Origin of the sequence: Reichenbachiella sp. MALMAid0571, assembly GCF_040151475.1 — a bacterium.
Lineage (GTDB): Bacteria > Bacteroidota > Bacteroidia > Cytophagales > Cyclobacteriaceae > CAXBNB01.
Genome location: NZ_JBDKWG010000142.1, coordinates 1 through 115343, shown reverse-complemented (window position 1 = coordinate 115343; position 115343 = coordinate 1). Strand labels below are relative to the sequence as shown.

93 protein-coding genes (1 of these 93 running past the window's edge) are annotated in these 115343 nt (G+C 37.8%); 52 read left to right on the top strand and 41 right to left on the bottom strand.

The window, feature by feature from the left end; all coding sequences use genetic code 11:
* Positions 1-39, bottom strand: the start of a protein-coding gene (locus AAOP42_RS16700; protein ID WP_349529694.1) for a lysylphosphatidylglycerol synthase transmembrane domain-containing protein. Its footprint begins 981 nt before the window's first position; the window shows 39 of its 1020 coding nt (coding positions 1-39); it begins with the start codon at positions 37-39; the stop codon falls past the left edge of the window.
* A 6-nt stretch (positions 40-45) separates the two neighbouring features.
* A complete protein-coding gene (panC, locus tag AAOP42_RS16695; protein ID WP_349529693.1) occupies positions 46-900 on the bottom strand; it encodes a pantoate--beta-alanine ligase in 855 nt (284 codons plus the stop codon).
* Between the two features lie 120 nt (positions 901-1020).
* Here panC and AAOP42_RS16690 point away from each other — a divergent pair, with 120 nt between their 5' ends.
* The 6 genes from AAOP42_RS16690 to AAOP42_RS16665 all read left to right on the top strand — a co-directional run bounded on the left by AAOP42_RS16690 (position 1021) and on the right by AAOP42_RS16665 (position 7191).
* On the top strand, positions 1021-1833 hold the full coding sequence (locus AAOP42_RS16690; RefSeq protein WP_349529692.1) for a glycogen/starch synthase: 813 nt from the start codon (positions 1021-1023) through the stop codon (positions 1831-1833).
* Positions 1826-3175, top strand: coding sequence for a DUF4270 family protein (locus AAOP42_RS16685; protein WP_349529691.1), 1350 nt, complete (start codon positions 1826-1828; stop codon positions 3173-3175). Before AAOP42_RS16690 ends, AAOP42_RS16685 begins: the two co-directional genes overlap by 8 nt.
* A 6-nt stretch (positions 3176-3181) precedes the next feature.
* Positions 3182-5017: a glutamine--fructose-6-phosphate transaminase (isomerizing) gene (glmS, locus tag AAOP42_RS16680; RefSeq protein WP_349529690.1), complete on the top strand. Its 1836-nt coding sequence runs from the start codon at positions 3182-3184 to the stop codon at positions 5015-5017.
* Positions 5018-5395, top strand: a complete 378-nt coding sequence (locus AAOP42_RS16675) for a RidA family protein (RefSeq protein ID WP_349529689.1) — start codon at positions 5018-5020, stop codon at positions 5393-5395.
* 88 nt (positions 5396-5483) lie between these two features.
* The gene (gene gltX / locus AAOP42_RS16670; RefSeq protein WP_349529688.1) at positions 5484-7031 is read left to right on the top strand and encodes a glutamate--tRNA ligase; all 1548 of its coding nucleotides are present in this window, start codon (positions 5484-5486) and stop codon (positions 7029-7031) included.
* On the top strand, positions 7018-7191 hold the full coding sequence (locus tag AAOP42_RS16665; RefSeq protein WP_349529687.1) for a hypothetical protein: 174 nt from the start codon (positions 7018-7020) through the stop codon (positions 7189-7191). The genes gltX and AAOP42_RS16665 overlap by 14 nt, the downstream gene beginning before the upstream one ends.
* A gap of 99 nt (positions 7192-7290) precedes the next feature.
* Here the strand turns inward: AAOP42_RS16665 and floA are convergent, their stop codons facing one another.
* The 3 genes from floA to proS are packed head-to-tail and all read right to left on the bottom strand — an operon-like array spanning position 7291 to position 10239.
* Positions 7291-8280 (bottom strand): flotillin-like protein FloA, encoded by a 990-nt coding sequence (gene floA / locus AAOP42_RS16660; RefSeq protein WP_349529686.1) that lies wholly within the window; start codon positions 8278-8280, stop codon positions 7291-7293.
* Between the two features lie 8 nt (positions 8281-8288).
* Positions 8289-8759: an NfeD family protein gene (locus AAOP42_RS16655; protein WP_349529685.1), complete on the bottom strand. Its 471-nt coding sequence runs from the start codon at positions 8757-8759 to the stop codon at positions 8289-8291.
* 1 nt (position 8760) lies between these two features.
* Positions 8761-10239 (bottom strand): proline--tRNA ligase, encoded by a 1479-nt coding sequence (gene proS / locus AAOP42_RS16650; RefSeq protein ID WP_349529684.1) that lies wholly within the window; start codon positions 10237-10239, stop codon positions 8761-8763.
* 130 nt (positions 10240-10369) lie between these two features.
* On the opposite strand from proS, the gene AAOP42_RS16645 reads away from it, so the two are divergent.
* Positions 10370-11851 carry a hypothetical protein gene (locus AAOP42_RS16645; protein WP_349529683.1) on the top strand — a complete coding sequence of 494 codons (1482 nt, stop codon included), beginning with the start codon at positions 10370-10372 and terminating at the stop codon, positions 11849-11851.
* A 64-nt stretch (positions 11852-11915) separates the two neighbouring features.
* A complete protein-coding gene (locus AAOP42_RS16640; protein WP_349529682.1) occupies positions 11916-13514 on the top strand; it encodes an OmpP1/FadL family transporter in 1599 nt (532 codons plus the stop codon).
* Here the strand turns inward: AAOP42_RS16640 and AAOP42_RS16635 are convergent.
* From AAOP42_RS16635 to AAOP42_RS16615, 5 genes are all read right to left on the bottom strand, one after another.
* A complete protein-coding gene (locus AAOP42_RS16635; protein ID WP_349529681.1) occupies positions 13511-14038 on the bottom strand; it encodes a shikimate kinase in 528 nt (175 codons plus the stop codon). The genes AAOP42_RS16640 and AAOP42_RS16635 overlap by 4 nt on opposite strands.
* Positions 14039-14089: 51 nt before the next feature.
* Entirely contained in the window at positions 14090-15853 is a 1764-nt protein-coding gene (locus AAOP42_RS16630) for an ABC transporter ATP-binding protein (protein ID WP_349529680.1), read from the bottom strand.
* A 23-nt stretch (positions 15854-15876) separates the two neighbouring features.
* Positions 15877-16623 carry a tRNA pseudouridine(38-40) synthase TruA gene (gene truA, locus AAOP42_RS16625; RefSeq protein ID WP_349529679.1) on the bottom strand — a complete coding sequence of 249 codons (747 nt, stop codon included), beginning with the start codon at positions 16621-16623 and terminating at the stop codon, positions 15877-15879.
* Between the two features lie 20 nt (positions 16624-16643).
* Positions 16644-16862: a hypothetical protein gene (locus AAOP42_RS16620; RefSeq protein WP_349529678.1), complete on the bottom strand. Its 219-nt coding sequence runs from the start codon at positions 16860-16862 to the stop codon at positions 16644-16646.
* Between the two features lie 82 nt (positions 16863-16944).
* Positions 16945-18015 (bottom strand): T9SS type A sorting domain-containing protein, encoded by a 1071-nt coding sequence (locus tag AAOP42_RS16615; protein ID WP_349529677.1) that lies wholly within the window; start codon positions 18013-18015, stop codon positions 16945-16947.
* A 337-nt stretch (positions 18016-18352) separates the two neighbouring features.
* Here AAOP42_RS16615 and AAOP42_RS16610 point away from each other — a divergent pair, with 337 nt between their 5' ends.
* The 5 genes from AAOP42_RS16610 to AAOP42_RS16590 all read left to right on the top strand — a co-directional run bounded on the left by AAOP42_RS16610 (position 18353) and on the right by AAOP42_RS16590 (position 24614).
* Positions 18353-19138 (top strand): enoyl-CoA hydratase-related protein, encoded by a 786-nt coding sequence (locus AAOP42_RS16610; protein WP_349529676.1) that lies wholly within the window; start codon positions 18353-18355, stop codon positions 19136-19138.
* A gap of 103 nt (positions 19139-19241) precedes the next feature.
* Positions 19242-20762 carry a lipopolysaccharide biosynthesis protein gene (locus AAOP42_RS16605; RefSeq protein ID WP_349529675.1) on the top strand — a complete coding sequence of 507 codons (1521 nt, stop codon included), beginning with the start codon at positions 19242-19244 and terminating at the stop codon, positions 20760-20762.
* Positions 20763-20898: 136 nt separating this feature from the next.
* The gene (locus tag AAOP42_RS16600) at positions 20899-22665 is read left to right on the top strand and encodes a tetratricopeptide repeat protein (RefSeq protein ID WP_349529674.1); all 1767 of its coding nucleotides are present in this window, start codon (positions 20899-20901) and stop codon (positions 22663-22665) included.
* Positions 22658-23413, top strand: coding sequence for a lipoprotein insertase outer membrane protein LolB1 (lolB1, locus tag AAOP42_RS16595; RefSeq protein ID WP_349529673.1), 756 nt, complete (start codon positions 22658-22660; stop codon positions 23411-23413). The genes AAOP42_RS16600 and lolB1 overlap by 8 nt, the downstream gene beginning before the upstream one ends.
* Positions 23400-24614 (top strand): murein hydrolase activator EnvC family protein, encoded by a 1215-nt coding sequence (locus AAOP42_RS16590; protein WP_349529672.1) that lies wholly within the window; start codon positions 23400-23402, stop codon positions 24612-24614. Before lolB1 ends, AAOP42_RS16590 begins: the two co-directional genes overlap by 14 nt.
* Before the next feature lie 3 nt (positions 24615-24617).
* Here AAOP42_RS16590 and AAOP42_RS16585 read toward each other — a convergent pair whose 3' ends face one another.
* The gene (locus tag AAOP42_RS16585; protein WP_349529671.1) at positions 24618-25397 is read right to left on the bottom strand and encodes a DUF547 domain-containing protein; all 780 of its coding nucleotides are present in this window, start codon (positions 25395-25397) and stop codon (positions 24618-24620) included.
* A 217-nt stretch (positions 25398-25614) separates the two neighbouring features.
* On the opposite strand from AAOP42_RS16585, the gene rpoN reads away from it, so the two are divergent.
* Positions 25615-27066 (top strand): RNA polymerase factor sigma-54, encoded by a 1452-nt coding sequence (rpoN, locus tag AAOP42_RS16580; protein WP_349529670.1) that lies wholly within the window; start codon positions 25615-25617, stop codon positions 27064-27066.
* A 5-nt stretch (positions 27067-27071) separates the two neighbouring features.
* Positions 27072-27671: a phosphatase PAP2 family protein gene (locus AAOP42_RS16575; RefSeq protein ID WP_349529669.1), complete on the top strand. Its 600-nt coding sequence runs from the start codon at positions 27072-27074 to the stop codon at positions 27669-27671.
* Here AAOP42_RS16575 and AAOP42_RS16570 read toward each other — a convergent pair.
* The 5 genes from AAOP42_RS16570 to AAOP42_RS16550 all read right to left on the bottom strand — a co-directional run bounded on the left by AAOP42_RS16570 (position 27668) and on the right by AAOP42_RS16550 (position 33630).
* Positions 27668-28384 (bottom strand): outer membrane beta-barrel protein, encoded by a 717-nt coding sequence (locus AAOP42_RS16570; protein WP_349529668.1) that lies wholly within the window; start codon positions 28382-28384, stop codon positions 27668-27670. The genes AAOP42_RS16575 and AAOP42_RS16570 overlap by 4 nt on opposite strands.
* Before the next feature lie 122 nt (positions 28385-28506).
* Positions 28507-29229: a tyrosine-protein phosphatase gene (locus tag AAOP42_RS16565; RefSeq protein ID WP_349529667.1), complete on the bottom strand. Its 723-nt coding sequence runs from the start codon at positions 29227-29229 to the stop codon at positions 28507-28509.
* Between the two features lie 44 nt (positions 29230-29273).
* The gene (locus AAOP42_RS16560) at positions 29274-31622 is read right to left on the bottom strand and encodes a polysaccharide biosynthesis tyrosine autokinase (protein WP_349529665.1); all 2349 of its coding nucleotides are present in this window, start codon (positions 31620-31622) and stop codon (positions 29274-29276) included.
* Positions 31623-31635: 13 nt separating this feature from the next.
* A complete protein-coding gene (locus tag AAOP42_RS16555) occupies positions 31636-32334 on the bottom strand; it encodes a polysaccharide biosynthesis/export family protein (RefSeq protein WP_349529664.1) in 699 nt (232 codons plus the stop codon).
* 177 nt (positions 32335-32511) lie between these two features.
* Positions 32512-33630 carry a glycosyltransferase family 4 protein gene (locus tag AAOP42_RS16550; protein WP_349529663.1) on the bottom strand — a complete coding sequence of 373 codons (1119 nt, stop codon included), beginning with the start codon at positions 33628-33630 and terminating at the stop codon, positions 32512-32514.
* A 124-nt stretch (positions 33631-33754) separates the two neighbouring features.
* Here AAOP42_RS16550 and hflX point away from each other — a divergent pair, with 124 nt between their 5' ends.
* A complete protein-coding gene (gene hflX, locus AAOP42_RS16545; RefSeq protein ID WP_349529662.1) occupies positions 33755-34918 on the top strand; it encodes a GTPase HflX in 1164 nt (387 codons plus the stop codon).
* A gap of 10 nt (positions 34919-34928) precedes the next feature.
* Here the strand turns inward: hflX and AAOP42_RS16540 are convergent, their stop codons facing one another.
* Together AAOP42_RS16540 and AAOP42_RS16535 are read right to left on the bottom strand one after the other, a co-directional pair.
* Entirely contained in the window at positions 34929-35819 is an 891-nt protein-coding gene (locus AAOP42_RS16540) for a DMT family transporter (RefSeq protein ID WP_349529661.1), read from the bottom strand.
* A 125-nt stretch (positions 35820-35944) separates the two neighbouring features.
* Entirely contained in the window at positions 35945-36967 is a 1023-nt protein-coding gene (locus tag AAOP42_RS16535) for a DUF3500 domain-containing protein (RefSeq protein WP_349529660.1), read from the bottom strand.
* A 241-nt stretch (positions 36968-37208) separates the two neighbouring features.
* On the opposite strand from AAOP42_RS16535, the gene AAOP42_RS16530 reads away from it, so the two are divergent.
* The 5 genes from AAOP42_RS16530 to AAOP42_RS16510 are packed head-to-tail and all read left to right on the top strand — an operon-like array spanning position 37209 to position 49704.
* Positions 37209-38639, top strand: a complete 1431-nt coding sequence (locus AAOP42_RS16530) for a hypothetical protein (RefSeq protein WP_349529659.1) — start codon at positions 37209-37211, stop codon at positions 38637-38639.
* A 20-nt stretch (positions 38640-38659) separates the two neighbouring features.
* Positions 38660-42268, top strand: a complete 3609-nt coding sequence (locus tag AAOP42_RS16525) for an RHS repeat domain-containing protein (RefSeq protein WP_349529658.1) — start codon at positions 38660-38662, stop codon at positions 42266-42268.
* 24 nt (positions 42269-42292) lie between these two features.
* A complete protein-coding gene (locus AAOP42_RS16520; protein ID WP_349529657.1) occupies positions 42293-42769 on the top strand; it encodes a hypothetical protein in 477 nt (158 codons plus the stop codon).
* Positions 42770-42781: 12 nt separating this feature from the next.
* On the top strand, positions 42782-49207 hold the full coding sequence (locus AAOP42_RS16515; protein WP_349529656.1) for a DUF6443 domain-containing protein: 6426 nt from the start codon (positions 42782-42784) through the stop codon (positions 49205-49207).
* A gap of 8 nt (positions 49208-49215) precedes the next feature.
* Positions 49216-49704, top strand: coding sequence for a hypothetical protein (locus tag AAOP42_RS16510; RefSeq protein ID WP_349529655.1), 489 nt, complete (start codon positions 49216-49218; stop codon positions 49702-49704).
* On the opposite strand, the gene AAOP42_RS16505 is transcribed toward AAOP42_RS16510, so the two are convergent.
* Positions 49701-50153 (bottom strand): hypothetical protein, encoded by a 453-nt coding sequence (locus AAOP42_RS16505; RefSeq protein ID WP_349529654.1) that lies wholly within the window; start codon positions 50151-50153, stop codon positions 49701-49703. The genes AAOP42_RS16510 and AAOP42_RS16505 overlap by 4 nt on opposite strands.
* A gap of 558 nt (positions 50154-50711) precedes the next feature.
* On the opposite strand from AAOP42_RS16505, the gene AAOP42_RS16500 reads away from it, so the two are divergent.
* The 14 genes from AAOP42_RS16500 to AAOP42_RS16435 all read left to right on the top strand — a co-directional run bounded on the left by AAOP42_RS16500 (position 50712) and on the right by AAOP42_RS16435 (position 74612).
* Complete coding sequence (locus AAOP42_RS16500; RefSeq protein WP_349529653.1) at positions 50712-52367, top strand: peptidoglycan DD-metalloendopeptidase family protein; 1656 nt, start codon at positions 50712-50714, stop codon at positions 52365-52367.
* A 9-nt stretch (positions 52368-52376) separates the two neighbouring features.
* The gene (locus tag AAOP42_RS16495; RefSeq protein WP_349529652.1) at positions 52377-52964 is read left to right on the top strand and encodes a hypothetical protein; all 588 of its coding nucleotides are present in this window, start codon (positions 52377-52379) and stop codon (positions 52962-52964) included.
* Between the two features lie 618 nt (positions 52965-53582).
* Positions 53583-55610, top strand: coding sequence for a DUF3858 domain-containing protein (locus tag AAOP42_RS16490; RefSeq protein ID WP_349529651.1), 2028 nt, complete (start codon positions 53583-53585; stop codon positions 55608-55610).
* On the top strand, positions 55610-57520 hold the full coding sequence (locus AAOP42_RS16485) for a DUF3857 domain-containing transglutaminase family protein (protein WP_349529650.1): 1911 nt from the start codon (positions 55610-55612) through the stop codon (positions 57518-57520). Before AAOP42_RS16490 ends, AAOP42_RS16485 begins: the two co-directional genes overlap by 1 nt.
* A 290-nt stretch (positions 57521-57810) precedes the next feature.
* Positions 57811-59463 carry an FAD-dependent oxidoreductase gene (locus tag AAOP42_RS16480; protein WP_349529649.1) on the top strand — a complete coding sequence of 551 codons (1653 nt, stop codon included), beginning with the start codon at positions 57811-57813 and terminating at the stop codon, positions 59461-59463.
* 33 nt (positions 59464-59496) lie between these two features.
* Positions 59497-61155 carry an FAD-dependent oxidoreductase gene (locus AAOP42_RS16475; protein ID WP_349529648.1) on the top strand — a complete coding sequence of 553 codons (1659 nt, stop codon included), beginning with the start codon at positions 59497-59499 and terminating at the stop codon, positions 61153-61155.
* 111 nt (positions 61156-61266) lie between these two features.
* Positions 61267-61920: an RNA polymerase sigma-70 factor gene (locus AAOP42_RS16470; protein WP_349529647.1), complete on the top strand. Its 654-nt coding sequence runs from the start codon at positions 61267-61269 to the stop codon at positions 61918-61920.
* Positions 61921-61986: 66 nt separating this feature from the next.
* Positions 61987-63012 (top strand): FecR family protein, encoded by a 1026-nt coding sequence (locus tag AAOP42_RS16465; RefSeq protein WP_349529646.1) that lies wholly within the window; start codon positions 61987-61989, stop codon positions 63010-63012.
* Positions 63013-63159: 147 nt separating this feature from the next.
* Positions 63160-66693, top strand: a complete 3534-nt coding sequence (locus tag AAOP42_RS16460; protein ID WP_349529645.1) for a SusC/RagA family TonB-linked outer membrane protein — start codon at positions 63160-63162, stop codon at positions 66691-66693.
* 12 nt (positions 66694-66705) lie between these two features.
* Complete coding sequence (locus AAOP42_RS16455) at positions 66706-68322, top strand: RagB/SusD family nutrient uptake outer membrane protein (RefSeq protein WP_349529644.1); 1617 nt, start codon at positions 66706-66708, stop codon at positions 68320-68322.
* A gap of 201 nt (positions 68323-68523) precedes the next feature.
* Complete coding sequence (locus tag AAOP42_RS16450) at positions 68524-69978, top strand: FG-GAP repeat domain-containing protein (protein WP_349529643.1); 1455 nt, start codon at positions 68524-68526, stop codon at positions 69976-69978.
* A complete protein-coding gene (locus AAOP42_RS16445) occupies positions 69975-71075 on the top strand; it encodes a hypothetical protein (RefSeq protein WP_349529642.1) in 1101 nt (366 codons plus the stop codon). Before AAOP42_RS16450 ends, AAOP42_RS16445 begins: the two co-directional genes overlap by 4 nt.
* A gap of 46 nt (positions 71076-71121) precedes the next feature.
* A complete protein-coding gene (locus AAOP42_RS16440) occupies positions 71122-73275 on the top strand; it encodes a beta-N-acetylhexosaminidase (RefSeq protein ID WP_349529641.1) in 2154 nt (717 codons plus the stop codon).
* 128 nt (positions 73276-73403) lie between these two features.
* A complete protein-coding gene (locus AAOP42_RS16435) occupies positions 73404-74612 on the top strand; it encodes a polysaccharide lyase (RefSeq protein ID WP_349529640.1) in 1209 nt (402 codons plus the stop codon).
* Positions 74613-74710: 98 nt separating this feature from the next.
* Here AAOP42_RS16435 and AAOP42_RS16430 read toward each other — a convergent pair whose 3' ends face one another.
* From AAOP42_RS16430 to AAOP42_RS16390, 9 genes are all read right to left on the bottom strand, one after another.
* Complete coding sequence (locus tag AAOP42_RS16430) at positions 74711-74914, bottom strand: hypothetical protein (protein WP_349529639.1); 204 nt, start codon at positions 74912-74914, stop codon at positions 74711-74713.
* A 111-nt stretch (positions 74915-75025) separates the two neighbouring features.
* Positions 75026-81274 (bottom strand): T9SS type A sorting domain-containing protein, encoded by a 6249-nt coding sequence (locus AAOP42_RS16425; RefSeq protein ID WP_349529638.1) that lies wholly within the window; start codon positions 81272-81274, stop codon positions 75026-75028.
* A gap of 806 nt (positions 81275-82080) precedes the next feature.
* Entirely contained in the window at positions 82081-82917 is an 837-nt protein-coding gene (locus AAOP42_RS16420) for an endonuclease/exonuclease/phosphatase family protein (protein ID WP_349529637.1), read from the bottom strand.
* A gap of 51 nt (positions 82918-82968) precedes the next feature.
* Entirely contained in the window at positions 82969-83784 is an 816-nt protein-coding gene (gene ispE, locus AAOP42_RS16415) for a 4-(cytidine 5'-diphospho)-2-C-methyl-D-erythritol kinase (RefSeq protein WP_349529636.1), read from the bottom strand.
* Positions 83785-83856: 72 nt separating this feature from the next.
* Positions 83857-84666 carry an enoyl-ACP reductase FabI gene (locus AAOP42_RS16410; RefSeq protein WP_349529635.1) on the bottom strand — a complete coding sequence of 270 codons (810 nt, stop codon included), beginning with the start codon at positions 84664-84666 and terminating at the stop codon, positions 83857-83859.
* Between the two features lie 109 nt (positions 84667-84775).
* Positions 84776-85360, bottom strand: a complete 585-nt coding sequence (locus AAOP42_RS16405) for a YqaA family protein (RefSeq protein ID WP_349529634.1) — start codon at positions 85358-85360, stop codon at positions 84776-84778.
* A 133-nt stretch (positions 85361-85493) separates the two neighbouring features.
* Positions 85494-86189 (bottom strand): hypothetical protein, encoded by a 696-nt coding sequence (locus tag AAOP42_RS16400; RefSeq protein WP_349529633.1) that lies wholly within the window; start codon positions 86187-86189, stop codon positions 85494-85496.
* Between the two features lie 93 nt (positions 86190-86282).
* Positions 86283-87158: a diacylglycerol/lipid kinase family protein gene (locus AAOP42_RS16395; protein ID WP_349529632.1), complete on the bottom strand. Its 876-nt coding sequence runs from the start codon at positions 87156-87158 to the stop codon at positions 86283-86285.
* Between the two features lie 50 nt (positions 87159-87208).
* A complete protein-coding gene (locus AAOP42_RS16390; RefSeq protein ID WP_349529631.1) occupies positions 87209-88123 on the bottom strand; it encodes a sterol desaturase family protein in 915 nt (304 codons plus the stop codon).
* A 219-nt stretch (positions 88124-88342) separates the two neighbouring features.
* Between AAOP42_RS16390 and AAOP42_RS16385 the strand changes: the two genes are divergently transcribed.
* Positions 88343-89098: a pirin family protein gene (locus tag AAOP42_RS16385; RefSeq protein ID WP_349529630.1), complete on the top strand. Its 756-nt coding sequence runs from the start codon at positions 88343-88345 to the stop codon at positions 89096-89098.
* A gap of 66 nt (positions 89099-89164) precedes the next feature.
* Here AAOP42_RS16385 and AAOP42_RS16380 read toward each other — a convergent pair whose 3' ends face one another.
* The 3 genes from AAOP42_RS16380 to AAOP42_RS16370 all read right to left on the bottom strand — a co-directional run bounded on the left by AAOP42_RS16380 (position 89165) and on the right by AAOP42_RS16370 (position 92945).
* The gene (locus AAOP42_RS16380) at positions 89165-90067 is read right to left on the bottom strand and encodes a DUF3078 domain-containing protein (RefSeq protein ID WP_349529629.1); all 903 of its coding nucleotides are present in this window, start codon (positions 90065-90067) and stop codon (positions 89165-89167) included.
* 196 nt (positions 90068-90263) lie between these two features.
* Entirely contained in the window at positions 90264-91181 is a 918-nt protein-coding gene (locus tag AAOP42_RS16375) for a DUF3078 domain-containing protein (protein WP_349529628.1), read from the bottom strand.
* A gap of 78 nt (positions 91182-91259) precedes the next feature.
* Positions 91260-92945 carry an AMP-binding protein gene (locus tag AAOP42_RS16370; protein WP_349529627.1) on the bottom strand — a complete coding sequence of 562 codons (1686 nt, stop codon included), beginning with the start codon at positions 92943-92945 and terminating at the stop codon, positions 91260-91262.
* Positions 92946-93412: 467 nt separating this feature from the next.
* Here AAOP42_RS16370 and AAOP42_RS16365 point away from each other — a divergent pair, with 467 nt between their 5' ends.
* The 4 genes from AAOP42_RS16365 (at position 93413) to frr (ending at position 95765) form a co-directional block, all read left to right on the top strand.
* The gene (locus tag AAOP42_RS16365) at positions 93413-93880 is read left to right on the top strand and encodes an Lrp/AsnC ligand binding domain-containing protein (protein ID WP_349529626.1); all 468 of its coding nucleotides are present in this window, start codon (positions 93413-93415) and stop codon (positions 93878-93880) included.
* A gap of 17 nt (positions 93881-93897) precedes the next feature.
* Positions 93898-94392, top strand: coding sequence for an acyl-CoA carboxylase biotin carboxyl carrier protein subunit (locus AAOP42_RS16360; protein ID WP_349529625.1), 495 nt, complete (start codon positions 93898-93900; stop codon positions 94390-94392).
* Between the two features lie 79 nt (positions 94393-94471).
* Positions 94472-95179, top strand: a complete 708-nt coding sequence (gene pyrH / locus AAOP42_RS16355) for a UMP kinase (RefSeq protein WP_349529624.1) — start codon at positions 94472-94474, stop codon at positions 95177-95179.
* 25 nt (positions 95180-95204) lie between these two features.
* Positions 95205-95765, top strand: a complete 561-nt coding sequence (frr, locus tag AAOP42_RS16350) for a ribosome recycling factor (RefSeq protein WP_349529623.1) — start codon at positions 95205-95207, stop codon at positions 95763-95765.
* Here the strand turns inward: frr and nadD are convergent, their stop codons facing one another.
* The 4 genes from nadD to AAOP42_RS16330 form a co-directional block, all read right to left on the bottom strand.
* Complete coding sequence (gene nadD, locus AAOP42_RS16345; protein WP_349529622.1) at positions 95766-96341, bottom strand: nicotinate (nicotinamide) nucleotide adenylyltransferase; 576 nt, start codon at positions 96339-96341, stop codon at positions 95766-95768.
* A gap of 23 nt (positions 96342-96364) precedes the next feature.
* The gene (gmk, locus tag AAOP42_RS16340; RefSeq protein WP_349529621.1) at positions 96365-96937 is read right to left on the bottom strand and encodes a guanylate kinase; all 573 of its coding nucleotides are present in this window, start codon (positions 96935-96937) and stop codon (positions 96365-96367) included.
* Between the two features lie 14 nt (positions 96938-96951).
* Positions 96952-97176: a hypothetical protein gene (locus AAOP42_RS16335; RefSeq protein WP_349529620.1), complete on the bottom strand. Its 225-nt coding sequence runs from the start codon at positions 97174-97176 to the stop codon at positions 96952-96954.
* 74 nt (positions 97177-97250) lie between these two features.
* Positions 97251-97829, bottom strand: a complete 579-nt coding sequence (locus AAOP42_RS16330; RefSeq protein WP_349529619.1) for a sigma-70 family RNA polymerase sigma factor — start codon at positions 97827-97829, stop codon at positions 97251-97253.
* A 139-nt stretch (positions 97830-97968) separates the two neighbouring features.
* On the opposite strand from AAOP42_RS16330, the gene AAOP42_RS16325 reads away from it, so the two are divergent.
* The 4 genes from AAOP42_RS16325 to AAOP42_RS16310 are packed head-to-tail and all read left to right on the top strand — an operon-like array spanning position 97969 to position 101742.
* Entirely contained in the window at positions 97969-98739 is a 771-nt protein-coding gene (locus AAOP42_RS16325) for a glycosyltransferase family 2 protein (RefSeq protein ID WP_349529618.1), read from the top strand.
* Entirely contained in the window at positions 98736-99578 is an 843-nt protein-coding gene (locus AAOP42_RS16320) for a class I SAM-dependent methyltransferase (RefSeq protein WP_349529617.1), read from the top strand. The genes AAOP42_RS16325 and AAOP42_RS16320 overlap by 4 nt, the downstream gene beginning before the upstream one ends.
* Before the next feature lie 7 nt (positions 99579-99585).
* On the top strand, positions 99586-100674 hold the full coding sequence (locus AAOP42_RS16315; RefSeq protein ID WP_349529616.1) for a glycosyltransferase family 4 protein: 1089 nt from the start codon (positions 99586-99588) through the stop codon (positions 100672-100674).
* A gap of 3 nt (positions 100675-100677) precedes the next feature.
* Entirely contained in the window at positions 100678-101742 is a 1065-nt protein-coding gene (locus AAOP42_RS16310; RefSeq protein WP_349529615.1) for a hypothetical protein, read from the top strand.
* Between the two features lie 3 nt (positions 101743-101745).
* Here the strand turns inward: AAOP42_RS16310 and AAOP42_RS16305 are convergent, their stop codons facing one another.
* The 4 genes from AAOP42_RS16305 to AAOP42_RS16290 all read right to left on the bottom strand — a co-directional run bounded on the left by AAOP42_RS16305 (position 101746) and on the right by AAOP42_RS16290 (position 106676).
* The gene (locus AAOP42_RS16305) at positions 101746-102498 is read right to left on the bottom strand and encodes an O-methyltransferase (protein ID WP_349529614.1); all 753 of its coding nucleotides are present in this window, start codon (positions 102496-102498) and stop codon (positions 101746-101748) included.
* Between the two features lie 111 nt (positions 102499-102609).
* A complete protein-coding gene (locus AAOP42_RS16300; protein ID WP_349529613.1) occupies positions 102610-104436 on the bottom strand; it encodes an ABC transporter ATP-binding protein in 1827 nt (608 codons plus the stop codon).
* Positions 104437-104550: 114 nt separating this feature from the next.
* Entirely contained in the window at positions 104551-105852 is a 1302-nt protein-coding gene (ahcY, locus tag AAOP42_RS16295) for an adenosylhomocysteinase (protein WP_349529612.1), read from the bottom strand.
* Positions 105853-105914: 62 nt separating this feature from the next.
* On the bottom strand, positions 105915-106676 hold the full coding sequence (locus AAOP42_RS16290) for a biotin--[acetyl-CoA-carboxylase] ligase (RefSeq protein ID WP_349529611.1): 762 nt from the start codon (positions 106674-106676) through the stop codon (positions 105915-105917).
* Between the two features lie 40 nt (positions 106677-106716).
* Here AAOP42_RS16290 and rsfS point away from each other — a divergent pair, with 40 nt between their 5' ends.
* The 8 genes from rsfS (at position 106717) to AAOP42_RS16250 (ending at position 114205) form a co-directional block, all read left to right on the top strand.
* The gene (gene rsfS / locus AAOP42_RS16285) at positions 106717-107085 is read left to right on the top strand and encodes a ribosome silencing factor (protein WP_349529610.1); all 369 of its coding nucleotides are present in this window, start codon (positions 106717-106719) and stop codon (positions 107083-107085) included.
* A gap of 59 nt (positions 107086-107144) precedes the next feature.
* Positions 107145-109244, top strand: coding sequence for an ATP-dependent zinc metalloprotease FtsH (ftsH, locus tag AAOP42_RS16280; protein ID WP_349529609.1), 2100 nt, complete (start codon positions 107145-107147; stop codon positions 109242-109244).
* 47 nt (positions 109245-109291) lie between these two features.
* On the top strand, positions 109292-110068 hold the full coding sequence (locus AAOP42_RS16275; RefSeq protein WP_349529608.1) for a UDP-2,3-diacylglucosamine diphosphatase: 777 nt from the start codon (positions 109292-109294) through the stop codon (positions 110066-110068).
* Between the two features lie 12 nt (positions 110069-110080).
* Positions 110081-110908, top strand: a complete 828-nt coding sequence (locus AAOP42_RS16270) for a hypothetical protein (RefSeq protein WP_349529607.1) — start codon at positions 110081-110083, stop codon at positions 110906-110908.
* A 13-nt stretch (positions 110909-110921) separates the two neighbouring features.
* On the top strand, positions 110922-111380 hold the full coding sequence (locus AAOP42_RS16265) for a DUF6452 family protein (protein ID WP_349529606.1): 459 nt from the start codon (positions 110922-110924) through the stop codon (positions 111378-111380).
* A 7-nt stretch (positions 111381-111387) separates the two neighbouring features.
* Complete coding sequence (locus tag AAOP42_RS16260; RefSeq protein WP_349529605.1) at positions 111388-112170, top strand: DUF6048 family protein; 783 nt, start codon at positions 111388-111390, stop codon at positions 112168-112170.
* A 97-nt stretch (positions 112171-112267) separates the two neighbouring features.
* A complete protein-coding gene (locus AAOP42_RS16255) occupies positions 112268-113272 on the top strand; it encodes a potassium channel family protein (protein ID WP_349529604.1) in 1005 nt (334 codons plus the stop codon).
* A 42-nt stretch (positions 113273-113314) separates the two neighbouring features.
* On the top strand, positions 113315-114205 hold the full coding sequence (locus AAOP42_RS16250) for a phosphatase PAP2 family protein (RefSeq protein ID WP_349529603.1): 891 nt from the start codon (positions 113315-113317) through the stop codon (positions 114203-114205).
* 2 nt (positions 114206-114207) lie between these two features.
* Here the strand turns inward: AAOP42_RS16250 and AAOP42_RS16245 are convergent, their stop codons facing one another.
* Both AAOP42_RS16245 and AAOP42_RS16240 read right to left on the bottom strand, forming a co-directional pair.
* Complete coding sequence (locus tag AAOP42_RS16245) at positions 114208-114603, bottom strand: GtrA family protein (protein WP_349529602.1); 396 nt, start codon at positions 114601-114603, stop codon at positions 114208-114210.
* A 6-nt stretch (positions 114604-114609) separates the two neighbouring features.
* Complete coding sequence (locus AAOP42_RS16240) at positions 114610-115083, bottom strand: phosphatidylglycerophosphatase A family protein (protein WP_349529601.1); 474 nt, start codon at positions 115081-115083, stop codon at positions 114610-114612.
* Between the last annotated feature and the right edge of the window lie 260 nt (positions 115084-115343).

Sequence of the window (115343 nt, the reverse complement as noted above, 5' to 3'; positions counted from 1 at the left end):
AAGAGGAATTAGATATTTTAATATGGATTTTATATTCATCGAAACTCAGACTTTAGGGTTGATACACAGGTTGTCCAGTAACCTAACATCTGCGACATATCCTGCTACACACAAAGCGGTTTCGATATCAGAATTAAATTTGCTTATTGGCAAAAGATCAGATTTTCTTACTATTTCAAGATATTCAAGGTCAAATCCCTCCACATTTTTATAAAATTCTTTTGTTTCTGATATTGAAGTTTCTAAACCAATTCCTGAAACGATTTTATTTTTTAAAATTTGCAATCCTTTATAAATATTTGCAGCAAGATTCTTTTCCTGCCCATTTAGTCGTTGATTTCTTGACGACATAGCCAACCCACTTGCTTCCCTTACGGTAGGGACTTCTACTATTTCCAGATCAAAGTTTAGCTCTCTTACCAAATTTTTAATAAGAACCAGTTGTTGTAAATCCTTTTGGCCAAAATATGCATAGTTTGGAGCTATGACATTAAAAAGCTTGGTGACTATGAGGGCTACTCCGGCAAAATGTCCGGGTCGAAATTTTCCTTCCATTATTTTTCCTATATAACCAACCTCGAAAGTCAAAGTTCGATTGGATGGATACATTTCCCTTTCAGAAGGAACAAAAACTGCCTGACAACCGATGTTTTCCAGGGCTTTAATGTCTTTGTCCAAATCTCTGGGATAATTCTGCAAATCTTCCTTTTTGTTAAATTGAGTTGGATTTACAAAAATACTTACTACCACTATATTATTGTTTTTTGCTGCCAGCTTGATCAGGTTAAAATGGCCTTTGTGTAGTGATCCCATAGTAGGAACAAGCCCAATTTGGCTTCCTTGTCGTCTTTTGTCATTCAAAAAAGAACGTACAGAACCTATAGAATCAAAAACTTTCATGGAATTTTTAATGTATTGTAGGCGTCCCTTAAATGGAATTAGGCATTATTATTGAGAAAAAGCCAAAAATAGTGTAATTTTGTGGTCATTTTTAAATAATGTATCTAAAATTCAAGGTTTATGTCAAAGTGTAAAATTCTTTATGTTGCAAGTGAAATAAACCCCTTTCTACAAACTACAGAAGTAGCTGAGTTCGTAAGACAACTGCCACAAGCTATGCAGGAAAGGGGAATGGAAATTAGAATTTTAGTACCACGGTTTGGGTTGATCAACGAAAGAAAAAACAGACTACATGAGGTGGTAAGACTTTCAGGAATCAACATTTCAGTGGGGGATGAGGAGAAGCCTCTAATTATAAAAGTTGCTTCAATTCCTAATGCAAAATTACAAGTGTACTTCATAGATAATGAAGATTATTTTCACAGAAAGTCAGTCTTTTTTGATAAGCAGAAAAACTTCCATGAAGACAATGATGAAAGGGCAATTTTCTTTTGCAAAGGAGTCTTGGAAACTGTGAAAAAACTTGGCTGGGCTCCAGATATTGTTCATTGTAATGATTGGATGACAAGTTTGATTCCTTTGTACATCAACACTACCTACAAAAACGATCCTATTTTTAAAAATGCTAAAACGGTATTTACAGTATATGACAACTCGTTTGAGCATAAATTTGGCAGTGACCTCATTGGCAAGGTAATGATGATGGATATTGAGGAAAATATGCTTGACAACCTGAAATCTGCCGATTTTGAAGGTTTTATCAGATTGGGAATGGAATATGCCGATGCTGTAATCAAATCTAAGGAGGATACAGGTGAAGTATTGAATAAATTGATGTTAGATATTTCTAAAGAGAAAAAATTTGACACCATTGAGAATGACGAAAACTTCTTAGACTCTTACTATAACTTATATAATGACCTTGTTGGATAGAATCTGTCACGCAGTACTGCTTTTTGCTATAGTTGCTGGCTTATTATCGTGTGAAGACCCTAGTGAAGTTGGTCTGTCTTTGAATTCAGAAGGAACACAAATTGATGTTTTGTATGAAGAAATAAGTTTACCCTCTACCAATGTATTCATTGATAGCTTGCGGACAGATGCTGACCGCAGATTACTGGTAGGTCAGTACAACGATCCGGTTTTTGGCAATACTTCTTCTTCTGCTTTTTCTCAATTGGCTTTATCTTCATTTACTTTCCAAAGAAAAGACGATAGTTTAACCACGGACGGCAAACAAGTTTTTGATTATGAAATTGATTCGGTAATCCTACAGTTGAGGTACAATTATTTTCATTCCAACAACTTCTCTCAAACTCAATCAATCAAGGTAAAACAGATAAATGATACTTTGTTTAACGGTGTTTTTTATCTTTCCAAGTTTCCTGCTATAGTTGATGAAGACAGTAAGCTTTATGGGGAAAAGTCTTTTCAGGTTGATCCTGAAGTGGACACTTTGCTGAAGATAAATCTTGATGTTTTTGGAGAAGAAACTTTAAAATTCTTTAGGGAATCCTCAGTTGGTTCCATAAGTGGAGATTCTATCATTAATCAACTCAGGGGTATCGCATTGATTCCAGAGTCTGGCAATTCTGCAATTCTTGGTTTTGATCCTGCTCATGCCGATACAAAGTTGTCGGTATATTATCAGATCAAACAAATAGAAAATGTACAGCAAGATTCTACAATTCTTGATTCTTTGTCTGTCAATTTCAATTTTGTTAATGCAGTAAGGTTCAATGCGATTTCAACGGATCGCAGCAGTTCTGATCTGAGCATTGCTGATGAGAATTTTGAGTCATTCGATCTTGACAATGGTAAAGTGTATTTGCAATCAGCTACGGGTATCTATCCAAAGATTGACATATCACCATTAAAACAGTTTCTGGCAGATCAGGGTAATATTATTATCAACAGGTGTGACATAGAAATTCCTGCTTTTTTTGATATTGTTCATAATGAATATATAAGTCAGGTGGATAATTCAAGGTTCTTTTTTATAAAAGATGGTGGCAATGTTTCAAATAGTACTTCCAGGGTAATATTATCCAACAATGGCTACCTTTCTAATAGTTCTGTTCCGGCTTCTGCAGTTCCGAATGAAGATGAATCTGCCTATGAAACGGAAATAACATTGTTTACCCAATTGATAAATGCAGATGCTATTGATGTTGAAAAACTACTAATGGTTCCCTCTGACATTACGAGCATGAATCAAAGTGTTTTTGAAAAATCAGGCATCAAACTCAAAGTATATTACACTATTCCTAATTAATATCTTATGTGTGGAATTGTTGCTTACTTAGGTGATCATCAGGCTTACCCAATTTTAATAAATGGCTTAAAAAGACTTGAGTATCGTGGATACGATAGTACAGGAGTGGCATTACATAATGGCAGCCTTAATATTTATAAGAAAAAGGGTAAAGTAACGGACTTAGAAAATTTCGTTGGGGAAATAATACCACAAAGCACAATAGGCATTGGCCATACCCGCTGGGCGACACATGGAGAGCCAAGTGATAGAAACTCTCACCCTCATTGCTCATCAGGCAAAAAATTAGCTATAATCCATAATGGTATTATTGAGAATTATGGTGCGATAAAAAAAGACCTGAGTGATAAAGGATACAAGTTCCATAGCGATACAGATACAGAAGTTTTAATATCTTTCATTGAGGATATAAAAAAGGAGAATGATTGTAGTTTGGAGGAAGCAGTTCGCATTGCTTTATCAAAAGTAGTAGGGGCTTATGCCATTGTGATTATGTCTGCTGATAATCCGGACATGCTAATTGCTGCCAGAAAAGGAAGTCCTATGGTAATAGGCGTTGGCAAAGGAGAATACTTCGTTGCGTCAGATGCCACTCCCATAATAGAATATACCAAAGACGTTATTTACCTCAATGATGATGAAATTGCAATAATTACAAGAAATGATTTGTCAATCAAAAATATTGATGACGTAGCACTTACCCCGTACATCCAACAGTTGGATATGGATCTAGCTCAGATTGAGAAAGGTGGTTATGATCATTTTATGTTAAAAGAGATTTTTGAGCAGCCCAACTCCATAGCCGATTGTATGCGTGGCAGGCTGGATGCTAAAAAGGGTAATCTGGTGCTAGGTGGAATAAGCAAATATTCTGAAGCTCTGGTAAATTCCAAAAGAATTGTAATCATCGCATGTGGCACATCGTGGCATGCAGGGTTGGTAGCAGAGTATTTATTCGAAGAATATTGTAGAATACCTGTAGAAGTAGAATATGCCTCGGAGTTCAGGTATCGCAACCCGGTAATAAATGAAGGAGATATAGTTATTGCCATTTCTCAATCAGGAGAAACGGCGGATACCATGGCAGCTCTCGAATTGGCCAAATCAAAAGGAGCTATAATTCTTGGAGTAGTTAATGCTGTAGGTTCTTCCATTTCCAGAATTACTGACGAAGGTGCTTATCTTCACGCTGGTCCGGAAATAGGAGTAGCAAGTACAAAAGCATTTACCGCCCAATTGACTGTACTTACTATGATTGTTCTTAGGATTGCTGACCGCAAGGGAACCATCACAAAAGAGTTGTACCATGAGTTGCTGTCAGAATTAGAAAGCATACCTGAAAAGATAAAATCCGTCTTGAAATCCAATGCCAAGATTGAATACATTTCTGATTTATTTAAGGATGCAAGAAATTTTCTGTATCTCGGACGAGGATTTAATTTTCCGGTTGCGCTTGAAGGAGCACTGAAGTTGAAAGAAATTTCATACATTCATGCCGAAGGATATCCGGCAGCAGAAATGAAACATGGCCCCATAGCATTGATAGATGAAAATATGCCTGTGGTAGTCATTGCCACAAGTGATAGTTCTTACGATAAAATTATATCCAACATTCAGGAAGTAAAAGCCAGAAAGGGTATAGTAATCGCAGTGGTGACTGAAGGAGATGTGTTAATTCCAAAAATGGCTGACTTTGTTATTGAAGTGCCAGCCTGTCACGAAGCACTAATGCCTTTAGTGTCTGTAGTTCCACTTCAATTATTATCATACCACATTGCCCTTATGAGAGGCTGCAATGTAGATCAGCCAAGAAACCTTGCTAAATCTGTAACTGTAGAATAAATGCACAAAATAATCAACTCATCCGGCGCACCAAGTCCGATAGGTCCATACAGTCAGGCTACTATGGCTGGAAATACACTTTATGTATCAGGGCAAATACCTTTGGATCCAACAACCGGAAACCTTGTAGAAGGGACTATCGAGGAGGAAACCGAAATGGTAATGAAAAATCTTTCTGCAATACTTACCGAGGCAGGGACAGACTTTACCAGCGTGGTAAAATGCTCCATATTCGTAAAGGATATGTCTGATTTTGGAAAGATAAATGAGGCATACGGAAAGTATTTTCAAGAGAATCCTCCTGCCAGGGAAACAGTGGAAGTGAGTCGATTGCCAAAAGATGTAAGGGTGGAAATTTCTTGTATTGCTGTCCTTTAGCTTTACTACATCCAGTTTTTACTATTTTGAATAACATTAGAAAAATGTTATTCATACTTTTGCGCTTCAAATAAAAAAATCCAACAAAATGGAGAAGGAAGTGAGAGTCCGGTTTGCACCCAGCCCAACAGGTGTATTGCATATAGGAGGTGTCCGAACGGCACTGTACAATTATTTATTTGCAAAAAAGAACAATGGAAAAATGATCCTCAGAATCGAGGATACCGATCAGTCAAGATATGTTCCTGAGGCAGAAAACTATATCAATGAATCACTGGCTTGGTGTGGGATTGTTCCGGACGAAAGCCCATTGGCTGGAGGCCCCTATGGCCCTTATATTCAGTCTGAAAGAAAAGAGTTGTACAAAGAACATGTAAATAGGTTGCTTGAAGAAGGCAAGGCGTATTATGCTTTTGATACTGCAGAAGAGTTGGATGCAATGCGGGAGAAACTGAAGGAGGCAAAGGCCAATTCTTTAAACTACAATAGCATTTCCAGAAATTCGATGAAAAATTCTCTTACCCTTTCTAAGGAAGAGGTAGAGCAAAAACTGGAAGCTGGAGAACCTTATGTCATCAGGATTAAAGTTCCTCCCAAAGAAGAGATAAGACTGAATGACATGATCAGGGGATGGGTAATGGTGCATTCTTCTACCATGGATGATAAGGTGCTCATGAAGTCCGACGGAATGCCAACCTACCATCTTGCTAATGTGGTGGATGATTACCTTATGAAAATTTCGCATGTAATACGTGGAGAAGAATGGTTGCCTTCTGCGCCCCTTCACGTATTGTTATACCAATATCTTGGCTGGGAAGATAGCATGCCAAAATTTGCACACTTACCACTTTTGCTAAAGCCAGATGGAAATGGAAAACTGAGCAAAAGGGATGCACAAAAACATGGGTTTCCAATTTTTCCATTAGAATGGAAGGTGAAAGATGAAGACAGTGAACTGAAAGGCTTTAGAGAAGAGGGCTATTTGCGAGATGCATTTGTCAATTTTCTTGCTTTCTTAGGTTGGAATCCTGGCACGGAAGAAGAAATATTCTCCTTGGAGCAGTTGATAGAAGAGTTTTCAATAGAAAGAATCAACAAATCAGGAGCTAAATTTGACATACAAAAAGCCATTTGGTTTAACCAGCAATATATCCGAAAACAGCCCATAGAATTATTGGCTAGTAATGTATCACGATTGGCAAAAGAAGCGGGTTTTGATTGTAGCCCGGAGAAAGCCCTGGCAATAGCAGATTTGCTTCGTGAAAGGATTGACCTGATCCCCGAACTTTTAGAAAAAGGGATATACTTTTTCACAACTCCGAAATCTTACGACGAGAAGGTAATCAGAAAAAGATGGAAGGGAGAAGCCAAAAATGTATTGACTTATTTTGCCGAATCATTAAACGCAACGGATCAAGAGACATCCGACGGATTTCAGGAGAAACTGAATGCTGCTGCAGAGAAAAACAATGTGGGTGCAGGCTCAGTAATGCAACTACTTCGTGTGGCTGTATCTGGCGAGCAAGGTGGACCTGACCTTATGAAAATCATGGAGATACTTGGAACACAGGAAACAGTCAGTCGTATATATTCAGCAATGACTGAATTTGATAAAATAATTAATGACGCACGGTAAAAATAAAAAACCAAAAGTAGATTCTGAACTGGAAGGCTTTGATGTAGAGGTAAATGCTTTTGGTGAAATTAAAACATCATTTGACATAGACAAGTTGAATGATTTTCTGAATAAAAACGTAGAAGACAAAAAACTACAAAACCGGAAAAAGCCTGATTAGAGAGTTTTGCTCATAGTGGTGATTTTCAAATGAGTTCAAAAAAAGGCTGTTTCGATTATAATCGAAACAGCCTTTTTTTAAATGCCTTCTATAAAAAAGTTATTTCTTATCCGGTTTTTTTGATGATCCTGACTGAGGTTTAGAAATTGATTCTCTCATATCAGTATCAGCCTGAATGTTTTGCATTTTATAATAATCCATCACACCTAAGTTGCCACTTCTGAAAGCGTCAGCAATTGCTTTAGGTATTTCAGCTTCTTCCAAAATAACTTTTGCACGAGCTTCCTGAGCTTTGGCTTTCATTTCCTGCTCAACTGCTACAGCCATTGCTCTTCTTTCTTCAGCTTTTGCTTCAGCTACTTTTAAGTCAGCTGCTGCCTGATCTGTTTGCAAATCAGCACCAATGTTTTTACCTACATCTACATCGGCAATATCGATGGATAATATTTCGAAAGCCGTTCCGGCATCAAGCCCTCTGGACAAGACCAACTTAGAGATTTTATCGGGATTTTCGAGTACTTCTTTATGTGTTAAAGCCGATCCAATGGAAGTTACGATTCCTTCACCTACCCTGGCCAAGATAGTGTCTTCACCAGCACCACCTACCAATTGAGCAAGGTTTGCTCTTACTGTTACTCTTGCGACTGCTATAAGCTGTATTCCGTCAGATGCTACTGCAGCTACCCTTGGAGTGGTAATTACCTTAGGATTAACGGAAATTTGTACCGCTTCAAATACATCTCTACCCGCAAGGTCAATAGCGGCAGCTTGATTAAAATCAAGTGCAATGTTTGCTTTCTCAGCAGAAATCAATGCTTTTATGACTGATGGCACATGACCTCCAGCCAAGTAATGTGTTTCCAATTGATTCGTGGTAACCTGGATTCCAGCCTTTGTAACTGTAATCAACGAATTGACGACTATTGAAGGCGGCACTTTTCTTATTCTCATAAACACCAATTCAGCGAGACCAACTTTCACTCCGGAAAATTGAGCTGTAATCCAGAGGTTGACGGGCACAAAGTAGAGGAAAATAAAAAATAAAATTATCCCCCCAAAAACGGCTAATAGTAAAACGGTCATTTCCATTGTATCATTTAATTGTTAGATTCCACATAAATTTTGTTTTTGTCAATTTTAATAATCTTGACAGATTGTTTTTCTGTAATAAAATTACCTCTCGAACTTACTTCATATTCTTTGTCACCAAAAAGTGCTTTTCCTATTGGTTTTAGGGATGATACAGACTCTCCCACATCTCCTTCTTTCAATCCCGATGTAAGTCCTTCGTTTACTTTGGAACTTATCACGCTTTTATTTGAGAATCTCTTCCAGACATCAGATTTAAAGCTATAAAGTATAGCAGCAAAAGCCAACAAAACAGATGCTACAAGAATAATGTGCCCAGATGTACTCCCAAAGTAATCATATCCCAAATATATTCCATATCCACCCAATGCAAACCCCAATATTCCAACTATAGTAGTACCGGGGACAAAAATTATCTCAACGACAACTAGTGCTATCCCTACGAGGATCAATGATGCTATAATTACCCACTCAATCATTTCAATAAGCTTTGGCAAAAATTACTCTTCCTTTAGATGGATTTCCAGAGTAAATGCATTTACCTGTTTCACCACCGTAATCTAAAGGAATACAACGAATTGTAGCTTTGGTTTCTTCTTTAATTTTTTCTTCGGTTTCTGGTGTACCATCCCAGTGAGCGTAAATAAACCCACCCTTATTTTTTATAATGTCTTTAAATTCATTGTAGCTATCTGCATGGTGTGTATTGTCAGCTCTAAATTGTTCTGCTTTTTTATAAATGGTTTGATGAATATCTGCCAGCAATGTTTCTATACCAGTGGAAAATTGATCATCCAGTGGGATAATGTTTTTTTCTAACAAGTCTCTTCTGGCAACTTCTACAGTATTATTTTCCAAGTCTTTGGGACCAATTGCTATTCTAACGGGAATTCCCTTCAACTCATATTCCGCAAATTTCCATCCGGGTTTATGTGTTTTGCGGCCATCGTACTTTACAACAATTCCTTTTGCTTTAAGGTTTTCCTTGATTTCATTTGCTTTTTTCTCAATGGCCTCAAGTTGCTCATCATTTTTGAAAATAGGTACAATTACAACCTGAAATGGAGCTAAACGAGGAGGCAATACCAAACCATTGTCATCAGAGTGAGCCATAATAAGTGCTCCCATCAATCTGGTGCTCACACCCCAGGATGTACCCCAGACCAAGTCAAGTTTTCCTTCCTGATTCGTAAATTTTACATCAAAAGCTTTTGCGAAATTCTGTCCTAAGAAATGGGAAGTTCCTGCTTGTAGTGCTTTTCCATCTTGCATTAGTGTTTCAATACAATAAGTGTCAACAGCACCGGCGAACCTTTCGCTTTCTGTTTTCACACCTTTGAGCACTGGTAATGCCATGTGCTGCTCAACGAAATCAGCATATACATCCAGAATTTGTCGGGTTTCATCAATTGCCTCTTGTTTTGTAGCATGTGCAGTATGCCCTTCTTGCCATAGAAATTCTGTAGTTCTCAAAAAGAGCCTTGTTCTCATTTCCCACCGTACTACATTGGCCCATTGGTTGATCAGTAAAGGTAAATCTCTGTAGGATTGAATCCAGTTTTTATAAGTGCTCCAAATTACAGTTTCGGAGGTAGGTCTAACAATTAGTTCTTCTTCGAGCTTGGCTTCTGGATCAACTATTACTCCGGAACCATCTTCAGCATTTTTCAATCTGTAGTGAGTAACCACCGCACATTCTTTCGCAAAGCCCTCCACATGGTCGGCTTCCTTACTTAAGTATGATTTTGGTATAAAAAGTGGAAAGTATGCATTTTCGTGTCCAGTGTCCTTAAATTTGGCATCTAAGGCACTTTGCATTTTTTCCCAAATAGAAAATCCAAAGGGTTTTATCACCATACAGCCTCTTACAGGGGAGTTTTCTGCTAGATCTGCTTTTTTTACTAGTTCATTATACCACTGAGAATAGTCCTCACTTCTTTTTGGTAAACCCTTGCTCATTTGTTATATTTAAAAGTTGGTATGGATATTGTGTTTATACTGAAGAAAAATAATCCCGTTATGGGGGCACAAATATAGTTTTTTGTCGTATAATAAAAATCAATGTTTGGCTTTAAAAAAGGAGGGTAAAATGAAATCACTAAAAATAAGAATCATCGCAAGTTGTGCAGCCGTAGTAGTATCCGGCTTTGGTACAACCATAAATGCCCAGTCGTCAGAATACGATGACATGTACTTTTCATCTAAAGATCGTGTGAAAGCTGAAAAGCCTCTATCTGCCAGTACTGTAAACCAGCAGTATCAATCGACAGACTTAGCCAATGTTGATTCCAACGAAGCTCAACAAACGTATCAATCCTATAGGAACAATACTTATAGCACAAACTCATATTCTGCCAAAGAAGTAAACCCTGAATACATTGAGAAGTATAAGACTCAGGCAAAAAGCTCTGCTGATAATGATTCTCAGGAGTATGACAATGCTACATACAGTAGCCAGGATTACTATACAGATGATTACAACTCGGATAAATATACACGTGACGAAAGCCCTACTGTTATCAACAACAATTATTATAATGGATATGTGGGTGGAAGCAGGTTTAATAATAATTTTTACAATGATCCTTGGAATAGGTATGGTTCAGCTTTTAGTATTGGATATAGCCCATGGTACGGTTGGTCAAGTGCTTTTAGTTTGACGTTTGGATTTGGTAATGGATTTTACTCTAGGCCATATTATAGCTCATTCTATGATCCATTTTATAGTCCATTCAACAGTTTTTATGATCCATTCTATGGAGGATATGCTTATAGCTATTATCCAAGATACTATGGTAATAGATGGGCAAGACCTTATTATGCCTATAATTATGGTAATTACTATGGTGGCTATTACGGCAATGGTTATGGAGATCATGTTAGTTATTCTACTAGAAACGTTGTTAGAGGAGGCAGAAACCTGAGAGGGTCATCAGTGCAAACTGGTAATTCAAGAAGTAGTGTTGCTGCCAGGCCATCTACTACATCATCTGTGGCTTCTTCATCAAGAGGAGGACGAATGACTACCAACAATAACAACAATGTTATTGTAAACAATACTCCTACCAATGGTAGAACACGAAACTTTTCGAGTACTCAAAATGAGTATCTAACCAGGTCTCAGAACTCTTATAAAGTAAGCAATAGAACCGTGGTGAATTCAAGTAATTCATCAGATGTGACCAGAAGAAGCATTAGATATTCAAACAGTACAAATTATACTCCTCAAAGCAAGAGCAGTATAGACTCTCGTTCTTCTAGTAGGTATCAGCAAACAAATAGCTATAGTAGGCCTTCTACAACTACCAGGTCTAATAATAGTCGTTCTATCAACAATAGTTCTACCAATAGCTCTACAAGGAGATATTCTACAACTAATAAATCGATTGCTCCCAGAACCAACTATAATACTAATACAAGAAGTAGTTCAGGGAGTAGGAGTATTTTTTCAACAGGCGGTAGTTCTTCTTCAGGAAGTAGCTATAGTGGGGGTAGGTCATCATCAGGCTCTAGTCCAAGCAGAAGCATATCTGGAGGAAGCTCATCCGGGACAAGCAGGTCTCGAAGATAATATGTGAGGATAGGCAACTAACTAATCTTCAGACTAAATACAAAACTTAAAACGCTCATTAAAAATGAAAAGTCTAATCAGTTTAGGTTTAATGATATTGCTATGCTCAATTTCAGCACTGGCACAGGTAGAGCCCGGATCATTTGGTATATATAATGAGGCTCTTTTATTTAGCAGAACAAATCCTGGAGGAACGGCAAGAATACAAGGAATAGGAGGCAGCCATATCGCTCTTGGAGGAGATATTAGTTCGGCAAATTCTAACCCTGCCGGGTTAGGTTTTTTCAATAACTCAGTTTTTTCTTTCACCCCCTCATTTAATTTTCATGAGTCAGATACTCAATTTCGAGGAAATTCTACGAATACTTTTAAAAACAACTTCAATATCAATAACATGGGTGTTGTTTTTAACAGTACCAAAAGAGATATTGAATCCGGCAAATTCAGAGGAGGTTCATTTTCTTTGTCATTTCAAAGAATAAATGATTTTCACAATGAGTTCAATTTCGAAGGCTTCAGTAATGATAATTCAATTATCGACTCATTTATAGAAACCGCAGGGGTTACAAACCCTGGAAACTTATCAGGGCAGGAGGCCATAGCTTACGACCATTTTTTAATTGATTTGGCAGATTACGATTTGCCCACAAGCGAACCTTACTATATAGAAGACAATGGAGTGATCTATCCGAATCCGGGAGACGGTGTATATGAGGGGTATGGATCACCATTTGGGCGAGAATCCAATCCTTCATCCCTTCCTCGACAATCCGGGTCTGTGAGGTCAAGAGGAGCGCAGTATCAATGGAATATTTCTTACGGAGCAAATTATGATGATTTATTTTATTTTGGAGGCGGACTAGGCATTCAAAGTATTAGCTATACGAGGGAAAGAACTTTCATCGAAGATCAGTTTGCTTTTGAGGATGGTTCTATAGATGACCTTATCAATGAATTACGGATTGATGATAGGCTAAGAATCAATGGTATTGGTATTAATGCCACCGCAGGAGTAATTGTAAGGCCAGTTGATTTTTTAAGAGTAGGGTTGAGCTATGTTACTCCAACTTTTAGTTCATTGAATGAAGAAAGTGATTATCTATTTACCACAAATTGGAATTCTTCTTATTCTTATGATGTGGGTGGAGAAGTAATAGGCCTAGGGGAAATTAGTGATCAGAGTGATTTGATAATTTCTAATTATAGTTTAAGGTCTCCATCGAAACTGAGCATGGGTTTGGCTTTTTTCTTAGGAAAAAGTGGATTCCTTACTGGAGATGTTGAGTTTGTTGATTATTCAAATGCACAACTTAAGTCCAATGATTTTTCTGTTACAGCGGATAATAGAAGTATAAACAATTTATATAAATCAACTACAAACTTAAGATTGGGAGGTGAATTTAGGTTTGACATATTCAGGTTTAGGGCTGGGTATTCTTATCAGGCAGACCCTTACACCAATACCAATATTGACCACAGTATTAGGCGTATTTCAGGAGGTATAGGATATAGGGTTCGGGATTATTACGTAGATTTAGCGGTTACTAGTACTAAATCGGATGCTTTATTTGCTCCCTATAATCTTGGAGATGGTTCAGAGCCGTTGGCTGGAGTGAAAAATAGTTCAACCAATGTGGCGGTAACTGTTGGATTCAAATTCTAAGACATGGAATAAGCATTTAATTTTTTTAAAGCTACTCCTACCTTGATTTCGTTTGGATTGAGTGTGATATGTGATTGAGAATAATAAGGCAGTCTCTTTTCGTAAAGATTCTTTAAGTTTTGTGACATTGACTTATTGTCTGTTTTTTCGATCAATGGGCGAGTGTTTTTTTCTGTCAGTACACGGCTTACTATTTCATCTATATTTTCATTCAAGAAGATAACAAACCCTGATGAAATCATAGTAGCCATGTTATCGAAAAAACAAGGAGCACCACCGCCAGTTGCCAACAAAAATTGGTTGTTGTTTTCGATTGTCAGTTTGAGGTTGTTTCTTTCAATTATCCTAAATTCCTCTTCTCCTTTCGATTTGAAAATTTCAGGAATAGACATTTGTTGATTTTCAACAATCTGACTATCTAAGTCGATAAACGGAATTTTCAATTTATCGGACAGCATTTTACCGAATGTGGTTTTGCCACTGCCTGGAAGGCCAACAAGAAATATTTTTTTCGGTAAGTTCAATGTTTTTGAGTAATCATATTCAAAATAGTCATCAAATTTAAGTGCTATGGCTTAGACGACCACTTCTTTGTACTGCATTTTGTATAGCTGGGCATAGAAACCGTTTTTTGTAAGCAATGTGTCGTGGGTACCTACTTCTTTTATCTCCCCTTTGTCCAATACAATAATCTTGTCTGCATTTTGAATTGTAGAGAGTCGATGGGCAATAACGATTGAAGTCCTACCTTTCATTAATTTTCCAATGGCACTTTGGATCAGTTCTTCCGTTTCAGTATCTACTGATGAAGTTGCTTCATCGAGTACTATAATTTTAGGATCATAAACCATTGCCCGGACAAAACTGATCAGTTGCCTTTGTCCAACTGACAGGGTTGCTCCCCTTTCCATTACGTTATAATCAAATCCGCCTGGAAGCTGTTCTATAAATTCTCTGGCTCCTACCAATTCGGCGGCATGGATCACTTTTTCATGGGTAATATCAGGATTTCCAAGCGTAATGTTGTTGGAGATGGTGTCAGAAAAAAGAAAAACATCCTGCAATACCACACCGATATACCGTCGAAGAGAATTGATATTATACTCTTCGACAAGTACATCATCTATTTTTATACTCCCCTTTTGGATGTCATAAAACCTGCTTAGCAAGTTGATCACTGAAGATTTTCCTGCGCCGGTTGCCCCTACAAAAGCTACAGTTTCTCCGGGGCTGACTTGAAATGAAATATCTTGTAATACAAAATTTTCATTGTCATATGCAAAGTGGACATGACTGAATTCTACTTTGCCATCAATCGTCTCTGGAGAGTGCTTACCATTGTTTGGAATATGATCTTTGCTATCCAGCAATTTCATTATCCTGGTTGAACTCACAATTCCCATCTGAAGCGTATTGAATCGATCAGCAATCATTCTGATAGGACGGAAAAACATCATGATGTACATGATAAAGGCAATGAGCACACCGAATGTTAATTTGTCACTAATAACTTGTCCTGCACCATACCACACTACCAGAGCAAAGCCACTGGCTTGTATAATTTCAGCAATCGGGAAATAAACGGAATAATACATTACGGATTTGATATGAGCCCTTCTGTGTTCTGTATTAATTTCTTTGAATTTTTCAAATTCCCTTTCTTCACTATTGAATATTTGAACGATGCTCATTCCGGTAATGTGTTCTTGTACGAATGAATTCAAATTAGAAACAGCCGATCTTACCTCGTTAAAAGCTGTTTTTATTTTTTCTTTGAATACGTAAGTCGAAAATAAGAGTATTGGAAGAGTAGATAGGCTGACCAATGTGAGTTTCCAATCGGTGTAAAACATAAATGCCATGATGACGATGATTTGGAGTAAATCACCAATCATAGCTGCTATACCCTGACTGAAAACATCTGCCAGTGTTTCTATATCAGATACATTTCGGGTGACCAACCGTCCTATTGGTGTCTTGTCAAAAAATCTCAGATTGAGGTTTTGGATGTGACGAAAGAGTTTGATCCTGATATCCCGAATAATATACTGTCCCAACCAGCCTGAGAAATAAGTATGAAGATACTGGACTATTGCTTGTAAAACCAACAATGCAATCAATACAATGATCATTGTAACCAAACCATGATAATCACCTGTAGCCAACTCATTATCAATAGTCAATTGGATCAGCTTTGGCCTCAAGGGAATGACAACAGCCAAAGCAACCGTTAGTATCACCAGAAAATAAAATTGTTTGGTATATGGTTTAACAAAAGTAAAGAGCCTCTTAAGAACGGCAAAATCTACTATATTCCCACTTGTTTTTTCTTTTTCCAATGAATATTGTTTCGCAGATGAATTTATAATTTAATACTGTCAGGATAGGTAATATCGCTAAGGTACAGACCACATGCAGGTACAGACCTACCAGCATTTCTTCTGTCTCTACTCGTCAAAATCCCTTTAAAATTCTCCAGTGATGTTTTGTTTTGACCGACATCTAACATTGTACCTACCAAGGCTCGAACCATACCTCTCAAAAACCTATTGGCTGTAACGGAAAAAGTAAGTAAGTCGTTCTCTCGTTTCCACTCAGCTTTTAAAATATTACAATTAAATGTATGAACATCCGTATGTACCTTACTGAACGCCTGAAAATCTGTCCAGTCATGTAACAATTTACATGCTTCATTCATTTTATATATGTCTAATGGCTGACTGAAAAAATAAGAACGGCCATCAAGAAAAGGATTTTTTCGGCAATGTACCTTATAGAGGTAAGACCTGCTGATAGCATCAAATCTGGCACTCGCATCCTGAGTTACTTCAATTATATTGTTTACAGAGATGTCATTCGGCAGCATGCTGTTTAGTTGAAAAATAAAGTTATCTCGGCCTGAGATAGGTTCTTCTGTATCAAACTGTGCTATTTGTACAAGTGCATGCACTCCTGTGTCTGTTCGGCCACTACCCAGGCAGGTGGTAGTGAGTCGAAGCTTTTTTGATAGGGCATCATTGATTTTTCCCTGAATACTAGTTGCATTTTTTTGTATTTGCCAGCCATGATAAGCCGTACCATTGTAAGATATTTCAATAAAATATCGCATTATATAGTTTTATTGAAATCTTATTTTTCGAAAGTACCTGAACTAATATCCTGTTCTATATAATACTTTCTTCTTATTGGGTTGATTAGAAACAGGTATTGATTTGTAAAGCTTTTGTGATTCATTTGTCCAAAATCTTTGGCTAACTCCTCGTATTTGTTAGGCTCAGCTTCTTTGAATTTTACCAGACTAATTTTCTTTTGCTCAAGGTATTGTTCAAATGTTATGTAGTCTTCCATTGTCCAACAAAAATAATATCTTAAGTGAGTGAATCAAAATAAGATATGCTTAAAAATGTGAGGTTGATGCGAGAGAACTTTTTTAGTTTACCACGAGTTTTTTCGATATAAAGTAGTTGTCAATTAGTATTTTGGTAAAATAGAGCCCTTTAGGAAGTTGACGTTCTAAATTGAAATGATTACTGCCTACGCTTAATTCCTCGGTTAAGATTAAGTCTCCACTAAAATTATAAATAGAAATAGTCTTAAGTTTAGCTTCAATAGGTAAGCCGAGCAAAACATTTATATGTTTCCCATTTCCCGGGTTAGGATATATAGATGCATTGAGTTCATTAGGAACGTATTCTACAGATAATGATTGAAATTTTTCGTACGAACCATCATAGTCAATGGCATTTAATCTGTAAAATGAAGTACCAAATAAAGGATTGTCATCTACGTAACTGTATTGAATCCTTTCCGTAGAATTGCCATGACCGGGCACAGTGCCTATCTCATAGAAATTTTTCCCATCCTCAGACCGCTCAATAGAGAAGAAGTCAAAGTTCTCTTCGGAGATAGTTTCCCATTCTAATACCACATCATTGTCCTGAACAGAAATATCAAAACTACCAAGTACAATGGGGAGAGGGTCATCATCACAATCGCCAGTTTGGGCACATCCGCCGGCATCAAGATTATCTTCTGTGAGTTGGTTTGGATAAGCTAAGTTGTCAATTATTGGGCCTTTAATTTCTGTGTCTCCAATTTTTAATCTTGCGGAATTATCTCCACCTCCATCCAAATGAGCACCTTCTCCCAATTGAATAGTAGAATTTCCATTTAGTAGCTTCAATCGAGCATTGCTGCCAGATATATCAATGCTACCCCAAACTTTTAATACTACGGAATTATTAATTTCTGTAGTATTTGGTTGACCTTGAATACCTATATAAGAAAGGGTCGGAATACGAATTATGTCACCATTTGAAGGTTCGTTTCCATCGGGAGCGGAGGCAGCAGCCACACCATTTTTAAACCAGCTACTAGCATCGTTCCAATTACAATCTCCATCTACTTTGCATTTGGTGCTGTCCAAAGTATAGATGGTTTGCCCTAACACTATACCAGAAGCAGGAAGTAAAAAAAAGCCAAGTAAAATTATTCTTTTCATTGTAGTATTGGTATCACTCTTGAACCGCAAACCTAGTCTATAACTTCCTCATTTTCAGCATCAATCATCGACGGAATATTACCATTTATCGAATAATTTTACTTGGCTTTTTGAAGTAAAAAAATAATTTTTAGCTATAATAACCGAGGTAATTTTATGTTAAACTTATAGCTGGATTGAATAGACTGTAAAGGTAAATATTTTCTGTTTTTGCAACCTATTTTGAGTAGATCAAATGTGTATTGAAGTTTTCTGCTTCTTTAAAAAATGACTGAGGGTACTAGTATTACTAGTACCCTTTTCATAATTTTGAGTTCAGCCAAAGATGAATGAAAATATGGAAGAATTTAAAAATCTGATACTCTCATTATCAGACAATATTCTGATCATCACAATAAACAGGGAAAAACACCTCAACGCCCTCAACATAGAAACTCTGGAAGAAATTAAGACAGCTATTCAATCTGTTTGTGATGACAGGGATATCACGGGTGTCATTTTTACCGGAGCAGGAGAAAAATCTTTTGTGGCAGGAGCAGACATCAGCGAGTTTTCAGGTGTAAATGAGGTAACAGGCAGAAAATTTTCCGAAAGTGGACAGGAGGCATTTCAGATGATTGAAAATTGCAATAAGCCTGTAATAGCAGCAGTAAATGGATTCGCACTGGGCGGAGGTTGTGAATTGGCAATGGCCTGTCACATGCGTGTGGCAACAGAAAATGCTAAGTTTGGCCAGCCGGAAGTAAATCTTGGTATTATCCCTGGTTATGGTGGTACACAGAGGCTTACACAGCTCATCGGTAAAGGAAAGGCTCTTGAGTTAATGTTGACTGGAGATATGATTTCTGCCAGCGAAGCACTCAAATACGGATTGGTAAATTACGTAGTTTCTACTCAGGAGGAACTAATTGAAAAGTCAAAAGAGATTCTTAATAAAATAAGCAAAAAAGCACCGTTGGCAGTAGGCATGGTCATAGACTGTGTGAATGCAGTGTTTACAAGTGGCGAAAACGGATATCAGACAGAAGCCAATTCATTTTCCAGATGTTGTGGTTCAGATGATTTTAAAGAAGGTACTTCGGCTTTTCTGGAAAAAAGAGAGCCTCAGTTTAAGGGGGAATAGATGAGGGGATTTCGAATACTTTCTTTCTGAATTGTGTCTAACCAGACAATCTCAAACCAACAATGAGGAACATGCATACTACTACTCTAAAGACCAGTGACCTGTGAGCCAGTTACGCAAATTAGCAGGAGAAACTGTCTGGTATGGATTGAGTAGCATAATAGGCAGAGTCATATCTTTCTTTCTTACCCCTTTATATACTTCCTTTTTTCTACCTGGAGAGTATGGTGTTGTCACAGAATTATTTGCTTATTCAGCTTTCTTTAACGTCATCTATATGTATGGCATGGAAACAGCCTACTTTCGATTTGCTACCAAAAACAAAAAAAATAACCAGGAATATTTCAACTTGTGTGTTTCTTCTATTATTGCCACTAGTTTTCTGATTTCTGCTTCTTTAGTCCTATTGGCTAGTCCAATAATGTCGGTCTTAGGTTATGAAGGGCAAGAGGAAATAATCTATTGGATAGCAGCTATTTTGGTGATAGACTCTATCTATGCATTGCCTTTTGCCAAGCTCCGGTTGGAGGGCAAAGCAAAGCGATTTGCATTTATCCGACTTGCAAACGTGTTGGTAGCGGTTTCGCTTAATTTGTTTTTCCTGGTGTTTTGCGATGGTGTGATCAATGGTAGATTTCTCGGTGGATTTAAAGATGTGGTGTCAATTTTTTATGCACCTGATTTTAATGTGAAGTATGTCTTCCTATCTAATTTACTGGCAAATGGATTGTTTATCATATTACTGTCCCCCCAGTTTAAGGCATTTAGGTTTACATTCAATTATACCAAGTTTAAACCCTTGCTGATTTATGGGTTTCCAATTATGGTCATTGGAATTGCCGGAACAACAAACGAAATGCTGTCGAGAACACTGCTGAAATACATTCTTCCTGAAGGTTTTTATCCCGGTCAAACTAATCTGGATGCCTTGGGAGTATTCGGAGCTTGCTATAAGCTGTCAGTATTTATGATGCTTGGCACGCAAGCTTTCCGTTATGCAGCCGAACCATTCTTTTTTTCAAAAGCGAGCCAGTCCGATTCTCCTCAGCTATTTAGCAATGTCATGAAGGGCTTTATTATTTTTAATTGTGTTGTGTTCCTGGGCGTTACAGTCAATCTCGAGCCCTTGAGTGTTATGTTTTTAAGAAATCCGGAGTATAGAGAAGGCTTATATATTGTCCCCTTTTTACTGATGGGTTATTTGTTTTTGGGCATTTATTACAATTTATCTGTTTGGTTTAAAGTAACAGACAAAACCAAATATGGAGCAATGATTACCGGGTTAGGGACTGTGATTACAGTTGTTGCTAACCTGCTCCTCATTCCAATATTGGGTTATTTTGGTAGTGCACTTACCACATTGGTTACCTATTCTTTTATGGCTGGTTTGAGTTATTATTTAGGACAAAAACACTACCCTATACCCTACAGGGTGTCAAATGCCGTATTCTATTTATTGATAGCGTCAGTGTTGAGCTATATCTCTTATCATATAGATTTCAATTCCTTATTTCTCAATATCATAGTTAGAAACATTTCAATTATTTTCTTTTTGATTATTATTTATCTGTCAGAACACGATAATTTGAAAGGGAGAATAATCTTCGGAATAAAACTACCTTAGTCAAATTCACTCCTACATTTTTCATCATATTGAATATTTCTCAATTAAATTACGTTAACATGATGCAACAGAGGTATTTGTTAGCACATAGTACAGTCATTTTATTACCTTTACAGGTCAGTTTTATAAGGAAGGGATGAATCTTAAGAAGTTATATAAGAGTAGGTTTTTCGGGCAATTTTGGGTGATTTTAATTGTATTATCATTTACTTTTTCTCCGCTTGTCGGTCAAAAAAGAAAAAGAGGTGATAAAAAGGAAACCATTGATAAAAAGACAGAAAAAAATGAAGAACAACTGATTGATATTGACAACAACTTCATTGAGGCAGAAAAGTATTTTTTGTTAAAAGACTATGACAAATCTTCGGAGTATTTTGACAAAGTACTGGAGGTAGATCCTGAAAATGCAGCAGCAAATTACAAAAAAGCACAAATACTAAGCGAGAAGGAAGAAAATACCGAAGCATTACCTTTTGCCGTAAGAGCCAAGCAGCTTAATCCAAAAAATAAATACTACTACATTCTTTTAGCCAATATATACACCAATATTGCTGATTTGGAAATGGCTGCAGCTACGTATTTTGACCTGATAGAAAATGTAGAGAACAGCGAAAATTACTTATTCGATTTGGCAGCCCTGCAATTGTATCAAAAAAAGTATGACAATGCGTTGGAAACTTACACAAGAGCTCAAAAGTATTTCGGGGCAATGGAAGAGATTATTTTTCAGAAGCAAAAAATTTATTTGAGACAAAACAGACTAGACCTGGCCATTAAGGAAGGAGAAGAGTTGATCAATAATAATCCGGGTAAATCACTATATGTTGCCTCTTTGGCAAAAATGCTGATTTCAAACGACAAGCCGGAAAAGGCTCAAAGTTATCTGGAAAAATATGTTGAAGAGTATGGTGATGATCCTGTAATAGGGGTGCAGTTGGCAGAGATATATCGAAAAGCCGGAAAAGTGAAAGAAGCTATAATGGTGCTTAAGTCTGCTTTCCTGAGTCCTTCTATGGATATTAACGCTAAAATATCGACTTTATCAGGGTACATTTCGATGCTGCCAAATGAAGAATTGGTAGAGCCGTTGATAGGATTGACTAAAGGTTTGGTGACTACACATCCTGATTCTTTTCAGGGTTATGTTGTGGCTGGGGATTTGTACTACAATACGGGTCGAAAAGAACTGGCAAGAGAAAACTATCTAAAAGCCATAGAGATCAATTCATCTAATTTTAATGTCTGGCAAAATGTGATAAACATAGAATTGGATTTACAAGAGTATAAAAGTGCTGTTAAACATTCGGAGAAAGCATTGGAATATTTCCCTAATCAGGGCTCGTTATATTATTTTGCCGGAACCGCCCAAATGCTTATTAAAGACTATAAAGAGGCCATTGAACTATTCAAAATTGGGAGAACATACACTTCGGGCAACAAGCAGCTCAGCAGTGTGATGAACGGCCAGCTTGGTGATGCCTATAACAGTATTGGCGATCATAAAAACTCAGATTTGGCTTATGACGAAGCGTTAAAGTTGAATCCTGAAAATGATCATGTGTTAAATAATTACAGTTATTTCTTATCTTTAAGAAAAGAAAAGCTTGATATTGCTGAAAGCATGTCTTCTAAGCTTATTTCCCTTAGAGAAGACAGCCCTACATATTTGGATACTCATGGTTGGGTATTGTACATTAGAAAGAAGTACAAAGAGGCCAGAGTATTTTTAGAGAAGGCAGCCAAAGCAGAAAACAACGCAACAATAATTGAACACTATGGTGATGTTTTGTTTCAGTTGGGAGAAGTAAATGAGGCCATCATACAATGGGAAAAAGCCCGTGATTTAACAGATGACAAAGAAAACTTAAATAAGAAAATAGCCGACAAACAACTATATGAATAAGTTAGCCTTACCCATTGTTATCTTGTTGCTTTTCGCTTCTTGTAGCAAAAAATTTACATTTTTCAATCCAAATCCAAACAAACTCAAAATTAAAAACCTTGAGTTTGATGACCTCACGTTGAGAACTAAGATAAAGTATAAAAGTGGCCTGGAAGACCTAAAGGCTACAGCACATATACGTATCAAAAAAGACAGCCTGATCTGGTTTTCGTTGACTCCCGGTCTGGGCATAGAGGCAGCAAGAGGCCTGATTACACAAGATTCTATTGTGCTGATTGATAAAATTCATAAAGAATACACCATTTTACAGTTTAAAGATTTGACAGAAAAATTTAATTTCAACCTTGATTTTCACTTGATGGAATCTATACTTCTCGGGAATATGATATGGCCTGTGGAGTCAACGGATCAGGTTTTGAAAGAAGACACTTATTACAGTGTAAGTAAGGAAAAAGGAGATTTAGCGATTTCTCATTTCATAGGTATCCACACTATGAAGTTGGAAAAACTGGAGGCAGTAAGTGACTCCACTCAAAACTCCATGCATATCGACTATTCTGAATTTGATTTAATTTCAGACAAAATTGTTCCCGCAAAATCAGTGATAACGATCCAGTACACAAGCCGCAAAGACGGGAGAAGGAAAATATCCAATATCAATTTTGACCATGCCAAAATTGACATTGATAGCAAAAAACAGAAGTTTACCTTTGAAATACCAGATAAATACAAGTATGTTAAAAAATAGGAAATGTACCTTCACTCTGGTATTGTTCTTATTGTTTGTTTCTTCGATTTCTTTCGCTCAAAAGAGCAAATCGAGGCTGGAAAAGGAGAAAAAGGAAAACCTCTTAAAAATACAAGAGGCAGAAAAAATTCTTGTCGAAACTACTACAGAAAAGAAAGCTACACTCGGACAACTGAGGGCTCTCAATCGTAAGATTCAGCTACAAGGTGAGTTTATAAATTCCATATCTCAGGAAATTTCTTTTTTGAATGCAGAAATTTCAGATAAATCTTTGGTAGTGAATGCCTTGCAAAATGATTTGAAAAATTTGAAAGAAGAGTATGCAGAAATGATATATAGTGCTTATAAAGCAAATCATGGGTTTAGTAAACTCACATTTATTTTCTCAGCGAAGACCTTCAACCAACTTTTTTTGAGGCTTAAATACCTGGAGCAATATTCAGAGGCCCGTAAGATTCAGGTTCAAAATATTGAGGAGGTAAGTGATGCCCTGAGCCAGGAAAAAACAGGACTTGAAAACAAAAAAGCAGAACAAAGCGACTTACTCAAAAGTAAAATTCAAGAGAATAAAAACCTGCTGTCACTAAAATCAAGGCAAAATAAGGTGTTCACCCAGCTTAGCAAGCAAGAGAAAGAGTTGCGGGCGGAACTGGCAAAAAGGAAAGAGGCCATATCCAGACTGGATAAGTTGATAGCCGAGATTGTTAAGAGTGAAATAGAAAAATCGAATGTAGGAAAATCATCAACTAAGATGACTCTAACTCCTGAAACGGCAAAACTGTCCTCGTCATTTGAAGAAAATAAAAACAAACTTCCCTGGCCGGTAGAGCATGGTTTTGTTTCTGGAAAATTTGGCAAGCATGCACATCCTGTTTTGAAAAATATAATAGTTGAAAATCAGGGAGTGGATATTCAGACAGAAAAAGCGGCGAATGTCAGAGCTGTGTTTGATGGTAAGGTGTCAACGGTAGCCTTCGTGCCAGGTATGAATGCCATTGTGATCGTACAGCATGGTGATTATTTTACCGTTTATGGTCGTTTAAAAAACATAAATCCCAACATCAAGAAAGGTTATATGTTAAAAGCCAAAGAACAAATTGGTGAGGTAGTCACTGACAATAATGACAACACGGAAGTTCATTTTGAGGTTTGGAAGAATCGGGATCGTCTCAATCCTGAAAAATGGCTTTTTGTAAAGTAAAAGTCACTTCTGCTCATTCAAACTCCAATCGTATTTCAGATAAGAAACATCAGCATCAGGCGTGATCATTACAGGTGCATACTTGTTTAGGAAATCAATTAACGTTTCATTCTTTGTAAAATCTCCTTTGAACCAGCTAAATATTTTGGATATTTTTATACCAGTTTCGGTGATTTGATTTTTGTTGGTGTCTGCCAAAAAGCTTTTGGCTTGCTGTGTCAATTGAGCATCTAATTTTTCTCCGGTGTAGGCTTCCGGTCTCAATTTGGGACAGGAAAAGGAAGCACAAACAATCGCAAAATGAATACGGGGTTCGTCAAAGGTTTTCCTGAGTATGTTGTGTTCGATGTTGTTGAGGTCGTATTCTTCCCCTCCAATTTTTATAAACTTGATATCCCAGGGTGTATTTACAAATGGTATTTGTAGTTTGGATCCTATGTCTTTAATACTTTTTATGGGGTAGTTGTCAATTATTAATTTAAGAGTAAATGCATTGTATGCGTTGATCCAAAAAGCAATTTGATCATCTTGAGGCCAGGTAGCCACATCCGGAGGATTTTCATTTAGTACTTTCAAATACAACTCTAATTTTGACTTTTCATCCAAAAAACCTTTGTAGTTGACATTGCCTTCTTTATCTACGTATTTGCCCAGTAATTTATCAAATATTTCATGATCTGGAGATACAGTCCCTTTTTTTGAAGGATTGAGGCTATCACAGCCAAAGAGTGACAGGGACAACAAGTTCAGTATTACAAATAGTTTGATCCGAAATGTATTCATGATATGTTGTTAAATTCTCACTATAGAAACGTATGTTTTTCTAAAAAGACATGCAATTAGGTAGCAGTTATACTTATTACATTTTGTAGAATTATTTAATTCCATTTCAAGAAATAAATTAGTCTTATAATTTTGAATTATAAGTGCTATTATTACTTTTCTGAGTAATAAAGCGATATTTTTGATTTGATGATAAAAGTAGGGTAACAGTACAAAAATGCAGAAATTAAGTTTAACTCAGTCTCTTGGACAAAAGCTATCGCCCCAGCAAATTCAGTTTATAAAACTGTTGCAGGTTCCTACAGCTGAGCTGGAAACCCGTGTGGAGGAAGAATTGGAAATAAACCCGGCACTGGAGGAGGGAAAGGAAGAGTCTGAACCTGATGACAACAATGAATTGGATTTGGATGAGGAGCCTGCTCAAAATGAGGAGATAGACATTGAAGATTACCTCAATGAAGATGACTATGCAGGGTATAAAATGCAAGGTGATGGCAATTACAACAAGGATGAGGAGGATAGGGAAATACCAATTGGAGCTGGCACTTCTCTTCATGAACAATTGATTTCTCAGCTTGGTTTCCTCAGGCTTGATGACAGGCAAACAATCATAGGCAGGCAATTGATTGGCAGTATTGAGTCGGACGGATACATCAGAAGAGAATTGGAGGCTATTTTGAATGATCTGGCTTTTTCCCAAAATATTGATACATCAATAGAAGAACTGGAAGAAATTCTTCAGAAAATTCAAAACTTTGACCCTTCCGGTATTGCCGCCAGGGATTTGAAAGAATGCTTGTTGTTACAACTCGAACGAAAGGAAAATCAAACGAAGGAAGTAGTATTGGCTTATAAAATAATAGCAACAAATTTTAATGAGTTCACTAAAAAACATTATGACAAAATCATTAAAAAGCTGGGAATTGAAAATGAGGAGGAGTTTAAAGAGGCTGTCAATGTAATAACCAAACTAAATCCGAAACCGGGCGGAACAACGGACAGTTTGGTAAAAACCCATTACCTCACACCTGATTTTATTTTGGTTAATAACAACGGGAAAATGGAGTTGAGCCTGAACTCTAGAAATGCACCCGAACTCCGAATTAGCAGGTCTTATTCTGACATGTTTCAAAGCTATAGCAAAAGCGACAAAAAAGATAAAAAGCTAAAAGAGACAGTTACTTTTGTGAAACAAAAACTTGACGCAGCTAAATGGTTTATTGATGCGATCAAACAAAGGCAACACACCTTGCTGAATACCATGAATGCGATCATCGAGTTTCAGTATGATTTCTTTTTGGACGGGGATGAAAGCAAATTGAAGCCAATGATTTTGAAGCATATAGCAGAAAAAATCAACATGGATATTTCCACCATTTCCAGGGTTGCCAATAGTAAGGCCATTCAAACCGAATTTGGAATATATCCTTTGAAATATTTCTTTTCAGAGGGAATTTCCACAGACTCTGGAGAAGATGTGAGCAGCCGGGAAGTGAAACTGAAGCTAAAGGAATTTATTGAAAATGAAAATAAATTGAAGCCGCTTTCAGACGACAAACTGGAAAAATTGTTGAACGAAGAAGGATATAATATTGCCAGACGTACCGTAGCAAAATATCGTGAACAGTTGAACATTCCTGTAGCCAGATTGAGAAAGGAGTTAAAGTGACCAGCATGTTGATGAAAGCCGTTTCCATAATATTTCATCCCTTGTTGATGCCCTCTTTTACATTTTTGATAATAAATGCAACACTGCCTGAGTTGGTTCACCCCATAGGATGGGTATTGCTTCCCTTCTTATTTATTACCACATTTCTAATTCCACTTTTTGGTGTTTCAGCCCTAATATACTCTGGATCCGTATCGAGTTTTTCGTTGGAAAAAAGAGAAGAAAGATTTTTACCGTTCTTATTTGTTACTATTTTTTATACCATCACTACGGTGATGTTTATCCTTAAGATACAGGTAAACGAAACTGTTGGTTTGATGCTCGTTGCTACGACTGTTCTCATTCTGATATTGATGCTGATCAGCCTGTTCTATAAAATCAGCATTCACTCAGCCGGAGTAAGTGGTGTGGTAGGATTTATGTTTATACTGTCCCAGAACTATCCGGAAAGCATGATTATTTATGCCTTGATCTCGACAATAGTATTATCAGGTCTTGTAATGACTTCCCGCCTTTACCTCAATGCTCATAGACCCAAAGAAATATTGTTTGGATGTATTTTGGGAATATCTGTTTGTGCAGGATCCCTCTACTTTTTTGACTAAAGTCCGCTAATAGAAATCCCGATTGTATTTGTTGTAATGTCAGTTGCTCCAACAGGGCCATTGCTGTTGAAAAGATTTGAGAAGTAATATTTGTAGAAAAAGTTGACACTTCCAAAACCAAACCTGCCCTGTAGCCCATACCTCAGTTTATTCATCTCGAAGTTATCCCGATGTTTTGTGGTTTGATCCCTGCCATCATCTTTGAACTTTACTTTGGTGTGCGATTCTATGAGTAGAGAAGCTATAGCACCAACAGAAACGTATGCAGAGCCTTTTACGTCGTTGCTTTTTAGATAGTATCTTAACTGCAATGGAATATCGATATAGTTCATAGCCAACTGAGATTTTTTCACTTTGTCGTATCCACTCAAATCAATTATTGACAACTCTGTGGTAGTTCCTGTTGTTTCATAGCCTATAGAGCGTTCTTTAGAAAACCCGTATTTTTCGAAACTAATGCCAATAGCCGGATCAAAACTCATCTTCTTTCCCATTTTATATGATTTCATATAATACATACCAAAAGATTTTGACTTGAACCAATTGATATCAAGGTCGCTTGGGGCACTTTGGAAAAAGTTAAACCCAAAGTCAATCAAAATTACTCCCGGTAAATCAGGTACAGATTTTTTATCATCGTCATCATCTTTTCCTGATGCAATGACAATATTGGCAAACAAAACAAATAGTAATATTAAAGTGTATTTTTTCATCTCAACTAATGTAAAAACCTGTATTCTGAATTTCGACGGGCAAAGATAGACTAATTTTAAAATTAATCTTTTTTATCCCTGAATATAAAGGGTGAACTTAAAGTATCCCTTGAGTATGCTATTTATAATGTATTGTTATATAAGAATAGTTGCCTGCACTTTTCGAAATATTTTGAATATAATGCCTTTTTGTATGCTTCCAGGTGTTTCGAATTGTGAATGTCTGAACCTAAGAAATGCACCTGTTTGTGTGTGATTAAATATTCGGCTAGTTTTTTTGCTCCTGAGGAGTAATAACCCACTAATGAGCCCATATTTATTTGAAGAAGTACCGATGAATCAATTATGTTTTGAATGAGTGAATAATCATCTTGTAGGTATAAATAGCGTTCGGGATGTGCCAGTATTGGCTGATAACCCAGTGATTTCATCTTAAAGAATACTTCATCCAGAAACAGGGGCTTATTGATAAAAGGTGTTTCTACCAACACAAAAGACTTACCAATTGTCAGAAGCCGTTCTTCACCATCGAGGAGTTCTATAAATCCTTCATCAATCATGTATTCAGCAGCAGCTTCAACTTGAATGTCGATACCTGAATTAGTAACCTCTTCTTTTAATTCAGATAATTTCTGATGGATAATTTCAGGAGTATTTGGGTAGTAATCAGAAATGATGTGCGGAGTGGTGATTACTTTATTGATCCCTGCTTCTTTCAAATATCTAAGTATTTCCAGAGATGCATCCCAGGTTTTTACCCCATCATCAATTCCAGCCAATAAATGGGAATGAATGTCTGTTGATAAAAAGTTTTCTGATTTCTTTTTTTTTAAAAAAGGGAACACAATTATTGATTAAAAAGTGATAATGACTTTGAAAGGGTTTACTATTAACTGTCTTCGTCATAATATCCCTGTCCATAACCATAACCATAACCATAACCATACCCCTGATTTTTGTTTGATTTAACAGAGTTCAAGATGGCTGTTAGGTTTTTAAACTTATTGTTCATTGATAAGCTATTTACTGATTTGGCATAGGATCGCTTTGAATAATCTGCCCTGAGTACATATATAGGTAAATCTGCATGTTTCATTACCAGTATTCCATCTGTGACCAAACCAACAGGTGGCGTATCTAAAATGACCACATCAAAAGTATTTTTCAAGTCTTCTAAAAACTGGCCGAATTTATCACTTAATATTAATTCTGAAGGATTTGGAGGAGTTGGGCCGGCAGTGATAAAAGAAAGATTTTCGATGTTTGTAGTATTGACAGATTCTTCGATACTGTGTTTTCCAATTAAAATAGTACTGACGCCCTTGTCACCCTTTTCCTGATTTAAAGCCAAATGAACTTTTGGTTTTCTCATATCAAGATCCACCACTACTATTTTGGAATGAGACAAAGCTAAAATAGCTCCAAGGTTGACGGCAATAAACGTTTTGCCCTCACCACTTACTGTGGACGTAATAGAAATTATTTTTTTACCTTTTCCCGGAATCAAAAAATCCATATTGGTACGAATCGATCGGATGGATTCACTAATAGCTGATTTTGGATTTTTATCCACCACAAGCTGGGTTACATTTAACTTCTCCTTATTATAAAAAGGTACTATACCCAACATAGGAATGTTGATCAGATTTTCAAGCTCCTTGTGGCTGCTGATTTTGTTGTGCAGCAAATATCTGATGGCTACAAAAAATATGGACAATATCAACCCTGACACGAACCCTACACCGTGTATTAAAGCTTTTTGTGGTTCAATTGGTTCAGTGGGAAAAGATGCTGGTGATAATATCACAAAATTGGTGACTGTCCCGGCACGGGCAATTTCCAGTTCCATTTTGGTTTTGATTATCGAGAGGTAATATTCTTCCTGCAGGGAGTAAAATCGCTTGTTTTTATTGTAATCCGTACCCATCGAGGGTAGTTCAACAAAATTTCCTTCCAGCATTTTTCTTCTTCTATTTTGTTCCTCTACACTTTCTACCAGATTTTTCTGATACTCGTTTATTTGTTCTATAGCACGCTTGCGAGCCACATCGAGTTCTTTGTCAATGCGTTGAATTACAAATGTGTTGTCATTGTAGGAAGCCAGTTTTAGCTCTCTTTCTGAAACCAAATCATTGTAATTACTAATTGATTGTGAAATAAACCCGGGTAACCCTGTGATCATTCTCGGATTAATCAAAAGAGATTTTTCAGCTTCTATTTGTTTCAAAATCATATTTACATTTGACAGGCGATTTCTCAAATTATACCTTTGAGAATCCAGTGCATTGAGCATGGAAATGGTCTGAGCTAAATCTCTGGAGAGATCAGTTGTTCGGTTTTTGATTGTGAAATTTTCGAAATATTGTTCATACCGGGATAGCTCCTCGGTTGTCTTTAACAATTGATCATCTAAAAATTCAATTTTTTGTTTGATGGCCTGATTTTTGGCTTCTGTGGTATATTCCAAATACAAGGTATCTATCGCATGTACAATATCTCTTACCTTATGTTTGTTGGAGTGTTTAAGTGATATCTTTATTGTATTTGCACTAAAATTTTCAGGTTGTACAGTTACATTACTTGCCAAATAATTGATTAAAGACTCCCGGCTATTGATGGTAAAATAGTAATCCTTTTCGGTAGAAGAGGTATTAAATGAGGATGTTTTTTCAATAAGAAAGTTGAAGTGATCATTCGAAATCTTTTCTCCAAATTTTTTTGTCAATTCTATTTTTTCGCCGTTAACATCATACTTTAGACTGAAGTTGTTTTCATCCAGAATTTCAAGATCGAATTTTCTATCATAAAATGAATTATTTTTTAATTTGTAGCTGACTGCAAAAGGAGAATTGTTGTAGCGTTCGTCAACGATTTGACTGAAAATATGGCTTCTTCCCGGATGATAATAAGAAACGTCCAGTCCTATAGCATCTGCTACCCTTCCGAAAAACAACCGGGATTTCAGTAACTCCATTTCTCCGGAGATTCCTTTTATATCTGGCGTAATTGGATTTTGTAAACCAAGTAAATCTGCTTCGTTTTTGATGTCAAGTTTTAGAACCGACTCTGACTGAAAAATCTGTTGTGTATATCTGACGTACAAATAGGCAATTATATTGGTGATCAACAGCAGTAACACAATCCATGGAATGCTTCTTTTGAGCACATGATAGATTTTATCCAAATCAATGTCATTCAATGGATTTCCATCATCATTTTGATTGTGTGGTTTTTGCATGTCTGTTTCCGCTTTACAGTCGTTGTAATACCAGTGCGAGGGTCAGTACACTCGACACCAGGCTTAGTATTGGAGCGATATCTTTAAGGCCTTCCAGCCATACCCTCCTCCATGGTTCTACATATATTATGTCTCCTGGTTTCATTGTAATAATGGAACTCTTCATTCCCTCAATTGAGGTAAGATCAATCATATAAACCTCCGGATTAGTATGGTCACCCCTTATTAACCTTATGTTTTGAGCTCTTGCGCCCAGATTCAGTCCACCTGCTTCAGCCAAAATCTCAACCAACGACGTATTTTCATTTTTCAGATTGATGACCTGTCCCCCAGTTGCACCCAGAATAATTACTCTTTTGTTTAAAAAACCAAGCTTGACGAAAGATTCTTTATAGTAATCATTATATTCTTCTTCAAGTTTTTTTTCAGCTTCGTTAATGGTGAGCCCATCCAGGAGTATTTCTCCAACTACGGGAAGCTTAACATTCCCGTTTTCCATCACCAGGTATGAAAACTCTTTTTTGCCCTGGCCACCCTGATTATTCCCACCACTAGTCCTGAGTTCAAAATTAGGATCTGTGATTCTTTCTCCCTTATTGGTGAAGACATCTATACTTATCAGATCATTTTTCTGAATTATATAATTTTTTTCAGTAGCTGAAACAGCTTTTGACAGATCGGCTGAAGTGAAGTTTTCATTCAGCTGAAACATAATATCTTGCTTATATACCTTACATGAGGCCAGTAAGCCAGCCAGAACAAGAACAAAAAGTGGAGAAATTTTCACTATCAAATTAGTATTTGAGTTGAAATGAATAACAGCAAATCTGCCCATTTAAGTGATAAAACCGAAATATTATGAATGAATTATAGTACGATGCAATAAAAATTACTTGTCGGTAGCATTAGACAGCTTCTCAATCCAATACAAATATTTGTTGATCACAATATTCTCGTCGTAGTTTTTTTCTATGTACTCTCTCCCGTTTGCGCCCATTCTATGTAAATCCTCCTTATTGAGATGGTACATTTTATTTACAGCCTCAAATAAACTTTCTTCGTCCTTGACTTTGCACAGAAATCCATTCTTTCCCTCTACTACAACCTGACGACAACCGGCTACATCCGTGGCTATTAAGGGTTTGGCCATAGCCGCTCCCTCCAGCAAAGTTTTTGGGGTACCTTCTCTATACGAAGGCAATACCACACAGTCTGCTTCTTTAATCACATCCCCCACATAATCTGTTACTCCCAGATATTCAATGATACCTTCCTTATGCCAGGCCTCCAGTTCTTCTCTGCTAATCCCCCTTCTATGACCGACATCCGGCTCTCCCAACAACTGGAAGATAGCACTCAATTTGTTTTCTTTGGCTCTTCTGGCCATATTGATGTACTCATAGATTCCTTTGTCTTTAATGATTCGGGATATCATTAAAAAGGTAAATTTTTGTCCATTCATTTTGGGCTGTGGTGTAAACCTGGTAAGGTTAATCCCTGAGCCCGGGAGTAAATCCGTGTTCAGTTTTGGGAGGTTTATTGTATTCAAAAACTCTTTTCGGTCGTCTTCATTTTGAAAAAAAACAAGGTCAGTTTTACGAAAAGCTATTTTATATAAAAACTGAGCAATGTAGGAAACCATTCCATTGTTTAAAAAAACAGTACCAAGCCCACTTACATTATTTATTACCGGAATCTTGAGCTTCTTGGCGGCCATTGTTCCATAAATATTCGGTTTAATGGTGTATTGTAATACTATGTCGGGCTGTATTTTTTTATAGATTTTGAGGTATTCAAGATAGAGAAGCAAATCTTTTATTGGGTTAGAACCCGTATTTTCTACTTCCAATGGGAAAAACCTACAGCCCATTTTCATCAACAGCCTGGAGTACTGATCTTTTGGGGCAATAGCAATAACCTCATGTCCTTCGGCCACAAGTGCCCGAACAAGTCCGGCTCGGAAATTATAGATATTCCAGGATCGGTTTATGGATATTGCTATTCTCATCTATTGATAAGTAAATATGCTCGAAATTATTGTATTTATCAACGGCTAAAAATGATAATACTATATTGTTCTATTTATGTAATTTTGCTTAAAACCTTTGCGCTAAGTGCAAATTAGCTTTTCGATGACAGATTCAAATACAAGTATAAAGGATACCGCAATAATAATAGCAGTAATAAATAAATCAGGTTCGGAAGACCATCATAAGGAGTATGTAGATGAACTGATTTTTCTGGCTCAGACATTGAACATTGAGACAAAAAAAACATTTACTCAGAAGCTTGAAAATCCGGATAAAAGAACCTTTATAGGAAAGGGAAAGCTTGAAGATGTGAAGGCATATATAGAGGCAGAAGGTATTGAGATTATTATTTTTGATGATGACCTGTCACCTTCCCAACTCAGAAATATAGGAAAGGAGTTGAGTGTCAAAATATATGACCGGAGTTTATTGATTTTGGATATTTTCTTAAAAAGGGCAAAAACTTCTCAGGCAAAGACACAGGTAGAACTGGCCCGGTTTGAGTATTTGATGCCTCGGCTTACCAGAATGTGGACTCACCTGGAAAGGCAAAGAGGAGGTACCAGCACCAGAGGTGGGGCAGGAGAAAAGGAAATCGAAACTGACCGTAGGATGATCCGGAATCAAATTAGTGTCTTAAAACAAAAGTTGGAGAAGATAGACAAACAAGGCCAGACCAGAAGAAAGTCAAGAGCCAATATTGTGCGTGTGGCATTGGTAGGATATACCAACGTAGGTAAATCCACCATAATGAACCTTCTGGCAAAAGAGAATATTTATGCCAAAGACGAACTATTCGCTACAGTGGACTCCACTGTAAGAAAGGTAGTTTTGAACAATATTCCTTTTCTATTGTCTGATACCGTAGGGTTTATCAGAAAACTTCCACACAGCCTGATTGAGTCATTCAAATCAACTCTGGACGAGGTAAGAGAAGCGGATATTTTACTTCATGTGGTAGATATTTCGCATCCTTCTTTTGAAGATCATATCGAGGTGGTTAAAAACACATTGACCGAAATAGGGGCTATTGATAAAACAATCATTACCGTTTACAATAAAATAGACAGGTTGTCGGAAGAAAGGCTCATTGAGTTGTTTCCTGAAGGTTTGGAGGTATCTAATGAAAAGAACGGAAAGGGCAAAATTTATATTTCGGCTACAAAAAGGGAAAACATAGAAGATTTCAGAAAGCGCATTTTCGAATCAGTTCAAAGTTTTCATATGAAAATCTATCCCAACTATCTCGCTCCGGAATATTATTAATTTTTAGAAATTATTTCTTTTTCGATACTACAAACACTCCGGCTATCACTACTATTGTTCCAATGATTTGCGTGATTGTTATCCTTTCGTCCAGAAAGATATTGGCTAAAAGGATCGTAGAGATAGGTCCAAGGCTTCCTATAATAGAGAAGTTGGAAGCTCCTAATTGTTTGATAGCAGCAGAAACAAGGTAAGAGGGAATTACAGTTGATAATATGGCCATTGCTATTCCCAGATAATAAACTTCATTGGGGAAATGGAGCAAATCAACTTTTTCGAAAAGATAGAAATGGATTATAACAGCCAGGCAAGATACTATCATGGCATAAGAAGTAAAGGTAGTTGCTCCGAATTTGGGAATCAGCCATCCGCTCCCAACAAGGTATGAGGCATAAGTCAGTGCACTAAAAAATATTAATACACCACCTAAGATCACATCATCTCCTGTAGTTTTCAATTCATCAGAAAAAGTGATAATGATACCCAGATAGGTAATTAATATTGCAAAAATCTGAATTTTGGTAACTGGTTTTTTTAGAAAAACCCATGATATCAAAAGTACCAAAGTAGGGTAAACGAATAATATAATGCGTTCAAGGCTTGCTTTGATATAGGCCAAGCCTAAAAAATCAAAGTAACTGGCCAGGTAGTAACCTAAGAAGCCGAATAAAACCAACCACAAGTAATCCTTCTTTTCTATACTTTCAGGATTATTTGGCTTTTTAATAAAAACCATGACAGCATATACCGGAATGGAAAAGGCCATCCGCAGCAACAACAAAGGCACTGCTTCAATATCAAACTGGTAAGCCAATTTCACCATTACGGCCTTGGCAGAAAAGAGTACCACGCCCAATACAGCGAGTATTACTGCCAAAGAAGTTTTTTTGTCAGAACCCATTTTAAACAATACTTTGAGTTTTTAGATTGTATTCTTTTTTGTGCTTAAAGCAGCACAAAACAAATCATTTGCGATTTAAGGGGTTGAATAGGTATCCTAAAGCCTATGCTATTAAGCCTGGTGGCTCAATGGTGGTTCGAATTCTGATAATGTTCTTTGATCAAATCCCTTCCAAAATCACCATCGAAATCTCTCCAAACGGTATGGATATGGTTGGCGTTATTTTGTGAATTATCAAACTCAATCAAAAACTCCTTACTCTGAATGCGGTAGTAGTGGGCATTTCCAGCAGTAAGGCTTCCGGCCCAGGCAAAAATCAAATTATCAATTCCAGCTTTTTCTATTGCCTTTTTTCTTTCATTGGCCAACTCATCGACCAAATAAAATATGTACAAATCCAGAAGTTTATCAAATGTTTTTCTCTGAGAAGAATCGAAATCCCTTACTGAAATGCCTTTGTCTCCAAGATGATCCACTTTTGATTCACTGGCAGTCACCACTTCGCCATAGGTTTTAGGGCTAATAATGGCTTTGTTTTTTTGCTCCTCAGTCATTGAATTGATCAATTTCATTCCCAGATCTTCTTCGCTTCTGAGCACTCTCAATCCTTTTTTTCTTCCCTCTTTCACTTCGCCCGGATTAGAACCCAAAAACCTGGGAGAGGAAGATATTTTCCCATTGATAATGGTGAAATTTAACGATACATGGTGTCCTTCAAAACTCCAGCCCCAAACTTTATCTTTCAGTGGATTTCCAAAAAATGAGATAAAGTACAATTCCGTATCTCTTTTGCTCGATCCTTCCAATTCAAACAAGACTTGCTCCAGCGCAATCACTTCCTGAGTTTTATTGTATCCCATTTCGCTAAGATGCACTTTGACAAAATCATTGACCAATCCTTTTTGGTTGCTGCTCATTTGCTTGTAGGGAAGCCCTCTGCGGTTTTGAGCCGGAAGGTATGTCCAACTGGTGCGGTCTGCGTCACTAAAGTCCAGCATAGCCTTTTCTTTTTGCTCAGGATTAAACGAATCGATCAACGATTTGGCTTTTTCTACTATGGAAGCTGGTTTTTGACGAAAGGTGAAAGAAGAAAGTGCGAAAAAAAGCACTAAACAAGTCAGGAAAAGTTTGCCGGAAAGATTGTTCATAGTATAGAAGTTGAAACCAAAATCTAAATTATAATAAAAGCCGGACAATATTCAGAAAATTGAATCAATAGTTCACCTTTAGAGTAAATGCTCTTTTAGGTTTTGTTACTAAAGAAAGAATAAATTGAATAATAACTGTTTTATTGTAAAATATACAAAGTTAATATTATAATATTTTGTTTTATTAAAATATGATTAATTACAATTGTTAGACTATTTAACAATTTATTGGTATTAAGTCATGTACTTAACTAAGTTAATATTTCCTTATTTTATAAGGTGTTGTATTCTGATTTCACTCTTTTCCTCGATTTCTTTTTGTGGGTTTGCCCAGGTTAAAACTTCCGTTACTTTTTCAAATCCATGGGTAAATCAGGCGAAACAACTTAACCAAGACCGGAAGGAATACAAGAAGTATGTGAACGACAGCCTGAAGCAATTTAAAAAGTTAGACAAGTTTTACAAACACCAATTTGATTCACTTGCCAGGGCATACTCACTGAAAGCCGAGCAACAAACAAATATTTCAGCAACAGATTTTATAAAATTAAAAAAGCTGAAAAAACTGGATGGGTTATACAAGTCAAAGCAAGACTCAATTAAGGCATTGTGGGTAAATCCTGACTCGATACAAAATGAGATTGCAAATCAGTACCAGCACAAACGAGATTCGATTAATGACGAAATACTTGTGCTTTCTGAAAAATATGGAGGCTTTCCTTTAAATAATTTCGGTGAATCCCAAGACAACAGTTTTGATAGCCTGCTAAGTCAGGAATACCATTTCTATTCCCATCAATATCTGCACAATCAAGCGGATTCAATACCCAATATGTCAATTGATTCTTTAAAATACTATACCTCCGCACGGGACAGCCTGCTCAAAGACCAACTAAACGACTATTTGGAAAGCTATGCCTATTCGATAGCAGGCATAGATGAGATGCAAATGGAACAGCAAAGAATGGTTGCTGAACAAGAGAGGTTGGATGCTTACAAGGCGGACTTCAATCGGTATCGTGATAAAAAGAACCTGAAAAGCAACCTTCAAAAACTATCAAAATCCGATTTGGCTTCCAAAAACAAAACCCTGAACAGTGCCCACAAGACCCTCTCAACATACAAAAAGAAATACCTGACACTACCATCGTCAAAAAATCTGGAAGGAGGCATCAAACGAACTTCCCTGGAGAATAAAACTTTTTGGGAGCGCATCAAAGTAGGGGGTAACCTCCGGATCAGCCAACGGGAATACCTTGACATTGACTTTGCCCCATCAATAGCCTATTTGGCTAATACCAAATGGGCTATAGGGACTGAATTTGTATTCAGAGGTGAGTTTGGCAATGGCAAAAAATGGCAAAACTCATTCAATTCTGATACTTATGGGGGCAGGGTATTCACTGACTACTCGGTATATAAAAGCTTTTTTGCCCATGCGGAGTTCGAAAATATTTATACCAGCAGAACAAGCCAACAAACTGAAATTAAAACAACTCAATCCGTACCCGGGGCAATGGCAGGAATGGGCAAAACCTTTGGGTTGGGCAAAAATGTAAACGGTAAAATGATCATACAATACAACTTCATTCACGATAAGTCCAAACAACTCTACGCCAGCCCGTGGGTGGTCAGGTTTGGGTTTGATGTAAAAAAACTGAAGAAAGCATAGCTATAAAAAATTACAGCAATATGAATTATATAATCAAAACAATTAATAAGAAAGTAGATATCAGGTTTTTACTTCCCAAGGTAATTCTGCTATCATTGGCTTTAGTGTTGGTAACATTATACTCTTTTGGACAGCAAGCATCCATGGAGCTACCTGCATACCATCCGGTATCACCTAATGCCGCCAGCCTAGGGAATTACGGGTTATATCCGGTCAATAAAAATCTGGGAAAGGCCAGCATAGGCATTCCAATTTATACCGTGTCAGAAAAAGGAATAAGCATTCCCATTGGTCTAAACTATAATTCATCAGGTATCCGTTTGAATGATTTGGCTTCATGGGTAGGTCTTGGCTGGACACTCAATGCCGGAGGAGCGATTATAAGGAACACAAAGGGGCTTCCTGATATCAATTACAACAGCAACATACCTGATATAAAAAACTTGCCATATAATTCCACTAATTATGCGTATCTCAAAGATGCTGCTGAGGGCTTAAAGGACACAGCTCCTGACCAATATGTATTCAACGCATTGGGCATTAACGGTACATTTTATTTTGACCAGAATAATGGATTCAAAGCGGTCTTTGAAGATGAGTCTATGGTCATTAAGATCAATGCTATATCTTCAACGGAGATTCATGCCATTTTACAAGATGGCACCAAATTAATTTTCGGAAAAAATACAAATGGTGACAAAGCTACGGAATACACCGATTCATACCTAAGCCCATACCTCTTTCAATATGTGACCACTTGGTATCTGGCAGAAGTCATTTCAGCTGATGGTAAGAATACGGTTTCTTTAAAATATAAGCAAAAGGGAACAGGAAAAATACAAGAATATGCCAGAGCAGCGAGTGAAACACTCGTTCTTCCTGACAACCTTATTCCAAAGGTAAGCAACTATCAAAATTCTTTAATAGAGCGCTTATTTCTAGAGAAAATTGAATTTAGGAATGGTTTTGTGAAATTTGAATCTACATTAGGACGGCAGGATCTGGAGAACGACTACAAGTTGGATGCTGTAAAAATTTATGCCACTGATGTTAACCCCGTCGGAATCCTAAAAGATGAATATCATTTTGAATATGACTATTTTATCCGGTCTGGAGGTAGTTTTTCCCAGAATTATAGTACTACTTCCTCATATGACAGCCAGGTAAAATCTTTGAAACTTATATCTATGTATCGAGGGGGATCTTCTATAAACGACCCTAAACATACTTTTGAGTACAATAGCACCACACTTAAACGAAGATGTACTACTGCTCAGGACTTTTGGGGGTATTGCAACAACAATACAGGATCCTTGCTTCCTTCTACATACGTTGTTGTACCGTCAAACTGGTCAGGGCTTGGTCAGACCCCTACTTTTACTGTTGGAGATGGTGTAAGGACGGTAAATGAATCCAACATGAAAGCTGGGATATTGGAGAAAATCACATACCCAACCAAGGGATATTCGATATTTGACTATGAAGCCAATAGCGACGGAGTTACTTTGGTAGGTGGTCTCAGGATAAAGTCCATTTCCAACTACGATGGTGAATCTGTCATTCCAACCAATGTGAAAAACTACACTTATTCAAATCCTAATTTATTACATCCAAATCGAAACAAAGGATACATCCGAAAATATTATAACAATTCGGGTACTGGTAGTGTAACCCATGCCGTAGTGTCCACCTCTCCTCATTACAACAACAACTTAGGAGGCGAACCTGTAATTGAATATGGTATTGTCACAGAATACGATTATGATCCTGTCAACCTTGAGAATAAAGGAAAGACAGTCTCTTACTTTCAAAATATAACCAACAACAAAGTGATGAATGGTCTAGTCACACCAGTTTCTTATAGGCATGCTGAGTATAGTGAAACATTCGACTATGGAGATCCACCTGCAGATCAACTCGTTTATTGGAGTTTTTTAAATGGGATCATTCATTATGGAATTGAAGAAATGAATTTTTACGAAACTTCTTCCTGGAAGCGTGGAAAACTCATCAGAGAGGAGGTGTATAAATCAGTAGAATCCGGTTATACCATGATCAAAATGGTGGAAAATACCTATGAAACCATTTTGGGGAATGTGATCTACAACAATTTTGTTTATTCGCCATTTATGATCCAAGCCCAAGGGAGTATGGGAGGGGACCCATATGACCAAAACAATGATTGGCTTAGTCTCATGTACAACTATCAAATAGACAGTACACAACTTGGTAGAAAGATACTGAAACAAACAACATCTACAATTTATGATACTAATGGAGCCAATCCAGTAGTTACAACAAGCAATTACTATTATGACAACACTACACATAAGCAATTGACCAGAACGGTAACCACCGACAGCAAAGGAGAAACGATCATTTCTAAAACCATTTATCCTGATGATGTTCCTACACGCACTAGTCTGATAGGTGGTGACTTGACGGTTGTAGAGTTTCTGGCTCTGGATGAGTTGAAAGAAGACAAACAGCATCGAATTTCAGTACCTATACAGACAGAATTATATAAAGATTTTGATAACGATGATATTACAGATTACGAAGAACTTGTTTCATTGCAAAGAACGACATTCAAAAATTGGGATGGATTTGGTTACATATTGCCGGAAAAAGTGGCAAGCCTTAACGGCCCTGAATCTGTAGTTAACACTTTAAGGGATAGGATTATTTACTATCATTATGACAACTCAGGGAATCCAGTCGATATTTCTAAACCTAACGATTTTAGGGTGGGTTATATCTGGAGTTATAACAATAGTTTGCCAATAGCCAAAATTGATAATGCTATACATAATAATACAGGCATTACTGCGGCTTACGAATCGTGGGTTGACCCTTCAATGGGTGTTTCACCGGCTATGGGAACCACAACCGGAACTTTACTGACTAATCTGGTGGTTGCATCAAATCACACTGCTACGATCGGAATTAATGCATTTACTGATTTGGCACAAACAACAGGGCTAGATACAGATATTATTTTGACTGTAAAGGACAGTCAGGGAAATACGGTTTCATCCCAGACTTTTAGGTCTGTCAACGGCTCTTTAGACTCAACTGTGCCATTAACTGCTGGAGTATATAGCATCACTTACTCCAAAGAATCAGATGTAGGTTTTGGTGGTCATTTTAACTATAAAAAACTATTCGACCCTGTGTATTCCAGGGTAAATGAAGTATTGTTCGAAAACTTTGAAGAACATGTACAACGGGTAAGTTCTGCCACCGCCCATACGGGTAAATACATCTATCAGGGAACTTATGATGTAGAACTTAGAGATAAACTGGAAGGAGATTATACTCTGACCTATTGGAGTAGCAGCAATGGAACAGATTGGACAAAAAACACTGTGCCTATTACAGTTACCACATCCAGTACCACTTATTCAATTACGGGTAGTAATTATTTAGATGACATTCGTTTGCATCCGGTAGATGCCCAAATGACTACCTATACCCATGATCCGCTCATAGGCATAACCTCCCAAACCGATCCGAACGGAGTAACTACTTACTATGAGTACGATGATTTTGGAAGGCTCAGGCACATCAGGGATTTTGAAGGCAATGTGCTAAGTAAGACAGAATATCACTACAAAGCCCAAAACTAACCTTACTCTAAAACCTACACTAAAATGAACAATCAAAGATATAAATACTATTTCTGTGCACTGGCTACAATACTCATGCTATCAGTAAGTACACTATATGCCCAGGGAAATTCTAACCAAAAAAATGCAGATCGGTTAATCGGTACATGGGCACTGGACTACAACAAAAGCATCGGCCAGATCCAATCAAAGTCCAAATCTCATTATGATACGCTCAAACAAGAAAGGAAAGACAGAATTAAGAACACATTTGGGAACCGTAAAATCACTTTTCGGGAGGATGGTGGCTATGTGTTGGAATTGCAGCCGGGCCGTCAGGTACAGGGTAGCTGGGAGCTGTTGAATGATGATGTTAGTTTGGTTATAACCATGGATGACGGCAAGCAATTCGAACAACGGATCGAGAACATTGGTGCCTCTGCTATGTTGCTCAACCTTGGAGGAGATCAGGATAGAGACAGGCTTTTCCGAAAATGGCATTTGAAAAAAGTTAGCAATTAATTAAAGCAGACAATGATGATACAGATACCACAGAAAAATGCTTATGCAGTAAGTAAAGTACTGAGACTATTCTTTTTATGTTTTGCTTTATTAGTCTTTGCAAGCTACAGCGACGCTCAAAATGTTACCATTTATGGCCCCACTTCGGTATCCCAAAACGATATTGACTATTATTATGTTGACATATACGAATCCCTGATTTACTCAGGTTGGTATGTCTATACAGGGCAGATTCAGAGTGAATATGAAAAGAATGTCACCGTTAAATGGACTAATTCAGGGACACAATATATGTATTATGATGCAGATGGGTATTACGATTATTACTATGGTGATTTAGCTGTCTCAGTAGCTTCAGCAGGACCCACTGCTCCGGGAGACCCTACTATTACAACAAGTGGTGTTTGTTCATCTAATAATCAAGCCACTCTAACCAGAAGCGGAAGCCCTCCGAGTGGGGTGACTTGGTTCTGGCAGGGAAAAAGCTCTGCAGGTACCAGTACATCCAAAGGCTCTGGTAGCACTTTTACTGCCAATGAAGGAACCGGTTGGTATTATATTCGGGCACGAAACAGCAGTAATCAGTGGAGTAGTAGTTCAGGAAAAGTATATGTGACCATCACTAGTGCACCTCAGACTTATGGTGCGTATGTGAATGTTGCCAATCAGAACTGTGGAGGTGGAGCCGCTACGCTAAGTCTAAACTATCCGCCAGATTTTGCAAATGGTACAGTTTTTAAATTATATAAAACAGGGCAGAGTTCATACTTACAACAGGTCACCAAAACAAGTGATTCTCAATACTCACTTAGCTTCAACTACACAGCAAACCCGGGCACATATACCGCAACAGCCACCACTGGAAGTTGTACAGTGACTCTGGATAATTCTGCAGTCGTTAGTGCTGCGCCACCCCCGCCATCAAATCCTACCATAAGCGTTGATATCAACTCTTCGGAAGAAAGTCCTGGGAGTTATTGTCCCGGAAATGTGACACTTTTGTCGAATGTGTCCGGAGACTGGTACAAAGACGGTGTAGACACAGGCACTGATGGTTATAGCTATGTTCCCACAGCTACTGGAAGCCATACATACAAGGTGCGAAAAATTACCACATCATGTGGAACCACTTATACTAAGTACAGTTCTGACCTGGCTATTACTGTGATCCCCGCTGTTGGTCAGGTAAGTATCAGTGGAGGAGTGTCGAGCAGATGCAGAGGAGGAGGAACGACAGATTATAATGCCAACGCATCCAATGCAAGTACTTATAGTTGGTCAATTAGTCCGTCAAGTGCGGGAAGCATCAATTCATCCGGATTGGTTACCTGGTTGAGTAGTTTTTCAGGGTCAGCTACCATATCCGTAACGGCAAGTGTCTGTGGCACTTCAACAAGCGCAAATAAAACGGTAACAGTAACCCCTTATGTGACCACTACAGCGATAACAGGCACGAGTAGTTTGTGCAGGAACTCTGCAGATACGGACTACAATGCAAGCGTTTCAAACGGAACGGGCACCTGGTCTATCACTTCGGGTGCAGGAACAATAAACAGTTCCGGTTTGGTTAATTGGGATAGTAATTTTTCAGGTACCGCAGTGATTACTTATACAGGCACGGGATGTGGCAGCAATTCGGTACAGACAAAAAACGTGACCGTGACCCCTTATGTGACCACTACAGCGATAACAGGCACGAGTAGTTTGTGCAGGAACTCTGCAGATACCGACTACAATGCAAGCGTATCAAACGGAACGGGCACCTGGTCTATCACTTCGGGTGCAGGAACAATAAACAGTTCCGGTTTGGTTAATTGGGATAGTAATTTTTCAGGTACCGCAGTGATTACTTATACAGGCACGGGTTGTGGCAGCAATTCAGTACAGACAAAAAATGTAACGATAAACGATTTTCCCACCGTCTCTGCTGGCTCTGACCTTCAGGTATTTACCACCAATACCTTCACCATTACGGGAGGGTCACCATCTGGGGGCACCTGGTCAGGAACTGGTGTTACGGGAGGGAATACATTCAACGCAGCTACAGCGGGGACAGGCACACATACCATTACCTATAGCTATACCGATGGAAATACCTGTTCCAATACCGACACCAGGAACATTACGGTAGTAAGTAATCCTGTAGTGGCATTGACCGGCCAAACGGAACTGGCAATAGGAGAATCATCTACCCTTACTGCAACATCGGGATATGCCGCTTACCAATGGAAAAAGAACGATCAGAATATAGCAGGAGCCACAGTGAATAGCTACAGCGTCACAACAGCAGGGAGCTATAAAGTAGCAATCACAAATGCAGACAACTTTATCTGGACAAGTCCGGCAACTGAAATCACCAGGGTATTGGCTGATGAGGACGAAAATTACATCATGACCTGGACTTTCAAAGAGGAGGGAATGGATCCTGACAATATCCCGGAAGATGTAAGCAAAGTAAATAGAAAAGTGGACTACTTTGACGGGCTTGGCAGGCCTGTGCAGACCGTACTGTGGCAGGCATCACCCGGGCCTGACCCACATGATATCATACAACCCATATTGTATGACGAATTTGGACGGCAGACTAAGTCTTTCCTCCCTTATGTGGCTACTACATCAGGAGGCATAGTGGCTGCCAATGCTGCCAGTTTGGATGAAACCGCACATGCCAGCACATCACAATATGATTTTTACCATACCGCAGGCAAAGTAGCCCACGATGATTACCCTTTTAGTGAAACCATCTATGAAGCATCTCCGCTCAACCGTGTACTCAAGCAGGGAGCACCCGGAGCTGCCTGGCAACCTGATGAAGATGTAGAAGTAACTACCGACCGGGTGGTACGCTTCAGCTATGAAGCCAATACAACCACTGGAGCGAACAGTTGTACCACCGGATGTGATGATGTTATTGTCTGGACGATCAATTCTTCAGATGAGCCTGTAGCCAACACTCCTTACGGTGCTGGCCAGCTCTACAAGAACATTACCGAAGATGAAGAATTTCATCAGGTAGTAGAGTTTACAGACAAGCAGGGGCGCACTATTCTGAAAAAAGTAGAAACAGGCGATGGAGCGAACCCATGGGCACAGACTTACTACATTTATGATGATTTCGGTAACCTCAGGTTTGTATTGCCACCAATGGTGTTTAGTGGCAATGCCACTCTGGATGCCGGGGAGCTTGACAATTACGCATTCCAATACAAATATGATGCACGGCAAAGGATGGTAGAAAAGAAAGTGCCCGGAGCAGGTTGGGTATATATGGTTTATGACAAGCGGGACAGGCTGGTACTGACACAAGATGCCAACCAGAGGCCCGACAGCCTGTGGACTTTTACCAAATACGATGTGCTGAACCGGCCTGTTTTAACTGGTATCTATACCCATACGGCTACCATTACTCAGGACTCTATGCAGGCGGTCGTCAATACCCTGGCAGGTGGAACAAGTGCCTGGTACGAATCCCGGCAAACCACAACAGGCAATGTGCATGGCTATAACAATGCCTCTTTCCCCGATGTAAGCGATACTTCTGCTTACCTGACTGTGACATACTACGACAACTACGATTATCAAAACGATCAGGAAACCACTTGGGGCACTGGTTATGATTACAGCAACCCGTCATTGTCTCACGACAGTTATACCTCCGAAACGAGTGAAAACACAGCGGTAAAAGGACAAGTGACCGGAGGGAAAGTGAAAAATCTGGCTACAGGCCAATGGTTGAAATCAGCAACCTATTATGATAACCGCTACAGGGTGATTCAGGCCAAGGGGGACAACAACCTCGGGGGAATAGATGTGACCAGCAATTTGTATGACTTTACAGGCAAAGTACTACAAACCAAAACCGTACACGATGATGGCTCGGATACTACTCCCATACTGAGGACTTTTGATTACGACCATGCCGACAGGTTGCTGGCCGTAAAGCACAAAACAGATACGGAAGACGAAATAACGCTATTGAAGAATGAATACAACCAAATAGGTGAGCTGGTGGACAAAAGCCTGCACAGTACCGATGGTACGGACTTTATGCAGTCGGTGGATTACCGCTACAACATCCGTGGATGGCTCACCTCAATGAACAACTCCGGCCTGACAGATGATAGTGGCCTCACCAATGATGATGACAATACCAGTCTGCAGGACTTTTTCGGTTTCGAACTGGCCTACAACAATACCATGACAGGAACGAGCAATACACAAGCCTACAACGGCAACATCTCAGCCATGAAATGGAGCGATTTTCAATCCGTGGGAGGTGTGAGTGAAAGGGCTTACAGCTACAGCTATGATGCCATGAACAGACTGACATTTGCGCAACATCATTCTGATATTACAGGATCACTTGGCAATGTCAGTGAGTATAAGGTGTCCGGTATTTCCTACGACCTCAATGGCAATATTTTGAGCCTGTCGAGATTGGGTAAAAACGCTGAAGGGTTCGATGACCTGACTTACAATTATGGACTTCCGGGAGCTACCAGCAATCGATTGAAAAAAGTAGATGATGATATAGTCAATGAATCCTATGGCTTCAAAGATGCTGTAGAAGTAGCCGAAGAATACCTCTATGATGCCAACGGCAATATGGTCAAAGACCTGAACAAAGGGATTGACTCTATTTATTACAACCATTTGAATTTGCCCTACATAGTAGATATGGACAATCCGGGCGATTCTATAGTCTATGAATATGATGCATCAGGAATTAAACTGAAGCAGAGGGTATATCAGGCTGATACCTTGTTCAAGACTACAGACTATGCAGGAGAGTTTATTTATGAAAATGGAGTCTTACAATTTATCCGGCACGAAGAAGGCAGGATCATACAAGAGCCAAATGACAGTTTTACTTACCAATACCACTTGAAAGACCATCTTGGTAATACAAGAAGCACTTTTACTTCGGGCGTATATACGAGTATTTATACTGCCACTATGGAATCCGATCTTCAGGCAACTGCAGATCAGGAAGAGAGTGAGTTTTACAATATTTCTGAAACAAGGCATACTTACGCTAACGCCAATCACACCGTAGGTGGCAATGAATCTGCTTTGGTCAATAGTGCAAATCCGATTGGACCTGCATTTTATACCCATGTGGAAAGAGGTGATATTGTCAATTTTATCGCTTATGCTTACTATGAAAATACTTCTGGCTGGAGTAATTCATATGATCCTGCGGTATTGGCAGCCAATATTGCAAATGTATTTGGCACAAGTGGTGCGGCTGGTGAAGCAGGTCAGGTTTTTACCGGAATTAACGATGCTATATCTAATAATGCTTCTGTTTTGATTGGAGGAAACAGTTCAGACACCAATCCCTCTGCCTATATCAACTATCTCATGCTGGATGACAATTATGACTATATAGTTGGAAGTGGTGGATATGTCGGTGTTACCACTGCGGCTCTTAATGCTAATGAACCTATATTTAATGATATGGCTTTGGAAGTAGAACAATCAGGATATTTGTATATTTACATCAGCAATGAAAGTAATTCTTTGAACCCTGTGTATTTCGACGATTTCAACGTAAGTATTCAAGAAAGCCCTGTACTGGAGACGACAGATTACTATCCCTTTGGCTTGACCTTTAACTCCTATGCTAAGCCGGGGACTATCGGGCAAAACTTCAAATACAACTCGAAAGAGCTTGTTGCTGATTTAAGTTTGGGCTGGTATGATTACCAGGCCAGGTGGTACGATCCGGCTCTGGGTAGGTGGCACACAGTTGATCCAGCTGCTGATTTTATGAGAAGGCACTCTCCATATAATTATGCTTTTGATAACCCGATCAGGTTTATTGATCCTGATGGGATGGTTCCAACTGGAGGTGGAGAAAAACTTCTAAATGCTGCAGTTAAGGATAATGTAGTTAACAGTATTAGTAAAGCTAATAACAGCGCACGAAATGTAATTTCAATTAAAGGAGGTCTTCAAGGGGCTGGAATTGGTGGAAAAGTAAAACTAGGTTCTTCCTTTAAATTGAATGTTGAAGGTAAAGCTTTCTCAGTGGAAGGCAGTGCGAGTACAAATGGTGACAAATCGATATCAGGCTCTGTTACTTCAACAGAATTTGGATTTACACTCGGAAATGCTGTGGATATTTCTTACTCTCAGGATGATATTAAAACTGAAATTAAATCAGATGATGAGGGAATTACTGGAGGTACCAAATTAAGAGACAAAAAAGGGAATGCTAAAATAGGGAACACCAAGCTATCATCTTCAGGAGGGGAAGGAGCCAATGAATTTTCTGTGGGCGCAACATTTGGTCAAGTATCAGGAGAAATATCGGCTAATTTAGATGCTCTTTCAAATTTTGTAGACGAATCAATTGATGCGATTGGAAATTTTTTCGGTAATGTTGTTGATTCGATTATAAAGCCTGGCAGTAATGTAGAAACCGAGGATTAAATAGAAAGATGTTTATACTTAAAACTACATCTTGGCAGATATTTTTAATGGTGTTTTTGCCATTGATGATATCTGCTATAGTTACTGATTTTTTGATAGGTTCTATACTAGAAATCATATCTTATAATATTTTATTTGGCTGGTTTTTATTAGTTGGAAAGAACCTAAATGAACAGCTTAATGATGATGAAATTAGACCAGATACTTTTTTCATCATCAACTGTTTTTACTTAATTGTTTTTTCCTCAATAGCTTCAATTATGAACAATGGCCGTGAGAGCGAAATGCCCATGATTGTTTTATTGTTGACCGTTTATTTTGCGTTTGCTTTTTTTTATGTGGTCTATTTTACTGCTCAATCATTCTTGTCTATGCAAGAAATCAAATCCAGAAAATCATCTCAATATAGTGATCAGTTGGTATTTCTTTACTTCTTTATTTTTATTGTTGGGATTTGGTTTATCCAACCGAGAATTAATGAATACTTTAAAAGTTAGCGCATTCCCGCAATATTTTCCTCTAATCTATATGCTTTTGCTGCTTCATCTAGTTCTTCATCTAAGTTATCATCATAGCTAAAATTTTGAAGTCGCCATGTATCATTTGGTTTGTATAAAAGGATAGAAAATCTAAGTGGTTGTCTATCATATTTTACAAGAAAAGTATAGAGTTTGAAGTCGTTTCCAATAGAGCTTAAGATAATTTCTTCATATCCATAATAATTACCAATAAGTTCTAATGTTCCTGATAAATTTAGTTTTATATTATCTATTTGAGTTTTAGAGTCTCCCATCCATTTGTTAGTTGAAAAAAGATAATCAAGAGCAATATTGCTTCCTTCATTTTCATATTTATTAAAAAATGTATTGATAATGCCTGAAGGAGAATTTTGAGCAAAGCAATTAATGGAGGAAAATAAAGCGATGATAATGATTAGATTTTTCATGATTAAGATAAGGTTTGTAATTTTTTCTATTTAAGAAGTGAAAGCCTTTTTAGCCTTTACGTTTTGTAGAAGCTCATTCAGGGCATTAAGGATGTGTTCTTTATCACCACCAGAAAGTTGGCTAAGCTCGTGTAACCTTTGCAGTATGCTAGGATCTTTAAATAATTGATCGTTCTTGGTCTCCCTGAGCAAGTAACCAATGTTGTATCAAGAAGGGAAGCAATCTTTTTAGCCACCTCGATAGAAGGCTTTACTTCATCACGCTTACATCTACCTATAATTTCTCTAATGATACAGTAGTACTTATCAGTATCAGCTTGTGGAAGTTTGTTTTTCTTATGGTAGAACGTCATTTTTTGTCCAAAATTCATGTTGTATTTTTCAAATTTTAGCAGTATAAATAAACAATATTAAACGAATAATAATTCATATTCAATATGTGTATTCCTATGATGTTTGTTGGTTCTAGCAAAATTAAACAAAAGTAGCAGCTAGTTTAAGCTTGCAATTCAAACTTTACGCCCTTTAAGTCAAGAAATCCCAATCATCGTAAGATGGTTGGGATTTTTATTTTTTATCCAGCACGAAGAAGGCAGGATCATACAAGAACCAAATGACAGTTTTACTTACCAATACCACTTGAAAGACCATCTTGGCAATACAAGAAGCACTTTTACTACAGGTGAATATACCAGTGGGTACTTAGCTACATTTGAAGATGCTACTTATACTCAGGATACCACAGACTTTTTCAATGTAGATCCAAGAGTTCCATATCCTGTGGGAGGCAAAGCAGTAAGGCTCAACAGCGCAGCACCTATAGGCCCTGGCTTTGCTACGGCGGTATCGAGAGGCGATACCATAAGTATGAGTGTAAAGGCTTATTATGAAGATATATCAGGTTATGGCACAAGCCCTGTAGCAGTAGCCAATATAGCAGCAGCGTTGACCACTGCTTTTGGAGGAGTAGATGGAGCAGGTGCTTCTGAAGGACAGCAGGCTATTTATGATATATTCAACAATGATCCTGCGGTCACCAGTGCGCTATTATCAGGCAACAGCAATTCGGATAGTTATCCATCTGCCTATCTGAACTATTTATTGTTTGATTCTGATAATACTATAGTAGATGCAGGGTATTTTGGAGTAGAAGAGGGTGCAAATCTTGAGCAAACAATTTCAGTGAGTGATCTTATCATAGATCGAGCAGGATTTATCTATATTTACCTTAGTAATGAGAGCAATAGCTCTAATTATGTGTTCTTTGATAACCTTGATGTAGCGATAAGTGAGAGTCCTGTACTGGAGACGACAGATTATTATCCCTTTGGTCTGGCTTTTAACTCTTATACAAAGCCAGGGACTGTGGATCAGAATTTTAAGTATAATGGTAAAGAATTGGTTGCTGACCTAGATTTAGGATGGTACGATTATCAAACGAGATATTATGATCCTACATTGGGTAAGTGGCATACGGTAGATCTTGCCGCTGATCTGATGAGAAGACATTCGCCTTACAATTACGCCTTTGATAATCCGATACGTTTTATTGATCCTGATGGGATGATTCCTGAAGATGATAAGAAAAATAAGAATAATGGGAATAACTCACAGACTATTCATGAGAAGCGAGTTGAACTAGATAGTCAAAATAAGAAAATTGCAGATGATAAAGTCACAATATCGCCAGTAAAAGACCCTGTGATATCAAGTGAGCAAAATCCAAATAGAGTTCATCCTGTTACTGGAAAAGCAAGGCCTCATAAAGGAATTGATATAGTTGATGTTGATGGAAGTTCTGCTAGTGAAGGTAAAGACATAGTTGCTCCTGCAAATGGAAAAATACTTGTGGTAAAAAGCAAAGATGATAGTGATGGTGCTGGAAACAGGGTACATATGAAAGACAATAGAGGCAACAAGCATTCATTTTTCCACTTACAAGATAACTCTACGGCAGTATCTAATAATCAAGTGGTAAAAAGAGGTGAAACCATTGGTAAGATTGGAAATACAGGAACAAGTACAGCATCACATTTGCACTATGAAGTAAGAGATTCAAATGGAGCTGTTTTAAATCCGAGAGATGCTAATTCAGGTTTGAAGAATGCTCCTACAAAAACTCAAGCTAAACAAATGCAAGCTGTACAAAGAAGACAAAATGCCATAGAACAGAAAAGAATGAGAACACCAGGTCATAGCTCTATTCATTTTTAAGCTAAAACTATGAAAAATAAGATATGCCCCATATTATTCATTGTTTTGATCAGTTGTAAGCCATCAACCGAGAATGCGAAAGAAGTTATGGTTGTGAAAAATCAACAGGAAGCCGCTTCCTTTGTTAAGAATGATTCTGAAACTGTTGATTCATTAAACCAAAATAAATCTGCAACAGGTTATGTTTTGAATAATGAGTTTTCGGCAAACCCATTTACTTTTAAAATTGATACATCTAAGGTTAATGAGGTATTAGGAGATAAATTTCATTTTAATAGTCAGCCATACAGTAATACGCATTCTTCTAGTGATGATAAATTTTTGATATACACATCAAGAAATGATACTGTTATATTCTATAGTACTGCAAAAAAAGTGCACTTTAATACCGCAATTCTTAGAAGCTCAACTGTAGAATTATCGAAAAATATAAAAGTAGGTATGTCAAAAGAATCTTTTACGAAGGTATTCAATATTGAAAACAAAGATGCGATCAATAAGTTTGTAATTGAAGATGAAGAGGGGTATTCCTCTCATACCTTTGAGTTCATAAATGATTCTTTGAAAAGTATACACATCTACAATGAAGTCGATTAATTATTTTGTAAAGAAATCAAAAATCCGTTCTTTTAAGTCTTCCGAAGGAGACTTGAAAGTAATGAGTGAAAAGCAGAGACTTGGTCTCGGTCTATGTGTACAGAAGTAAAAGGAATCCCAATCATAATAAAGTGATTGGGATTCGATGAAGAATACCTCTATGATGCCAACGGCAATATGGTCAAAGACCTGAACAAAGGCATTGACCCCGTTCTTTTAAGTCTTCCGAAGGAGACTTGAAAGTAATCAATGAAAAGCAGAGACTTAGTCTCGGTCTATGTGTACAGAAGCAAATGGAATCCCAATCATAATAAAGTGATTGGGATTTTTTTTATATCAAAATGTTACACTATAAAAAAAGAATTGAAATGATTGATTCTGCGATGAACACTAGCTTCGATGTACAGATTATGATAGAGGCTTCTATCAAAAACTACACCTGATCATCTCTATTCTATTGTCTTTGGGTTCACAATATAATAAAAACAGTTTATGATAGTACTAATCTCATGATTTGGTTTTTATTTATTCATTTTAGAAATATTTCTGGTAAGAAGGGTTATTAATTTAATTAATCATTAATTAAATTGGAGCAGACCAATCTAAACTACCAACTTTATGAAACTTGCAAAACCTCCTTTTGCCCTGGTGCTTATTTTTCTGCTCATCCCCTTGGCAGGTTATTCTGAAAAGCCTCCGATTAAATTTGGAGATGTCCCTTTGGAACAGCTAAAAATGAAACTCTATGAAAAAGACACCAATGCCAATGCCGTAATTTTAATGGATTATGGCACTTCTCATTTTGACTATGGTAACGATCAATTTCAGGTGATTTTTGAAAGGCATGTTAGAATAAAAATCATTAACAAAGACGGCTATGCATGGGCAGACCATGAAGTCATGCTGTACAATAGTGACGGTAGAAAAGAGGTATTTAGCGGGCTAAAGGGAGTGACTTATAATCTTGATGGGAGTAAGGTTGAAAAGACAAAACTGGAAAAAGAGTCTATATTCAATGAAAATGTAGATGACAATTATGACAAAGTAAAGTTCACTATGCCCAATGTAAAAGAAGGATCAATCATAGAATTCACTTATTCAATAAGGTCAGATTTTTATTTCAATTACAGGGGTTGGCAGTTTCAGTATCAGATTCCTGTTGCCTGGAGTGAGTACCGTGCCAGCTTTATTGAATATTACAGGTATCAAAAAAATTTCCAGGGATATATTCCTATGTTTATTCAAGAGCAAGAAAGCGGAAGACAAAGCTTTACCATCAGGGTAAGTAGTGGTATTGACCCGGTATCGGGTGAGCGAAACTCAGGATATACAAATGACTATGATGCTCAAAATGTAATTAACAGATGGGTGGCCAAGGATGTTCCTGCGTTTATTTCGGAACCTTATATGACTACCTCTAAAAACTACATTTCAAGGGTAAGTTTTGAATTGGAAAGCACAAAATTCCCTAATCAACCTATAAGGTATCTGAGAGGAACATGGGAAGAGGTAAACAAACAATTTTTGGATTATGATTTTTTTGGAGGGAAGGTAGAGAGTTCCGGTTTTTTGAAGAAGGAACTGGATGGCATAATATCTGATCAGGATTCTGAAGAAGACAGAGTGAATAAGATATATGCTTTTGTTAAGAAAAAAGTGAAATGGAATGGAAACAAGACCAAATACCTGGAAAGCAACCTGAAAAAACCTTATGACGATGGGGAAGGGTCTTCTGCTGAAATTAACCTGTTGTTGACCAGTATGTTGAAAAAGGCTGGTATAAATGCAGATCCTGTAATCATAAGTACCAGAGATCATGGAATGGTAAGAACTCATATTGCTGTTTCCAGCCAGTTCAATTATGTGATTTGCAAAGTGCAACTTGGAGAAAATATCATGTTACTTGATGCCACCGAGCCATATTTACCTATCACTGCCCTTCCGGAAAGATGCCTTAACGGACAAGGGTATGTTATCTCTGAAACCAATCACGGATGGGTGGATATTCCTTCTACATATAATAAATCAACCAAGGTAGGTGGAGAAATAAACATAACCGAAGACGGAGAACTGTCAGGTTTTCTACACTTCAATTTTGAAGGCTATAATGGACTGAGTGAAAGAAAAAAGTATTTCAGCAAAGGACAGGAAGATTTTATAACAGATTTAAAGTCAAATTCTAAATGGGAAATTGAAAAGATAGAAGTAGAAAATGAGCAGGATTACGACAAACCCTTTGTGGTAAAATATGATGCAGAAATAAATAGTGGTGTCGAAAGTTTAGGAGATATCATTTATCTGGATCCTTTACTTTCCGGCAAGTATGAAAAAAACCCATTTTCATTGGAAAAAAGAGAATACCCTATAGATTTTTCATGTCCTATTGAAGAAGTTTATTATGTCACTTATACATTGCCAGAGGGTTATCAATTGGAGGCTCCTGTCAAACCTTTCACTGTGCTGCTGCCTGACAGAGCTGGCAGATTTGTTTACTCCGTGATGATGAGTGGAGGTAAGTTGATAGTTATGAGTAAACTCAATATTTATAAAACTTTGTTTGTAATGAACGAATATGCTTATATCAAAGAGTTTTTCGCTCAAATAGTGGCGAAACAGAATGAGCAATTGGTTCTTAAAAAAGTGTGATGAAGTATAAATTTTCTTTTTTCTTACTTTTCTATTTGTCGTCTGCTGTGGCATTCGGACAGGTCAAATACAGCATAGAAGCTATACCCGATTCTTTGAAAGAAAATGCCAATGTGGTTTATTTTTTGGATGAAGGAAAATATGAAATCAAATCAGATAACCGTGCAGTATATTCTATTCACAGTGTTGCGGCAATTCTTAACGCTAAAGGAAAATTCTATGCCACAAAAACCATAGGGTATGATAAACTTTCAAAGATCAACTCCTTCAAAGGTGTAGTATATGACCAGAATGGAAATGAGCATGAAAAGCTTAAAAAATCTGAAATAATAGATCAAAGTGCTACCTCTGGAAATACTATCTTCGATGACAATCGGTACCAACATGCGGATTTAAAACAAAGTGACTACCCTTATATTGTAGAATTTGAAATAGAGATAGAATATAAGTTTACCTATCATATTCCCAGTTGGTCAGTATTGCCTGGTCAAAATGTTTCTGTGATCAACTCTCTTTTTTCTATTTCTTCTCCATTGGAGTTTTTACCCCGAATTAAATACCACAATATTGATAAAGAATTTGATCGAGCAGAAAAGGACGGGATAGTTTATTTGAATATTCAGTTTAACAATTTGAAATCAAAAGAAAGAGAATCAAATGGGCCACCGTTTAGTGAAATGTGTCCCATAATATATTGTTCTCCTTCTAAATTTCATTACGATGGTTATGATGGAGACTTAAGTACCTGGTCTTCATTTGGGAAATGGATTGCCGGACTCAATAGTGGCCGTTCAGATTTGCCGCCAGAGACGGTTCAGGAAATAAAAAGTATTACAGGAAGTTTCGAATCAGTTGAAGATAAGGTGCATGCAGTGTATCAATATATGCAGGATAAAACCAGGTATGTAAGCATTCAATTAGGTATTGGGGGCTATCAGCCTTTTCCTGCATCAGTGGTAGATGACTTGGGATATGGGGATTGTAAGGCACTTTCTAACTATGCGTATTCCTTATTGAAAGCCGTAAACATTCCTTCAAATTATACCCTTGTTTATGCTGGTGATAATCCTCCTGAACTAGATCCGGATTTTTCTGCAAGTAGATTTAACCATGCCATTTTGTGTGTGCCAAACAAGCAGGACACGTTGTGGTTGGAGTGTACCAGCCAGACCAACCCTTTCGGTTACATGGGAAGTTTTACCGGAGATAGAGATGTGCTATTGATTGCTGAGGATGGAGGGAAAATCGTTCATACTCCGGTTTACAACAAACAAATAAACACTCAACATACAGTAGCTCAAGTGAATGTTTCAAAGGATGGAAGTGCTCAGGCCAACGTGGAAATAGTTTACTCTGGATTGCAATATGAAAACAAAAATGTCAATCAGTATTTAAATAATGGAAGTGAAGAGCAAAGAAAATGGATCTATAAGAACACTGAAATACCAGACTTTACTATTCAGGATTTTAGTTTCGACGAAATAAAGAACAAAATACCTTCGGTTGTTCAGAATATGAAAGTAGATATTCCCAGAATGGCAAAACCAAATGGCAAGCGGGTTTTCCTTGGGCTTAATTTGTTAAACAAGGATACTTATGTTCCTAAAAAATACGAAGAGCGAAAAACCGATTTGGTGCTGGATTTTCAAGGAATAGATGTAGATACGGTGGTATATCAAATTCCTGCCCATTTACATTCCGAATATTTACCCGAACCTGTAGAAATTATTTCAGAATTTGGTAAATACAACTCGGCAGTTTCCTTTGAAGACGGCAAACTTATCTATGTCAGAAGAAGGGAATACAATAAGGGCCGTTTCCCAAAAGAACTCTATGAAGACTACAGAAACTTTTGCCAGAAAGTAATCAAAGCGGATAAATCCAAAGCTGTTTTTGTAGATAAAACCTAATGCTTCGCAAAGAATTTCAGAAAAGTTATAATAAGAGAAATGGGAAATACTGGAGTTTCGCAAGGTATAGGTATAAATATATTTATTTTATACAAAGTCTAATTTGGAAACCATATCATATTACACTTACCGGGAGTAAGAACTGTTTTTATGTAATTATACATGTGAAGAACAATTTTTTGATCTGAATAATGATCTTGCCACATGGAATAATATGATTATATTCAGCCCTAATTATCCAATGAAATACTACCCTGAAGAAATTGCAAACAAATAATAAAACATAATTTATGACCTGTTTATCAAATCATTCGAGAAGGTTCTGCATACTTTCAACCATTATATTTTTACACTTATCGGTTTTTTCTCTTGCCCAAACCAGTGATACGACTTTTGATATAGTAGTATATGGAGGTACATCGGCGGGAGTTGTAGCTGCTATTCAGGCAAAAAAAATGGGTAAGACGGTCGTGTTAATTGAACCTGCCGACCGATTGGGAGGATTGACTACCGGAGGTTTGGGACAAACCGATATTGGAAATAAGCAGGTTATTGGAGGCCTTTCAAGAGAATTTTATAAAAGGGTAGCCAAAAAATATCAGGATCCTGAGAATTGGAAATGGCAGAAGCGAGAGGAATACAAAGACGGAGGCCAAACACGTACCAATAATCAAGAAGATGCGATGTGGACATTCGAGCCCAGTATGGCATTGGAAATTTACGAAGATATGATTCGTGAAAATGAGGTGAAAGTCATATACAATGAAAGACTTGATCTGAGTGCTGAAGTGCAGCTCAACAAAGGAAGGATTGAAACGATCAAGATGGAATCCGGAAAGGTGTTTTCTGCCAACATGTTTATAGATGCCACCTACGAAGGAGACTTAATGGCTCTATCGGGAGTGAGTTATACAGTAGGTAGGGAAAGCAACGATCAGTATGGAGAAACATTAAATGGAGTTCAGACTGCATTAGCCAAACACCATCAATTTCCTGATGGTGTTGATCCCTACATCAGAACTGGTGAACCAAGTAGTGGCTTACTGCCCAATATTAATCCAGACATACAAAGAGATGGTACTGCTGACAGCAAAATACAAGCATATTGTTATCGGATGTGCTTGACTGATGCGCCTGAAAATAGAATTCCATTTAAAAAACCGGAAGGTTACAATGAACTGGAATACGAATTGCTGTTTAGAGCAATCGAAGCAGGAGCCAAATCACCTTACTTTATTCCGTCTGATATGCCCAACCGAAAAACGGATTGGAACAACAGAGGACCGTTTTCCACTGACTATATTGGCAGAAACTATAATTATGCTGAAGGAGATTATGAAACCAGAGATAAAATCCGGGAGGCTCACAAGACCTATCAATTGGGTCTGATGTGGACACTGGCCTACCATCCCCGTATTCCTGAATCCATTAGAAAAGAGATCAGTCGATGGGGATTGCCAAAGGATGAATACGAAAAATATGGTAATTGGTCACCACAGCTTTATGTGCGTGAAGTGCGTCGTATGGTCAGTGATTTTGTGATGACAGAAAATCATTGTAAACAAAAATTACCTGTTGAAAAATCGGTGGGCATGGGGGCTTATACTATGGATTCACATCATGTCCAAAGGTATGTCACCAAAGAAGGTTACGTGAAAAATGAAGGAGATGTAGAAGTTGGAGGTTTTGGGCCTTACCCGATTGCTTACGAGTCTATCGTTCCTAAAAAGAAAGAATGTAACAACCTCTTTGTACCTGCTTGCCCATCATCTACCCACATGGCTTTTGGTTCCATTCGCATGGAGCCTGTGTTTATGATACTTGGCCAGTCAGCAGCAACTGCAGCTTGCATAGCCATAGACGACAAAGTAGCAGTGCAGGATGTCAACTACAAAAAACTGGAAAAAATATTGCTTAAAGACAAACAGATTCTAAAAAACTGAAAAGACTATACCTTTCACCTATAAATCTAAAACATGCATCGCTATTTCAAATCAATCTACTTATATCTCGCCATTTTAGCACTTTACCTCTCTTCATGTACACCTGATGATTCATCAGAAAAAGCGGATGTGATAATATATGGAGGAACATCAGCAGCCATTATAGCTGCCGTGGAGGTAGTTCGCTCCGGCAAATCAGTAATTGTAGTTTCTCCTGACACGCATTTGGGAGGGCTTTCTGCAGGTGGGCTGGGATTCACAGATACAGGTAACAAAGAAACCATAGGTGGCCTGTCACGGGAGTTTTATCACAGGGTCTGGACTTATTACAACGATGATACGGCATGGAAATGGGAGAAAAAATCCGAATATGGAAATAAGGGACAGGGTACACCTGCTATAGACGGAAAAAACAGAACCATGTGGATTTTTGAACCACATATTGCAGAGCAGGTATTTGAAGATTTTGTGTCAGAGAATAATATAACTATCTATCGTAATGAATGGCTTGACAGAAATACAGGAGTAAATGTAGAAAATGGTAAAATAACATCTTTTACTACACTGAGTGGAAAAACCTATAAAGGGAAAGTATTTATTGATGCCACTTATGAAGGGGATTTGATGGCAGCATCAGGAGTGAGTTATCACGTTGGTCGGGAAGCTGTAGATGTTTATGATGAAGAATGGAATGGAATTCAGGTTGGGGTATTACATCATGGCCACCACTTTGGCGATATGAAGATCAGCCCATATAAAATTCCTGGTGATAGCACCAGTGGTGTGTTGCCAAAGATATCTGTTGAAAATCCTGGGAAGAGAGGAGATGGTGACAACAAAGTTCAGGCTTATTGTTTCCGTACTTGTATGAGCAATCACCCCGACAACAGGGTACCATTTCCTAAACCGGAAAACTACGACCCAAAACAATATGAATTATTAGCAAGAGTATTTGAAACAGGTTGGAAAGAATGGTTTAATAAGTTTGATGTGATTCCGAATAGGAAAACGGATACCAACAACCACGGCCCATTCAGTAGCGACAATATAGGAATGAATTATGATTATCCTGAAGCATCTTATGAAAGAAGAAAAGAGATAATAAAGGAACATGAAGACTACCAAAAAGGCTTGTTGTATTTTGTAGCCAATGACCCAAGAGTACCAAAAGACATACAAGATGAGATGAATGAATGGGGGCTGGCAAAAGATGAATTTACAGACAATGGCAACTGGCCTCATCAATTATACATCAGGGAGGCACGCCGAATGATTGGTGAATATGTAACTACCGAAAATGATGTACTTGGAAAACGAAAAGTACCCTCTCCGGTCGGTATGGGTTCATACACCATGGATTCTCACAATATCCAGCGTTATATTACGGAGGATGGTTACGTGCAAAATGAAGGAGACATTGGAGTTCATCCACACCATCCGTATCAGATTTCATACCAGTCACTTACTCCCAAAAAGAAGGAATGTACCAACCTGTTGGTTCCTGTGTGTGTGTCTTCAAGCCACATAGCTTTTGGCTCTATTCGAATGGAACCGGTGTTTATGATACTTGGTGAATCTGCTGCCACAGCTGCCGGTATTGCTATCGATAAAAATATAGCCGTACAGGATGTGTCTTATGAAGATTTAGAGGCCAAACTTCTTAATCAGGGGCAAGTACTTTTGCTTGATTAGTATTGAATAGCAGTTTGTCAATTCCGGTTTCCATTTTTATTTAATAAAATAATAGCATTAAATTGCTTTCTTCCACATTGTCATTTTTGGATCATTCAATAGCCCTGGCACTTGAAAAGAAGGTCAATTAATATAGAAACCGTATTAGCTCGTATCTGTGATAACGGAGATCAGATTGCCTTTAGGGAGTTTTTCGACTGCTACTATCCCAGGCTATTGCATTTTTCCTTCTCACTGATTAGAAATTCTGTTTTGGCAGAAGAAATTGTGTTGGATGTGTTTGCTACTATTTGGAAAAACAGACAGAAACTCCAAGAGATTGAGCACATAGAAAACTACCTGTTTACAGCTACTAAAAACCGTACGATGAATGCCGTCAGGGACAAAAAGAAGGATTTGGTACATATTGAAGTGGATTCAATAGATTTCAAATACATTCGAACAAATCAGAATCCTGAAAGTGACTTACTCTCGCAAGAGTTGTATGAAAAAATCAATGAAGCCATTGATGCCTTGCCGGAAAAAGGGCGCATTATTTATCGCATGGTAAAAGAAGATGGGCTTAATTATAAGCAAGTAGCCGAATTGTTGGATATCTCCACTAAAACAGTGGACAGTCATTTATATTCAGCAGTGAAAAAAATCAGAATTTCAATAGAAGATTACTACGAAAGCCGGGGAGGACAGTCGTCAGGCATGAGCATTTTGGAAGTGTTTATCCTTGTCTTACCTGCCTTAGAATGGAGTAGTTCACAATATTTTTAAAAAAGTTTTAAGCCCACTAGGGAATCTTATCTTGGGTCGTGTCTAACATAATAGACGATAACTATTATGTTCAATCCAGACAAATCTATTTATGCCTATCTAATGGGCGATCTCAATACTTGGGAAGTTCGAGAATTAATCCAATGGATTAATGATTCGCCTGAGAATAAACGAAAGTTCAAAGCCATACGGGAGTATTGGGAAAATTCCAACGATACCATCACTTTGGAAAAGGCCAATATTGACAGGGCTTATAACAAATTGAGTAGAGACATTTTTAAAGATCATACCAATGGTCATCAAAGACGAGCGATAACACTCCCAAGAGCAAAAAGTTACAAAATAGCTTGGATGTCGCTGGCAGCCTCTGTCGTGCTTGCTTTAGGTGTATTCTTTTTAATGAACCTGAGTCATTCTTCAAAAGAGATCAACGCGTTGGCAATGATTATAAAGGAAAATCCTAAGGGTAGAAAATCTCAGATCTTTTTGCCGGATGGCACCAAAGTGTGGCTCAATGCCGAAAGCAAAGTAGAATATCAGGAAGGTTTTGGACATACTCACAGGAACATCAAACTCCATGGTGAGGCATATTTTGATATAGAAAAAAACAAAGAACTTCCATTTATTGTGAAAACCTCAAAAGTGAGTATTACAGCATTGGGTACCGAGTTCAATGTTCGATCCTATTTGGAGGAAGCATCTATAGATGTACTGCTTACCGAGGGTAAAGTTGTAATATCAGACCTTGACCGAATCAATAAGGATGAATACCTGGAAGAAGGAGAATCTTTGTCGTATTCTAAATCCGAAAAAAAATTTGAGAAGAACCTTAGTGAATTTGAAAATCTGCTTGCCTGGAGAAATGGAATTTTGTCTTTTCATGAAGCCTCGCAAGAGGAAGTATTCAGAACTCTGGAGCGGTGGTACGGTGTGAAGTTGATTGTAAAAAACAGAGGTAGTAATCAAGAGTGGAAATATACGAGTCGCTTTGAGAATGAATCTTTAGAAAATGTATTGATCAGTATGGGACACGTGAAGAAATTCGATTTTATAATAAGAAATGAAACGGTGATCCTTAATTATAGAAAATAAAAGATGATAAAATGACAGTTCAGAATAGCTCTTAAAAAAATAAGTCTGCCAACAAGGTTGACAGACTTATAAGATTGGGTAACCACATTGGCGTGTGTTCAGATTACCCTATCGCTAAATAAATTTTTAACGAAATCATGTAAAAGTATGAAATTTAAATCATTACAAGTAATAATTATGCTTTCAAAGTACTTTGCTTATGGCGTATTTGTACAAATCTGGCTGATGAATCTACTGCTCGCAGGGGATTTAGAAGCCCAGAAAAGCCAGAGTGTAAGAGAAGTAGGCATAAACATAAATGCACAAGTCAGTTCATTGGAAAAAATTTTCAATGAGATAGAATCCAAAACGGATTTCACCATTTCTTACGACAAGTCAGAGATCAAAAAGAAGCTAAAACAATCAGTAACCATTACTTCTTCTACGAATCAGAAAGTGAGTGATGTGCTGATCGAAGTTGCCAAACAGGCAGGCTTAAAATTTCGTCAGGTCAACCAAAACATTAGTGTGATTTCTGGGAATTCTGCTTCCGGAGAAATAATACACGAATCTTTAGTAGCTGATGTTGAGATTTCCGGAAAAGTGACAGACGAAAATGGTCAGGGATTGCCTGGGGCATCTTTGGTTGTTAAGGGAACTATCAACGGAACTACCTCCGATTTAGAAGGGAATTTTAAATTGACTGTACCAGAAGATGGTCTTCTTGTAGTTTCTTATGTAGGTTATCTTACTCAAGAGGTAGAGATAGCGGGCAGGTCGGAAATAAATATTGCAATGACTCCCGACGCTCAACAATTGTCCGAAATTGTGGTGATAGGCTATGGTGAAAAAGCCAAAAGGGATGTGACTACTGCAATCTCACAAATTTCAAGTGAAGAAATCACAAAAAGATTTTCCATGTCTCCGGAAATGGCCATGCAAGGGCAGATGGCAGGAGTACAGGTATCTGGGAATAATGGCGATCCCATGTCACGACCTACCATTAGAGTAAGAGGTACCAATACATGGGGAGTAGCAGATCCTGTTTATGTTGTTGATGGGGTCATGCTGGAGGAGTATGGAGCAGGAATAGAAGGACAGACCGATAACGGGAATTATCGAAGAGGGTCAATTAATGTTATGTCACTGATAAATCCTGAGGATATTGAGTCAATAACTGTTTTAAAAGATGCTTCTGCTGCCGCCATATATGGTGTAAGGGCTGCCAATGGAGTGGTATTGATTACCACAAAAAGCGGAAGTACTGGTAAACCTAAAGTATCCTTTTCATCAAGGATAGGATGGACCAATATTACAAATCGTGTTGATGTATTGAATTCTAAACAATATACTGATTTTAACAATGCACTTTGGGCTACAGATTCCAACTCTGAGATTGTTGCTGAAGATTTAAGAGTGTTTGATCCATCCAGTTCAAACTACCGTGGCAATGAAGCTACTACTGATTGGCAGAAAGCTGTAGAAAACCAAAATGCTATGACCAAGGATTATTCTGTTAATTTTTCAGGGGGTACTAAGGCAGTTAATTATTTTGTATCCGTAGGAAAAAGTAGTCAGGACGGTGTTTATATTGGGAACTACCTTGATCGATTGAATGGTACATTTAAATTAAATATGGATATTAATCCCTGGCTTAGAGCAGGTTTTAATGGACGGATTAGTTCCACAGAAAGTGGACAAGCTGTTTCCAGTACCATCAGTGCAGCTTCAAATGTGCCATTTCAGCCCATATACGATCCGAATGGTGTGAATGGAAGAGGATTTGCTCAGGTACTTGAAGGCTATGACGCTAGTGGCAACTGGACGGGAAATAGACTATATGGCAATAGTACCAGTCACAATACCCATGCTATATTGTCTTTGGATGATGTTTTACACAAAGGATTAAGGAGTACAGGAAGGGCTTACCTCGAAGTAGAACCTATTCAGGATTTAAAGATCAGAGGGGCATATAGCATAGACAATACACTGACGGGGGTAAATAAAATTTACCCAAGAGAATCATATTGGTTTAGTTCTCAAGGTGCTGATCCTGAATCACCATCTGTTCCGGGATCATTGGGGAGTTACAATGTTATAGATGGAAATAACATCACCAATCAATTTGATATTACAGCCAATTATCAGAAAACATTAGGAGATCACAAAATAGATATTCTGGTTGGTGCTATGGGAAATAATCACAGCTATCAGTACACAGAGCTATATTCTGAAAACATTAGTACCATAGACCGGGATTTGATAAGACTTGGTAGCGGAATTACTAATAGTGCAGGTATTTTCAAAGAAGAATCAGCACGCTTTGGTTCGTTTCTCAGAACCGGATACAACTACGCTTCTAAATATTACGTCGATTTTTCTATCAGAAGAGATGGTTCTTCAAGCTTTGCTCCGGAGCATAGATGGGGAGTATTTCCAGCCGTATCGGCTGCCTGGAGGTTATCCACAGAGCCATTTATGAGTGAAGTATCATTTGTAAATGACTTTAAAATCAGAGCAGGGTATGGTAAACTTGGAAATGATGAAGTAACCAAGAACGCCTACCTTTCAACGATTAATAAGAGGCCAAATTATGTTTGGGGAAATACTAATGGAGGTTATGGAACAATTAGCGATGCAGCTACTGTTTTTGGCCTTCCAAATCCAACATTATCATGGGAGACTACTACCACAATTAATGTTGGTTTTGATTCCAGATTATTCAACAGCTTAGATTTCTCATTTGAATATTATGACAAACTTACCGAAGGATTATTACAGGGTGTTGTCATTCCGTTAAGTTCAGGTATAATACATGGACCAGAGGCAAATGTTGGAGATGTTAGTAACAGAGGGATTGAGATGACATTTAATTATACCAGGTCTATCAATGATATCTCCTTTAGTATTGGTGGTAACCTGACAACTCAGAAAAATGAAGTTTTAAAGATTTATGAGGGAATTCCAATATCAACCAACGCAGGGCGAGTAGAAGTTGGGAAACCTATCGGATTTATCAGGGGCCCAATATATGAAGGAACATTCCAAAGCGATCAGGAAGCACAGGCATGGATGAACCAAACCACCGATGTGAGCTACAATGCACCATTGGTAACAGCAGGTGATTATTATTTCAAAGACTTGTATGGTGCACCTAGCGACGAAAGTGAGTTTTACAACCCTAACCCCGATGGCCAAATTGATCAATTTGATCAGGCATATTTGGGGAAAACCACACCCGGCTATTACTACGGCTTAAACTTTAATGTAGGTTACAAAGGACTGTCATTAGACATGGTATTTTACGGAGTTGGAGATATTCAGAAATACAATTCAATCAGGCAGTTTTCGAACCCAAGCGTAAATGGAGCCAATAGAAGTACAGAAGTGCTGAATGCATGGACTCCATCCAATCCTAATACAAGTTTGCCTAGAATGATATGGGGTGACCCGGCCAACAATTACAGGTTCTCAAGCTTGTTTATAGAAGATGCCGATTATTTCAGGCTTTCAAATGTTAGGTTAAATTATGTTTTTCCAGAGTCTTTTTATGAATCAGTGGGCAATTACATCAGTAATTTAAGCATCTATGTGGGGTCATCCAATACATTTACCCTTACTGGTTATTCGGGACTCGATCCGGAATCTGATGACAATCCGTCTCCCAGAATGTTCTATACAGGGTTTTCCATTAACTTTTAATAATTGAATGTTATGAAAAAGATAAAAACAAAAATAATTCTATCCTTATTTGTATTAGCTGCCAGCATTATTGTCTCCTGTACAGATGAGTACCTTGATGTTCCTATAGCAGATGAAATATCAACGACTTATTTTGACAATGAAGGTAAAATCCAAAGGGGTATTGGAGGTATGTATGCAGAATTGGCTAACATCTATTCTGCTAATCTTGGAACTAGTGAAATTGGGCGTGGAGTAACAATCCATCCATACTGGCTATTGCAGGGGGATGACCTTACCAATAGCGGTAACTCTAATGCAGAATATGAAGCATTTTCGGGAATGTCCCCTTCAGATAATAGAAACGCCATGATGTGGCAGAGGTATTATATCATCATAAATAGATCCAACTTTATGCTGGAGCAAATCGAAGCATCATCTGCTGTATATGTTGATACGAATCTGAAAAATTATAATAGAGGCGAAGCTCTTTTCTTTAGAGCTTGGGCGCACATGCAAATCTGGGAGAAGTGGCGCAGAGGGCCATTAAAAAGTGAATGGATAAAGTCTTTGGAAACAGCTACAAACCCTCCAAGCACTGGTTTTGAAATGTTAAATTTATCAATATCAGATTTGGAGGAAGCCAAAACTTTGTTGCCTGATTCGTGGGATGTTAACAACAAAGGAAGGGTTTTTAAAAATAGTGCACTTGGACTTTTGGTAAAGGCATATACGCTGAGGGCTAACTATGCAGATGAGTATAGTGGTGGTGATAGAAATGGAGATTATGGAAAAGCGATTGCCGCATTTGAAGCAATTGATGATTCTGAAAGTACGATTGTTGGTGTTCATTTTGGTGAAAATTTTGATTATCGAACTGAAAATAACCCTGAATCACTTTTTGAGTTTCAGGCAGGCATTAACAATTCTGAAAATCCCTGGTTAGATAATGACTATGGTGGAGGCAATGGTGCTTTGGGTGCCTATTATGGTTACTTTACTGACCACTGGGCCAATGGTAGTTCCGGAGGTGGGTCAGTAGGGCCAACTGATAAATTGATGAATGCATTTGACGCTGCAGATCCACGTCGAGCCGAAACGATAGGTACTTATGGATGGAGTAGGTTTGGTGGAAACCAATTTATAAAATACATCAATGGTGACAGGGGTGATTTAATGGATAACAAAAATGGACAAGGGTGTTGCGGAATCTCATCAGGTGTGAATACTCGTATTTTGAGATTAGCTGATGTCAAGTTAACAGTTGCGGAAGCTTATTTACAAACAGGAAACCCATCGGCCGCACTAACTCAGGTGAATGATATCAGGCGAAGAGCGAGACTCTCTACCTCAGATGGTAGTGAGGCTACCGTTCCTGCTGACTTAGGGTCTGTTACCATGCAGGATATCATGGATGAAAGATTTTTGGAGTTGGCTGGAGAAGAGGGTATCAGATGGGTTGACCTTAGAAGATGGCATGCGGCAGGATTGGAAGACTTGAACAGTTGGACTGCTTCTGATTTTTCATTTCCAAATTCATCTGACCAATTTCAATTTAAGATTGGAACACATTTGTTGTTTCCTATACCTGCAGAGGAGTTGGAGGCAAATCCATTAATGAGGCAGGCTGGTAATAATCCGGGCTATTAAAATCTAAAACATAGTTAACAGCTAATAAAACAATAGAGTTCTTTTAATCCGGGACTCTATTGTTTTGATTTTCTCAGGGACAGATTCTTGAAGAGAGGGCGAATAGTATATTTTAAAAGAGAAGTAAGACAAACAATGAAATGGGTGCTATTTTTTTTCTCTTTGATGTTGTTGTCGGCCTCTTGCGAACAAGCCTCTGACATGGTAACAGCTAAATCTCAATACAATACTTATTGCGGTAGTTGTCACCTTGCTCCAGATCCTGCTAATATTCCAAAATCAGTATGGAAAAATAATATATTACCGGATATGGCATCAAGACTGGGATATGAGTTTTTGTCTCCAAGTGCTGAAAGCTTCAGTTTTCACGATCAGAATGTTTTTAACAATAGTCCAAAACTGTCAAAGGCAATTATTGACAGTGTGACCTGGAATCTCATATATGGATATATTATGACTTTATCGCCAGATTCTATTATCCAAGATACTTTGAGATTGAAAAGAAATTTACCATTGGATCGCTTTGACTCCAGTCCTGTTTCTTTTGAAGAATATCAAGACAAATCTATGATTACCAGTGTTCAGTTTGATTCGTTAAACAATCGGTTTTTCATTGCTGATGCCCTGAATCAATGGGTGTATCAATGGCCTTTCGACAGTACTTTGAAAAGTGAAACCGAAATCCCTCGGTTTGATTCACCTGTAACCTCTGTGGTACAAAAGGGAAACACCAGATGGATTGCTGAAGCAGGGTATTTATTTCCGAGCAATCAACCTTTAGGAACTTTGTATCAGGTTACTGAAAATTCTATATATACCGTTATGCGTAATTTGCATAGACCGGTGTTTGTCCAAATTGCTGACCTGAACTATGATTTCATGAATGAAATTATAGTTTGCGAGTTTGGTAATCGTACGGGGCAATTGTCTATGCTCATAAAGTCAGATCAGGGTTACAAGAAAACAAACCTGTTGGCAATGCCTGGTACTACTAAAGTGGAAATAGCAGATATGGATACTGACGGGCTCAACGATATAGTTGTATTGGCATCTCAAGGCAATGAGGGGATTTACATTTTGTACAATGAAGGAGACTTAAAGTTTAGAATAGATCAAGTAATACAACTACCTCCGGAGTATGGTTCCAGTTGGTTCCAATTGGTTGATTATAACAAGGATGGTCATTTGGATATTGTTCTTACCAACGGAGATAATGGCGATTTTTCTGTATTTGCCAAACCATATCATGGTGTGAGGTTGTTTATCAATGATGGGTCGAATTCGTTTGATCAGGAATGGTTTTATCCGATCTACGGAGCTACCCGGGTACTTTCAGCGGATTATGACTTAGATGGTGACTTGGATTTTGCTGTGATGTCTTTTTTTCCTGATTATACCACAGCACCCGGAGAAGGATTTGTTTATCTGGAAAACAATGACCTCCAACGATATGAATTTGTGTCATATACGTTTGAGCAATCTTTAACAGGACGATGGGTGGTCATGGATCATGGTGATTTTGACCAGGATGGTGATGTTGACATTATGCTCGGTTCTTACACATTGCCAATTAATAAGAAGTATAATTCCATTATGGAAGGTTGGAAAGCCTCAAGGATCAATCTCCAATTATTAAAAAACAATGCAATCAAATGAAAAGGATAATATCAATACTGGCTGTTTTGGGATGCTGCATCGCTTGTGTGCCGAAAGAATACAGATTTGTGGAAGTCGATAATCCACGTCATAAGAAAAACACAGCTTTCCGTTATTCGGAAGATTTGTCTTCACCTAAGTTTCAACAGCTTAAAGCTAAATACCAATTGGATACCATATTTCATGGTAATGAAGATGAATTTGAAAGAATTTTGGAGTTAAAACAATGGATTACTAATACAATTCCTATTGACAATTTTGGAGACCCATATCCAGGTGGAGGCTATGTAGAAAGTATTTTGGACGAAGCGTTGAGCGGTACAGGATTTCATTGCGGACACTTCATGAGAGTTCAAAACGGTGTGATGAATGCCTATGGCTATGTAACAAGAACAATCGGAGCTGGCCCGGGGGTGGCAGGTATTATAGATAGTCATCACGGGATAAGTGAGACTTGGGTCAATGCTTACAATAAATGGGTGCTATTGGATGCCAAATACAATCATTATTTTGAGAAAAATGGGATACCACTTTCGGCCTTGGAAATTCGCGATGAATACTTAAAAAACAAAGCGAAAGACATCACCATGATCAGGGGGTTGGAGCGGATTCCAACAGAATTTGATGAGACTTTCCAAAGGAGCAAAGAAAGCTTTGCAAGGACTTATTCTTGGATTGAATATCATACCAACAACAATATGTTTACTGTATGGCCAGACTATAAGGAAACCCTCACCATGTACACTGATGATTATTTTAAGAACAATACATGGATATGGGGAGAAAAACCACATTGGGCTTATGGTAAGCCGGAATTTATGATTCTCGAACCGAATAGAGATGCAATTGAATGGACTCCCAACACGATCTCTTCTGAAGTCAGCATTGAAGGCAATAAAGCCAATGTCGGGCTGAATTCTGATACACCAAACCTCAAGGGGTATCAAATGAAGAGACTTCCCAATGGGAATTGGCAAAAGGCTGAAAGCAACTTTAGTCTCGATTTAACAGAAGATGAACATGAAATTGTATTTCGGACAATAAATCTGGCAGGTATTTCTGGACCCGAGCATCTAATCAAAATACAGGCGGAATAATAAGACCTTCCCATCAGGTTTAGGTCTCTTAAAAAAAGAAAAGAATATGAAAATATACAGAACATTAGCATGCATGGTTTTCACACTATTGCTTGCAACCAGTCCATTTCAAAACAGTTTGGCCTCAGAACTTTCTGATCTTGGACTTCATGTCATCCCCTATCCACAGCAAGTAGTGCTTGGAGGAAATGAGTTTGTATTGAAAAGTACAGTCAATATTGTGTTGGATAAAAATGCTTCCACCATAGATCGTAAAACCGCAGAAATGCTTAAAAGTGAGTTGGAAGGAAAGTGGGAAGTCAAAACGGTGATTTCTGAAAGCAAAGGGGAGTGCAATGTGCTTTTGACAAGGAAAGGAGGTCCCAAATCATTGGCTGAACAAGGATACATTTTATCAACGAATCGTGATACTCTAATCATTAGTGCCAAAGATGAAGACGGGTTGTTTTACGGGGTTCAGACTTTTTTCCAACTGATCAAAAAGACCAGAGGCAATTTGATAGTGCCAGGTATGGAAATTACCGATTGGCCGGATATAAAAATAAGGGCTGCCCATTATGATACGAAACACCATCAGGACAAAGGTAGCTATGTGAAAGACTTCATCAGAGACTTAGCAAAGTATAAAATTAACATGTTGGTGTGGGAGTGGGAAGACAAACTCGCTTACGAAAGCCACCCAGAAGTTGGCGCTCCCGGAGCATTTACCATTGAAGAGATGCAGGAGTTCACGCACTATGCCAAAGAGTACCACATCGAACTGACTCCCTTGGTTCAAGGTCTGGGTCATGTGAGTTTTATATTGAAATGGCCTCAGCACCAAGAACTGAGAGAAGTAGAAGGGTCAGACTGGGAGTTTTGCCCGTTGGAAGAGGGCACTTATGACCTTATGTTCGACCTATGGGATGAGGCGATCAAAGCCACACCCGGCTCGAAATACATTCACATTGGATCAGATGAGACCTACGAGCTAGGGGCTTGCCATAAATGTCAGGCAAAAGCAAAGGAAATTGGAAACAGTGGATTGTATCATTTATTCATCAATAAAGCGGCAGAGCATCTTGAAAAAAGAAGAAAAGTAATGGTTTGGGAAAGGCCAATGGGATGGAAATTGGGTAAGTCACCCATAAAAAATATGAAACCAAATACGAATTTGGTGCTGACCGAGAGTTATGATTATTCATCAGAGTTCAATTACGCTAAGGAATCAAAAGCGATGGGTTTTGAAGTTTTTATGTATGATCCTAATCCAGGAATTGAACCCTTATTTCTTCCATACCATTTCAAAAAGAAAAAAGGAGAACTGTTAGAAGGAAGTTTGAAAAATTCGTATGATTTTCTTTCTGTCAGGTCCAAGTCACCAGAATTCGACGGCATGATCAACACCTCGTGGGACGATTCCGGGCTGCACAATCAGATGTGGATGCTCAGCTTTGTGACTTCCGCACAATATTCCTGGAATGGTGCAGCTCCCGGATTAGAGGAGTTTGAAGATTCATTCTTTGCTAATTATTACGGAGAAAAAGTGGTTGATATGAATGAACTATATCAATTGCTCAATGAAGGCTCGTATTATTACTACGAAACTTTCGAGCGACACGTATGGCATGCAGGAGATATTGGAAAGACACATTTGCCTGATTTACCTAGAGGCCAATACCTGGAATATGACCCCTATTGGAATAATGAGTATAAGGATATAGTCAAAAAATCAGCTCAACAAAACGAAAAGATGTTGCGTGCCCTGCAAATAATTGACACCAACAAAAACCTCAATCTTGACCATGCTTATGATTTTGAAGTGTATGAATCTATTGCAAGATTGATTCATCATACTTGCCTTACTTATCAGGATTTATCAAATCTGGAATACGCCATTACTGAAGCGCACAAAAATGCATTTATTGATCGTAAGAAGGCACAGAACGATCTTGTGAAAGCAGAGACAATCATTGAGAAAAGCCTGGCAAGGAGAAAGAAAGTATATACCGATTTGGTAACAACCTGGGAGAAAACACGCCTACCAAAAGGGCTTTCCACACCTGATAAAAAATTCTTTTTTAAGATGGATCGTTCCCGTCATTTTGCCAACAGAACGGCAGACTTGAGCTACCTGATTTATGACGAGCAGCTGCTCGACATGGAAGGTTATCTGCAAGAGCTGAAAAAATACCGAACGACTTTTCAGCTAGAGTATTGACATAAAGGAGAAAATAATCCTTTATTAGGAAGTAATGTGATTTTCAAAAAAATTATAATAAATCTATTCTGTAGGATTGTTCCAAACAGAATCCATTAAAAATTACTCACTTTAAAAACAGACAAGTTATGCTTAGATTAATAAACCTTATACTTCTTACTTCTCCTTTCGCAATGATGAGTTGTGGAGATAGTGGTTCGAACCCCTCAGACGAAGAAAAGATTTCTTTTAAGATTGAAGTTCCACGCATAGATTTTGTTGAAATGGCTCAGGATCAACGCCATGAAACTGATCAAAGTACAATATGGTATGATGATTTCTCATCAGATAAGGGATATTTCGGTAAAAAAGGAATAGTGGATACCAATGTAGATTTTGGTACAGATGGCGGGTCAGCCGATATGGGATTTGATGAGGGAGCCGTGGATGGCCGGGGCAATCGACAGGTTGCTTTTGGAGGTTTTCCAGCCAGTTCATCTGTTGTCAAAGCGGGTCAAAAATTTGATGAAATTTATTGGAGAATGTATGTGAAACATGAGCATGGGTGGAAAGGGTCTCCATTCAAAATGTCCAGAGCGACGAGCATTGTTTCTGACAATTGGCAACAAGCCATGATTGCGCATGTTTGGAATGGTTCCGATGAAGATGCGGGGATCACACTCGACCCAGCACGCGGGGTAGATGGACAAACCGATAAAATTAAAACAACGAAATACAATGATTTTGATAACCTTAGCTGGTTGGGAAATCAACCGGTATCTGACTTTAAAATCTCCTCCACTGGCGAGTCAGGGTATTGGGTTTTGGTAGAATGCAGGGTGAAGCTAAATACCCCTGGAATGGACGATGGAGAGAACCAGCTGTGGATTGATGGTCGGTTGGAAACGGAGAGGAAAAACCTGAATTTTAGAGGCAGTTATACCCAGCATGGTGTAAATGCAGTCTTTTTAGAATCCTATTGGAACGGTGGGGCTGTAAAAACTCAGAGTCGTTGGTTTGATAATTTTGTGATCTCAACAAACCCGATCGGTCCGGTTATTTCACCATCTAATCCGACACTTTACAAAACACCATATTTTGGAGCTGGTGAATTAGCTGGCTGGGAAGTAGAACTTGCTTCTGACTATGAAGGAAATGATGTGGTGTATAAATCTAGCTTTTTAGGAACCGAAGAAAAGGTAGTAGTAGATAGCTCCAATGGAGTTTTTTCGGGAAGTCTGGAAGGCAAAACCGCCCTTAGTTCCGGTGAAATTTATTACAGTCGGGTACGTCAAAAAAATACAGAAGGGTTTTACTCCAATTGGAGCAGATGGCATCAAGGAATTAAGGTAGAATAGATAATTATAGTTTAAATGAAACCTGCTCGACTAAAACCCTTTAAGCACATTGTTTGTTTTTTACAACCTACTTATGTTGTATGTATTTAGAAGGCTAGTCAAATACAGTATTTGATGTTACAGGGAGGGAGAGATACTGAAACAGGGTTGGATGCCATAAAAAATGCAGGTACAATAAATGGAAAAATTGTTGATGTGTATTGTATGGAAAAGTAGTTTCTCCCGGTTTCATTGATTTCATATCCATCCAAATATTCGTTTTTTGTGACCATAGCTGCTGACATTTCTGATACTAGTACCATATGGTTGTTCAGTGAGCACCTTACTGGGTTAGATATTATCAAAGTAAAGTGGTTATTCGAACAGTTCGAGGGTACAGGATGCATTGATAATATGCTTATGGGTATTTAAAGTCAGTTGATCAATACTTTCACAGATTTCGAAATCGACCTTGAATATACTTTCAGGATGTAAATGCCGGGGCTAAGGCCGTCGACATTAATTTCTGACTCTTTATGACTTTCATTGTTTGTAATTAACCGACGGACGATCATATTTCCAAGAGCATCATACAATTCAGTATTAATATCACCTGTAAATTCTTTGTCCAAATGGAGGTATAAAATATCGCTGGCAGGGTTGGGGTAAACAGTCAGTGGAAGGCCTATTTTATTTACATCTACAATTACAGTATAGCTTTTTGTGCTTGTCCCGTCATAGTCCACTTGTTTTAGATAATAATAAACCAAACCGTTCCTTGATAAATTGAAATCCTTGAAAGAATAGCTATTATGGGCAGATGTGGTTCCAGCTCCATCAGTCTTGTAAATGGAATAAAAATCTTTGCCATTTAGTGATTTGTATACTTCAAAATAATCATTATTCAGTTCAGAAGCAGTTTCCCATTCAACTAATACCCCATCCTCAATCTGGATTGCTGAAAAATGGAGCAACTCTACAGGCAAGGGGCTGCTGTTTCCGGAAATGGCCCAGGTACTAAAGCTCGTTACTCCAGGTATCATGACTGAGGTTGCCCCTGGTGTTTGTCCTGGAAGGGGAGCTTGCCATCCACCGCTCCATTTTTGTCCCTGTAGTGTTGAGATAGTCCCCACTTCCACAGCACTTGCATTGAAAGTGATGTCTGCGTCTGGGCTACTTTCACCACTGAGGTTGATATTATAAAACCGATCTACGGTATTTTCACTGTTTTCATTACCAGATTCGTCATTAAGCCCTGTTATACCTGGAGGCCATGGCAGGTTATCTGCACCTGTACCATATGTTGCTACTGTCACCAGGCCTGCATCGCCACTGTTGAGTTCAAACACAAAAGGGATATAATCCCCGGAAGCATTTCCAAAGGGAAAGCTATGTTCGGTAACATCAGTACCGATAGCCCAAGCCACGCTACTGTTAAAAGAGGTGTTTTCACTCAATATGTAGCCGTTAGTTCGGGATACTGCGCCAGCATCCGGGTTGCTTAACATCAACGTATTGGTGTTTAAATCCAAAACGCCATCTGTGAGTATCAAAGAACCGGCTACTGTCGCATTGGTATTAAGCTGTAGATTATTGCTGCTCTTGTTTAGCTCCAAATCGTCAAAAATGGTGGTAGTGCCACCATTCAAAACGGAAAGGCCAGATCCTGTAAATGAAACTGCCTGGTCTATCATTTGCAACGCTGTGGCATCATTTGTGAAATTGCCACTTGCCGAAATATCGGCAATGATATCCATGCTGGTATTGGTGTCGAAAACCAAATTATGGAAATTGTTTGTGCCAGACCCTAAAATGGCATCTGTACCGACAGTGCTGTTAAAAGTAACGGTAGAGCTTTGTCCATCAAAAGTGCCATTATTGTTCCATTCGCCAGAAATTGTATGGCTCAATGCGCCCCCGTTTAGTTGTGCGCCGGCAGTGATCAGCATGTCCTGGGAGATGTCCCATCCTATTGCGGGTGTGATGCCGGCACCATTCGTATTTGAAATAGTAACGGACTCAAATGCACCTGTAGCCTGGGATAAATTGATTTGCTGATTGCCACCAAAGTTCACAGTTCCGGTAGAGCTGAAATTAGTCCCCAAATCCACATTGGCTGTAGTAGCGGTAGGAAGAAATGATAAAATCCCGCTACTGGTAACGATACCGTTGTTGGTAAAATGCCGTAAAAAGAAATGGTCTAAAGCTCCTCCGTTCCATGTAGCACTGGCGTCAACGTTTATAGCCACGGCCACTGTCCAGGATTGGGATGCCGTAATAGGAGCGGTGTTGTTGATATTAACGGTAGCGAACGTAGGGGATGATGTCGAATTTAATATTGGGGAAACCGTTCCGTTGAAATTGATGACCCCTGTTGATGCGGAGCTTACCGCATTAATCAGCCTGATCGTTTGAACCTGTGTGCCGCTAAAAGTAGTTGTGCCGCTAGAACTTAGAATACCGGAATTGGTAACATCTCCGAAGGATACAATGGTATTATTTCCGGCATCAAAATCCCCGGTGGCAGTTACCACAAAGTCCCCGTTTATGGTGGCGTCCCCGTTTACCATGTCCACTGTGCCACTTGTCACAATGTCGTTATAGGTAATTGACCCGTTTATATTACTGGTGCCGGCATATACTACTGTTCCCGTGGATGGGTTGAAAGTGCCGTCCATTGTAAAGTCCCCCTCTAAAGTAAGGGTAGTTGATGGGGCTGTTAATGTGGCTCCACTATTTACGGTTAAGTTACCGGCCACTGTGGTTGGCCCTATCATGGTTTTGGCGTTTGCTCCTCCATTTGACAGGATCAGGTTTCCGTATGTAATGGGCAAAATGACACGGGGAGAGCTTGTATAATACTCTATGGTACTTGTAGGATCAGCAATGAGATCGGAAAAATTGCTTATTTGGACACTGCTGCCGCCAAATAGTGTAGTTGCCCCGGCTCCCAATGAAGCTATTCCACCAAGGGTACTCCGGTTCACATCAAATGTGGATACTTCTACCGTGCCACTTTGAATATCAACATTTCCATTGATAGTAAGGTCTCCAAGCAAGCTGAAGGTTCCGCTTGCCTTGTTGATAGTTATGTTGTTATAAGTAGTCGCAACGGTTGTTTGCGATCCTGTACCATTAAAGACAACCGTTCCCGATCCGGGAATAAATGTGCCACTTTGAATCCAGTTCCCACTGATGTTTAGCGTGGTACTTCCAGGAAAATTCAACGTGGTACTAGTACCAATATCAATATTGCCAGCAACAGTTAATGTGGAATTAACATCCGTCTGGCCACCTGTGGAAATATTCAGGTCATTGTTTACAGTGGTTGAAGCATTTATAAGCGCAGTTCCTGATGCTTTATCAATATCCAAATTATAAAATGTTACTCCTCCTACTTGTTGATCATCCGTTCCATTGAGTGTTACGGTCGAAGTGGAAGGAGTGAAACTTCCACTTACATAATTAAAATCCCCCCCTATATTGAGGCTCGCGGCATCAGAAAAGGTAATATCAGCCCCTGCGCTTTGTGTCAATGAGCCCGCTATATCAATGAGCCCGGTACTGGCCTGGATATCGATTTTTTGGTTTGAAACCCCATTGCTCAATACTATATTGCTAAGCGTAACAAGGGTTTGGCTGCCTACATCAATTGTATGTACGGCATCACCGCTCCATAGCCCATCTATGTTTCCCTGAACTGTGAGATCTCCACCAGAACCCAGAGTAAGCGTACTGGGAGTAGTGGATTGAAAATATATTTTTTTAATGTTGGAAGATGTGCTTAGTGTGGGTTGGTTTGTAAATGAAAGATCGCCTATGTGCACAACATCAACACTTGTAGGCGTTCCATTTGGTGTCCAGTTGCTTGTGCCAGACCAGTCTGTACTGGCTGATCCATTCCAGCTATACTTGATAACACCTTCTGATAAAGTCCATAAATCTGTCAATGCGCTGACCCCTGTTATGTCTAACCAATTGTCGGTGGCATCATTGGTATTTTTTCCATTGTCACTCCATGGAAGGCTACCTCCATAGTTCCATATGGTCATTTCTGTTTCCACATTTCCATTCAACTCTACTTGTTCATAGTGCAGTCTCAAAGTTGCCAAATGTGCCGAAGCTCCCGTTACAGTGATATTATAGGTTCTGTTGGCACTTGCAGCCGAAGGAAATAGTACGTTGGCCCCTGAAGACACAACCATGGTAATTGAAGTGATTGTTCCTGTGATGGAGGAAAAATTGATAAAATTGTTTGGCCCTTCAAAGTCATAATTGATGCCGGTTGTATAACTGTGAGTCCGAGTGATTGTCCCTATTATGATGCCATTTCCAGTCCTGCTGGAAGTAATTGTTAAGGTATTTGAGCCAGTTCTCATGCTTCCTGAAGTCATGGCCAGGTTATCCACATTCATGTTGTTGATCATAGTGACTTTATTAGATGCACCTTTATTTACTGTCAGGTTATTAAAGGTTGTTGCACCAGTCAAACTAACATCATTGTTTCCCGTCAGTTGAATCGTAGAAGTGCCCATGGTAAATGTGCCATTATTGACCCAGTTCCCACTTAAATTGTGGGTATATGTACTTCCATCAAAAGTTGTACTTGAGCCAATAGTGAAGTTTCCATTAATTGTAAGGGCTGATGGAGGGGTTTTTGTATTTCCACCTGAAACTATCAAATTATCGAAAGTAGGGAACACCAATGATTGTGCCCCGCTACTACTGTTGTAGTTGACTGTATTGGGGACATTGGCTGTGGCATTAAAGACGCCACCTCCATCAAAGGTTACTGTAGCAGCAATTCCCAGTATCGAGTTTGAACCCATTAGGAGCGTTCCACTACTAGTAATTCGAATATCGAAAATATTGGCAGTACCTGACAGGGTAGAAGTACCATTGAAAGTGATTTGCCCTGCAGTTGCCGTAAACGACCCTAAAACATTGAGGTTTGATGATAATAAGAGATCACGCGCAGTGGATAATGAGCCTGTAATAGTGAGTGCATTGAGTTGTATGCTAGCTGTTCCTGAAATTGTTTTTCCAGATCCTGAAAATAGTATTGTACCCGCTGATGCTGTTAATGTGCCATTTGCTGTTAAGTTCCCTGCAATAGTGAATGATGAAGATGTGGATATTGTGCCAGCCCCACTGGTTATCAGGTTATTGAATATGATATTTGAGCCTGAAATGGAAGAAGAGGAAGCTGTTGTCATGGTGAAATTTCCAGTGCCGCCGGGTGTTTGGGTAAAAGACCCACCTCCTGTGGTGGAAAAGTTCCCGCACAAGGACAAAGAAGTGTTTTCGTGAAGTATGGTTCCACTTCCATTTATTATAACATTCCCAAAATTGTTCGTTCCGAATCCGCTGATCAGGGATGTAGAACCATTGAAATTGAAGCTTCCCCCACAACCATTAAAAGTACCATTGTTTGTCCAGTTTCCGTTTGTACTATGAGTGAATGTAGAGCCGTTGAATGTGGTGGAGGATCCTAATGTGATATTGCCCAAAACCGTGATATTGTTTCCTGCTGTAAAACCCAAGGTTCCGCCCGTTACGGATGTTGTGAAATCTCTGGCAACTGTCAGCGCAGTACCGGGCATGGTTTTAGTAATTGTACCACTAGTGCTGCTCAGTGTTAAATTTCCGTAAATTTCATTGCTCACGCTTTGGTTACCTCCGCTGTATTCCACTGTGCTGGTAGTGGCGAGGGTGTGCGATGTATAATTGCTTGGGAAAGAGTTGGTGCCACCGATTTTCAATGTAGCCCCTGATGCTATTGTAAGCGACCCTCCGGAACTACTGTGGTTGGCAGTAAAGCCTCCCAAATCCATTGTGCCACCATCGATACTCAAATCACTCTGTATGGTAGTATTTCCAACCAAGGACTTTGTCATTGCCCCACTAATGGTTAAATCCCTGTATGAGATGGAGTTGGAAATGGACTGGTTGATACTGGTGGCAGCATAATCTACCACCGATGAATTAGTGTTAGAATCTATGCTTCCTGAATTTGCATAATTCCCGGCTAAAGTGGAGGCCATTACTTTAAGTACACCACCTGTTTCAATATCAATATCGCCTGTGCCTGTTACCTGAAAATTTACCGGGTTTAAAATGCCGCTCAAACTGATGAAGTTTGATGTAATTACATTTTGGGCAAGGGTTACCATACTTGATGAGTTGATATAGAGCCGTTCGAAATCAGTTACTGAAGTCCCCCCAATAATTTGCGTAGCACCATCGAAGTAAACACGCCGATTGCTCCCACTTGCATTATAGCTTCCTGAGTTTATCCAGTCCCCGGAAATGGTCATTCTCCCCCCGTCATCATCAACTATACCCATTGAGCCAATAGTAATAGTACCATGTATGTCTATGCCATCATGTATGGTTAACGTTGATGAAATGGATCCATTTCCAACGGTTAAAGAGTTACATTCACCCCCTCCGCTTCCATTTCTCAATTCTGGCTGATTGGGGCCTGTGAAGTTAGCATCACCAATGATGACATCAGTTGTTTCATTGGGAACTCCGCTGGTCCAGTTGGAAGCCGTTCGCCACCTGGTATTAGTGCCACCTATCCAGGAGGTGGTTTGTGCCATTAGAATTAATGGGAAAGCTGATGTAATGAGGAACAATCCGTTTATTAAAAAAACATGGGATTTTTTTCTGGTGATCATAACGGTATTATTTAGTGGTAATAATTTGTTATTATCAACTTCAAAGTAGGGTCTGTCTTACAATATAATCAATTAAAGATATTTCTTCATTATTTCGATAATTCTTTTATACATATGGATTATAATTTGGTATTAAATAACGTTTCTCAGACCAGTTTAGGAAAGGAAAATTGAGTTTTTGAGGTATTCAATGTGGAAATGGAGATAATTCAAAACCTTATTGTAAGAGGTAAAAAGGTACATTTGTACAATTTATCACTGCTGATGTTTGAGTTGAGATGCCTATTGGTTTATGTAGTCCCCGATTTCGAAAACGAGATGAGATTCCCCTGGCTTGCCAGGCAGGGATAAATATTTAACCAAATTAAGGTTAGCTTAAATATTTTCGAGATGACGGGCTTTTTATCATAGCCTTATGATTAGTGGAGTGGAAAAATCCATTTTCATTCTTTTAGTGCCTCTGACTTATCAAAATATACTATTGGTAGGTTACCTTTTGGTGATTTTTAAGCCTATTCAAACAATTTGAACTAAATAATAGACATTATCACGGTTGATTTATTATGGAGAATTTTGCTTTTAAAAAAACCGCCAATTCATTGCTAATTTTGGAGAAAAAAATCTTGTAATCTCTCTATGCACAATCAACCGTGATAATGTCTAATTATCCCTATTGAATAATCACGGATTAATTTTTCATTACACTAATCATAGTTTTGTATTTTATGAAATATAAATACAAAACTATATCTGAGACAAAAGCTACAAACCAAAGAAATCAAACACTTACTTGTGAAAAATACAGTTTAAAATCCATAAGCCTCAATAAGGACAGGTATGTGATCAGATGGGTAGAGGTTATTGTCCCTTCGGTCGTTTAACTGAGCGTATTGTTTCACCTTGAGATTTTTGACGAATATATAATCTATTCTTCCTGTCATTATTCTTGAAGTGTCGAATCCATTGCTAGTACCTATCGGTCCATAAGGTTCTTTTTCTGATATCATTTTGGAATCACTTAGTTGACTTTTCAGTGTTTGAATGCCTTCTTTTTCGGGGGTTAAGTTCAGGTCTCCCATGAGTACTACAGGATGTTTGGAGAGGTCTGTTTTTTTGTTGATCATTTCCAAGATCAATTTAGCTGAGTTTACTCTGGCTTGATCTCCTCTGTGATCAAAGTGAGTATTGAAAACCCAAAATGTTTTTCCGGTTTGTTTGTCTTTGAAAAGGGCATAAGTGCATATACGCTCAAGTGCAGCATCCCAACCAACTGAAACTTTTTCAGGAGTTTCAGAAAGCCAGAAGGTAGTATTTTCCATAACTTTATATTTCTTCTTATTGTAGAAAATCGCAGCATACTCACCTTGTTTCTTGCCATCTTCTCTGCCTACGCCTACAAAATTGAAATCTTTCAAAGATTTGTCTAAGTATTCTACCTGCTTTAAAAGCCCCTCTTGAATGCCAACAATTCCTGGTTCATAATAATTGATCATTTTAACAATTTTGTCCTTTCTGTTGTCCCATATATTTTCTCCATCGTTTTCGTTGGCATATCTGATATTATATGTCATTAAATGGACGGGTTGAGCAACAGCGGAAAACCCAATTGTAATTATAAAAAGTAGTGTTAGGTGATTTTTCATAGGAGTATAAAAGTTGAATATTATTAAACAAATTTCAATATTAGTCTGTTCTTACAATTGTTTGGACCATACAATATATTTTTTGGACAAAATGTCAAGCAAATTTCCAGCCACGTTATTGGTAAATATTCCAAAAACGGTAGAACCGGAACCCGTCATCGAAGCATATACTGCTCCATGTTCATACAGTAGTTGCCTGATATTCTTAATGTCAGGATGAGTCTTATAAAGCGAATTTTCAAAATCGTTTGTAAGCAATGATTTCCATTTGGAAATAGGTAGGTCTATAATTTCTGTGATAGATTGCTTAGGTAGCATCGGTTTAATGCCAGCATAAGCTTCCCGGGTAGAGATGTGAATTTTAGGATATACCAATACCATTGTATTCCCGGAAAGATTTAAAGAAATCGGTTTGAATTGATCACCGGTTCCTGACACCAAAGTAGGTTTATTCCTAATGAAAAAAGGACAGTCGCTACCTAGTTTACCTGCATAGCTTTCCAGCCTGTCATCGGATAAGTTTAGTTGAAATAAATTGTTTAGCATCTTCAATGTAAAAGCACAGTCTGACGAACCTCCACCTAGCCCTGCTCCAATCGGGATGATTTTATGCAAATGAATATGTACTCCAGGGATGTTGAAATCCTTATTGAATAGGTTGTAAGCCTGAATGCAAAGATTATTTGATTTATCCCCTGGGATGTCAATGCCACTTGAAGTGAATTTCAAGTCGATTGATGGAATAATCTCCAGAATGTCGCACCAAGGGACAGGGTAGAAACAGGAAGAAATATTATGGTATCCGTCCTCTCGTTTTGAAAGAATGTTTAATCCAAGGTTGATTTTAGCGTTTGGGAAGGATATCATTATAAAAAAATGCCATTCAAGATACTGAATAAGACTTGAATGGCAATGATGTTTTTATTCCTGTGGTTTATTTTAAGATAGCTTGTCTATCAATTTTTGAGTGATGCCAGAAGTTGAAAAACCACCATCGTGCATCAGATTTTGCATGGTTACCATTTTTGTGAGATCCGAAAACATTGCCACACAGTAGTCCGCACATGATTCCGCACTTGCATTTCCAAGCGGAGATAATTTATCTGCGTAATCGAAAAATACATCAAACCCTCCGATACCAGATCCGGCAGTTGTTACCGTTGGCGATTGTGAAATGGTGTTTACTCTAATATTTTTTAATCGACCCAGTCGTTCACCATAGCTTCTTGCAATAGATTCTAAAACAGCTTTGGACTGTGCCATATCAGAATAATCAGGGAAGGTTCTTTGAGCAGCGATATAAGACAAAGCGAGTATGGATCCCCATTCATTCATAGCATCTTGCTTTTCTGCTACTGCCATTACTTTGTGGAAAGAAAGAGCTGAAATATCAATGGCTTTCATCATCCAGTCATAGTTCAACTCGTTATACTCTTTTCCTTTTCTCACGTTGGGACTCATGCCAATGGAGTGAAGTATAAAATCAAGTTTGCCTCCTAATATTTCTGTTGATTTAGAAAAAAGATTTTCAAGGTCTTCCATAGAAGTGGCATCTGCGGGAATCACTTCAGCCCCACATTTTGCTGCCAGTTCATTGATGGCACCCATTCTCAATGCGATAGGAGCATTTGATAGCACAAACTCTGCACCTTCTTCTTTAGCTTTTAAGGCTACCTTCCATGCAATTGATTTTTCATCTAAGGCACCAAATATGATTCCCTTTTTTCCTTTTAATAAATTGTAAGCCATATTTTAGTTTTTTTATATTCTCAGTTGCAAATAAAACCAAGTGAAGGCAATTTCCAATGCGCAATTTGTAATTATCAGGTGTTAAGCCTTTTGGAGATTTTGCTAATAATTAAATTTTATTTACCTGCCACATGATAAAACCATATACCAGAAAACGGGCAAGTCGAAATATCCCGAGCAATAGAAAGTTGCCGAAGTTGAACCGGGCTGCTCCTGTGAGCATACATACCGCAGAGTATGGAATGGGTGTGAGCGCAGCAACAGCAATCATGTAGCCACCAAATCGTTTTACATTTTTTTCAAACTGAGCAGCAAATTTATCTCTCAAACTAATGTACAGATTGGATTTGCTAAACCTGAGTCCAAAGTAATACCCAATTATTCCTGCTATATAAGACAAAACCGCCAGAGCTACTACTATTAAAATGTAACTTATTTGACTACCTTCTTTAGCTTTCATGGCCCAAATCATAAAAAGTTCAGGCGGGATGATTCCGAAAAGTACCTCAGAACATGTGAATACCAGAAATACAAGAAGTGGCTGGTTGCTAATTGCATCCATAAAATCTTGATACACGTTCCCGTAATATTTTTTTACAACCAGGAAAATGCCAATAATGACCAATAGCCATAGCAATCCTTTACCAAGATTGGATAGTAAATACTTGGCTTTGAAAAGGTCTTTCTTATTCATATATTGTGTTGGTGAAGGGTATGTTCAGGTTCTTTTTTCTGCAAAATATATCAATAACTTGAATGATAGAACTGCATATTATATGCTTAGGTTTTGTTTTATTTAAAAAAGTATTAAAAGACAGAGAGCGTTATTATTTGGAAGGGGATTCAGTTGCAAATTCTTCTGGAGATTTTTCCGGGGAAGGCTTCCGGTTGTCCAATTCTGGTTTTTTTACTATCTCTCGTTGTTCTACTATCCAGTATGGATTTTCCAAATCGTCATATTTGTTGTTGTATTGTGTCAACATGATTTTCACTGCATAGTTTAGGCGGTTTAAGGCATCTACATGATAATCATGTCTGTTCATCGGATGAAAGAGAAAAAATTTAACAATTGGAAAAGCCTTTTTGCGCAAATCGCCTAATATCGACGAAATCCTTACCTCTGCTTCATGCTGGGAAATTCGATCCAAAGCTTCTTGACAAAATGTGCTTAACCCTTGTAATAATAGACGGTATATATGACTGGTACAAGTTTCAGTTTCACCTTTGTCGGATATATATTCCAGGCAAAACTCTTTGAGTATATTTAGTTGGGGAAGGCACAACGATGGCTGGGTGTACACGTTTGGCTGCCAGAGGATTTCTCTAAAAGTAAAGATAGAAGGCAGTAATTCTGTGTCGTATTTTTCATCTTCGTTTAAGTCAAGGATATCCTGAGAAGTAAGGTTCTCTATAGAGATTTCACCTGCAATCAATTTGTATGACCACTCCATCTTTTTGCCCTTCTGTTCAGGAGAAGGTGCAAGGTTAATAAAATTCCATATTTCTTTGAGGTCAATCTTCATATTACAGCACAGTCGGTTAAGCTGTTCCCAACAAATATATAGCAATCAGGCAAATTGATGTGATTTATTTCTCTTGAATTCAGAGTAGTTTTTTCAGGAAATCATCCATAGAGATTTACTTTTCAAGCTGATGGTCGTTTGGCTGGGAATAGTTACAGGTTCTCCATCTATTTGAGCTACATTGTCTTCATGGGTTATTTTGATCTTGTCTGTCTTATATATTTCACAGTATTTTGATTTGTGAAGGGTGCCGTTGAACATCCTGATGGAAATAATCAGTGCATTGAAAATATTAGCGGGTTTGATGATTACGAAATCCAGTAATCCATCATCAATTTTAGCATTTGGGGCAATGAAAGCATTGTTTCCGAACTGAGATGAATTTGCCGCTGTAAGAAGGAACGCTCTGGTTTTGATGGTAAGATCATTCAGTTCTATTGAATAACTTTTGGCCTGGAAGCGGAAATACTCTCTGGCGGAGATATATATGTAAGATAATAAGCCCCTTCTGCCAAACACATCAAAAGCGGCACTTACTCTGGCATCAAAACCCAAACCTGCCACACTCAGAAACAATTTGTCGTTGAATGTACCAGTATCAATTAAACTGGAATTTGGTCTATTGATTACCTCAATGGCTTTTATAGGATCATGAGGGATTTTGAAATAATTGGCAAAACCATTGCCAGAACCACGAGGAATCACGCCAAGTGCTACGTTAGAATTGATAAGCCCCTGTGCTACCTCGTTGATGGTGCCATCACCACCTACTGCTACTACTACATCATAGTTGTCAGCTACAGCTTTTTTGGATTGAACAATGGCATCTCCTCTGGAAGTTGTAAAATGAATTTTATAGACATACTGATTGTGATCTAAGTGAGTTTTAACCAGATCGTCAATAGAGATTTTTTTTTTGACTCCTGAAATAGGATTGACAATGAATAAAATCTTTTTTCTTTCAGCCATTCAAATGATAATTAGTGTTAATAGAATTTTGATATCAACAAAACGGAAAATCAAGAGTTTTTCATCTGAGCCTGAATTTGCTTTACTGTCATGGAGTCTCCATTTGGGCTCCATCCGGGAGGGCCAAATATGTACATCAACTTATCCTTAATTGACTTGGTTGCTTTCACATCTTTCCAAATATTAGCATATTCATACGTTACAATAACCAATGGATTAAACGAATTTGGTGGCTTAAGTACCCCAAAGTCTGCTTTATTGTTTTTGTCCAAGTCTAAAAATGTACCAAACATCCTATCAAATATGTTTAAAAAGCCGCCGTGGTTTTTATCCAGATATTCATAGTTTTTAGAATGATGAACCTGATGTTGGGTAGGTGTGTTCATGAACTTTTCTAAAAAGCCAAGATTAGGAACGGATTTAGTATGCAGGTGAAACTGGTAGATGGCCTGAATACCCAGGCATGTAGCGATCATAAAAGGGTGAAAACCAATGACTGCCATCCAGATCCAGAAAAAGGATTTATAAAAAAGTGTAAACCAGCCATTTCTTATTCCGCTTCCCAGATTGAAATTTTCAGATGAATGATGTACCAAATGTGCGGCCCATAGCACCCTTACTTCATGGCTCATTCTGTGGTACCAATAGTAGGAAAAGTCATCTGCAAACTGACAAATTAGCCAGACATACCAAGCCCACCCAAAATCCTCATATCCAAACCATGAAACCCGCAAAGGCTTGAACAGTTCAAAAAAGAAAAAGAACATTCCTATGGATGCGGCTTTGGTGAGTATGGCAATGATACTTGCACCGGCTCCTACAGATACACTTGCCCCCAAGTCCTTCCATTCGTATAAATGGCGTTCATGTTTTATGCTTAAGTATAATTCAATGGCAATAAGAGCTATGAAAACCGGCAGTGCATAGACTAGTGGGTTGGTAATTCCTAAGTAAGTTGGATTCATTGGAATTCAATTGGTTGATAGGTATGCAATTATAATACAATTGGTTCTGAAGTCTGAAATCTTAATATTAAATATCCAGTATTATAATTGTAATTACAAATAATGTAAAAACATTTAAATGTTTCGTTCGTATGATACATTACCAAACAAGAAAAGCAGGGTGACAGAATTAGTTCTCGACCGGCTTTCTTTTATCTTTAAATTTTAATTACTAAAACAATGTCAGTACAAATTATAAAAAAACAAGATCAGGCCAAAGGAGCTTTTGATTTTGGTAGAATTTTAGAAAATAAGCCGTTAGGGTTTCCACATGAAGGTGGAGTTACTAAGCCAGTATCTAATTTGTTTTACTGGGCGCATGCCTGGTCTGATACAGGTGGTTTGATTGGAGAGCACCCCCACCAGGGTTTCGAGATTATGTCTTATGTAATTGATGGTACTATTTCTCATTATGATAATAAAATGGCGGCTTGGAAAAATCTTTCAAAAGGAGATGCTCAGTTGATCAAATCCGGAAATGGAATTACCCATGCCGAAAAATTATTACCGGGAGCACATATTTTCCAAATTTGGTTTGACCCAAACCTTAGTAACTCATTGAAAATACCTGCTAATTACACTGATGTACCTGCTGATAGCTTTCCAGTAGTAACAGAGAATGGACTGACCAAAAAGGTGGTTGTTGGAGAAAATTCCCCTCTTAATCTTGATAGTGAAGGAGTTGAAATTGCTGAATATAGAATGGGGGTTGGAAATTTTAGCATTCCTACTGCAAAAGATTCCACTTATGGACTTTATGTGGTTTCAGGTGAATTACAAGTTGGAGGGCAGCCAGCTTTATCAGACGACTATTTGATATCAAAGGATGCCGATGAAATCTCATTTGAAGCTCAAAAAGATGTAGTGGTTTTCGTTGTTAAAATTAACAATGAAGTTTCATATCGGACTTATGCACAATCTCAGGGGATTGCATAAAAAAAGGAGCTGTTTTGCAGCTCCTTTTTAATTTATCTTAAAACCGTCAACCTATTTTAGGACGACTCATCCTTTTTTATCTCCAAATTGGTAGGCAAATCCTACCCCGAAAATATTTTTGAATTGTGTCTTTGGACCTACTTTGGTTACATTTCCATCTTCATCATAAGTAGGAATGTCAATGTCGTCATCATATATTAATTGATTAATCAGACTCGCCGATAAGTATTTATTGATTTTCATCATCAATGCATTTTCCAAGTTTACATCTATATTTTTGGGCTTATTTGCGTAATTGGAAAAGAGTTGTAGTTTGGACTCAAGGCTTACGTTTTCCATAATGTTTTTCTTGAATTGTACCGTAAGATACGAACCAAGTTCACTACGAGATTTTTTGCCCGGGTCAACACCAAAAGCACCGGCAGCCGAAAGCGCATCATCATTTACAATAGTAATTTTACCAGTAACTGGTGAATATGACATGCTAAAATATTTGGAAGGTTTATAATCCAAACCTGCAGCCAATACGAGATATCCTGGAGCCATAAATTTAGATATGGGAGTGTCATTATCCTCTTGAGAGTAACCGTTTGCAAATTGAGTCCTTAAATTGAAGTTCATACTCCAGTACCAATATTTATTGTTTGGAGAAAGTGATCGTCCAAATTTGGTGGTAAGGTTTATTTTATCATCTGACTTTCTAAACCCTTCTTCTGCTTGTTTGATAAGGCCGTATCCTAGTTCGAGGCTGTTTTCCCAAACGGACCTTCCTTTGGCATAATTTGCAAAAGTGCTAAAGTAACTGTTAAAAGCCACAGAATTGTTACCTCCTGCTGCCCAGTTAGTCAATGATACCTGACTAAACGAAAGTGAACTAACTCCTCCGATTTTCCAATAAGTAGTATCCGAGTCTTGAGCAGATAAAAGCATTGGGAAAGATAGAATTAACAATAAAAGTCTTTTTTTCATTTGTAAATGAGTTTGTTAAAAAAATGTACTTAGAAATGTGGTTATAGACTGGATGAAACAAGAAATAATACAGTTCAGTTTAACTGAGGCGCAAGTTTATTAGATTTTTCTTAAAACGGAGAAATTATTCCATGAGACTCAGAAATTATTCGGTGAACGAACCATTCGCAAGTGTTAAGGACTTCTGTATTCTAAATCAGATTTTATTTTTTCTGCGGGTATGACCAAATTTGTATGTGAAGCCTACTCCAAAGATGTTTTTGAATTGCACTTTAGGACCTTCTCCTATTTTTTCTCCCTGATCGTCGTATGTTGGTATTTTTATGTCATCATCATAAATCAATTGATTCAAGATATTGGTAGTGATAAAATTATTGACTTTAAGGACGAATGTCGTTTCCCAGTTTACATCTACTTTTTCAGGGCTTTCTATATAGTTTGAAAATAACTGTAATTTCGATTCAAAATTGATGTTCTCAAGTAGGTGGGTTTTTAAAACCGAAGTGAAATACGACCCTACTTCGGATCTTGCCATCTTACCTGGCTCTACTCCAAATGCCCCTGCGTCGGAGAGGTTTTTGTCATTTACTATAGTGATCTTGGCCGAAAAGGGTGTGTAAGCTACCCAGAAGTTTGTAGAGGGTTTAAAATCTATGCCTATCGAGGCGAAAAAATATCCCGGAGCTAGCCATCCGGATATTTTTTTTTCCAAATCGTGGTTATTAAACCCATTCGCAAATTGAGTCCGGAAGTTAATATTTGTAGTCCAATACCATTTTGTGTTTGCAGGTGAAAGCCTTCTTCCATATTTTGAATTAAAACTGATTTTGTCATCTGCTTTAATAAACCCTCTGTCTCCTTGTTTAATTAACCCATATCCAGCCTCCAAACTGTTCTCAAATATGGCAACTCCCTTAACATGGTCAGCAAAAGCATGAAGATGCCCGTGGAAAGAAGTGGAGTTGTCTCCGCCTGCAGCCCAGTTAGTTAATGAGACTTGACTGAAGGTTAGTGAAGTGATTCCTCCAATATTCCAATAAGTTGTATCATGCTTGGTAGAGGAAAAAGCTAAAAAGGGAAATGAAATCAGAAAAATTACAAATAAATGCTTCATGGACAATCGTATATCAGATGTTGAGATTGTTGTTTTTGTAGCGGGTTGAAAACACAATTGCAATAATAAAGCCAAATGTCAGGAATATGTATTCCTTTTAGTATCTTCTTCTTTCAAAATTCGCCTAAGTACTTTGCCTACATTGGATTTAGGTAATTCGCTTAAAAACTCGATGTGTTTTGGCCTCTTGTATCCCGTAAGGTTTTTTTTGCAGAAGTCTTGTATTTCTTCTATCGTTAAAGACTCTTCTTTTTTAACAATAAATACTTTGACCGCTTCAGTTGATTTAGAATCCGGAACTCCAATCGCACCTACTTCCAACACCTTGGGGTGAGAAGCAATGGTGTTTTCAATGTCATTTGGATAAACATTAAATCCAGATACAAGGATCATTTCCTTTTTTCTGTCAACTATTTTGATAAAACCATCTTCATCCATTACACCAATATCTCCGGTACGAAACCAACCATTGATAAACACTTCTTCCGTTTCTTTAGGCCTTTGCCAGTATCCTTTCATTACCTGTGGCCCTTTGGCACAAATCTCACCCCGCTCTCCAATCGGAACCTCATTCCCACTATCATCAAGCAGACAGATTTCTGTACTTGGAGCAGGCACTCCGATGGTGCCTATTCTGTCGGTTCCGTCTGTCGGGTTAAATGTCAGGACCGGAGAGGTTTCGGTTAGGCCATACCCTTCAAGTAAGGGTTTCCCGGTAACTTCTTTCCATTTTTCAGCAACGATTCTTTGTACCGCCATACCACCTCCTGCAGCATGAGTGAGTTTTGAAAAATCAAGGGAGGAAAATTTTGGATGGTTTAAAAGTGCGTTAAACAATGTGTTCACACCTGTCATCATAGTGAATTGATGTTTTGCCAACTCTTTTACAAAACCATCAATATCTCTTGGGTTTGTTATCAATACGTTTTTGGCACCAATACTGAAAGTGATGAGTCCATTGATTACCAAGGCAAAAATATGATAAAGAGGCAAAGCTGTAATAATTAATTCTTTGCGTTCCTGTGTGATGTTGCTAATCCATGACCTCACCTGAATTAAGTTGGCTGTAACATTTCTATGGGTTAGCATTGCTCCCTTAGACACTCCTGTAGTTCCTCCCGTATATTGGAGAAATGCTAAGTCTTCGGAATCAATTTCAACCAGTTGAAATGAATGGTGGCTTCCTTTTGACAGACATTCTTTAAATGAGAAAGCTTTTGGTATGTTATAGGCAGGCACCATTTTCTTTACCTTCTTCACAACAAAATTTGTAATCATTCCTTTGAGTCCTCCCAGCAAGTCGCCGATTTCAGTGACTATCACATGTTCAATATTTGTATTTGGCAATATTTGTTCGAGGTTGTATGCGAAGTTGGCCAGAATAACAATTGCTTTTGCTCCAGAGTCTTTGAACTGGTGCTGCATCTCTGGCTGAGTGTATAGTGGGTTGGTATTTACCACGACCAAACCCGCTTTTAATGAGCCAAAGAGAGCTACAGGATACTGAATCAGGTTTGGCATCTGAAGTGCTATCCTGTCTCCTTTTGCCAGCTTAAGTTCGTTTTGAAGAAAGGCTGCAAAATTGTCAGACATTTCATCAATTTGGGCATAGGTATATGACTTACCCATGTTTTCGAAAGCCGGAAGCTCACTGTATTTGTTGAACGATTCTTTGATGACCTCAACCAATGACGAGTATTGGTCAGGGTCTATTTCGTGAGGGATACCTTCAGGATATTGCTTGTACCAGGAGTGATCTTTCATTTGATAGTTAAAATAATGGGTTGGATTAAGTACAGTTAATACAGCCCTAAATATCACCAATGATGATCAAATAAAAAAATGAAGGATACTGAACGGGTGAAAAACCATACTATACGGGCTGAAAAGCGAAAAAGCCTGGTAAAACCAGACTTTTTCTAAACAACATTAACCCAAAAATGATAGCTATAGGAGAAGGATTCGAACCCTCATGAACCAGATATTCTAAAATAAAATGTTAGAATAATTCCTGCAATCTATACTCTATGTTTTGAAGAGTATTTGTCTGTTTCACTGACCTATACGAACACAATTTGAAAGGATAATATCAACCTTCTTTTTGCTTCGGAACTCAAAATTAGTATAACTTGTGATGCATTAAAAATATTTTATATAAATTAGCTAAAAAATACATATTGTGCAATAAAATATTACAATCTTTAAAAAACAACCAAAAATAATCTATACCTATGGCGAAAAATTACGAAATTGACAATGTTGACCTCAAAATACTAACAGAGTTAATGAAAGATGCCAAAGTGCCTTACACAGAGATTGCAAAGAAAGTTTATGTCTCTGGTGGTACTGTTCATGTGAGGATGAAAAAGCTTGAAGAGATGGGAGTTGTGACTGGTACAACTTTGAGTATGGACTACTCTAAACTTGGTTATGACGTCACCTGTTTTTTAGGTATTTTTTTATTGAAAAGTTCTCTTTATGAGGCGGTAGTTGAAAAATTGAAAAAGATTCCGGAAGTAGTGAAAATTCATTATACAACGGGTAATTACAATATTTTTATTAAAATCCATTGTCGTGATACTAAACATCTCAAAGATGTGTTGCATGACAAAATACAGAAGGTAGAAGGAATTGAGAGAACAGAAACATTCATTTCTTTGGAAGAAAGCTTGAATCGACACATTCAGCTAGACGTATAGAGCAATTGCAGGTGTCTATGTACGAAGCTTCCGTTAACAATCGAAATTTCAAAATATCACAAGAGGGAACATCCTTCATGATTGATGATGAACAACTTATTTTGGACATTGAAAGGGTCGATAAAAACTTGTTTCATGTACTCAAAGAGGGTCATTCTTATAATATCACTGTTGTTGAGGTAGACAGGAAAAAAAAGATGGCTTCCATTAAGTTAAACAATCAAACCTACGATGTAGTGCTGAAAGATCGTATGGATGTGTTGCTCCAAAAAATGGGTTTTGAAAACAATCAAGAACATTCTAAGAAAGAAGTAAAGGCACCAATGCCAGGGCTTATCCTTGATATTTTAGTCAAAGAAGGAGAGGAAGTAAAGAGTGGGAGTAAGTTGTTCGTGCTTGAGGCTATGAAAATGGAGAATGTAATAAAAAGTCCACAAGATGGAAAAATTTCATCTATAACAGTTGCCGTTGGAGATAGTGTGGAAAAAAATAATACGATCATAGTCTTCTAATTTTTTTACATCCTTTATATACGATTATATTTGTCGCCGCAAGATTTGATCATTTACATAATAGAGGAAACAGAACAGAATGAAGTATAAAAGAATACTCTTGAAGTTGAGCGGAGAGGCTCTAATGGGGAATAAACAGTATGGAATAGATCCTCATCGTTTAGAGCAATATGTAAATGAGATTAAAAATGTAAAAGAGGAAGGGCTGGAAATTGCTATTGTAATTGGAGGAGGAAATATTTTCAGAGGTGTAGAAGGAGAAAGTGCAGGAATTGATAGAGTGCAGGGAGATTACATGGGTATGCTTGCCACCGTGATCAATGCAATGGCACTTCAGTCGGCCTTGGAAAAAAGTGGGTTGTTTACACGGTTGATGTCCGGAATAAAAATTGAAGAAGTGTGTGAACCCTTTATAAAAAGAAGAGCAGTTCGGCATTTGGAAAAAGGCAGGATTGTAATTTTTGGTGCGGGCATAGGAAATCCCTACTTTACTACGGATTCTACGGCAAGTTTGAGGGCAATAGAGATAGGAGCCGATGTAGTTTTAAAAGGAACCAGAGTCGATGGAGTTTATACTGAAGACCCGGAGAAAAACCCGGAAGCTCGGAAGTTCAACAAAATTACATTTCAGGAAGTTTATAAAAAAGGGTTGAAAGTGATGGATATGACAGCTTTCACTTTGTGCCATGAAAACAATTTACCGATTATTGTTTTTGATATGAACAAGCCTGGTAATTTGAATGAAATTGTGAAAGGAAATGAAGAAGTTGGAACTTTGATATATTAATTTTTTTAGCTAAAATTTATTCGAAATGGAAGAAATAGAACTGTTCCTGGAAGAAGCAAAGCAACTGATGGATAAGGCCATAGATCATTTGAATCAGGAGCTTTCCAAAATCCGTGCTGGAAAAGCAATGCCAAATATGCTGGATGGTATATTTGTGGAATATTACGGAAATATGACTCCTTTGAATCAGGTAGCTTCTGTCAATACTCCAGATGCCAGGTCTTTGCTTATTAAGCCTTGGGAAAAAGCTATACTTAACGATATTGAAAGGGCAATTATCAATAGCGATTTAGGATTGAACCCTCAAAATGATGGAGAGACTATCAGGATCGGAATACCTCCGTTGACTGAAGAAAGAAGAATGGGGTTGGTAAAGCAGGTGAAGGCCGAAGCAGAAAAAGGTAAAATCAGTGTTAGGAATGTCAGAAAGGATACCAATGACTCATTAAGAAAGTTGATAAAAGAGGGCGTTTCTGAGGATTTAGTGAAAGGTGGAGAAGCTGAAGTGCAAAAACTAACGGATAGTCATACAGCTAGAATCGACAAGTTGATTGCTGTAAAAGAAGAAGATATAATGACGATCTGATTATCGATACAATCCTTTGCGGTCGATATAAGACTCAACACTTTCGGGCACTAAATATTTAATGGAGTGCCCTTTTTTTATGGCATTTCGTATGAAGGTAGCAGAAATATCCAGCATAGGAGATTCAATGTATTCTATGTTGCTATGCTTTACCAGAGAAGCTTTATCTTGATTAGGACGAGGATAAACCAGTAATCCATAGTTTTTTAAAATCATTTCAGAATTTTTCCATTTGTGAAAATTCTTCATGTTATCTCCTCCCATAATAAGACGGAATTTTTTGTCCGGGTGCTTTTCGCTCAACAGTGTCAGTGTATCTATAGTATAGCTGGGCTTTGGCATATTGAATTCTATGTCAGACACTTTGAACTTTGGATTTTCCCTTATGGCCACTTCCACCATGTCATACCGGTCAAATTCATGCAGTAGGGATTTTGTTTTTTTGAAGGGGTTTTGAGGTGAAACAATAAACCACAATTCTTCAATACTTGAATACTCAAACATAGTTTGAGCAATAATCATGTGCCCGGTATGTATGGGATTAAAAGAGCCAAAAAATAGACCAACTTCTGTCATAATTGATGTTTACAGACAAAGGTTCAGTTTTTTAAAAAATTTCTAACCAGACCTTCTGCTTGTTTGAGCGATTCGTTGAGTTCATTGTTCAATAGGGTGGTGTCAAACTGATTTTCAAAAGACATTTCGAATTGGGCTTTATATAACCTTCTTGACAAGCTTTGTTCGCTTTCGGTATTTCGATCGGTTAACCTGGATTTCAATGTTTCCATATCAGGTACTTTTACAAAAATACTTAGTGCATTGTCTCCGAAATATTTTTTAAGGCTGATGCCTCCCTTTACATCCACATCGAATATGACATGATTACCATCATTCCAGATTCTGTCTATTTCGGATTTTAGTGTGCCATAAAAATTGCCTTCATAGACCTCTTCCCACTCAATGAATTCATTGTTGTCTATTTTGTTTTTAAACTCTTCAGGAGACAAAAAATAATAGTCTTTCCCGTTTTGTTCGTTTCGCCCTCTTTTATCCCGGGTAGAAGCGGAGATAGAAAACTGTAAATTGTCAATTACAGATAATAGGTGCTTTACTATGGTAGTCTTTCCAGAACCGGATGGAGCAGAAAATATAATGGCTTTTCCCTGGTGCATTTATTTTGTCAGATTCACTTTATCAGTTTGTTTCTTATTGTTTCGGACAGACCAGCAGGAACTTGTTTTTTTTCAAGTTTGAGTTTTAATACTTCCTTTAGTTCCTTGTCTATTTCGTATTGGCTCAGACATTTCAAACACATTTTCATGTGTTTTCTGAGATAAGTTTCTTCTTTGCTTGAAGATTCATTATCTATCACCAGTTGAATTAGCTCTTTGTATGCGGAACAGTCAGCCATTCCGGTGCTCATTTTTACGTTATGTATTATCTTATTTAAGCCCAAAACAATGATGCATAATTAGTGAATAATATTTAATAACCCATGCTTTGGGCATAGGATTGAAGTTTTTCTTTCAATAAATTCCTTGCTCTATGCAAGCGAGACCTCACCGTACCAATGGGAATGTCCAAGATCTTAGCCATTTCTTCATAAGTAAAGCCCTCTACATCACAAAGGATAATCACCGTTCGAAAATCCACGGCAAGAGAATTTAGTGCATTCGATATTTCATCACCCATCATATCCTTGATGGTGTCGATTCTCAGGTCAGTGGTAATGTTACTGTTTGCTTTTTCAGAGTTATAATAACCTTCTACTTCCTGATAATCAACTTTTGCCGGCTCTTTGCTTTTTTTACGAAAGTCATTGATAAAGCTATTCTTTAAGATTCTGAACAACCATGCCTTGGCATTAGTTCCTTTCTGAAAGGAATTAATAAATCGATAAGATTTTAGGAATGTATCCTGAATCAGGTCTTTGGCATCATCTTCGTCATGAGTGAGCCGAAAGGCAAAGTTGTACATAGCATCTATGTGCGGCATGAACTCATTGTCGAACGCTGCAATTTTTTCTTTGTCGGAATAATGCTGATCAGAAGAGTCTTGCTCCATGTATTGGTTTTTACTGGTTTGAGTAGGTATCTATAGATACATCTATTACGGTATTGTTGTCTGCTAGTTTGGCAATAATAATTTATTCGTCTGCGCTTTTAAATTTTAATTCTATTTTTGTTGAAAAAATACCTGAACATTGGATCAAGCCCAACATAGCCGACTCTCAGTAGTAATTATCACATTTAATGAAGAAAGAAATATAGGAAAATGTCTTGATTCTGTAATAGATATTGCTGATGAGATAATTGTTGTAGATTCTTTTTCTACTGACAACACAAAAAGTATATGCGAAGGCTATGACTTGAAGTTTATCGAAAACAAATTTGACGGACATATTGAGCAAAAGAATTTTGCCATATTACGATCTCAGTTCGAATATGTGCTGTCACTTGATGCAGACGAGGTGTTGTCAGCCGAATTGCAAGCCAAAATATTGGAATTGAAAAAGGAGTTTTCTGATGATGGGTATTCATTTCATAGGTTAACTTCTTATTGTGGTCAATGGATAAAACATTGTGGCTGGTATCCTGATAGCAGAATCAGATTGTGGAATAAGAATAAAGGACAGTGGGGAGGAACTAATCCTCATGATCTGGTGAGAATGAATTCGGATTCTACTGTGCAATATTGCAACGAAGATATTTTACATTATTCTTATCATTCAATAGACCAACACATTGGTCAGATCAATAAATTTTCATCCATCAGTGCGGAAGAAAAGGCTCGGAAAGGCAAAAAGGTAAATGTAATTGTGCATTTGATTTTATACCCATATTGGATTTTCTTAAAAACCTATTTTTTAAAATTGGGATTTTTAGATGGTTATTATGGGTTTGTGATAAGTGTATTGAACAGTTATTACCGTTTTTTGAAATATGTTAAACTTAAGCAAATACTTCGATCTTGATAGAACTTCAATTTGACCAAAAATTAGTGCAGTGCCCGTTATGTCATTCGGAAGATGTCAAAGATCACAAAAAGGATTTTAATGGAATTCATATTTCTATGTGCCAAAGTTGCAATATTGAGTTTATGAATCCTCAATATACCGACGACTACCTCGCTGCATTTTATGCTCAGTATCAGAGAGAGGACTCAAAACATCATAGGTATGGAGAAAAGATAAAACCGAGGGAGCTGGTTCATTCTTATAACCTCAAGCAGGTTGAAGGTTATATCAAGCCGGGTAATTTATTGTGTGTGGGTTGTGGAAATGGGTTGGATGTAAAAGTCGGTTTAGAAAGAGGTTGGAATGCTGAGGGGTATGAGGTTGGGGAAGAATATACTCAAGAACTGTCCAAAAAGTTGAATGCAAATATCTATCATGGTGATTTCACAAAGTTAAGCCCTGGTAAAAAATATTCATGCATTTACCTGAATCATGTGCTGGAACATCCTAAAAACCCAGGGGCTTATCTTGATAAGATAGTTGAACTTCTTAGTGATAACGGGCTGTTGTACATAGCTTGTCCTAATATTGATTCTTTTTCTAATAGGTTCAAATCTGTTATGGAAAAATTGGGATTGAAAAAAAGCATTGGAAAGCATTATGATACTTGGCATCACTTGTTTTATTACAGTCCCGGTAAGCTTAAAAGGCTTTTGGAAAGGGAGTATGGTTTTGAGGTAGTTTATACCGGAAATGACAAAAAAGCCAAGGCAACTACAACCAAGGTTGAACACTCATTCATAGACGATATTGCCTATAAATCCAGTTTCAGATTGATCGCACGAAAAATAAAATAATAGAAAATTGAGAGTACTTCACCTTAGTTCTGAAAAAACCTGGAGGGGAGGAGAGCAGCAAATAGCTTACCTCGTAGGCGAATTAAAAAATCAGGGGGTGGATTGCCATGTTATTTGCAGGAAAGCTTCAGCTTTCAGTAAGTTTTGTGCAGAGCAAGGATGGACATTTCAAGAGGTAGGGTTTAAAAACTCCTTAGATATCCTATCTGCGCTAAAGGTGTTGAAATATTGCAGAAAGCATCAAATTGATTTGGTGCACATGCATGGGTCAGGATCGCATGGAGTAGGAGTCTTGTCTGCCACTATGGGCAATAAATCGAAATTGGTTTTGAGCAGGCGGGTAGATTTTCCATTGAAAAATAATATTCTCAGTAGATGGAAGTACAATCATCCATCAATAAAAAGAATCCTTTGTGTTTCGAATAAGATCAAAGAGATAGTAGAAAAGAGTGTTGACAACAAGGGTATTTGCAGAACAGTTTATAGTGGCATAGATCTGGAGAAATTTAGCCAAGCTCCTGTGTCAAATTTTTTAAGAAAGAAATATAACCTAGATGAACAAGCTAAGCTTATTGGCAACACATCAGCAATAGCTGATCATAAGGATTATGTTACTTTTGTGGATACAGCAGAAGAGGTATTAAAACGGCAGGAGAATGTTTACTTTTTTATTTTTGGAGCAGGCCCTTTGCTGCAGGAAGTGAAAGATTACATTGAACAAAAAGGGCTGAGTGAAAGGATTATTTTTACAGGTTTTATTAATAACATTCCCGAAGTATTGCCTGAACTGGATGTTTTTCTAATGACCTCCAAGACTGAGGGGCTGGGAACCAGTTTGCTGGATGCCATGGCAGCCTCTGTCCCTATAGTAGCAACAGAAGCTGGTGGTATTCCGGAAATTGTGATCAATGGAAATACCGGGCTTACAGCCAAGGTAAAAGATTATATAACGTTGAGTAATCATATAGTTTCATTGATCAATGACTGGGAATTGCGGAGTAAATTAGTGGCTAATGCTACTAAATTTGTACTCAAATTTGATAAAAAAGAGACTGCAAAAAAGACTTTGGATATTTATAATGAAATATTTTCTTAAATAATGACCAAGTTTAAAAATATTCTAATTATTGAACTTGAGCCAGGGCATTTTGAACTTCTTTTGTCGCATATTTACTTACTCAAAAAACGTGGGTATAATTTGTTTTTTGCAGCCAATCTGAAATCTCAAAATAGGTTAGAAGAGATTATTCCTCACTTTCAAGAAACTATTTTTGTTGAAAAGACAAAGAACGTATTTGAATTATTAAAAATCAGGTCATTCATATTAAAACACAATGTTGAACAGGTTTTTTTTAATACAGTAGCTGGGAGACCAGTTTTGTTACTTTGCCTTCTTATTCCACATAGAATTTTCATCTCTGGAGTACTTCATGATATAGAAAAGCTTAAGAAGAGTAACACTCAAAAACTCATTTCTTTAAGAATAAAGCACTTTATAGTTTTAAGTCGGTTTTTGCGAGACAAGGCGAATACAATAAGTTTCGGAGGTCTTTATTTCGACTATGTTTACCCCATCTACTTTGGTGATTATATAAAAAATCAGCATAAATCTGAGCAAATTAATATTGTCATACCTGGCAATGTGCAAAACCAGAGAAGAGACTATATTGGTTTCATTGAAGCACTTCGAACCGTTTCGGGTCAATATCTTGAGAAAATAAAATTTGTTATTCTTGGAAATATAAACAAGGATGATGGGTCAGAAATGGTGAGTCTTTTGAAAAAATATGGTTTGTTAAGGTTATTTGATCTCTACGATTCTTATATATCAGACAAAGACTATCATAGTGTCATTTCTGAATCGGATTATGTAATGCCTCTGGTTCATCCACCAGTTTTCAAATACCACAAGTACAATGAATATAAAATATCAGGTGCCTTTAATTTGGCTTTTGGGCACAAAAAGCCGTTGTTGATGCATGACGAATTAAAAGAAACTTCAGAATTCGATCGTATTTCTATATTCTATACCTTAGAAAAAATTAATGATCTCTTTACTGATCTTATTAAGATAAATAGGAAAGAACTAATAGCTGGTTATGACGATGATGAAAGGTTTGATGAAAAGAAGCAGGAACAGAGATTTTTCTCAGTTCTAAAATGAACCTTAGAAAAATTTTTTCTTGACTTTCTTCCTTAATTTTTTCCAATCTTCAGCGATAGAAGTTTCTGGATATAGATGATTTAGGTCTATATTTTGATTGTCGGGTGATTCTGGTTTTTTTCTTGCCATAGCCCAGTTGTCCTTCACACTGAAATCGGTGTAATTTGGGTTTTGTGTAACCACAAGATCAAATAACTTTTTTATTTGAGGAGTAATTCTTTCATCTTCAGGTAGATTCTTGACAAAATCTGTCTTTTTCAAACTAGGACTCTCGGCATAACTCCAAAGCAGGTCATCGAATATAATATATGCTCCTGGTTTGAGCAATTTGTCAACCAACATAAAGGCACATCCGTCTATCTCCAGGCTATGTGCACCATCCAGATAACAGAAGTCAAATAGTGGGGTACAAACACCATTTTCAGTTTGCCTTTCTATTAGCTTCATTAGCTCCCAATTGTAACTTTTGTTCGCATATACAGGTTCAATATACTCTGAAAGCCCGGTCAATTGCATAAGCTCATTTATATTAGGAGTTCTATCTTTTGCAGTTAGGTTGTCAATGGTAATTACCTTTCCTTTTCTTTTTTCATGAAGAGCGGCAGCCATATAGCAGCTTGAAGTCCCATTTGCAAATCCTAATTCCACTACATTTTCAATTGCAGTGTTTTGGATTAGTTCATAAACGGTATATCCCTGATCCCTCGTCATGTGAGGGATTTTTTCAATAAGGTCGGCTACTTTGTTAAACTCCATAATATGTCTAGAAATGAATTGGCAAAAGTATATTCTTTTTTTAGTTTGATACTAGTCAAGAGGTTCAATTTTAAAAATCGGTTTTTAAGTAGTACTGAAGGGGTTGAAGCATTAAAATGACTGCATTTTTAATAGTTTTTGATAAAGTCCTTTTTTATTACTCAATTCTTCATGAGAGCCTGTTTGTATTATTCTTCCTTTTTCAATTACTACAATTTTATCTGCATTTTGAATAGTACTTAGCCTATGGGCTATCACTATGGATGTGCGGTCTTTCATTAAGTTTGTGAGGGCTTCTTGAACTAATTTTTCGGACTCTGAGTCGAGTGCAGAAGTAGCTTCATCTAATATAAGTATGTCTGGGTTTTTCAATATGGCTCTGGCAATGCTCAACCTTTGTCTTTGACCGCCGGAAAGTTTCATTCCTCTTTCTCCTACAATAGTATTATAACCTTCAGGGTTTTCCATAATGAACTCATGTGCATTGGCAACTTGAGCTGCTTTTACGATAGCTGATTCGTTCACATCGTTTAACCCAAATGCGATATTGTTTTTTATGGTATCATTAAACAATATTGACTCCTGTGTAACGATCCCCATTAGCTTTCTCAAATCTTCTACTAGGTACTCATTTATATTTTTTCCATCAATGGACAACATGCCGGATGTCGGTTCATAAAACCTTGGGAGAAGGTCTGCCAAAGTAGATTTCCCACCTCCTGACGGCCCTACAAGTGCAACAATTTCTCCTTTTTTAATTTCAAGGTTGATGTTTGTTAGTACAGGTTCTTGATCATACGAAAAGCAAACATCACGATACTGGATCAATGATTTAAATGTATTTATTGGAATAGCATTTTTCGATTCTATTATTTCGGGTTTTGTATCTATTAATTCAAAGATTCTTGTAGATGAAGCCAAGCCTTTGTTTATTGCAGTCATTGCATTAGAAATTGCTTTTGCAGGGTTTAGTACTTGTGAGAAAATGATCAAAAAAGTGATAAAGGAAGAAGCAGATAGGAAAGTTTCTTTATTGAGTACCATAGTACCACCTATATAAAGTATAGTAGCTACTGCCAGTACGCCTAAAAACTCTGAAATAGGTCCGGCCAATTCCATTTTTTTGAAAACAGAAAGTGTAAACCTACTGTTGTTTTTTACTTCGACACCAAATTTATCATTCATCGCTTTAGTAGCCGTAAATGCCTTCACGATTCTCATTCCCGATATGGTTTCATCTAAGATATTGTGAATCCTGCCAAGAGATTGTTGAGTGAGTAAAGCTTTTCTTTTGAGTCTTTTTGCTATGTAGGCTATCACTCCTCCGGAAATTGGTAAGACTAACAAGGTGAACAGCGTAAGTTGTGGAGACATGGTAAACAAAATCCAGAAATAGCCTATGATCAAAAAGGGTTCTTTGAATAGTATTTTTAACGAATTGACCACAGACGCTTGAACCTCCTGAATGTCTATTGTGATGCGTGAAATGATATCTCCCTTTTTTTGTTCGGTGAAATAGCCCAAATGCAGAGCTGTTACTTTTTCGAATATGTCCAATCTGATTTTTTCCAGCACCCTGACTCTAATTGATGCCAACATTACGCCCGATAAGTACCGAAAAAGATTTGAAAGGAATACAGATATTACTATGATCAGGCAAACAAATTTCAGTGCTCCAATTTTTCCATTTTGTTCAATAAACTGTCCAAAGTAATAGTAAAAGGTATTAGTGAAAAAGGAGATACTCAATTGGAAACTTGGTGCTTCCATATTGATGACTTCTGGGTTTGTTTGGTCGAACAATACTTCAAGCAAAGGTTTAAGAATAGTGAAATTCACCAAACTAAACAATACATAAAGCCATGTAAGAATGATGTATTGAGGTATAAAGCTTTGGTATGGCTTTGCATAACTAAGAATCCTCCAAAAATTTTTCATTATATCAAAAGTAGGGGATTTGAGATTCTTACGAAAAAGGAAATGACCGCCATATAAAGATTTAAAAAAAGGCACCAATTTGGTGCCTTTTTTCTATTTCAATTTTCTCTAAAATTAATACCTGTAGTATTCCGGCTTATAAGGGCCTTCTGGAGTCACACCAATGTATTTTGCCTGATCGTCAGATAACACGTCTAATTCCACACCTATTTTTGATAAATGAAGCCTTGCTACTTTTTCATCCAGATGCTTAGGAAGCATATATACTTTGTTTTCATATTTGTCAGTATTGGTCCAAAGTTCTATTTGTGCCAAAGTCTGGTTTGTAAACGAATTTGACATCACAAACGATGGATGACCCGTTGCGCAACCCAAGTTTACCAATCTTCCTTCAGCCAACAGGATAATTTCTTTGCCTTTAAGGTCATATAAATCTACCTGTGGTTTGATTTCCGTTTTGGTTGCATTGCTGTTTAGCCAGGCAACATCAATTTCATTGTCAAAGTGTCCGATATTACATACAATGGCTTTGTCTTTCATATTTAGAAAATGACGGCCTACTACAATGTCTTTGTTACCGGTGGTAGTCACAATAATATCTCCTTCGCTCACAGCATCGTCCATTTTCTTGACTTCAAACCCATCCATAGCAGCTTGTAGTGCACATATAGGATCTATTTCTGTAACTATTACACGAGCACCCGCACCCTTTAGAGAGGCAGCAGAACCTTTTCCAACATCTCCATACCCGGCAACAACAGCTACTTTACCTGCCATCATTACATCGGTTGCCCTTCTGATAGCATCCACCAAAGATTCTTTACATCCGTATTTGTTATCAAATTTGGACTTTGTTACTGAGTCGTTTACGTTAATGGCTGGCATTGGAAGAGTGCCTTTTTCTTCTCTTTCCTGAAGTCTGTGAACGCCTGTTGTAGTTTCTTCGCTTAATCCTTTAATACCGGAAACCAACTCAGGGTATTTATCTATAACCATGTTGGTAAGATCTCCACCATCATCCAGAATCATGTTCAAAGGTTTTCCACCTTCAAAAGCAAATAAAGTTTGTTCGATACACCAGTCAAATTCCTGATCGTTCAATCCTTTCCATGCAAATACTGGAATATCTTCGGCAGCTATAGCAGCGGCTGCATGGTCTTGTGTAGAGAATATATTGCAAGAAGACCAACTCACTTCAGCACCTAGTTCTACGAGAGTTTCTATCAATACAGCTGTTTGAATAGTCATGTGCAAACATCCGGCTATTCTGGCTCCTTTTAGAATTTTTGAAGCACCGTATTCTTCCCTAAGGGACATTAAGCCAGGCATTTCAGCTTCGGCTAGTTTGATTTCTTTTCTTCCCCATCCTGCAAGGGAAATGTCTTTTACTTTGAATTTTTCTTGAGTTTCTATCATGATATTATTGTATTTCTGAAAAATAGGAATGCAAATTTATGTAAATTGTTGATGTGAACTTATTATTCCCTTAAAAATTCAACTTCCTTAAAGTCAAACATCATTAGTTGTTCATTCTCTTCTATCAGAAGCTTGCCTGTTTCATTGACACCTTTTATTCTACCAGTAAATACAGAATCAGATATTTTAAATAGTTGAGGTTGTTCAAATTTGTATAGGCGACTGTGGTATTCATGAAGTAATTGGTACGAGTTACCATTTTTTAGCTCTAAATACCTTTTTTCTAACATCACAAGTATAGATTCGGCTATTTCATATGTGTTGTGTTCTTCCATTGTGATATCAGCTAAGGAAGTAGCAAAATCATTTTTAAAAATCAGTTGATTGATATTGAGACCTATTCCAACTATTGAGTATTCAATAGAATTTCCTCTGAGGATATTTTCGATCAAAATACCGGCAAGCTTAAGGTCACCGTAGTAGATGTCATTTGGCCATTTTATTTTCAGTTTATTTCCCAGTATTGGAAATAGAGCATCATGAATTGCTAATGATGATATTTTATGTAATTCAAACTGATTGGCTATTTTGAGAAATGTTGGCTTTAGAATGATGGAAAAAGTGAGGTTTAGATTGGGTTCGGATTCCCATGCATTTCCCCTTTGGCCCTTTCCTTTGGTTTGGTTGGCAGTGATTACAACTTGTCCTTCTATGGTTTTTTTCTCTGAAATTAATCGCTGAGCTTCCTCGTTGGTGGAGTGACATTGTGGCAGGGAATAAACTTTTTTTCCTAGAAATTGCGTTTTGGCAAAGAATTTATGCAAGATATTTTGTGTAATTTTGTGGCTAATTTAAAAACTTCGGATGCAAGAAAGCAAGACGGTATTGAAATCTAAAGAACTTACTGATATAGTGGTGAATGGAATGGCAGAAAAAAAGGCTTCAGATATTAGAATTTTGGACTTGCGAGATGTCAAAAATGCTGTTGCTGATTTTTTTGTGATTTGTTCTGCAAATTCGGATACACAAATAGATGCAATTTCTGAATCAGTAGAGGCTGAAGTATATAAAATGACACAAACAAATCCTTGGAAAAAAGAAGGAAAAACCAATAAAGAATGGATACTTATCGACTATGTGGATGTAGTGGCTCATATTTTCAGAAAAGACAGAAGAGATTTTTATTCTTTGGAGGAGTTATGGGGCGATGCTCAAATAACCGAAGTAGCCTGATAAAAGAACCAATTCAATAAACAAGCGTTAACAAACAGAATAATTAGAAAGACTATATAATGGCAGATAAACCAAGAAAAAAGAAGAGTATAATCGGAGAACCGGGAAAACCAAACTATCAGCTTTGGATCATCTTGGGTTTGATGGCTTTTATATTTGGAATTTCATACTTCAGCAATAATAGTTCCGCTGTGGAAATCTCATTCAAGAGATTTGAGCAAATGGCGCTGAGTGGGGATGTAAAAGAAGTGGTTTTAATTCGAAATCAGAATAAGGTAGAAGTAACGTTGAAATCGGAAGCCCTTCAAAATAGTAAATACAAACTTCAGTTAGAACAGCAAAACAGGTTTGGCATCAGTACTGGCCCGCATTATTTTTTCAAAATTGAGAGTCTCGACATTTTTGCAAGAAAAAGGGAAGAACTGGATGCCAAATTGAAAGAAAGCAATTACTACGATTTCAAAGTAGATGACAAATCAGACTACACTCAAATCTTCCTGAATTCAGGATTTTTGATATTTATCATATTGGGATTCTGGTTGTTGATGAGAAGGATGACAGGCGGAGGAGGTCCGGGAGGACAGATTTTTAATATTGGAAAATCAAAAGCTGCACTATTTGATGCTGAGAACAAAGTAAAAATTACTTTCGACAATGTTGCAGGATTAGAAGAAGCCAAAGAGGAGGTAAAAGAGATTGTTGATTTCCTTAAAAATCCATCCAAGTTCACTAAACTGGGAGGTAAAATCCCAAAGGGGGCATTGCTTGTAGGACCTCCCGGTACGGGTAAAACTCTTTTGGCTAAAGCAGTAGCAGGGGAAGCAGAGGTTCCGTTCTTTACTCTTTCGGGTTCAGATTTCGTGGAAATGTTCGTAGGAGTAGGTGCTGCAAGAGTGAGAGATTTGTTTAAGCAAGCCAATGAAAAAGCACCTTGTATTGTATTCATAGATGAAATTGATGCTATAGGCAGGTCGAGGGGGCGTGGGCAGATGCCTGGATCAAATGATGAGAGAGAAAATACACTGAATTCACTTTTGGTAGAGATGGATGGTTTTTCTACGGATTCCGGTGTAATTATTTTGGCAGCAACCAACAGGCCTGATGTCTTGGATAATGCACTTTTGCGGCCTGGAAGATTTGATCGTCAGATCAGTATAGATAAGCCGGATATTGTAGGTAGAGATGCTATTTTCAAAGTACATTTAAAACCTTTGAAACTTGATAAGACCATTGATTCCAGAAAATTGGCAGCCCAGACTCCCGGATTTGCAGGTGCAGAAATTGCAAATGTTTGTAATGAAGCGGCTCTTATTGCGGCCAGAAAAGACAAAGAGGCCATAGAAATGCAAGATTTTCATGATGCAATTGATAGAGTGATTGGAGGTCTTGAGAAGAAAAACAAAATTATTTCCCCGGAGGAAAAGAAAATTGTAGCATACCACGAAGCAGGGCATGCTGTAGCTGGTTGGTTTTTGGAGCATGCCGATCCTTTGGTGAAAGTAAGTATAGTACCAAGAGGAGCAGCAGCATTAGGGTATGCGCAGTATCTGCCAAACGAACAATTTTTGTATCAGACCGAACAGCTACTTGATGAAATGTGTATGGCATTGGGAGGAAGAGCTGCTGAGGAAATTGTTTTTGGGAAAATATCCACCGGGGCACTGAGCGATCTGGAACGAATTACCAAAGTGGCATATAGTATTGTTACTATTTATGGCATGAATGATAAAATTGGAAATATTTCTTATTACGATTCCAAGCAATCTGAATACAACTTCAATAAACCTTACTCTGAAGCTACAGGAGAATTGATAGATCAGGAAGTGAAGAAAATTATTGATGAAGCCTATCAAAGAACCATTAAACTCCTTACAGATAAGAGGAGTGAGCTTGAAATTCTAGCAAAAGAACTGTTAGAGAAGGAAATAATATTCCAAGCCGATTTAGAAGGTTTGATCGGAAAAAGGCCTTTTGCTAAAGTGACGAACTATGAAGCTTTCACTAATGGAAACTCGGATGATGATGCCTCGGATAAAGAGGTTAAGTCATCTGATATTGAAGACTTGAAGTCAACTATTAAAACTGAAGTTGAGATCGAGGAAGGAGTAGGAACTGATAATGTTGATGGACAAATAAAAGAAGCCAGCAAGGAGAAATGACAGTATATTCGTATTAATTTACCGGATTCCGGTCTAAATCATATCGGATGAATAGAGACTTCTCTGAACTTACTGAAGGTAAGAAAATTTACTTTGCAAGTGATTTTCACCTTGGAGCACCCAACGATGAGGAAAGTCGGACACGTGAATCCAAAATAATCGATTGGCTGGATCAAATTAAAAATGATGCGGAGGCTGTTTTTTTGGTCGGAGACATATTTGATTTTTGGTTCGAATACAAATATTCTATTCCCAAAGGTTTCATCCGGTTTCTTGGAAAGATAGCTGAGATCTCCGATTCCGGAATTCCAATTATTTTCTATACTGGAAATCATGACATGTGGATGGCGGATTATTTTCCCATGGAGCTTAACGTACAGTTGGAAAGAAAACCAAAAGACTACCTTATTGGCAATAAAAGGTTTCATATTGGTCATGGCGATGGATTGGGGCCGGGAGATGGTACTTATAAAATCTTGAAAAAAGTATTTGCTAACAGAACCTGCCAATGGTTATTTCAGTGGCTTCATCCAAATGTCGGTATGGGATTGGCAAAGGCTTGGTCTCGGCAGAGCCGGGCTCATAATGAAGAATCTGATGGTTCTTTCGATGCTGAAAATGAGTGGATTCTTTCTTATTGCAAGGAAAAGGAAAAAAAAGTTCACTTTGATTACTACATATTTGGACACAGACATTTGCCAATAGATTATCAGTTGAGTGAAGGGAGTCGGTATGTAAATTTGGGTGAATGGATTACGCAGTTTAATTATGGAGTATTTGATGGGCATAATTTTGAGTTCAAAAAATTTAAGGAAAGACAATAAGCTTCAGTTGAGTTGCTAATACTTAAATTCCATACCATCCTTTTTTTAATATTTTCAGCTTATTTATTCAACATACTTACTACTGATGCTCAACGAGGTATGGAGTTGGTGATGAGTAAGCCTGTATCCGGCATAGACTATTTGATGGCTGACCAACAAGGGAATGCTTATTTGTCAAGGCTAAACGGTGATGTTCTTAAGGTAAATAGTGCTGGAGAAGCCACATTAACTTATTCACCCATTAAAAATGGAAAAGTAAAACAGATTGATGTCTGGTCGTCATTTAAAATTGTGGTATTCTATGATTCATTTCAAGAAGTCGTTGTTTTAAATAGATTTCTGTCAGAGACAGCTCGTTACAATTTTGAATCTTATCAAGTAGGATTTGTGAGTAATATTGCACTCAATTTCCAGCAAAACTTGTGGGTGGTCGATGAGTCTGATTTTACTTTGAAATTGTTGGATTTGAAAAGTGATCAGGTGCTTGTTGAGCAACCCTTTTTTCAATTTCTTGATGTTGACAATCATGCCATTATTTTCATGAAAGAATATCAGGGAAGATTATACGTTGTGGACAAAAATTATGGAATTCTTATTTTTGACAATCAGGGAAATTTGGTAGAAAAAATGGAAAAGAAAGGGATCAATTCTTTGGGGTTTCAAAAGGACAAGCTGTATTGTTATTATGAGAATAAAATGATTGAAGAGGAACTGTATGGACTGGGAGAGTTTGAAATATCTTTACCTAAAGAAGGCTATGAAAATGTTCAAAAATCAGGAGATTACTTCTTTTGCATTTCCGACAGGCAATTGGATATCTATAGGTATCTTCGCCAATGACTAAGCAGGTATCATGATTTCAGCCAGAGTACGTTTGTTGGTAGTTTTTTCCCTTTTTGGGTTGCTATGCTATGCTTGTAACAACATACCTGACTGTCGGAATGAAATAGCACCAAACGCTGTAAAGTTGAAGTTTTATGACAGTACTGATTCAACATCACTGGAGGTTAATTTTGATTCTATAAAAGCTGTGAATACCGATTCTGTGTTTTATCAGGATACATTGCTTTCTTATTATGAGTTAATTTTGGATCCAACGTCAACCACCTCTACATTTTTATTTTACAAATCTGATCAGGTAGATAAGTTGGAGCTAAATTACTCTAAAAACATTGCTATTATTTCGGAAGAATGCGGGCCGTCAGTTACTTTTTCTGAAATTGCTCTATCAGACTATTCTTTTGATTCAGTAGCACTAATAAATGATTTTTTGGATCAATCACTATCGGAGAACATTGAGGTTTATTATTAGCATATTATTGTTAGCAGTATGTCAGTTCGCTTATGCTCAGGAGGAGAAACTTCCGGCCAAAGAAACTACTGCTACACCAAAGACAGACTCAAAGGATTCAAAGCCGAAGGTAGAAAGAGATTTTAAGCCATCTGCTGTTAATGTGGGCATGGAAGCAATAGGTTTGGGACGTACGGCAATCTCTTCGGGATTTACACAACTGGAGGCTCAGGCAGATATAGATTTTGATCGGTATTTTTTTGTGGTGGATCTGGGGCATGAAAGAAATTCAATAGCTAATGATGAATTTAACTATTCCAACAAAGGCAATTATATACGAATGGGTGTACAGGTAAATATGATGCCATATAATCCGGATAGAAACTTCTTCTTTTTTGGTTTTAGGTATGCCAGATCTAATTTTTCTGATGAGATTCAATACACGGGAGATTTCGATAAGTGGGGGCAGAAAAGCATTTCATTGGCTAATAACGGAGTGTCTGCCAGATGGTATGAAATGACTATGGGCCTGAAGGTGAAGGTATTTGAACGGTTGTATTTTGGCTATACATTGCGGTATAAAATAGGAAAGAAGATGACTGGGTTTGACGAATTGACTCCAAGAAACATTCCTGGGTTTGGCCGGGCTGATAAAAATAGTAATGCCGGGTTTAATTACTATTTGCTTTACAACATTCCATTTCGGAATAAACCCATACCAAAAAAGCCCAAAAGGGTGTTTAGGGAAAGATCTGACTCCACCCCGTCAAACCAATCCCTACCATCTAATTCTTTTCAAAATAGGTTTTAGTGGCTATTCAAATATGTGATACATCATTCTTAATTTTTTATTTTGTTGTGATATAAATGCTATCATTGTATATTGACATCTCCTGTGATTATAGATAGTGAATAAAGAAATAAAAAGTTTTGTTACTGCCGTTATTCTTCTCACGTTGAGTCTGGTAATAGGCTTAGTTGGATTCGTTTATATCGAAGATTATACGATCGGAGATGCTTTTTACATGACGGTAATTACCTTTTCAACTGTTGGGTTCAATGAAGTCAATCCTCTTTCGGAGAATGGGAGATTATTCACAAGTTTTTATATTATTTTTAATCTGGGAATTTTTGCCTACGTGGTTTCTGTTGTGACTACCTATATTTTTGAGGGAAAGTTAAACTCTGTTTTTAAGAATTTTATATCTACAAAAGAAGTAAAAAAAATGAAGGGTCATATTATAGTCTGTGGATACGGCAGAAATGGAAAAAAAGCTTGCGAAGAACTGTACAAAAACAACCGAAAATTCATTTTAGTGGAGTTTAATGAAGAGTTGTTGTTTGCACGTGAGGAGGTGAAAAATTATCAGGTAGTGATCGGTGATGCTACACATGATGAAACTCTATGCGAGGCTGGAATAGAAAAAGCGAGTGCTTTAATCACAACTCTCCCTAACGATGCTGCAAATGTATTTATTACACTTACTGCAAAAGAACTCAATCCTAATTTGACTATTATTTCCAGAGCTTCGCAGGAGCAGTCTGAAAAGAAACTGTTGCGTGCCGGAGCGTCAAAAGTAATAATGCCAGATGCTGTAGGTGGTACCCACATGGCACAGTTAATAATCAAACCGTATGTAATAGAGTTTCTGGAGCTTTTGACAGGTGAAGGAAGCAACGAACTCAAGTTGGAAGAAGTAGTTTTCGATGTTTTTAAAGATGAATTTAGAGGAAAATCAGTAAGAGAGTTGGATGTTAGGAACAGAACGGGAGTAACGGTAGTTGGGTTTAGAGATCCTCAACATGGATTTATTTTCAATCCTTCTCCTGATACGAAAATACTAAGAGGGGATGTAATGATAATTTCAGGATCCGAAGAAAGTATAAAAAAGTTTAAGACATTTTATACCTGAGCAAAACTGATGTCGTTTTAAATAGCCATCACACAACACTTAATGTCAAAATATTTCAAAAGATATTTCATAGTATTACTCCCTCTAGTTTTTATCAATAATACTTTAGCACAAACCAATGAAGACCCCTGTGGGGTTTGTATTGGAGGAAACCATGACGAACCCCGTCCTTATGAATTAAGTTTTAAACATGAAATTCCTTTTATCATTACCAGTGTCCTCACTGTATCTGCTGGATTTGTAGCCCAGTCTGCCAACAATGAAAAATTTTTGAATATTGACGAGATCAACAGATTGAATCCTGATGGATTGTCTTTTCTGGACAGAGGAACAATTTACAACAGCTCAACTAAAGCGGCCTCTTATAGTGATTTCTTTCGAACATCAATGACTTTGCTTCCGATTTACTTTGTGTCCAACCATCATACTAAAGAAGATATCTGGCCGCTGGTCGCTATGTCACTCGAAGTTTTTTCCACTACTTTTGGATTGACTAATTTGGCTAAAAATATTGCAAGACGACCAAGGCCATTTACATATAATACTGAAACGCCTTTAGAGAAAAAATTAAAAATTGATGCCAAAAGATCTTTTTTCTCAGGGCATACATCCCATACTGCAGCATTTACTTTTTTTATGGCTAAGGTGGTATCAGATTACCATCCAAACATGAAGTCTGGTTTTAAAGCTGTAATGTGGAGTGGTGCATTTTTGATTCCGGCAACCACGGCTTACCTGAGAGTGAAAGCTGGCAGACATTTTCCTACTGATGTGATGGCGGGATATGCTGTGGGTGCCTTAGTTGGATTTGTAGTTCCTCATTTGCACAAAAAGAAAAAAGAGAAATCTATAATGTCTTGGCAACCTTTCTTTTCAGATGATTATACGGGCTTGTCTTTGAGTCTAAAATTAGGGCAGGGGAACAAGAAATAATATTATTTAAAAGTATAGTATTTACTTAGTGGGTAATTGTAACCAAGAGCGACGATTCCTGCAGTTATGGATTTTGAAATTACGTATTGGATTTCGATAACCTCTGTAAAAAAGAATACTCCAAGTGTATTTAAACCCATACTTCCAAGGGCTACAATCCCATATTTTATTGCTTGTCTGGTTTTTGTTTCTTCTTTGGATACAAAAGCCCAGTTTCTACCTAATGTAAAAGCTATTATCGCTCCAACTATAGCTCCTAGGCTTGTTGACGCCAAATACCATAAGCCTACCAGTTCGGTCAGAAATATTAATGTAAGAAAATCTCCGGCAGTAGCCAGTAATGCTGCTATATTGTACCTGAAGAAGGAGGTTTTTCCTGAAGGCTTATCTGGGGTCATTAGTTACTAAAATAGCCAGAGGTAAATTTGTAAACAAATGTTAGCATATACACCTGCGACAACATCATCCATCATTACTCCCCATCCCTTTTTCATATTTTCAAACTTTCTTATGCCTAATGGTTTGAATATGTCGAAAAACCTGAATAAAACCAATGCAAGTAGAAGGTTTAAATGTGAGTATGGGATAAAAAGAAGGGCAATCCACACTCCGACTATTTCGTCTATTACTATTTTTTGAGGGTCTTCTCCCCAATCTTTTTCTAAAAAATGGCTTGCTTTTACCCCAACGATTAGAAATATTATAATAAGGGCTATGAAGTAAATAGAGTCGATACCAAGACCAGGAAAGTACGTGGGAGATATGAGATTAAGTACATAAAAAACTATACATCCCACAATCGATCCGGCTGTTCCCGGAGCAATTGGTGAATAGCCGCTACCAAACCCTGTGGACATGAAAATATAAAAGTTGCGCATGGTGTGTCTATTAAGATTATCGACAAAAGTACGATTTTTATTTGATCGAAATAAAAAACAAAAGTCTCTGCCTGATAAGCAGAGACTTTTGGAACAAATCAATTTGATAAAAACTTAATTAGTGGTGTCCGACTAAATTTTAAATACCCTAAAAAAGTACGTTTAAACGAAATGAGAAAAGATTTTTTCGATTTCCTAAAACTACCCCCGCCCCCTGAAGGGGTGATCAAAAAGTCCCCTTTAGGGGATTTAGGCCTGCC

What these genes read in the sequence shown, in the direction of transcription:
- panC (WP_349529693.1), bottom strand. Translation starts at nt 900, where the DNA reads ATGAAAGTTTTTGATTCTATAGGTTCTGTACGTTCTTTTTTGAATGAC.
- AAOP42_RS16690 (WP_349529692.1), top strand. Translation starts at nt 1,021, where the DNA reads ATGTCAAAGTGTAAAATTCTTTATGTTGCAAGTGAAATAAACCCCTTT.
- glmS (WP_349529690.1), top strand. Translation starts at nt 3,182, where the DNA reads ATGTGTGGAATTGTTGCTTACTTAGGTGATCATCAGGCTTACCCAATT.
- AAOP42_RS16675 (WP_349529689.1), top strand. Translation starts at nt 5,018, where the DNA reads ATGCACAAAATAATCAACTCATCCGGCGCACCAAGTCCGATAGGTCCA.
- gltX (WP_349529688.1), top strand. Translation starts at nt 5,484, where the DNA reads ATGGAGAAGGAAGTGAGAGTCCGGTTTGCACCCAGCCCAACAGGTGTA.
- AAOP42_RS16665 (WP_349529687.1), top strand. Translation starts at nt 7,018, where the DNA reads ATGACGCACGGTAAAAATAAAAAACCAAAAGTAGATTCTGAACTGGAA.
- floA (WP_349529686.1), bottom strand. Translation starts at nt 8,280, where the DNA reads ATGGAAATGACCGTTTTACTATTAGCCGTTTTTGGGGGGATAATTTTA.
- AAOP42_RS16655 (WP_349529685.1), bottom strand. Translation starts at nt 8,759, where the DNA reads ATGATTGAGTGGGTAATTATAGCATCATTGATCCTCGTAGGGATAGCA.
- proS (WP_349529684.1), bottom strand. Translation starts at nt 10,239, where the DNA reads ATGAGCAAGGGTTTACCAAAAAGAAGTGAGGACTATTCTCAGTGGTAT.
- AAOP42_RS16645 (WP_349529683.1), top strand. Translation starts at nt 10,370, where the DNA reads ATGAAATCACTAAAAATAAGAATCATCGCAAGTTGTGCAGCCGTAGTA.
- AAOP42_RS16640 (WP_349529682.1), top strand. Translation starts at nt 11,916, where the DNA reads ATGAAAAGTCTAATCAGTTTAGGTTTAATGATATTGCTATGCTCAATT.
- truA (WP_349529679.1), bottom strand. Translation starts at nt 16,623, where the DNA reads ATGCGATATTTTATTGAAATATCTTACAATGGTACGGCTTATCATGGC.
- AAOP42_RS16620 (WP_349529678.1), bottom strand. Translation starts at nt 16,862, where the DNA reads ATGGAAGACTACATAACATTTGAACAATACCTTGAGCAAAAGAAAATT.
- AAOP42_RS16615 (WP_349529677.1), bottom strand. Translation starts at nt 18,015, where the DNA reads ATGAAAAGAATAATTTTACTTGGCTTTTTTTTACTTCCTGCTTCTGGT.
- AAOP42_RS16610 (WP_349529676.1), top strand. Translation starts at nt 18,353, where the DNA reads ATGGAAGAATTTAAAAATCTGATACTCTCATTATCAGACAATATTCTG.
- AAOP42_RS16600 (WP_349529674.1), top strand. Translation starts at nt 20,899, where the DNA reads ATGAATCTTAAGAAGTTATATAAGAGTAGGTTTTTCGGGCAATTTTGG.
- lolB1 (WP_349529673.1), top strand. Translation starts at nt 22,658, where the DNA reads ATGAATAAGTTAGCCTTACCCATTGTTATCTTGTTGCTTTTCGCTTCT.
- AAOP42_RS16590 (WP_349529672.1), top strand. Translation starts at nt 23,400, where the DNA reads ATGTTAAAAAATAGGAAATGTACCTTCACTCTGGTATTGTTCTTATTG.
- AAOP42_RS16585 (WP_349529671.1), bottom strand. Translation starts at nt 25,397, where the DNA reads ATGAATACATTTCGGATCAAACTATTTGTAATACTGAACTTGTTGTCC.
- rpoN (WP_349529670.1), top strand. Translation starts at nt 25,615, where the DNA reads ATGCAGAAATTAAGTTTAACTCAGTCTCTTGGACAAAAGCTATCGCCC.
- AAOP42_RS16575 (WP_349529669.1), top strand. Translation starts at nt 27,072, where the DNA reads ATGTTGATGAAAGCCGTTTCCATAATATTTCATCCCTTGTTGATGCCC.
- AAOP42_RS16570 (WP_349529668.1), bottom strand. Translation starts at nt 28,384, where the DNA reads ATGAAAAAATACACTTTAATATTACTATTTGTTTTGTTTGCCAATATT.
- AAOP42_RS16560 (WP_349529665.1), bottom strand. Translation starts at nt 31,622, where the DNA reads ATGCAAAAACCACACAATCAAAATGATGATGGAAATCCATTGAATGAC.
- AAOP42_RS16555 (WP_349529664.1), bottom strand. Translation starts at nt 32,334, where the DNA reads ATGTTTCAGCTGAATGAAAACTTCACTTCAGCCGATCTGTCAAAAGCT.
- AAOP42_RS16550 (WP_349529663.1), bottom strand. Translation starts at nt 33,630, where the DNA reads ATGAGAATAGCAATATCCATAAACCGATCCTGGAATATCTATAATTTC.
- hflX (WP_349529662.1), top strand. Translation starts at nt 33,755, where the DNA reads ATGACAGATTCAAATACAAGTATAAAGGATACCGCAATAATAATAGCA.
- AAOP42_RS16540 (WP_349529661.1), bottom strand. Translation starts at nt 35,819, where the DNA reads ATGGGTTCTGACAAAAAAACTTCTTTGGCAGTAATACTCGCTGTATTG.
- AAOP42_RS16535 (WP_349529660.1), bottom strand. Translation starts at nt 36,967, where the DNA reads ATGAACAATCTTTCCGGCAAACTTTTCCTGACTTGTTTAGTGCTTTTT.
- AAOP42_RS16530 (WP_349529659.1), top strand. Translation starts at nt 37,209, where the DNA reads ATGTACTTAACTAAGTTAATATTTCCTTATTTTATAAGGTGTTGTATT.
- AAOP42_RS16525 (WP_349529658.1), top strand. Translation starts at nt 38,660, where the DNA reads ATGAATTATATAATCAAAACAATTAATAAGAAAGTAGATATCAGGTTT.
- AAOP42_RS16520 (WP_349529657.1), top strand. Translation starts at nt 42,293, where the DNA reads ATGAACAATCAAAGATATAAATACTATTTCTGTGCACTGGCTACAATA.
- AAOP42_RS16515 (WP_349529656.1), top strand. Translation starts at nt 42,782, where the DNA reads ATGATGATACAGATACCACAGAAAAATGCTTATGCAGTAAGTAAAGTA.
- AAOP42_RS16510 (WP_349529655.1), top strand. Translation starts at nt 49,216, where the DNA reads ATGTTTATACTTAAAACTACATCTTGGCAGATATTTTTAATGGTGTTT.
- AAOP42_RS16505 (WP_349529654.1), bottom strand. Translation starts at nt 50,153, where the DNA reads ATGAAAAATCTAATCATTATCATCGCTTTATTTTCCTCCATTAATTGC.
- AAOP42_RS16495 (WP_349529652.1), top strand. Translation starts at nt 52,377, where the DNA reads ATGAAAAATAAGATATGCCCCATATTATTCATTGTTTTGATCAGTTGT.
- AAOP42_RS16490 (WP_349529651.1), top strand. Translation starts at nt 53,583, where the DNA reads ATGAAACTTGCAAAACCTCCTTTTGCCCTGGTGCTTATTTTTCTGCTC.
- AAOP42_RS16485 (WP_349529650.1), top strand. Translation starts at nt 55,610, where the DNA reads ATGAAGTATAAATTTTCTTTTTTCTTACTTTTCTATTTGTCGTCTGCT.
- AAOP42_RS16480 (WP_349529649.1), top strand. Translation starts at nt 57,811, where the DNA reads ATGACCTGTTTATCAAATCATTCGAGAAGGTTCTGCATACTTTCAACC.
- AAOP42_RS16475 (WP_349529648.1), top strand. Translation starts at nt 59,497, where the DNA reads ATGCATCGCTATTTCAAATCAATCTACTTATATCTCGCCATTTTAGCA.
- AAOP42_RS16465 (WP_349529646.1), top strand. Translation starts at nt 61,987, where the DNA reads ATGTTCAATCCAGACAAATCTATTTATGCCTATCTAATGGGCGATCTC.
- AAOP42_RS16460 (WP_349529645.1), top strand. Translation starts at nt 63,160, where the DNA reads ATGAAATTTAAATCATTACAAGTAATAATTATGCTTTCAAAGTACTTT.
- AAOP42_RS16455 (WP_349529644.1), top strand. Translation starts at nt 66,706, where the DNA reads ATGAAAAAGATAAAAACAAAAATAATTCTATCCTTATTTGTATTAGCT.
- AAOP42_RS16450 (WP_349529643.1), top strand. Translation starts at nt 68,524, where the DNA reads ATGGTAACAGCTAAATCTCAATACAATACTTATTGCGGTAGTTGTCAC.
- AAOP42_RS16445 (WP_349529642.1), top strand. Translation starts at nt 69,975, where the DNA reads ATGAAAAGGATAATATCAATACTGGCTGTTTTGGGATGCTGCATCGCT.
- AAOP42_RS16440 (WP_349529641.1), top strand. Translation starts at nt 71,122, where the DNA reads ATGAAAATATACAGAACATTAGCATGCATGGTTTTCACACTATTGCTT.
- AAOP42_RS16435 (WP_349529640.1), top strand. Translation starts at nt 73,404, where the DNA reads ATGCTTAGATTAATAAACCTTATACTTCTTACTTCTCCTTTCGCAATG.
- AAOP42_RS16430 (WP_349529639.1), bottom strand. Translation starts at nt 74,914, where the DNA reads ATGGTACTAGTATCAGAAATGTCAGCAGCTATGGTCACAAAAAACGAA.
- AAOP42_RS16425 (WP_349529638.1), bottom strand. Translation starts at nt 81,274, where the DNA reads ATGATCACCAGAAAAAAATCCCATGTTTTTTTAATAAACGGATTGTTC.
- AAOP42_RS16420 (WP_349529637.1), bottom strand. Translation starts at nt 82,917, where the DNA reads ATGAAAAATCACCTAACACTACTTTTTATAATTACAATTGGGTTTTCC.
- ispE (WP_349529636.1), bottom strand. Translation starts at nt 83,784, where the DNA reads ATGATATCCTTCCCAAACGCTAAAATCAACCTTGGATTAAACATTCTT.
- AAOP42_RS16410 (WP_349529635.1), bottom strand. Translation starts at nt 84,666, where the DNA reads ATGGCTTACAATTTATTAAAAGGAAAAAAGGGAATCATATTTGGTGCC.
- AAOP42_RS16405 (WP_349529634.1), bottom strand. Translation starts at nt 85,360, where the DNA reads ATGAATAAGAAAGACCTTTTCAAAGCCAAGTATTTACTATCCAATCTT.
- AAOP42_RS16400 (WP_349529633.1), bottom strand. Translation starts at nt 86,189, where the DNA reads ATGAAGATTGACCTCAAAGAAATATGGAATTTTATTAACCTTGCACCT.
- AAOP42_RS16395 (WP_349529632.1), bottom strand. Translation starts at nt 87,158, where the DNA reads ATGGCTGAAAGAAAAAAGATTTTATTCATTGTCAATCCTATTTCAGGA.
- AAOP42_RS16390 (WP_349529631.1), bottom strand. Translation starts at nt 88,123, where the DNA reads ATGAATCCAACTTACTTAGGAATTACCAACCCACTAGTCTATGCACTG.
- AAOP42_RS16385 (WP_349529630.1), top strand. Translation starts at nt 88,343, where the DNA reads ATGTCAGTACAAATTATAAAAAAACAAGATCAGGCCAAAGGAGCTTTT.
- AAOP42_RS16380 (WP_349529629.1), bottom strand. Translation starts at nt 90,067, where the DNA reads ATGAAAAAAAGACTTTTATTGTTAATTCTATCTTTCCCAATGCTTTTA.
- AAOP42_RS16375 (WP_349529628.1), bottom strand. Translation starts at nt 91,181, where the DNA reads ATGAAGCATTTATTTGTAATTTTTCTGATTTCATTTCCCTTTTTAGCT.
- AAOP42_RS16370 (WP_349529627.1), bottom strand. Translation starts at nt 92,945, where the DNA reads ATGAAAGATCACTCCTGGTACAAGCAATATCCTGAAGGTATCCCTCAC.
- AAOP42_RS16365 (WP_349529626.1), top strand. Translation starts at nt 93,413, where the DNA reads ATGGCGAAAAATTACGAAATTGACAATGTTGACCTCAAAATACTAACA.
- AAOP42_RS16360 (WP_349529625.1), top strand. Translation starts at nt 93,898, where the DNA reads ATGTACGAAGCTTCCGTTAACAATCGAAATTTCAAAATATCACAAGAG.
- pyrH (WP_349529624.1), top strand. Translation starts at nt 94,472, where the DNA reads ATGAAGTATAAAAGAATACTCTTGAAGTTGAGCGGAGAGGCTCTAATG.
- frr (WP_349529623.1), top strand. Translation starts at nt 95,205, where the DNA reads ATGGAAGAAATAGAACTGTTCCTGGAAGAAGCAAAGCAACTGATGGAT.
- nadD (WP_349529622.1), bottom strand. Translation starts at nt 96,341, where the DNA reads ATGACAGAAGTTGGTCTATTTTTTGGCTCTTTTAATCCCATACATACC.
- gmk (WP_349529621.1), bottom strand. Translation starts at nt 96,937, where the DNA reads ATGCACCAGGGAAAAGCCATTATATTTTCTGCTCCATCCGGTTCTGGA.
- AAOP42_RS16335 (WP_349529620.1), bottom strand. Translation starts at nt 97,176, where the DNA reads ATGGCTGACTGTTCCGCATACAAAGAGCTAATTCAACTGGTGATAGAT.
- AAOP42_RS16330 (WP_349529619.1), bottom strand. Translation starts at nt 97,829, where the DNA reads ATGGAGCAAGACTCTTCTGATCAGCATTATTCCGACAAAGAAAAAATT.
- AAOP42_RS16310 (WP_349529615.1), top strand. Translation starts at nt 100,678, where the DNA reads ATGACCAAGTTTAAAAATATTCTAATTATTGAACTTGAGCCAGGGCAT.
- AAOP42_RS16305 (WP_349529614.1), bottom strand. Translation starts at nt 102,498, where the DNA reads ATGGAGTTTAACAAAGTAGCCGACCTTATTGAAAAAATCCCTCACATG.
- AAOP42_RS16300 (WP_349529613.1), bottom strand. Translation starts at nt 104,436, where the DNA reads ATGAAAAATTTTTGGAGGATTCTTAGTTATGCAAAGCCATACCAAAGC.
- ahcY (WP_349529612.1), bottom strand. Translation starts at nt 105,852, where the DNA reads ATGATAGAAACTCAAGAAAAATTCAAAGTAAAAGACATTTCCCTTGCA.
- rsfS (WP_349529610.1), top strand. Translation starts at nt 106,717, where the DNA reads ATGCAAGAAAGCAAGACGGTATTGAAATCTAAAGAACTTACTGATATA.
- ftsH (WP_349529609.1), top strand. Translation starts at nt 107,145, where the DNA reads ATGGCAGATAAACCAAGAAAAAAGAAGAGTATAATCGGAGAACCGGGA.
- AAOP42_RS16275 (WP_349529608.1), top strand. Translation starts at nt 109,292, where the DNA reads ATGAATAGAGACTTCTCTGAACTTACTGAAGGTAAGAAAATTTACTTT.
- AAOP42_RS16265 (WP_349529606.1), top strand. Translation starts at nt 110,922, where the DNA reads ATGATTTCAGCCAGAGTACGTTTGTTGGTAGTTTTTTCCCTTTTTGGG.
- AAOP42_RS16250 (WP_349529603.1), top strand. Translation starts at nt 113,315, where the DNA reads ATGTCAAAATATTTCAAAAGATATTTCATAGTATTACTCCCTCTAGTT.
- AAOP42_RS16245 (WP_349529602.1), bottom strand. Translation starts at nt 114,603, where the DNA reads ATGACCCCAGATAAGCCTTCAGGAAAAACCTCCTTCTTCAGGTACAAT.
- AAOP42_RS16240 (WP_349529601.1), bottom strand. Translation starts at nt 115,083, where the DNA reads ATGCGCAACTTTTATATTTTCATGTCCACAGGGTTTGGTAGCGGCTAT.